This is a genomic window from Methylotenera sp. E1MeOHC1 (assembly GCF_058745595.1).
Genome location: NZ_CP196025.1, coordinates 865,070 through 980,412, shown reverse-complemented (window position 1 = coordinate 980,412; position 115,343 = coordinate 865,070). Strand labels below are relative to the sequence as shown.

The window sequence follows — 115,343 nt, the reverse complement described above, 5'->3', positions numbered from 1 at the left end:
AGGGTTTTGATTTTTTGTGAAAGCTAAAGCAAATGGCACAATTTGATAATGTCAGTGTAAAAAAGAAAGCTAACGTTTATTTTGATGGTAAATGCGTTAGCCACACTGTGATGTTTCCAAATGGAACACGTAGTACGATTGGTGTTATCTTCCCAAGCACGCTTACATTTAATACCGCTGCTCCAGAGCTAATGGAAATTAATGCCGGTGTCTGTAAAGTACGCCTACAAGGTGAAACTGAATGGAAAACATACAGTGAAGGTGAAAAGTTCACCGTGCCAGGTAATTCATCATTTGATATCGAAACAGTGGAAACATTAGATTACGTTTGCCACTTTGAGTAATTTAAATTGACTGTATGTGGTATGCATGGCCAGCTACATACAGTCGATTAGTCTTGTTTTGATTAGAAAATAATATAGGGATAATGTATGCCTTCATTTGATATTTCTTCAGAAGTCGATATGGTCGCCCTGAAGAATGCGATTGATACCGCGGGTAAGCAAATTACCAATCGCTATGATTTTAAAGGTAGCTCAGCTAAGGTTGAGCTGAACGAAAAAGATAGCGTAATTACGCTGTTTGGCGACAATGACTTTCAGCTTGATCAGGTGAAGGATATTTTGTTGCCTGCGATGGAAAAGAAAGAGCCTGACTCATCTAAACGTCTAGATCATAAAGATGTCCAAAAGGTGTCTGGCAATAAAGTTAAGCAAGAGATGAAAATCCGCGCTGGCATTGATAGTGATTTAGCTAAGCGTATTACCAAGCTGATTAAAGACTCAGGCATGAAAGTGCAGGCGAGCATTCAGGGTGATACTGTGCGTGTCAATGGTGCTAAGCGCGATATCTTGCAAGATGCGATTGCATTTGTGAAAAAGAATGTAACGGATTTTCCGTTGCAGTTTGGTAATTTTAGGGATTAAGTAAGCGCAGTATTTATTGGGTACTTAAAAGCAGAGAACTATGGCAAAAACGTTATACGACAAATTGTTTGATTCCCACGTTGTGACCGAGGAAAACGGCACCGCGCTCATTTATATTGACCGTCATTTGGTGCATGAAGTGACAAGCCCGCAAGCGTTTGAAGGCCTGCGTCTGGCTGGTCGTAAGCCTTGGCGCATTTCTTCTATCGTGGCAACGGCAGACCACAACACACCAACCAATGGCTGGGATAAAGGTTTGTCTGGCATTGCAGACCCTGTCGCGCGTTTGCAGATAGAGACTTTGAGCGACAACATTCGCGAGTTTGGTGCAAAGGCTTACTTCCCGTTTATGGATTCTCGTCAGGGTATTGTGCATGTGGTTGGGCCTGAGCAAGGCGCTACCTTGCCGGGTATGACTGTAGTATGTGGTGACTCTCACACCAGCACGCATGGTGCGTTTGGCGCATTGGCGCATGGTATTGGCACCTCTGAAGTTGAGCACGTGATGGCAACGCAATGTTTGGTGCAGAAAAAGTCTAAAACAATGCACGTAGTGGTCAATGGCACTTTAGGTAAAGGTGTAACGGCTAAGGATGTTGCGCTTGCGATTATTGGGAAAACCGGAACGGCGGGTGGCAATGGCTATGCGATTGAGTTTGCAGGGTCAGTGATACGCAATATGAGCATGGAAGGTCGCATGACTTTATGCAATATGGCGATTGAAGCGGGTGCCCGTGCTGGTATGGTGGCCGTAGATGACACAACAATCAACTACGTAAAAGGTCGTCCATTTGCACCTAAAGCTGAGCAATGGGATGCCGCTGTCGCGTACTGGAATACTTTGCACAGCGATGAAGGTGCGCAGTTTGATGCAACCGTTACTTTGGATGCGAAAGATATTCAGCCACAGGTCACTTGGGGTACCTCACCAGAGATGGTGGTAGGCGTCGATGGTAAAGTGCCAAGTCTAGACTTAGCTAAAAATGACGTGCAACGTGGTGATTGGGAGCGTGCCTATGCTTACATGGGCCTAACACCTAACACGCCAATTAATGAAATCAGCATTGATAAAGTGTTTATCGGCTCTTGCACCAACTCGCGCATCGAAGATTTACGCGCAGCTGCGGCAATTGCTAAAGGTAAGCACATTGCACCTAATGTGAAACTTGCGTTGGTTGTGCCTGGCTCTGGCTTGGTAAAAGCGCAGGCTGAGCAAGAAGGCCTAGATAAAATTTTTACTGAAGCTGGTTTTGAATGGCGCGAGCCAGGTTGTTCAATGTGTTTAGCCATGAATGCTGATCGTTTAGCACCTGGTGAACGTTGCGCATCAACAAGCAATCGTAATTTTGAAGGGCGTCAAGGGCAGGGCGGTCGTACGCATTTGGTCAGCCCTGAAATGGCAGCAGCAGCAGCGGTTGCCGGTCATTTTGTTGACGTAAGAGATTTAAGTTAAATTTTTAAAGGGATATATAAATGAAAAAGTTCTTGTTTCTTGTCATGGTCGCAGCCGTGTTGTCAGCTTGTAATACCGTAGCAGGTATTGGTAAAGATCTGGAAAAAGGCGGCGAAGCTATTCAGAAGTCAGCAAACTAGAGTAAGAAAATTAAGCAATACCTGGTTAACCTTAGGTGCTATTTTTATAAATGGCACCTAAACAGTTGGCCGGATTATTAACTAAAATTTAAGAAAATATCATGCAAGCTTTTACGCAATTGAATGGATTGGTAGCACCGTTAGACCGCGCTAATGTGGATACGGATGCGATTATTCCTAAGCAGTTTTTGAAATCGATCAAACGCAGTGGATTTGGTCCAAACGCCTTTGATGAGTGGCGTTATTTAGACCAAGGCGAGCCAGGTATGGATAACAGTAAGCGTCCATTGAATCCTGATTTTGTGCTGAATCAATCACGCTACCAAGGTGCGAGCGTGCTGTTAACGCGTGAGAACTTTGGCTGTGGTTCCAGTCGTGAGCACGCGCCATGGGCGTTGGAAGATTACGGTTTTAAAGTCATCCTCGCTTCAAGTTTTGCCGATATTTTCTTTAATAACTGTTTTAAAAATGGCATGTTACCCATTGTGTTAAGCGCAGATATTATCGATGTGCTGTTTAATCAGGTTGCGGCTAACCCAGGTTATAAGCTTGATGTGAATTTAGAAGCGCAAACAATTACCACGCCTACCGGCGAATCATATGCTTTTGAAGTAGATGCTTTCCGCAAGCATTGCTTGTTAAACGGTTTGGATGATATTGGTTTAACAATGCAGCATCAGGATAAAATTAAAGCGTTTGAACTTAAGCATCAACAATCTCAACCTTGGCTTTTTAACTAAGCGTAGTAGTTGGGGTTGTTGGCTTGTGGCTGACCGTAACTAAGATTGCCTTAAAGTTGCGGCGCATCAAGCTGACTCAACTCAAATTCAATCGGTTTAATTCAAATTTAGTATAGTTAACATTAAGTTTAAGAAAGTCTTTTCATGAAAATAGCAGTATTGCCAGGTGATGGTATTGGTCCAGAAATCGTTGCACAAGCCGTTAAAGTTTTAAAGGCGCTTGATTTAGATATCAGCATGACTGAAGCACCAATTGGCGGTGCTGGTTATGAAGCTGCTGGTGATCCGTTGCCTGATGCAACGCTAAAGTTAGCTAAAGACGCTGATGCGGTGTTGTTGGGTGCTGTTGGTGATTGGAAATACGACAAGTTAGAGCGTCATTTACGCCCTGAGCGCGGTTTATTGCGTATTCGTAAAGAGCTGAATTTATTCGCCAATCTACGTCCTGCTTTGCTGTATCCGGAGTTGGCAGGAGCCTCTACTTTGAAACCGGAAGTGGTTTCTGGCTTGGATTTAATGATTATTCGTGAGCTGACAGGAGACATCTATTTCGGTCAGCCACGTGGTATCAGTACATTAGAAAATGGCGAACGCGAGGGTATTAATACCATGCGTTATAACGAATCTGAGATTCGTCGCATTGGCCGCGTTGCGTTTGATATTGCAATGAAGCGCAATAAGAAAGTGTGTTCAGTAGATAAAGCTAACGTGCTGGAAACGACAGAGTTATGGCGTCAGGTGATGATTGAGTTATCTGCAGAGTATCCTGAAGTTGAGCTTAGCCACATGTATGTAGATAACGCAGCGATGCAATTGATTCGCGCACCTAAGCAGTTTGATGTGATGGTGACTGGTAATATTTTTGGCGACATTCTATCTGACGAAGCATCTATGCTTACCGGTTCTATTGGTATGTTGCCTTCTGCCTCTTTAGATGAAAACAATAAAGGTATGTATGAGCCTAGCCACGGTTCTGCGCCTGATATTGCCGGTAAAGACATTGCTAACCCATTAGCGACAATTCTTTCAGTTGCGATGATGCTACGTTATACGTTTAATGACGAAGCAAATGCGCAACGTGTAGAAAATGCAGTGAAAAAGGCGCTGGCGCAAGGCTACAGAACTGCTGATATTTGGACGGAGGGTTCAAACAAGGTGGGCTGTAATGCAATGGGTGACGCGGTAGTTGCAGCGCTCTAACTTGAGAATCCAGTTGGTTTGGCGTTCGTAGTAATTAGGGTTTATTATTTGATAACCTGCTGATTTTTCAGCAACAGTTAATTATTAAAAGTGGAAAATAAAATGCTTAAAGTAGGTTTTGTAGGCTGGCGTGGTATGGTTGGGTCTGTACTGATGCAACGCATGTTAGAAGAAAATGACTTTGCACTGATTGAGCCGCAATTTTTCACAACCTCACAAGTGGGTGGTCAGGGCCCGAATGTAGGTAAAGATACGCCAGCATTGCTGGACGCTAAAGACATTAATGCGCTAAAAGCAATGGATGCAATCGTGTCTTGCCAAGGTGGCGACTACACAACTGAAGTATTTCCGCAGTTGCGTGCTGCTGGCTGGAATGGTCACTGGATTGATGCTGCATCTACACTGCGCATGGAAAAAGATGCGGTGATCGTGCTGGATCCGGTCAATATGAACGTTATCCAAGATGCTTATGCACAAGGCACTAAAAACTGGGTGGGCGGTAACTGTACAGTTTCATTGATGCTGATGGCTCTAAATGGTTTATTTAAGGCAGATTTAGTCGAGTGGGCAACTTCTATGACGTATCAAGCGGCTTCAGGCGCTGGTGCGCAGAATATGCGTGAGCTGCTTAACCAAATGGGTGAGGCGCATCGTGTAGCGAGTGATTTTCTAAAAGATCCTGCATCTGCTATTTTGGATATCGACAGAGAAGTGGCTGGTACGCTTCGTGATGAAAGCTTTCCTACATCGCAGTTTGGCGTGCCTTTGGCTGGCAGCTTAATCCCTTGGATTGATAAAGACTTAGGCAACGGCCAAAGTAAAGAAGAGTGGAAAGGTGGCGTAGAGACTAATAAAATTCTTGGTCGCGAAGCTAACCCAGTGCTGATAGATGGCTTATGTGTGCGTATTGGTGCAATGCGCTGTCATAGCCAAGCGCTCACCATTAAACTGAAAAAAGATGTGCCATTGGATGAAATCAGCCAAATGTTGGCAGAGGCTAATCAATGGGCAAAAGTGGTTCCTAACGAGCGTGAAGTGAGCATGCGCGAGTTAACGCCAGCCGCGGTAACTGGCACACTAACCACCCCAGTGGGTAGATTGCGCAAGTTGAATATGGGCAATGATTATCTATCTGCGTTTACTGTAGGTGACCAATTGCTATGGGGTGCTGCTGAGCCATTGCGTCGTATGTTGCGGATTTTAATAGAAAAATAAATCAATCCAGAGCAAATCTGGATTGTAAAAATACCTGACGAAATATCGTTGCCAGATTGTGGCTAAATATAATGTGCATTATGAGCTTGCATACCTAACTATTTGATGTTATTTTCATATTGCAAATATTTAGTACGTTTAAAGGTAGCGATGTGCGTAAATCAAAAATAAAGCAAATTTCGTTAGCGGTCTGCATGGCGTTTATGCCAATCGTTGGCTACACCGCAGGCTTGGGGAAGCTAAATGTTAATTCAGGTCTGGGTGAGCCATTAAAAGCAGAGGTTGAGCTTTTATCTGTTACGCCAGAAGAACTTTCTACCTTAACTGCGGCCATCGCCTCAGAAGAAGCTTATAACGTGCAGGGGATTACACGTTTAGGCATCCACAGCAACATCAGAGTTGATGTAGCTAAAAGTGACCTTGGCGCACCAATTTTAAGAATTCGCTCCAACACGCCCATCAATGATCCGTATCTAGATATGTTGATCCAAGTGGACTGGGCTTCAGGCCGTTTGCTGCGAGAGTATACGGTTTTACTTGATCCCCCTGAGTACAAGCAGGCAACCAATGTTGCCTCTGATTTTTCACCAGTGGTCAGACCTAGCGTTAATGCTAGCAGCACCTCCAGAGTCACCAGTACAGCAAAGCCTTTAGCTAGTCAGGCTAAAAAATCACAAAAGAAAAGTGCCCGCGCAGAAAATCCCGAAGACGTTAGCCCAAAAGAAGCTGGTGTTGGTGAGTTAACCACCAAGCGTGGCGATACCTTGGCTGCGATAGCGCAGAAAATGCAGGTTGAGGGCGTCAGCCTAGATCAAATGCTGGTAGGCTTGTTTGAAAACAACAAATCTGCTTTTGCCAATGGGAACATGAACCAGCTTAAAGTTGGCCAAATCATTAAAGCACCTTCTGTTGAGACGCTTACAGCAATAGACACGAAACAAGCGAAACAAGCGTTAAAAGTGCATGCCTCTAACTGGAACGCATACCGCAACTCTCTTGCAGGTAACGTGAAAACAGCAGCTGCCTCCGAGGAAAATGAACCAAAACAATCAGCGTCAGGGAAAATTGCCTCAGCAGAAGATAAATCTGCAGCTGTTAAACCGGGTGTGCAAGATGTTGTTAAGCTTTCTGCAGGTGATAAAAGCGCTGTGAGTGGCCCTAAAGCTGGTGCGGCTGAAGCTGAAGCAAAGGTTGTAGCTTTACAGGAAGAAGCCACAGCACGTGAGAACGCACTAAAAGAGTCATTGGCGCGTGCTGCCGCATTAGAAAAACAAATTGAAGATATGCAAAAGTTATTGGCGCTGAAAAATCAGACCATGACTGAACTGCAGAAGAGTGCAGAAGCTACGCCTGCACCAGCTGAAGTAAAGCCGGTGACTGCTGACCCTGTTGCAAAAGCTGAACCTGCAAAGCAGCCGCCACCAAAACCTGCGGTTAAAGCACCGCTACCTGTGGCACCCCCTGCACCAGAGCCATCTTTCTTTGAAAGTCTGATTGATGGGCTTGATATTAAGTTGTTAGGCGGAACATCGGCCTTGGCTGTGTTGGGCGCTGGCTGGTTATTTCTGCGTAACAAACGTAGAAGAGAGCTGGATAGTTTTGAGCGCGGCATTCTAACTTCTGGTGGTTTGCGTGCCAATACCGTATTTGGTAATACCACTGGTAATTCAAGTACGTCTGATACTTCCTTTTTAACTGATTTCGCACAAAGTGCTGATGGCAGCATGATTGATACGAATGATGTTGACCCTATCGCCGAGGCTGAAGTCTATATGGCTTATGGTCGCGATGCGCAGGCTGAGGAAATACTTAAAGACGCGATTGTTAAAGAGCCTAAACGTTATGAGTTGCATCTGAAACTGCTGGAAATGTATGCAGGCCGTAACGATGTTTCTGCGTTTGAAGCTGTGGCTGGTGAGTTATATACCACATTAGGCGCTGATGATCCGACATGGGCAAAAATTGCTGAAATGGGTGGGAAGCTAGAGCCAGACAATCCACTGTATCAACTTTCTGGCGTTGCAGCACCAGTTGTTGCAGTGGCTGGCGCTACTGCTGCGAGTGCGGCTGCGCTCTCCGCTACTATCAGTGAGAACAGTGCTGCAGAGAGTGAGTTATTCTCATCGCAAGATATTGGTTTAGACTTCTCTTTAGATGATGCGTCTGACACTGCTACTGAATATAAAGCCGAAGCGCCAATTACTGAAACATTTACATCTGAGGTGTTGGGTAGCGAGCTGAGCCCAAGCTCTGCCGTGATGGAAAGCTTTGCTTCGGCTCAAGAGTCTGACAACAGTCTTGAGTTTGATTTAGGTGTTGTTGAGCCTGAACCAGTCAAAGTAGCAGTGTCTAGCGCGGCTGAGGAGGAGCTTGCTGTTCCGGATAGCAATGATGCGGTAGCGAGTGAAGATGGCAACTTATTAGAGTTTACAATGGGTTCTGATGATAGTGCTACATTAGCTTTCGCAGAGCCAGTTAGCGCTGAGTTGGACGCTAAAGTAAGCGATGCAGCCTCTTTTGAAGTGCCATCGTTTCTAGATACAGCGCCTAATATTGATTTTTCAAATGACACGGTTCCAAGTGAGGAATTGGTGCTAACAACCGCACCAAACGTGGCAAATAGTGCTGGATTTGAATTTGATATGGAAGAACCTGTGGCCATTGAGATACCTGATACCCCGATGGACATCTCATTTAGCACGCCGTTAGATTTAGATAAAGCAGAGGATGCTGATTTTAGCCGTCTGTTGCAACCTGAAAACATTGCCGTTAATGCTACGGGTCTGGAGTCTTCAATTGAAGATATCAACTTTGATTTCTCATTAGATAGCGAGCTAGATACGCCTGCTGCGGTTGACGCTAAAGAGTCGTCAGACGAGCTTGCTTCAAATGATTTCGATTTTTCAGCCATTAGCTTAGATTTGGGTGATGATGCGCAGTTACTGTCTGAAACTCCGGATGATGATTTGACGTTAACAGCTCCTGCTGCTGGGGCTTCAGAGAATCAAGATGTTGATATTAAGTTGGATTTGGTTGCGGCTTATATTGATATGGACGATAAAGAAGGCGCGCGTGAGTTGCTTGAAGAGGTGTTAAAAGAGGGCGGGCCTCAGCAAAAATTGCGTGCTGAGCAGTTGCTGGCTGGCTTGTAGTCATTGCTTGCATAAAAAAGGCCGAGCATATGCTCGGCCTTTTTGTTCGTTCAGCCTATTAATGTTGAGTTGCGGTAAACGAGTTTTTGCCCCTTATCACTATTGGGAAATATAAGTTCTGACTAACTTTATTGAATATGCATCCTTTCGTTAAGGTATTATTGTTTTTTTTGCTGCTATTGCTTGCTGGTGTTGTGAATACTCAGCAACTAATAGCGTTATTTCTGGTGCTATGTGTTCTGGCATTAAAGCTGCAATGCAAAAGTTTTTTGGCTACGTTGATGCGTATGCGTTGGTTTTTTTTCTCTATCTTTCTGATTTATGCTTTTGGCACACCGGGAGAGTTGGTTCCACAGTTTCCGCTAAGTGTCGCGCCAAGCTTTGAAGGTTTGCAACTGGGTTTGTTGCAAATCTCACGGTTGGTTATTGCGTTGGCTGCACTCACCGCACTGCTTACTACATCGTCTAAAACAGAGCTAATAGTGTCTTTACATATGTTGCTAAAGCCGTTGGGTTATTTGGGTTTGGATGTTGAGCGGTTTTCAGTACGTTTGCTGCTTACCCTGAATTATGTGGATGAATTTGCAACTAAGACTAAGGCTGGTTTTAGTTTTCATCATATTAATGATATTCATCGCGAATTAGAGGTAATGCCTACGGTGGATGTTGTTAATTTTGAGCAGAAATCTTTTAATTTTGCAGATAAAGTTGCTATGGTGCTGATGTTGTTTATTTTAATGGTAATGATTGTAATGAGGTTTGTGTGAAAATCGCCTTAGGAGTGTCTTACGATGGCTCACTGTTCTGCGGTTGGCAAAGTCAGCCCTCTGCCTGCGGGGTGCAGGACGCGCTAGAGTCTGCGCTGCAAAATGTAGCACAGCATGTGGTGAGGGTGCATGCTGCGGGTAGAACTGATACCGGAGTACATGGATTGGGGCAAGTGGTGCATTTTGAAACTGATGCAAAGCGTCCATTATCAGCTTGGGTGCGAGGCGTTAATGCACATTTGCCTGAAACTGTGCGTGTCGAGTGGGCGCATGCGGTGGATGATGATTTTCATGCTAGATTTTCTGCATTTAGCAGGAGTTACCAGTATTTGTTATATAACGCACCGGTGGCTTCTGCACTTATGGCGAATAAAGCCGGTTGGTTTCATTTGCCCTTAGATTATGCGGCGATGGCTGAAGCGGCCACATATTTGGTGGGTGAGCATGATTTTACGGCTTTTCGTGCGTCTGAATGTCAGGCAAAAACTGCTGTCAGAACCTTATCAAATGCAGATATTTTAAAAGCTGGGCAATACTTTATGTTTAACTTCTCAGCCAATGCTTTTTTGCAGCATCAAGTGCGCAATATGGTCGGCGCGTTAATTTATATTGGAAAAGGCAAGTATCCACCGGCCTACATGCAAGAGCTATTAAATAATAAAGACCGCACCTTGTCGCCGCCCACATTTTCACCCAGTGGGTTGTATTTAACCGATGTCGGATACGATGCTAAATGGGGGTTGCCTAAAAATATGCAGCCTGGTTTGAAATTATTGGTTTAGCGTTACAATGCTGTACGTCTATTTTATGCTGAGTAAAGCCAGAGGCTTTTAGTCGCGCAAATTTAAGGATACGGTTGTGAGAGTTAGAGTAAAAATCTGTGGTATTACAAGGGTGGAGGATGCCTTAGCAGCCGTGGCGCATGGTGCTGACGCGATAGGTTTGGTTTTTTATGCCCCAAGCCCACGCGCAGTATCTATTGATCAAGCTATTCAGATTGTGAATCAAACTCCCGCATTTGTGAGTGTGGTTGGCTTGTTTGTGAATGCTGAAGAGTCCTTTGTTCGTAACGTAATCTCGAATGTTGCATTAGATTTACTCCAGTTTCATGGGGATGAAGCGCCTGAAGAATGTACGCGTTATGGCTTACCTTTTATCAAGGCAATTCGCGTTAAGTCAGACACAAATTTGGTACAATGTGCGAAAGATTATTCTGCATCCAGAGCCTTGTTGTTAGATACCTATACAGAAGGTGTCGCTGGTGGCACGGGTCATGTATTTGATTGGGGTTTAATCCCGCCTGATTTAATTAAGCCTGTCGTATTAGCCGGTGGCTTAACCTCAGAAAACGTGGCTTCAGCGATTCAGCAAGTCAAGCCTTATGCGGTGGATGTAAGCGGTGGTGTAGAAGCATCAAAAGGAATTAAAGATGCAGCAAAAATTGCTGCATTTATGCAACAAGTCTATTTGTAATTAGAACCTATTGGTAATTTAAACCTATTTGTAGTTTAAATAGTGCAGTGAGTTTAAGTGGAGATTGAATATGCAGCTTTATGATATGCCAGACGCACGTGGGCATTTTGGACAGTTCGGTGGTACTTTTGTCGCAGAAACTTTGGTGGAGGCGCTTGATGAGTTGCGTGTGATGTACGAAAAATATCGTCATGACCCTGAGTTCTTAGCTGAATATGCATATGATTTAAAACATTTTGTTGGCCGCCCAAGCCCGATTTACCACGCAAAGCGCTTATCTGACCAAATTGGCGGCGCACAAATTTACTTGAAGCGTGAAGATTTAAACCATACTGGCGCGCACAAAATTAACAATACGATTGGCCAAGCACTATTAGCTAAGCGCATGGGCAAACCTAGAGTGATTGCTGAAACTGGCGCTGGGCAGCACGGTGTTGCGACTGCGACCATTGCAGCACGCTTGGGTTTAGAGTGTGTTGTATATATGGGTAGTGAGGATGTTAAACGTCAAGCGCCAAATGTATTCAGAATGAAGTTGCTCGGTGCTACGGTTGTGCCTGTTGAGAGTGGATCTAAAACACTTAAAGATGCGCTAAATGAAGCGATGCGTGATTGGGTCACCAACGTGCATAATACTTTTTATATCATCGGTACCGTGGCAGGCCCACATCCATATCCAATGATGGTGCGTGATTTCCAAGCTGTGATTGGTATAGAAGCAAAAGAACAAATGCTGGAAATGGCAGGGCGTCAGCCTGATGCTGTCGTTGCCTGTGTTGGCGGCGGCTCAAATGCGATGGGTATTTTCTACCCGTATATTGATGTACCTAATGTGAGATTGATTGGTGTTGAGGCTGCAGGACATGGCATTGAAACTGGCATGCATGCTGCACCGCTTACTGCCAATAGCCCAGTAGGTGTTTTGCATGGCAATCGTACTTACTTGATGCAAGATGCTGACGGCCAGATTATTGAGACGCACTCTATTTCTGCTGGGTTGGATTATCCTGGTGTTGGCCCTGAGCATGCCTGGTTAAAAGACATTAAGCGTGCAGAATACGTGGCGATTACGGATGATGAAGCGATGGCTGCATTTCATAACCTATGCCGTACTGAAGGTATTATCCCTGCATTGGAATCTAGCCACGCACTAGCATATGGGCAAAAACTGGCTAAAACCATGAGTAAAGATCAGATTGTTTTGGTTAATTTGTCTGGCCGTGGCGATAAGGATATTAATACCGTTGCTAAACTGGCAAATATTACTTTATAAATATAAACGTTAAGGTTCCGGATTTTAGTGGGTATTTTGCTAAAGGTCATGCATGCTGGGCTAGCTCGCAGCTTGCCGTGCATACATCACTCACTAAACTCCGATCTTAAGATTAACTAACTAGTACAACATTAAGCTCACTATGTCACGAATTCAAACAACTTTTGCTACATTGAAACAGCAAGGTAAAACAGCCTTGATCCCTTATATTACGGCAGGAGATCCGCATCCTAAGCACACCGTTAATTTAATGCACACTTTGGTTAAAAATGGCGCAGATATGATTGAGCTTGGTGTGCCTTTTTCAGACCCGATGGCGGATGGCCCTGTGATTCAGCGTGCGAGCGAACGCGCGTTAGTGCATAAGGTTGGTTTGACAGCAGTGTTGGATATGGTGAAAGAGTTTCGCAAAACCAACCAAACAACACCGATTATTTTGATGGGATATGCCAATCCAATTGAAGCAATTGGCGCTACTGTCTTTGCTGACAGAGCTAAGGCTGCGGATGTTGATGGTGTTATTACCGTAGATTATCCTCCCGAAGAGTGTGGTGACTTTGTTAAAGAGTTACGCGCACGTGATATTGACCCTGTATTTTTATTGTCGCCAACAACGGAGCCAAAACGTGTGGAGTTAATCGTTAATCAGGCGAGTGGTTTTGTCTATTACGTCTCGCTTAAAGGCGTTACTGGCGCCGCAAATCTGGATATTGTAGAAGTTTCTGCGCGTGTAGCCTCTATTCGTGAGCAAACTAGCTTGCCTGTTGGTGTTGGTTTTGGGATTCGCGATGCAGCTACAGCAAAAGCAACTGCCGCAATTGCTGATGCGGTGGTAGTGGGTAGCCGTATGGTGCTGGAAATCGAAGCTTCTAACGATGATAATTTGTTAGACAATGTTGCCGCATTGATGCAAGAGTTAAAAACCGCAGTTGATGCTGCGTAATTGTTAAAAGGAATATGCAATGGGTTGGTTAAATAAATTACCGCAAAAAATTCAACGTGTGGTTGGTGCTGATAAAAAAACAGTACCAGAAGGTCTTTGGAGCAAGTGCTCATCTTGCCAGTCTGTACTTTATCGTAAAGATTTAGAAGACAACGCAGAGGTTTGCCCTAAATGTGGCTATCACAACCGTATAGGCGCACGTGCACGTTTAGCACAACTGTTAGACGCTGAGGGGCAATTTGAAATTGGCGCAAATGTGCAACCAATTGACCCGTTGAAATTCAAAGATAGTAAGAGTTACGCTGATCGTATCAAAGAATCACAAAAATCTGTCAATGAAAAAGATGCATTAATCGTGATGCAAGGCAGTATTAAGGCTGTTCCTGCGGTTGTTGCGGTTTTTGAGTTTAAGTTCATGGGTGGCTCTATGGGCTCTGTGGTTGGTGAGCGTTTTGCGCGTGGTGTACAAACTGCGATTGACAATAAAATGGCATTTATCTGTATTTCTGCCAGTGGTGGTGCGCGTATGCAAGAGGGTTTGTTATCGCTGATGCAAATGGCTAAGACCAGCGCAGCATTAACACAATTAAGCAAAGCTGGTTTGCCATATATCTCTGTACTGACTGACCCAACGATGGGCGGTGTTTCTGCTAGCTTTGCGATGTTAGGCGATGTGATTGTGGCAGAGCCTCAGGCTTTGATTGGCTTTGCTGGCCCTCGTGTGATTGAGCAAACGGTGCGTGAAACATTGCCGGACGGTTTTCAGCGCGCAGAGTTCTTGCTGGAGCATGGCGCAATTGATTTAATTATTGATCGCCGTGAAATGCGCAATAGATTAGCTGCGTTGTTAGCTAACTTGATGCGTTTGCCAGCAGTGGCTTAGTGTTTTATTTTGCTATATCTTTGATTTAGGGATGATTTTTTTGGGGCTGACTTTAAATGCATAAAGGCTTTTTGCATGTCTAATGGCTTTTTACAGGAGGCGCCACCCAAAGATTTATCAGCTTGGTTAACATACATTGAGCAATTACACCCTAGTGCCATCGAAATGGGGTTAGGTCGTATTAAGACGGTTGCTGATAGATTAGCGCTCAAGCCAACATTTAAGATTATTACAGTAGCCGGCACTAATGGTAAGGGCTCAACATGCACCATGTTGTCTCAAATTTACCAGCATGCAGGTTATCGTGTCGGTTGCTATACATCACCACACATCTTGCGTTATAACGAGCGTGTTCAGGTGAGTGGGCAAGAGGCGAGCGATGCATCTTTATGTGCTGCATTCGCCGCTGTAGAAGCAGCGAGGCAGGGGGTGGCTGGTCAGAGTGGTGCAATATCACTCACCTATTTTGAAATAGGCACGCTTGCCGCGGTGTGGCATTTTGTGCAGACAGGTGTTGATGTCGCAATACTGGAAATAGGGCTGGGCGGTAGGCTGGATGCGGTCAATGCTTTTGAGCCGGATTGCACAATTGTAACTAACGTAGACTTAGATCATCAAGACCTGTTGGGGGATACACGTGAGTTGATTGGCTATGAAAAGGCCGGTGTGTATCGTCCATCAATCCCAGCTATTTGTGGTGACATTAACCCGCCCAGCACTTTGATTGCTTTCGCTAAAGAGGTGAATGCTAATTTAATGTGCATACAGCATGAGTTTGGTTATGAGCTAGCCAGCACTGGTTGGTATTATTTAAGCAACCAGCAGCGCATGTACCATTTACCTATACCAGCCTTAAAAGGTCAATATCAATTAAATAATGCAGCATGTGCGATAACCGCAGTAACTGCGTTGCAGTTAGTGTTACCAGTTGCAGTGGAATCTATTGTAAAAGCCATGCAAGAGATTAAACTGATGGGAAGGTTTTATACGGATGCCCGCTTCCCATGGTTGATATTAGATGTTGCACATAACCCCCATGCGGCAGTGGCTTTGGCCGAGAATCTAAAAGCACTTAAGTCATCAGTAGTCTGCAACGAGGGCGATGAGCCTGTACATATTCTTTCTGTATTTTCAATGTTAGCTGATAAAGATATCAGAGGCGTTGTTGAGGTGTTAAAGGATGAAATTGATACTTGGTATGTGGCTCCGATTGAGCATGTCAGAGGCGCGAGTGTTGCTGCCTTGGTAGCAGCAATTCATGAGGTAATACCAAATGCTGAGGTCAAAATTTTTGCTAGTTTAACGGATGCGTATAGTCAGGCTAATCTGGATAGAGAAAGCTGTATAGAACAGCGCGAAAATGATAAAATCGTCGCGTTCGGTTCGTTTTTCACGGTTTCTAGTGTGATGCAATATTTAAACGAACATGTAAACACCCCTTTAAGGAAGCAGTGATGTCCGTAGATTTACAAGTGGATCAAGCGTTAATACTTAAAAAAAGAGCGCGTAGGCGCTTAGTGGGTGCGGTTGCACTCGTGCTGTTGATGATTATCATCTTGCCGCAGATACTTCAAGACCGTTCTGCGCTTACCAAGCCTGAGCCTATCAAGATTACAATGCCTGAAGTTATGCATGAGCAAACTTCTGTATCGAAAGAGCCTCAGGCACCAACCCAGCCAGTTATCGATCAATCTGTAAACGAGCCTCAAGATTCGGCGCAAACTGAGCTGATTGATACACCAAATGTGGAAAATATTGCCGCGATAAAAGAGGCGGAAGCGAAAGAGTTGGAGCGTAGAAAGTCTTTAGCAAAAGCTGCTGAAGCTAAAGCCGCTGAAAATAAAGTAACTGAAGCTAAAGCTGAGCCAGTTGCTTTGCCTAAACCTGAGATCAAAAAACCAGACCCAGTAAAAGTTGTGAAGCCTGTGGAAAAGGTGGCGGCTGAAATAAATACGGCGACGCCTAAAGCTGCTGAAGAAAAATCACCAGCCAAGTCGGCCTCCAGTTTTACTGTGCAGGTTGGTGTGTACTCTGATGCCGCAAATGTAAAGCGTTTGCAAGAGCAGCTTAAACAGGCTGGATTTACAACTGTCACCGAAAAAGCGACAACGCCTAAAGGTGATGCGCTACGTCTTAAGGCTGGCAAATTTACATCTCGTCAGGACGCGATGAACGCATTAGTGAAGATAAAAGAGATCGGGCTGTCTGGCATCGTTATCAGTAATGATTAATCTGACGCAGCGATTCCTCTTAACAGCGATGTGTTTTGATAAAGTTTTGGTAGAGACTTGAAATGACGATTTTTGACTACATTGTATTAATCATAATAGGCTTATCAGTAATATTAAGTGTCATGCGTGGCATGATTAGAGAAGTGCTCGCAATTGTGGGTTTAGTCGCAGCATTTTACGTTGGTGTTACTTACACCAACCAATTGCTTCCGATGATGCCTGTGGATATTCCTAACGATGCACTGCGAGTGCTGGCGGCTTTTTTAGTACTGTTCTTAGCAACTTTACTGCTTGCTACATTGCTTGGTATTGCGTTATCTGCAATTTTCAAAAAGGCCGGTTTAGGCTGGTTGAATCGATTTTTAGGCGCTTTGTTCGGTGTAGCCCGAGGATTACTCATTGTGTGTGTCATTGTCTTTCTGGCTGGGTTGACGGATATCCCTAAAGATCCTAGATGGCGCAATGCAATGTTTAGCGCACCTATAGAGGCGCTGGTAGTTAACTTGTTGCCTTGGATGCCTGAGAGCATCACGAAGCACGTTAAATACGACTAGAATTATTATTTATATAGAAGGCTCGACACATGTGTGGAATTATAGGGATTGTTGGTAAGAACCCGGTTAATCAGTTGTTGTATGATGGATTACTGGTACTTCAGCATAGAGGGCAAGATGCCGCAGGCATTGTGACCTGTGATGGTAATACTTTCTTTATGCATAAAAATAACGGGCTAGTGAAAGACGTGTTTCAAACCCGTCACATGCGTAGCTTAGTTGGCAATGCTGGTATTGCCCATGTACGTTACCCAACAGCTGGTTCATCTAACGCTGCTGAAGCACAGCCATTTTACGTCAACTCTCCATTTGGTATTGTGCTGGGTCATAACGGAAATTTGACCAACTCTGAGCAGTTAAAATCTGAGATGTTCCGTCAGGATTTACGCCATATCAACACTAGCTCAGACTCAGAAGTCTTGCTTAACGTGCTTGCGCATGAAATTGAAAAAACATCACGTAACGCAGTATTGAATACTGATATGGCGTTTGATGCGGTTGCTGGTGTTCACAAGCGCTGTAAGGGTGCGTATGCAGTGGTGGCGATGATTGCTAATTTCGGCTTACTTGCATTCCGTGATCCTAATGGCATTCGCCCGTTGGTGATTGGTAAGAGTGAAACAGATAAAGGTACTGAGTACATCGTTGCTTCTGAAAGCGTGGCTTTGGATGTATTAGGCTTTCAAGTTGTGCGCGACGTGGAGCCTGGTGAAGCAGTATTTATTGATATGGAAGGTAACTTCTATTCACGTCAATGTTCTGATGAAGCGAAATTAAACCCATGTATTTTTGAGTATGTCTATTTGGCGCGTCCAGATTCAGTGATTGATGGCGTGTCTGTGTATCAAACGCGTTTAGACATGGGTAAAAGTCTGGCTGAGAAAATCAAGCGTGAGTGGGCGGACAAAAAGATTGATGTTGTTATCCCAATTCCTGATACTAGCCGTCCTAGTGCGCTGCAGGTTGGTTTGGCATTAGGTTTGGATTATCGTGAAGGCTTTATTAAAAACCGCTATATTGGCCGTACTTTTATTATGCCGGGCCAAGCGTTACGTAAAAAGTCAGTACGCCAAAAACTCAACCCGATTGGCATTGAGTTTAAAGGCAAGAATGTATTGCTGGTAGATGACTCTATCGTACGTGGCACAACCTCACAGCAAATTGTGCAGATGGCTCGTGATGCAGGCGCAACCAAAGTGTACTTTGCTTCAGCTGCACCTCCGGTACGTTTCCCTAACGTGTATGGCATTGACATGCCAAGCCGCGATGAGTTGTTGGCTACAGGCCGCAGCGATGAGGAAATCTGTAAAGAAATCGGTGCTGATGCGCTTATCTATCAAGATCTTGATGCGCTGGTGGATGGTATCAAGCAAAGCAACCCAAATATCAAGGCGTTTGATTGCTCATGTTTCGATGGTAAATATGTCACTGGTGATATTAGTGAGGCGTATTTATCAAGAATTGAATCTGCGCGCGGTGATGGCCAGAAAAACGCCAAACCGGCAAATTCAAGCACACAATTAGATTTGAATTTAATCAACGCTAACGGTATTGAGGTGGAGGAGGGCGTTTAATCTACGCCATCTGTAACGCATGCTTGCCCAAGTTTAATGCTTGACTGTGCTTAAACTTAGGGCTAACATGAAATTGCGCTGATTTGAGTTTGCCAACATTAATCAAGGCCACACTCAGCTTGCGGGCGCATTATAAACACAGCTAAAGCGAGTAAAAAAGAACCCGTTTTAGCGCAATGCTTAAGCGGGTTTTTTTATGTCCCGAGAACTTCGCGGTAATCAAGAACTTAGAGGTAATGATGAATAATAATTTACAATTTCACCCAGAAACACTTAGTGTGCGTGCCGGTAGCGAATCAACGCCTTATGGAGAAAATTCCGAGGCTTTGTTCCTGAACTCTAGCTTTAGGTTTGAAAGCGCGGCACAAGCTGCTGCCAGATTTGGCGGCACAGAGCCCGGTAATATTTATTCGCGCTTCACCAATCCTACTGTAACTATGTTCCAAAATAAACTGGCTGCCTTAGAAGGCGCTGAGCAATGCGTGGCAACTTCCAGCGGTATGTCTGCAATTTTGGCGTGCGTCATGGGCTTATGTTCTGCCGGCGATCATGTTGTGGCTTCGCGCAGCATCTTTGGTACTAGCGTACAGCTGTTTGGCAATATACTAAAACGCTGGGGGCTGGATGTGACATTTGTTTCGCTGACTGACGCGAGCGAGTGGCAGGCTGCAGCAACTGCAAAAACCAAGCTGTTCTTTGTGGAAACACCCTCTAACCCATTAACTGAGGTGTGCGATATTCGCTTGTTGGCTGACATTGCACACAAGGCGGGCGCACACTTGGTGGTGGATAATTGTTTTTGCACACCAGCAATTCAACGCCCGTTAGCATTGGGTGCAGATATCGTGATTCACTCAGCGACCAAATACATTGATGGGCAGGGCAGGTGCTTAGGTGGCGCGGTATTGGGCCCTAAGACGTTGATGGAGCCGGTCTATGCCTTCTTGCGTACGGCTGGAGTGACCATGAGTGCTTTTAATGCCTGGGTGTTTTTAAAAGGTTTGGAAACATTGCATGTGCGTATGGAAGCGCATGCCAAAAATGCCTTGGCATTAGCCACGTGGCTAGAGGCGCAGCCGCAGGTGAGTCGTGTCCATTACCCTGGGCTGAAATCTCACCCACAGCATGCGCTAGCCATGAGTCAGCAACTGAGTGGTGCTGGTATTGTGACCTTTGAGGTGAAGCCGAGTGCGGGTAAAACTGCACAAGAGTCCGCGTGGGCATTGATTGACTCTACGCAATTGATATCAATTACTGCAAACTTAGGGGATGCAAAAAGCACGATTACGCACCCAGCAACCACTACGCATAGTCGAGTAACGCCTGAAGCGCGTACGGCTGCCGGTATTAGTGATGGTTTGGTGCGTATCGCGGTGGGTCTAGAGCATATTGAAGACTTAAAGGCTGATTTGGCACTGCTAACAAGCTAAATGCTTGCCTGTTTGATGTACGTCATTAGCTGCAATGTGTAATTGAGATAAAAAGACAACCTTAGGGTTGTCTTTTTCAATTAGCATTCTGTGCATCGCTATTTTAGTGAGTGATGCGCAGTTTTGATTTATGGTCAAAAGGTTAGCAAAACGTGGCATCAGAACTATTTAATAACGGCAAGCACATTTGTGTGAAATTCAGCGATTTATCAGATACTGATGCATCAGATGAAGCGGTTCAATCCAATCAGTTTTTGATTGTCAATGACGGTCACGGTGCGCTGATTGATCCGGGCGGTAATATGACTTACAGCGCGTTAGTCATGGGTATGGGAAAGTATTTTCACTTTCGTAAGCTAGATTATATCTTCGCCTCTCATCAAGACCCGGATATCGTAGCATCCATCAATAAATGGCTGGTAGGCACTGAGTGTAAGGTGCTAGCGCCTGCGATTTGGGAGCGATTCCTGCCGCATTTTTGCAGTGTGGGCAATACCAAAAACCGTATTATTGGTATTCCTGACTGTGGTATGAATATCACCTTGGGTGGTGCAACCATCAAGGCAATACCTGCACACTTTCTTCATTCTGAAGGTAATTTCCAGTTTTACGATGTGACTAGCAAGATTTTATTTTCAGGCGATTTAGGTGCGTCGTTGGTACACCATGACCTTGCCGTTGAGCCAGTCACCGATTTTGATCGTCATTTACCCACCATGCTGCCATTTCACCGCCGCTACATGACATCCAATAAGGCTTGTCGCTTGTGGGCATCCATGGTGCGTAAACTGGAGATTGAATCCATTGTGCCGCAGCATGGGCGCTCATTTGAAGGTAAGGTGATGGTCAATCGATTTATTGATTGGGTTGAGAAGCTGGAATGCGGTGTAGATTTAATGACACAAGATAACTATACTGTACCTTAGATTGCGTCGTGCGCAAGGCATCATGGTGCATAGATTACTTTCAGGGCGCGCTCCAGTCGCGCCTCAATTTTTACTCATGATTAAGCTGTGGCAATCATCAGAGTCCACTTAAGTCTCAAGATGTGAATAGGGTGCTGACTGCTAGTATTTTGTCGTCACCTGATGCCGTTTAACATATGCAAAGCATGGTAATTTCAAGCCTGTTGCCCCGTTTACTTTAAGTAAGATTTTCCTCATATTTTTAGCACTGAAAAACTATGTTAAAAGTATGGTTGTAAGCGTTATTTTGCGCGCTAATCATGTTAAAATTTGCCCCATATAAAAACCATTATAAGACAGTCAAAATATGGATCAATTCGCTAAAGAAACCCTCCCCATTAGTCTAGAAGATGAGATGCGCCGCTCTTACCTAGATTACGCAATGAGCGTAATCGTAGGGCGTGCGTTACCTGATGTTCGGGATGGTTTGAAGCCTGTGCACAGGCGCGTTTTGTACGCGATGCATGAGCTGTCTAACGATTACAACAAGCCATATAAAAAATCAGCACGTATCGTTGGTGATGTAATCGGTAAGTACCATCCTCACGGTGATACGGCGGTTTATGACACCATCGTGCGTATGGCGCAGGATTTCTCATTGCGCTACATGCTGGTCGATGGTCAGGGTAACTTTGGTTCAGTGGATGGTGATAACGCCGCGGCGATGCGTTATACGGAAATCCGTATGGCGAAAATTGCACATGAGTTATTGGCAGATATTGACAAAGAAACGGTAGATTTTGGCCCTAACTACGATGGTTCTGAACATGAGCCGTTAATTATGCCTGCCCGTATTCCTAACCTGCTGATTAACGGTAGCTCAGGCATTGCAGTAGGTATGGCTACGAATATTCCGCCACACAACCTGAACGAAGTGTTGGATGCCTGTTTTGCGCTGCTGAATAATCCAGAGACAACGGTTGAAGAGTTAATCGAGTTAGTGCCTGCGCCAGACTTCCCAACCGCGGGTATTATTTACGGTACGGTAGGTGTTAAAGAGGGCTACCGTACAGGCCGTGGCCGTGTTGTGATGCGTGGTCGTACTCACTTTGAAGATATGGATAAAGGTGGTCGTCAATCTATTATTATTGACGAGTTACCTTACCAAGTGAACAAGAAAACGCTGATTGAGAAAATCGCCGAGCTTGTAAACGAGAAAAAAATCGAAGGTATTTCTGATTTACGTGACGAGTCTGATAAATCAGGTATGCGCGTAGTGATTGAGCTTAAGCGTGGCGAGATTCCTGATGTTGTGTTGAATAATCTGTATAAGCAGACGCAACTGCAAGATACTTTTGGTATGAATATGGTGGCCTTGTTAGATGGTCAGCCACGTTTACTTAACTTGAAGCAAATGCTGGAGGCGTTCTTACGTCACCGTCGTGAGGTTGTTACGCGTAGAACCGTGTTCGAGTTGCGTAAGGCACGCGAGCGCGGTCATGTGTTAGAAGGCTTGGCGGTTGCTTTAGCCAACGTGGACGAAATGATTGCAATCATTAAAGCTGCGCCAACGCCACCAGAAGCCAAAAAAGACTTGATGGCAAAATCTTGGCAGTCTCCTGTGGTTGAGGAAATGCTAAGACGTGCCGCGATGGAAGCTGCGCGTCCGGAAGGTTTAGCTGTGAATTTTGGCCTGACTCCAGATGGCTACAAATTAAGCGATGTACAAGCGCAAGAAATCTTGCAAATGCGTCTGCAACGTTTGACAGGCCTTGAGCAAGACAAAATTGTTAATGAATACAAAGAAGTCATGGATGTGATTGCGGACTTGCTTGATATTTTAGCAACTGCTGCACGTGTGACAGCGATTATCACAGATGAGCTGAATGAAATCAGAAGGCAGTTTGGTGATAAACGCCGCAGTGAAATTGTAGCAAATGCGCAAGATTTATCTTTAGAAGACTTAATTGCGCCGCAAGACGTAGTGGTGACTTTGTCGCATACCGGCTATATTAAATCTCAGCCTTTAGATGAGTATCGTGCACAAAAACGCGGTGGCCGTGGTAAACAGGCAGCTGCTACAAAAGAAGATGACTTTATCGATAAAATGTTCGTAGCGAATACCCACGATTACATTTTATGCTTCTCAAATCGTGGCCGTGTGTATTGGCTGAAAGTGTATGAAGTACCGCAAGGTAGCCGTACCAGCCGTGGTAAGCCTATTGTTAACTTATTCCCGCTAGAAGAAAACGAAAAAATCAACGCGATTCTTTCTGTGAAGAGCTTTGATGAAAATCACTTTATTTTCATGGCAACCTCACTTGGTACCGTAAAGAAAACAGCATTAACAGAGTTCGCTAACCCACGTAAATCGGGCATTATTGCGATTAATCTGGATGAAGGTGACTACTTAATCGGTGCTGAAATCACTAACGGCAGCAATGATGTAGTGCTCGTGTCTAACGGCGGTAAAGCCGTATGGTTTGACGAAGATGAAGTGCGTCAAATGGGTCGTGCAACACGTGGTGTGCGCGGCATGAAGCTTGCCGAAGATCAGCAGGTTCTATCATTGCTGATTGCCTCAGATGACCAGCAAACTGTCATGGTGGCGACTGAAAACGGCTATGGGAAACGTACCGTACTGGCAGATTTCCGCCGTTCAGGTCGTGGTACACAGGGCGTGAAAGCGATTGCAGTGAGTGAGCGTAACGGTCTGGTGGTTGCGGCCAAACTAGTCAACGATGAAGATGAAATCATGCTAATTACCACAGGCGGCGTGTTGATTCGTACTCGTGTTAGTGAGATTCGTGAGCTAGGCCGCGCAACGCAAGGTGTTACCTTGATTAACCTAGGCGACGGTGAAAAGCTTTCAGGCATAGAGAAAATTGTAGAAACAGATGACGAAGAAGACGGTGATGCTGACGCTGATATCGAAATCAGCGGTGAAGTCGAATAACACTGTGTGAAGCAAAGCTAATTGCATGAATTTACTGCGAGTACTGTTAGCTAATCAATGAATGCATTAACAAATATGGTTGCTGCATTCATTGATTGCACCTAGTGATGTGAACTTGGTTTAACTACTTAATTTTCAATAATATTTTTTTGATTTAGAACTTAATTAATGACTAAAATTTATAACTTTTCTGCAGGTCCTGCAGTGTTACCTAAGCCAGTTTTAGAGCGTGCACAAGCCGAAATGCTTGATTGGCAAGGCTCCGGCATGAGTGTGATGGAAATGTCACACCGTGGTAAAGAATTCACCAGTATTTTGGCTAAAACTGAGGCAGATTTACGTAAGCTACTTAATGTGCCGCAAAACTATAAAGTATTGTTCTTGCAAGGTGGCGCCATTGCCGAAAATGCAATTATCCCAATGAATCTGCTCAATGGTGGTGAGGCCGACTATGTGGTGACCGGTGCATGGTCTAAACGCAGTGTGGAAGATGCCAATGCTTATGGCAAGATCAACGTGGTAGCCAGCAGTGAAGCGGATGGCTTTACCAATGTACCTGCGTTTTCAACTTGGAAACTCAATAAAAATGCGGCATATCTGCATATCTGTACTAATGAAACAATCAATGGCGTAGAGTTTGACGGCTTACCAGATGCAGGTGATGTGCCTATTGTAGCTGACATGTCTTCACATATTCTGTCACGTCCGATTGATGTGACTAAGTATGGTGTGATTTACGGTGGCGCACAAAAAAACATAGGTCCAGCAGGGTTATGTATCGTGATTGTGCGTGAAGACTTATTAGATCGCGCATCAACGTTAACCCCAGCTGTGTTTAACTGGAAAACACAGTCTGAAAATCAATCAATGATCAACACGCCGCCGACCTATGGCATTTATATCGCAGGTTTGGTATTTGAGTGGCTATTAGCGCAGGGTGGAGTGAGTGCGATAGAGCAGGTAAATATTCAAAAAGCTAATCTACTTTATGACTACATTGATAGCACTGATTTTTATATCAATAACATCGCTGTAAATAATCGTTCGCGCATGAATATTCCGTTTTTCTTGGCGGATGAATCATTAAATGATGCTTTCTTAAAAGGTGCAGAAGCTAAAGGTTTGCTGCAGTTAAAAGGGCATCGTATGGTCGGTGGTATGCGTGCGTCAATTTACAATGCAATGCCGATTGAAGGTGTGCAGGCGTTGGTGAGTTATATGCAGGAATTTGAAAAAGCGCACTAATATGTCTAAAGAACAATTATCAAGCCTGTTAAAGCAGCATCGTGACCAAATTGATGCGATTGATGAACAAATCCTTAAACTTGCCAATGAGCGTGCGAGCCATGCTCGCCATATTGGCGAGCTTAAAGATGATGGGGTAATTTATCGTCCGGAACGCGAAGCACAGGTCTTAAGACGTTTAATGGATCTGAACGCTGGCCCCTTGCCTGCAGAAGCGGTCACCAATATTTTCCGCAGCATCATGTCTAACTGCCGTGCATTGGAAAAAGAGCTTACCGTGGCTTTTTTAGGTCCACTCGGCACTTACAGTGAAGAGGCAGCTTTAAAGCAGTTTGGTGAAGGAAAGCATGCGGTTGTATGCGGATCGATTGATGAGGTGTTCCGTACCGTTGAGTCTGGCCAGGCTGATTATGGCGTGGTGCCTGTAGAAAACTCAAATGAGGGAGCGGTTGGCTTAACCTTAGATTTGCTATTGAGCAGTCCGCTCAGAATTTGTGGTGAAGTTACCATCCCAATTCATCACTGTTTGCTGTCAAAGCAAACCGATATACAGCAAATATCGCACGTATTTTCACATTCACAGTCTTTAGCTCAGTGCCATGAGTGGCTCAATAAAATGCTACCAAAAGCAGAGCGTGAACCGGTCACTAGCAATGCACGTGCGGCACAGATGATTCATGATTTAATTGCGGCAGATGGCACTTTTGCTGCGGCAATTGCTAGTAAACGCGCGGCTGAATTGTTCAATTTAAATGTGCTTGCTGAAAATATTGAAGATGATCCTAAAAACACCACACGCTTTTTAGTGTTGTCAGCGCATGATGTGGCGCCTTCAGGTCAGGACAAAACTTCTTTTGTCACGGCAACCAAGAATCAGCCAGGTGCTATTTTAGGGTTGTTAGAGCCATTAGCGAACCACAATGTCAGCATGACTAAGCTGGAGTCCAGACCAGCCAAAGGCGGCATGTGGGAGTATGTGTTCTATGTTGATATTGAAGGGCATGTGCAAGACGGCAATGTCGCTTCGGCCATACAGGAAGTCACATCTAGAGCTTCTTATCTTAAGCTTTTAGGGTCTTACCCACAGGCTGTTGTTTAGCGCTGCTTAGTTTTTTATTTGGTGGTTATTTACACTGAATTTAACGAAAATTTCGGGAAAATGCATGCATGATGATGCTTTTTAGTGAATAACTATAATTTTATACACTAATTAAACAACAAGTTGTAGATCATTGCCTGCAACTTGTTGATGGCTTTACTTTTCTTATCTTCTTCACTTTTAACTTTCTATATCAAATCACACCATGACCATACAAGCCCCTCAACATATCCAAAAAATCGCGCCATATCAGGGTGGGAAACCGATCACTGAGCTTGCCCGAGAAATGAATCTAAAAGTTGAGGATATTGTTAAACTGGCTTCAAATGAAAACCCATTAGGTATTAGCCCTAAAGCTGATTATGCAATTCAGGAGGCAATTTTAGACATTGCAAGGTACCCGGATGGTAACAGCTTTGCGTTGCGTGAAGCTGTAAGTAATAAGTTTAGCGTTGCGCCTGAGCAGATTGTGTTTGGCAACGGCTCTAATGATATTTTAGAGTTGGTGGCACGTGCTTACTTGAGTTGCGATAGTGAAGTCATTTACTCGCAACATGCTTTTGCGGTTTATCCATTAGTCACGCAAGCCATGGGCGCTAAAGGTGTCGTGGTGCCTGCTAAAGATTTCGGCCACGATTTAACTGCGATGCTGGCAGCGGTGACTGATAAAACTAGCTTGATTTTTATCGCAAATCCTAATAACCCAACAGGCACTTTGTTAGCTAAAGATGCTTTATATGCATTCTTGAAACAAGTGCCCAAGCATGTGCTTGTAGTGCTTGATGAAGCATACGACGAATATTTACCTGCTGAATATAAATCTCAAGCCATTGGCTGGCTCAAAGAATTTGAAAACTTAGTGATTTCACGCACTTTTTCCAAAGCATATGGTTTGGCTGGTTTACGCATAGGTTTTGGTTTATGTCATGCACCAGTTGCAGATATGATGAATCGAGTGCGCCAGCCTTTTAATGTGAATAGCGTTGCGCAGGCTGCTGCTATTGCTTCATTAGCTGATGAAGACTTTGTTGAGCGCAGTTATGCATTGAATCAAGCAGGTATGGCGCAGTTAAAGCATGGCTTTGATCAGCTAGGGTTGACTTATATTCCATCATTTGCAAATTTCATTAGTGTCAAAGTAGGGGATGCTGCTGGTATTAATCAAAAACTGTTACAGCAGGGCGTGATTGTAAGACCCGTGGCTAATTATGAAATGCCTGAGTATCTGAGAGTGAGTATTGGTTTATTCTCTGAGAATGCAAAGTTTTTAGAGGTGTTAACTAACATAATGAAGGCCTAAGCAAATAAGCGCCCACTCATCATGAATTTACTTAGTAGATATCGGGTAAGTTTGCAGTGTTGTACATATGAATTAGGGCGCAGAATGCTTCTCACGTTACAGCAATAAGCGCGTAGCGAAATCAACTAAATTTAAAAGGATATTATTATGTGGACAACACCAGCAGCTACTGAAATGCGTTTTGGCTTTGAAGTAACAATGTACGTAATGAACAAGTAATTATTGTTCACGTAATATTAAAAAAGGCTGCCGTGAGACAGCCTTTTTTTGTAAAAGAATGATTTTTATAGGGTTGATATCATTTTTTTACAAAAAAATTGTGGTGTTTTTATAAAGCACATTTTTTAATGATTGAAGATTAATTTAAATAGAAATGTAGAGATTCATGCATATACACGTATTAGGGGCTGGTGCTGGGGGTGGTTTTCCGCAGTGGAATTGTAATTGTTTTAACTGTGATGGTTTACGTAAAGGCACGATCAAAGCAACCAAGCGTACACAGTCATCAATCTGCGTAAGTGGCGATGGCGTAAACTGGGTTTTGTTTAATGCTTCTCCAGATGTATTGCAGCAGATCCAAGACTTTGCACCATTGCAGCCAGGGCGTGCTGTACGGGATAGTGGCATTCAGGCGATTGTGCTGATTGATGCGCAAATTGACCATACTACAGGCCTGTTTATGTTGCGTGAGGGTAAAGTTAAACGTGAGATTTACTGTACAGATATGGTGTATGAGGACTTAACTTCAGGTAATCAGATTCTAAATATATTAAACCATTATTGTGGCGTTAATCATCACAATGTACCAATTGATGGTAAAACCAGCTTCACCATCCCTAATGTACCTAACTTGAAATTCACAGCAGTTGCACTAAAGAGTGCGGCCCCTCCTTATTCACCACACCGTAATGACCCACATCCTGGCGATACGATTGGTGTGTTGATTGAAGAAATTAGCTCAGGTAAAAAATGCTGGTACTCGCCAGGTTTGGGTGAAATTGAGCCGCACTTGCCAGAATTAATGAGTCAAGCCGATTGCATCATGGTGGATGGCACGTTCTGGACAGATACAGAAATGTTGGATTTAGGTTTAATGACTAAGACTGCACGCAGTATTGGCCATAACCCACAATCTGGTAAGGGCGGCATGATTGAAGAGCTGGATAAATTTGGTGATGTAAGAAAAGTGTTGATTCATATCAACAACACCAACCCGATTTTACGTGAAGATTCTGCCGAGCGCGCTGTGTTGAATGAACACAAAATTGAAGTGGCTTATGACGGCATGGATATTATTTTGTAAGAATACAAAGTGCTTAGACGCTTTTATATGTGAGGCAATGTGCTGATACAGCCTTTGCTGACGGAAGCTTAAAGTAAAAGCGTCTTTATTGGTTAAAACACTTTAAATATTTGGAGATAAAAATGGCTGAAAAATTGGCACCCTGGTCTAAAGAAGAGTTTGAAGCTAAATTACGTGAAAAGGGTAAGGGCTATCATATCTATCACCCAATTCACGTGTTGATGTATGAGGGCAAACTTACGCAGCAACAGATGCAGGCATGGGTTGCAAATCGCTATTATTACCAAATTGCGATTCCAATGAAAGACGCAGCAATTTTATCAAACTGTCCAGACCGTGAATTACGTCGTGGCTGGATTCAACGTATTTTTGACCATGATGGCAGCGGCGAAATTGCAGAGGGTGGCGAGGGCGGTATTGAGGCGTGGATTCACCTAGGCGCAGCAGTGGGTTTAAGCCGTGAAGATGTCACTTCATTAAAGCTGGTTGCCCCTGGTACTAAATTTGCTGTGGATGCATATATCAACTTTGCAAAACAGCGCTCATGGCAGGAGTCTGTCTGCTCAAGTTTAACTGAACTATTTGCACCGCATATTCACCAACAACGTATAGACTCATGGCCTGAGATGTATCCATGGATTAATGCAGAAGGTATGCAATACTTTAAAAACAGATTGACTCAGGCACGCCGTGACGTTGAACAAGGCTTGCAAGTGACTTTAGATTACTTTAGCCAAACCCGTGAAATGCAAATGCGTGCATTAGATATATTGCAATTTAAACTAGATGTATTGTGGGTAATGGCTGATGCGATTATGTTGCAATCAGCCGACATCAAAGTTGAAGGCCGCGATTATTTACGTCAACCGGTGATGAACGTAAGCTAAGAAAGTAAATGATGGATAACACGATACAAGACAGCGATATTTACACACTTTCACTGCATCACCGTTTTCAGTGGGAAGAGGCACAAAGTAGTTATGTGATACTTTTTCCTGAAGGCATGGTCAAACTACATGGTGGTGCCGGTGAAGTGATTAAACGTCTAGATGGTAAAGCAACGGTAGGGGATGTGGTCGCTGATTTAAAAGCCACATTTCCAGATGCTGAAAACATCGAAAAAGATATTATTGGCATGTTTGAGCTTGCGTTAAGTAAAGCTTGGATACGTAAAGCTTAGATAAATTTAGGAGTAGCAAAATGACACAAGCATCTTTAGGTGAGTCAGTGGTTCAAAAGACCATCCATGCCACTCATGCTCAAAATAATGGTGTTGCAGCCGGTGTTACACAAACCCAGCCATTATGGCTGTTAGCCGAGGTTACGTATCGTTGTCCGTTGCATTGTGCATTTTGCTATAACCCTACTGATTACGACAAGCATACGCAAAATGAATTAACCACCGAGCAATGGATACAGGCACTGCGTGATGCGCGTAAATTAGGCGCCATACAGTTGGGTATTTCAGGTGGCGAACCATTATTGCGTGATGATATTGAAGAGATTGTTGTTGAAGCCAGAAAGCTTGGCTATTACAGTAATCTGATTACCTCTGGTGTTGGGCTGACAGAAAAACGCATTCAGGCGTTTAAAGAAGGCGGTTTAGACCATATTCAGTTATCTATGCATGATATTACTGAAGAAATTAACAACTTCATTACCAATACTAAAACTTTTGAGCTGAAGAAAAAAGTTGCGGCGATGATTAAAAGTCATGGCTATCCAATGGTGCTCAATGTGGTGATTCATCGCTATAACATTGGCCACATGAAAGAAATTTTAGAGATGGCTGATGCGCTGGGTGCAGAATATATCGAACTCGCCAACACGCAATATTATGGCTGGTCTTTAGTTAACCGTAGTCAATTGATGCCAACTAAAGAGCAGGTAGATGAAGCGGAAAGAATCACCAATGAATTCAGGGAAAAATCTGGCAGTAAGATGAAGATTTTCTTTGTGGTGCCGGATTACTTCTCAGATCGCCCTAAAAAATGTATGAACGGTTGGGGTGAAGTGTTTATGATTGTGACGGCTAATGGTGATGTGTTGCCTTGTCACTCCGCACGCGTATTACCTAACATGCAGTTCCCAAATGTTAAAGATACAGACCTAGGCTGGAGCTGGAAAGACTCCCCCGCATTTAACAAGTATCGCGGTGATAGTTGGATGAAAGAGCCGTGCCGCACCTGTGATGAAAAAGAAAACGATTTAGGTGGTTGTCGTTGTCAGACATTCTTGCTCACGGGCGATGCTGAAGCTGCTGACCCAGTTTGCAGTAAGTCACCACATCATCATCTAATAGAGCAGGCGATATTAGATTCAAGAAATCCTGCCATTGCAGCACAGCCTATTGTGTTTAGAAATGACAAGAACTCTAAAAAAATCATCGCTGGTGAGCTTAAAGATCGTGTAGATGAGTTTCATGCGTTGCCATAACTTGTATTTAGATAACTAGCTGGTTATGTATCTCGCAAGGGTGCATTAATAGCGTTATTGTGATTTAATCTAACGCGCTACTGTAATAAGCAGTAGCGCGTTTTTTATTACCAGCAGAATATTTTTTTGAAAGTTTTAGTTTGAAGCATCAATCATCCCCATTGGTATTGTCTTTCGTGCTTGCAAGCTTGGCTGCGCTTGCGCCATTTGCAATTGATACCTACCTCCCTGCATTTCCGTCACTAGAGCGTGCGCTAGATGGCACTTCATTAGAGCTGCAGCAGAGCCTTACATTTTACTTGCTGCCTTATGCATTGATGACGCTATGGCACGGTGCGATATCCGATTCTATCGGCCGTATCACTACCATTAAATGGGGTTTGGGTGTTTTTGTTGCAGCATCCATAGGCTGTGCTTTTGCGCCTAATGTAGAAACGTTATGGTTTTTCCGCGCCTTACAAGGCTTATCCGGAGGTGCTGGTAATGTGGTAGCCCGTGCAATGGTACGCGATTTGTTTGAAGGGCCGCAAGCACAGCGTGTGATGGCAACTGTACAAATGTTGTTTGGTATTGCGCCAGCGGTTGCCCCCATCATAGGCGGTTTACTGCTGGGTATTCATTGGCAGGCTATCTTTATCTTTTTAGCTTTATATGCCGCATTTAGCTTATGGGCGGCAGTGAAATATCTGCCTGAAACCATGCCTAAAGAAAAGCGTTTGCCGCTATCTGCAAAACAGGTCATCAAAGACTATCGCGCAATTTTTAGCGATAAAGAGTTTAATTATGTGGTGTTTGCACTTGGTGCAAATTTTGCGGGATTCTTTCTTTATGTGCTGGCAAGCCCTGTGTTCTTAGTCAAACATTTAGGCCTGACTGAACATCAATTTGCTTACATGTTTATCCCCACGGTCTGCGGCATGGTGCTGGGCTCTTACCTAGCCAAGCGCGCTGCTGGCAGATACGCACAAAGCAAAGTGATTAAGCTGGCTTATGTTTGGATGTCCGCAATGACCTTGCTCAACATCGCCGTTTGCTTATATCTCCCCACAAATGTTATTTACAACATCGTGCCAATCGCATTATTTAATATCGGCATGGCCTTAGCGATGCCAATATTGTCATTAGCGGCTTTGGATCGCCACCCTAAAATCCGCGGCACTGCCGCATCAGGACAGGCTTTCATCCAAATGTTGTTATCTACAGTATCAGCGGGTTTGGTTGTTCCTCTTGTTTGGTATGCGCCATCGGGCTTGGCGATTGCAATGATGGTTTATCTAGTGTTTAGCTGGTTCATGATTCGGCGCGCTAATCTCTGGCGTCGTTAAGAAGTGAAAATAAGCTACGTTGCTTATTTTTCACTTTTCCTAGTTAGATTTCCAGGTTAAATAAACACGGCAATCGAACTCTAGCTGGTGGTAGTTAGGTTCCATATGCTGGCAAAGCTGGTAGAAGGCTTTGTCGTGATCGCGCTCTTTTAAATGTGCTAGTTCATGCACAACAATCATACGCAAGAAGTCGGCGGGGGACTCTTTAAAAAAGGATGAGATTCGGATTTCCTTTTTAGCTTTGAGCTTGCCGCCTTGTACACGTGAAATGGCGGTATTGAGGCCAAGCGCATGGTGCTCTATGCCTAATTTGTTATCGTAATGCACTTTATCGAGCTGAGGCGCGTTACGTAAAAATGCCTGTTTAATCTCATTGCTATATTGGTACAGCGCTTTGTCTGTTTGGATGGTGTGATACTGGGGATAACGCTGTGTGATGTAGTCGCCGAGTAAACCCTGCGTTTGCAATTGCCGAATCTTATCTTGCAGGGTGGGCGAGTAGTGTTGGAGGAATCTTAATGGTTTAGTCATCACAGCGGCTTAGTTTTGTAAGTGTGCATATAAGCGCTAGCACATAGACAAAAGGAGGCATATGCCTCCTTTTTGTTTTTTGACGCGGCTAGATTATTCAACCAATAAATTACGCTTACCTGGTACACCGTTCATTGCTTCGGCATCTTCCAGTGCTTCTTTACGTGCAGTAATCACTGGCCACACCTGCGCAAGGCGGGCATTCAACGCAATATACTCTTGTTGATCTGCAGGGACATCATCCTCAGCAAAAATCGCTTCCGCTGGACACTCCGCAACGCATAATGTGCAGTCAATACACTCATCTGGATTAATCGCAAGGAAGTTAGGACCTTCTACAAAGCAATCAACTGGGCAAACATCTACGCAGTCAGTGAATTTACATTGAATACAATTTTCGGTAACGACATAAGTCATTTTTAAAGTCCTTTACAGCTTAAAAGCTAAAACGTTATTTTATTAGAAATTCTATTAGTTTGCGATGACTAATTCTATCTAATCATCATGATTGCAGGTAACTTAGTAGAACTTACACAATCATGCCAGCGCCAACTGTGTTATTGGTAGATTCATCAATAATGATGAAAGCGCCGGTAGCACGGTTATTTTTATAGCTGTCTATCATCAGTGGTTGTGCAAGCTTGAAGCTAATGCGTGCGATGTCATTCATTTTCAAGTCGCTAGTCGCTTGTTGTTCTAATGTATTGACATCAACTTTGTAGCTGATGGCGCCAACTTTAGCTTTAGATTCACGCGTGGTGTGACGAATGATGTAAGTTCTGGCTGTAGACAAAGGTGTTTCTGATAGCCAGCATACAAAGGCTTCCACTTGTTTTACAGGCTCAATGGTTTCAGCACTTTTCACAATCATGTCACCACGTGATGTGTCGATTTCATCTTCTAACAGCAGGGTAACGCTTTGTTCTGTTGATGCAGATTGCAATTGCTCTGCGCCGAGTTGAATGGCTTTTACTTTTGATTGGTAACCATTTGGCAGCACCGTTACTGCATCGCCTACGGCAATTTCACCAGACTCGATACGACCCATAAATCCACGGAAGTCATGTAGTTCAGGGTCATCCGATGCGTGTGGGCGGCATACGAATTGCACTGGGAAGCGGAAAGCTTCAGATTGCTCTGTATGCGCGGCTGGCGCTTTTTCTAACATCTCAATTAATGTCTCGCCTGTGTACCAAGGCATGTTTTCCAAACGGTCAACCAACATGTCGCCATTTAATGCAGACATTGGAATAAAACGGATGTCTCTAGCTGCAGCTAAGCCAATTTCTGCCGCGAAAGCAGCATAATCTGCACAAATTTTGTCGTAAATAGCTTGGTCGTAATTAACCAAGTCCATTTTGTTCACAGCCACCACAATGTGTGGAATGCCTACAAGATGCGCCAAATAGCTATGGCGGCGCGTTTGTGTAAGTACGCCTCTACGAGCGTCAATTAAAATAATCGCAAGGTTTGCTGTTGACGCTGCCGTTACCATGTTGCGTGTGTATTGCTCATGGCCTGGTGCATCGGCAATAATGTACTTACGTGTGCCAGTGCTGAAATAGCGGTAAGCAACGTCAATGGTGATGCCTTGTTCACGCTCGGCTTGTAAGCCGTCGGTAAGCAGTGATAAGTCCACAGCTTCCATACCGCGCTTTTTAGAGGTATTTGAAATTTGTGTCAGCGTATCGGCCAAAATGGTTTTGGTGTCGTATAGCAAGCGGCCAATCAGGGTACTTTTACCGTCATCTACGCTACCGCATGTCATAAAGCGTAATAGTGAGTCGTTGTGTTGTGTAGTCATAAGTTTAGTTTTCAAATTATCAAAAATGCTAGATAAAGCGGTTTATTGAATAATAGTGCAAGGCGCACGGAACGCAGAAACCGGAATGTACAAGTAGTACATGAGGATTTCGAGTACCTCGCAACGTAGCAATATGTTCAATAAATTGGTTTAGGTTGCATTTCTTAGAAATATCCTTCTTTTTTGCGCTGTTCCATTGAAGCGTCTGAGGTTTGGTCATCTAGGCGAGTAGCACCACGTTCTGTAATAGTGGTGGTCGCAGTTTCAATGACAATTTTGCTCACATCATCTGCATCAGACAGCACTGGTGCTGTACATGTGATGTCACCTACAGTTCTAAAACGAACTTGCATATTAATGACTTCTTCACCTGCTTTGGGTTGGTTAATCACCTCGCCGTTAGCAAGCGGTACGTTAGCTGGCATCATTGCGCCGCCACGCATAATAATGTCACGATTGTGAGAAAAGTAGATGCTTGGCAAGCCTAAGTTTTCACGCTCGATGTATTGCCATACGTCCATTTCCGTCCAGTTAGAAATAGGGAAGGCACGAATGTTTTCACCTTTATGTGAGCGTGCGTTATACAGGTTCCATAATTCAGGACGTTGGTTTTTCGGATCCCACTGACCAAACTCATCACGGAAGCTCATGATGCGTTCTTTTGCACGGGCTTTTTCCTCATCGCGGCGTGCACCACCTATACAGCAGTCAAAGCCAAACTCTTCAATGGCTTCTAGTAGCGTCACAGATTGATGCTTATTACGAGGTTCATCAGGTGACTTTAGTACCACAGTACCACGTTTCATTGAGTCCTCAACTGAACGTACAATTAGGCGTTCACCTAATTCTGCTGCGCGTTGATCACGGAAATCCAATACTTCTTGATAGTTGTGGCCAGTATCAATATGCATCAGTGGAAACGGGAACTTACCAGGGCGGAATGCTTTTTCAGCTAAACGCAAAATACATAGTGAATCTTTACCACCTGAGAATAACAGTACAGGATTGCTACATTGCCCCGCGACCTCGCGCAGAATGTAAATGGCCTCAGACTCTAGCCAGTCTAAATGAGATAAGGGTTGTTTAGTCGTTGTCATATTCTTAGGTTTCAAAAATCAAAATTACTACTTGATACGTAGCAGAATTTTATAAAATCATTTCTTTACGTGTAATCCGCACTCTTTGCTGTTGGGGTCTTCCCACCACCAGCGGCCGGCACGCACATCTTCACCCATGGCAATCGCGCGCGTGCATGGCGCACAGCCGATGCTTGGGTAAAATTGATCATGCAGTTTGTTGTATGGCACATCAAACATGCGGATGTAGGCCCATACTTCTTTTTCAGTCCAATTACTTAGCGGGTTAAATTTTTCTAAATTATTGCCGCTGTCAAACTCGCGGAATGGCAGGTTAACGCGTGTGGTAGATTGCTCTGCACGCATGCCGGTGACCCATGCTTTTTTATCTTTTAAAGCACGTTGCAATGGTTCTACTTTACGCATAAAGCAACAGGCTTTGCGCAAATCAATGGACTCATAGAATGCATTGATGCCATTGCTTCTTACATAACTTTCTACCGCATCAGACTGCGGGAAAAAGATTTTAAGTTTGGTATTGTAAGTTTGCTCTGTTTTGGCAATTAAGTCGTAGGTTTCAACAGGAAGGCGACCAGTGTCCAGTGAGAAAATCTCAATTGCAATTTTTTGGCGTTGAATAATGTCGGTTAACACCATGTCTTCAGCGCCAAAGCTATTAGCAAAGGTGACTTCATTCACACCAAACTCGTTTGCAGCGTTACTCAATAGCGCTAGCACTTCGCCTGCTTTTTGCTTAACGCTTGCTACTAGTTCATCCGTCAGTGTTGGCTTAGTCGCTGGGTTGTTCGCGCTAGGTTTAAGCATCACAACTTGGCCTAAATCTACATCCGTAGTCATTTATGCGCCTCTGTTGTAACGCTTAAATACAGGGCGTGGCTCATCAACCGCACCTTGGTATGGTTTAGTAAAGTCACTCAGGCTGGCAATCGCTTCTTGTGCTGAGCGGTCGGCACGCACTAAATAGCTTGTAAAGCCGCTACGTTTCAAGAAGTACAGCTGGTCACGCAACACATCACCAAACGCACGTAATTCGTTTTTAAAGCCAAAACGTGTGCGTAGCAAGTTGCCTAATGAGAAAATACGGCCATCAGCAAAGCGCTCTACAAAAATCGCGATGATAGGCAATGCATTTAAGTCTGCCTGATGCTGTGTTAGATTTTCAAGCAGTTCATGTGTTGCTAACCACACGCCGATTTCACCTTGCGCAATGCGCGCTTTAATTTCATCGTTGCGTGCAATAAATACACTTAAAGGCAGAATGATTTTGCCAGTTGCCGGAATCACCGTATCGGCAACTTGTGCATCAGTCACTGTAGCTTCACCGGTGAGTTTAAATAAAACAACTTTACCCGCTTGCTTGCGCTCTTCCACTTGTGTGGCAGGTAACTGAACTAGCGTCCAGTCATCTTCTACCAAGCTAGCAACGCCATTGTTCAGTTTGATTAAATTACTCATGCTGCAACCTCATTTTTTGCATAGACATGTGCTTTGAATGGGGCAACGCCCAAGCGACGCACAGTATCGATAAATCTTTCTTCAGGTGTACGTTCTTTAATGTAAACCTCAATTAGCTTTTGCACGACGCCAGGCATCTCATCCGCAGAGAATGAAGGCCCAATCACAGTGCCAATGCTTGCATCGTTACCTTGTTTACCACCGATACTAACTTGGTACCACTCAGAGCCATCTTTATCTACACCGAGAATACCAATGTGACCCACATGGTGGTGACCGCAGGCATTCATACAACCTGAAATATTGAGCTCCATCTCACCAATGTCGTGCAGATAGTCCAAGTTATCAAATTGCATTTGAATCGCTTTAGCGATAGGAATGCTCTTTGCGTTAGCAAGTGAGCAGAAGTCACCGCCAGGGCAGCAAATGATATCTGTCAGCAAGCCAATGTTAGGGCTTGCTAAACCGTTAGCACGTGCTTTTTCCCACAATGCAAATAAATCGCTTAATTTAACATCAGCCAATATTAGGTTTTGCTCATGAGATGAACGTAACTCACCAAAACTGTATTGGTCAGCAAGGTCTGCCACTGTCCACATTTGCTCAGAGCTAATGTCGCCAGGTGCTTGGCCATGCGGCTTGAGCGAAAGGGTAACTGCGCGGTAGCCAGTTTGTTTGTGTGGATGTACGCAACGTTTAACCCAGGCAGCAAATGCAGGGTTGCTAGCAACTGCCACATCAAAGCCTGCATCATGTGCCGGTACGTTTTCATAAGGCATCACATCAAAGTGCTGTGCAACGCGTGCTAACTCTGCTTCGGTAATTGTGTTTTCTGTATCTTTAATGTGTGCCCATTCCGCGTCTACTTGTTTGCGGAACTCATCAATACCTAAAGCCTTAACTAAGATCTTGATACGTGCTTTATAGATGTTGTCGCGACGGCCATGTAAGTTATAAACACGGATAATCGCTTCGCAATAGGTCAGGGCATGTTGCCACTCCAGATGTTCGCGTATTACCGTACCCAAGATAGGTGTGCGGCCTAAGCCACCACCAACCCATACCTTGATTGCAACTTGGTTGTTGCTGTCACGGTAGAATTCTAAGCCGATGTCGTGGGCTTGTACTAATGCACGGTCGTTTTTAGTACCAGAAACTGCAATTTTGAATTTACGTGGCAATAAAGCGAACTCAGGGTGGAATGTGCTCCATTGGCGCATGATTTCAGCAATCGCGCGTGGGTCGATGACTTCATCCGGTGCAACGCCTACGAACTGGTCAGTAGTGATGTTACGGATGCAGTTACCTGAGGTTTGGATAGCGTGCATTTCAACCGTAGCTAAATCCGCTAGGATTTCAGGCACATCTTCTAGTTTAGGCCAGTTTAATTGCAAGTTCTGACGGGTACTGAAGTGACCATAGCCCTTGTCGTATTTTTTCGAGATGTCGCCAAGTTTGCGCAATTGTGCGCTAGATAACATGCCGTAAGGCACTGCAATGCGGAGCATCGGTGCCTGACGTTGGATATATAATCCATTTTGAAGGCGTAGCGGACGGAACTCATCTTCTGATAGCTCGCCAGCTAAGTAGCGGCGAGTCTGGTCGCGATATTGGGCAACGCGTTCATCAACAATCTGTTGATCTATTTCATCATATTTATACATATATATAGTACTTTTTAAACTAACTTTATAAATTAAACTAAAACGAATTTCAAACCAATCACAAGTAGTAGCGTGGCTAAAATTAGGCGTAATATTTTTTCTGGAATTTTTACACTCAAATGGCTACCGACCCATATTCCAGGTAGTGATCCTATGAGTAACGTGCCTAACAGTTCAAAGTTGACATGTCCAAGCGTCCAATGACCGAAGCCAGCAACCGCCGTTAACGGGATTGCATGCGCTAAATCAGTACCTACTACTTTGAGCGTGCTCATCTTAGGATAAAGGAAGAGTATCGCCAGTGTGCCAAGCGCACCTGCACCTACTGAGGAAATTGTAACTAGCGCACCCAGTATTATGCCAGTAAATATGGTTGCTGGGACCTGAATTTTATTAAAACGACCACTACTAATGACACTATCTTCAATTTCGCGTATTTTCTTGCGTGTTAAATAGCTGCGGATTATTAAAGCTATCGCCGTTAAAATCAATGCAACGCCCAATGTGTGGGTGATAATGCCGGAAATATCTTTTTCAATTTGGATAAGGTGTTTAATCACAAAAATTGTGATAACCGCAGAAGGTAAGCTACCAGCTGACATCCATGCGACCACTCGCCAATCAACAGATTTATGCGTATTGTGATGCACAAACACACCGCCTGTTTTAGTAATGGCGGCGTAGAGCAAGTCTGTACCTACTGCTACCGCTGCTTTAAAACCGAATAAAAAAACGAGTAAGGGTGTCATTAATGATCCGCCGCCTACACCTGTGACGCCAACAAGCAAGCCTACGGCAAAGCCTGAGATTACATAACCAAATTCCATGTGGAGTATCCGTTATTAACTAAATTTAGGCGCGTACTATAACAGTGCGTTCTCGTTTTTTTTAAGAATATGTTATTCTATGGATATATCGTTTAGTTATATAAGATGCGCGCATTTGTGTGTGTTAATCATGCAAGAAGTACGCATTAAATATCTTGTTAATGGATTGTTTGGAAGAAGCTAACCCAATGAAATTACATCAGTTACGTTATTTGCATGAAGTGGTGAAGCAGGGGTTGAATATTACCAGTGCTGCCGATGCTTTGTATACATCACAACCCGGCGTGAGCAAGCAAATCCAGTTAATTGAAGAAGAGCTTGGTCTGCAGATATTTAAACGTAATGGCAAGCGACTAACGGGCTTAACTGTGCCCGGTCAGCAGATTGTTATGTTGGCCGATAAGGTGATGCGCGATATTGAAAATATTAAGCGTGTGGGTGATGAGTTTAGCGATGTGGAGACTGGTACCTTAACGATTGCTACCACACATACGCAAGCACGTTATAAGCTGCCTGCAGCTGTCAAAGCCTTTATGACCAGCTATCCGCGCGTTAAGCTTAATATCCATCAAGGTAATCCTAGCCAGGTAGCTGAGCAGGTGGAAAGTGGTGAGGCTGATATTGGGATCGCTACTGAGTCTATTAGTGAGCGCGAGAGCTTATTGTGCTTACCTTGTTATCATTGGAATCGCTGCGTTGTAGTACCGCATGATCATCCTTTGTTGCAGGGCGGGCCTTTGACCTTAGAAAAGCTAGCGAATTACCCACTCATTACCTATGACTTTGCATTTACTGGTGGTACGCTAGTGTCTAAGACTTTTGCTGATGCAGGGTTAACGCCTAATGTTGTGCTTACTGCGATTGATGCCGATGTGATTAAAACATATGTCACATTGGGTTTAGGGGTTGGTTTGCTTGCTAATATGGCATATGACGTCGAGCGTGATACGCATTTGGCGAAAATTGACGTTGATCATTTATTTGCCGATAGCACGACTTATTTAGGTGTGCGTAAAGATGCATTTTTACGCGGATATATGTATGGATTTATTGAACTGATTGCGCCGCATTTTAATCGGGCTGCGGTAAATCAGGCACTCAAGATTGCTGATTAACTTAGAGTAGGTGGCCACCATGTTAATGCTAAACACGCGACGTATTTTGCACACAAGCTACCATGCTGTGTTTTTAATAGGTTTGAGCTTAGGTATGATTGCTTGTTGTTTCAATCAGCCTAATATGGCGCACAAAGACAATGCCTTGATTGGTCAAGTGCGGCCAGGCATGCCAGCAATCGACCCTTTAAGTGCCATTTATGAGCTGCCGGTTAACGCCAATGTGAGTTATCAGGATGTGGTCGAGAGTTTAAAAAGTATTTCTGAAGGCATGAACTTTGTGAACCCCGCTAACTTTCCGATAGGCGAGCATATGAAGTTGCGTGGCGTTGACCCGCAAGGCATTAAAGAAGTGCGCTCATTTTGCAATTTAAGCATGGGCACGGAAATTATTTTAGATCATCCCGAGTTTTTAGTATTTGCGCCTTGTAGAGTGGCAATTTACGAAAAACTGGATGGGAATAACAAGCCTAAGCTATATATCGCGATGGATCGTCCTACTTTTGATTTAAAAAGTATTAAGCATCCAACTGAGCGTGCAAAAAAATCTGCGCAGGAGTTAGAAACCAAGTTGCTTGAGATTATGGATAGAGCGCGTAAAGGTGACTTTTAAAAATTGCCCGCTTTATAAATCATATCTGTCATTGCTACCCCAATTTATTAACGTTTATTACTAAAGCTTAGGTAATCACTTCATGGTTAACCCCATTTTAATTGCAAAAAATAATGAAATTTCCAGTGTTATCCTGCCACGGATGGCGAACCGTCATGGCTTGATCGCCGGTGCAACGGGTACAGGGAAAACAGTCACGCTACAGACTCTGGCAGAGGGCTTCTCCAAAAATGGTGTGCCAGTGTTTATGGCAGATGTGAAAGGTGACTTATCCGGTATGTCCCAGCAAGGTGGGGGCAATGCCCGAGTTGACGCTAGGGTGCAGCAGTTGGCGCTTTCTGATTTTAGTTATGCTAAGTGCCCAGTTACATTTTGGGATATGTTTGGTGAAAAAGGGCATCCTGTCCGTACCACTATTGCGGAAATGGGGCCTTTGCTACTTTCCCGTTTACTGAATTTGAACGATGTGCAGGCCGGTGTGCTCAATGCGGTATTTAAAATTGCCGATGATAAAGGCTGGTTACTGCTGGACTTGAAGGATTTGCGTGCAATGATGCAGCATGCTTCTGAGAACTCAGCGCAATACCAAGCAGAGTACGGCAATATTTCTGCGGCAAGTGTAGGTGCGGTGCAGCGCGCATTATTGCAGCTTGAGACGCAAGGGGCTGACATGTTGTTTGGTGAGCCTGCGCTTAACTTAGATGACTTGATGCAGACTGATGAGCAGGGGCATGGTGTCGTTAATATCTTGATGAGTGACAAGTTATTTAACTCGCCACGTATTTATGCGACCTTGCTATTGTGGCTACTGTCTGAATTGTTTGAAAAGCTCCCGGAAGCAGGGGATTTAGATAAACCGAAATTAGTGTTTTTCTTTGACGAAGCACATTTGTTGTTTAATGACGCGCCTGCAGTGTTGCTGGAAAAAATTGAACAAGTTGTTCGTTTGATTCGTTCAAAAGGAGTAGGCGTGTATTTTGTGAGCCAGAACCCGCTTGATATCCCTGATGCAGTTTTGGGGCAATTGGGTAACCGTGTGCAGCATGCCTTGCGTGCCTTTACGCCAAGGGATCAAAAAGCAGTGAAATCCGCCGCAACGACATTTAGGGTTAATCCTAAATTAGACGTGGAAAGTGTGATTACTGAGCTGGGGGTAGGTGAAGCGCTTGTTTCATTCTTGGATGAAAAGGGGATTCCGACACCGGTGGAGCGCGCTTTTGTTTGCCCGCCAGGTAGCCGCGTAGGCCCTGCAACCGATGCTGAACGCATTGAAACAATTCGGACATCTGTTCTGAATAATGTTTATGAAAAACAAGTGGATCGCGAATCTGCTTATGAGATATTAAAAGCGCAAGTTACGCCACTTGCTGGTGGCGAAGATGTAGGGACTGCATCTTCAAGTAAGAAAGAACCCGCCAGTCGTGGTGACAGTATATTAGAAGCCGCAGCCAAAAGTGCAGCGCGCGCCATTGGCTCACAATTAGGCAGGCAAATCATTCGTGGTATTTTAGGCAGCATTTTAGGTGGGCGTAAGTAGTTGCAAATATTAATAGATAGCGGGTTTGCTGAGCAGACCATTACTAAGTCACGTTTTATTGCCATGGCGGTATCGTGCACCTCTGAACGAGAAGTTGGTGCAGCTTTGCGCGCTTTTGCGGCTAAACACCCAACCGCGCACCATTTAGCTTATGCATTCAGATTAAAGACTGAAGACGGGATAGTGCAGCGTTTTTCGGATGCGGGAGAGCCTTCCGGCACCGCTGGGATGCCGGTATTAAAGCTATTAGAGGGGCGCAATCTGATTAATGCCTGTGTTGGTGTGATTAGGTATTACGGTGGTATTAACCTAGGTACAGGCGGTTTGGCGCGTGCTTATGGTGGCACGGCCAAGCTGGCATTAGATGCAACTAAGGTGGCAGACTATGTGGAAATGAAGACCATTAAGCTCACCATCGCCTATAATCAAATGGATTATGTAACAAAAGCATTATCAAAATGTAATGGTGGTATCTTAGACAAAGCTTTCAATGAGCATATTGATTTGATCGTTTCAATACCAGCAGCTGATGTCTCTGATTTTGTGAATAGATTTTCGATTAAAAGCTATTAATAGACAGCTGGTTATTATTTTTAACCAGTATATTTAAGTGATTGATTTAAGGGAAATATGGCTAACATAACGCAGGAATCATCAGTTGCCAAAGCAACAGGGTATGACATTTCAGCTTGGCTGTTGACAGGGCTTGCGTTATTTTTTGTGCTTAAGTTTAGCTTGTTACCTGCACTGTTAGCTGGTTTGCTGGTGTATCAGCTGGTGCACATGATTACGCCGTATATCTCGCGTAGATTTCCTAGTAAGCGCCCGAGTAATTATTCTAAGATTTGGGCGGTAGGTATTTTGGTGTTTTTCATCGTGAGTTTGCTCTCACTTGCCGGTGCTGGCTTAACGGCATTTTTACGCTCTGATGCAGGCAGTTTAACCGTGCTTTTAGCCAGAATGGCACAAATATTAGAAGACTCCAGAAAAATATTACCGAGCTGGTTATTAAGCCATTTGCCAGCAGATGCGCTGACATTTAAAGAAATGTTAACCACATGGCTGCGTACCCATGCCGGTGAGTTGCAAGTGGTTGGCAAAGAGGCTGGACGCGTCACTGCGCATATATTAATTGGCATGATTGTAGGCGGCATGCTGGCACTGCGCGAGGCTGTGACGGTTGAACATTTTAAACCGTTTGCCGGTGCACTCTATATGCGCTGTGCATTGTTAAGCGATGCGTTCAAACGCGTGGTTTTTGCACAAATACGCATTTCTGCCATTAATACGTTTTTCACAGCCATTTATCTCGCAGTGGTATTACCTGTGATGGGCATACATTTGCCATTGGTGAAAACCATGATTGCGATTACTTTTGTAGTGGGCTTGATTCCGGTAATTGGCAACCTTATTTCAAATGCCGTGATTGTCGTGGTAAGTTTAAGTCAAACCCTAGGGGTGGCTTTGGGCTCTTTACTCTACTTAGTGATTATTCATAAGTTTGAGTATTTTTTAAACGCGCGTATAGTCGGCGGCCAGATTCGTGCCAACGCATGGGAGTTACTGATTGCCATGTTATGTATGGAGGCCGCATTTGGGCTGATTGGCATTGTGGCGGCACCTATTTATTATGCCTATATCAAAGCTGAGCTACGTGTGCGTGATTTGATATAGCACTCACTGAGAACGCTATAAGGCGCTTAAAATCTAAGCTCAGATGTGAGTACCCTCTAGCTAATCAGCCTTCTTAGTCAATCAATGCGTAGCCTAGAGGATAATATGATTATGCTCACCACGTTCATACACAATATGTGCTCTCCCTACCAACAGCAGGTCTAAGTTACCAATCGCGTCAATATTTTTATTGGTATAGGGTAGTTTGTGTAACACATAGCGCATCGCGTTGAGGCGTGCCCGTTTTTTACAATCAGATTTGATGACGGTCCAAGGTGAGTCAGCAGTGTCTGTATGAAAGAACATCGCTTCTTTGGCTTTTGTATATTCATCCCACTTATCAAGCGACGCTAAATCAATTGGGCTAAGCTTCCATTGTTTGAGCGGGTGCATTTCACGCTCTTTGAAGCGTCTACGTTGTTCTGATCGGCTCACCGAGAACCAGAACTTAATGACATGAATGCCGCATCTTGTAAGGTTGCGCTCAAAATCCGGTGCTTGACGCATAAATTCAAGATACTCGTCATTGTTACAAAAGCCCATTACGCGCTCAACGCCGGCACGGTTGTACCATGAACGGTCAAACAGTACGATTTCACCAGCGGTTGGTAATTGTGAAACGTATCTTTGGAAATACCACTGGCCACGCTCGACCTCGCTTGGTTTTTCAAGCGCCACTACACGTGCACCGCGTGGGTTAAGGTGTTCCATAAAGCGCCGAATGGTACCACCTTTGCCCGCCGCATCTCGTCCCTCAAACAAAATGACCACACGCTGTCCTGTTTCTTTTACCCATGCTTGTAGTTTTAATAACTCTACCTGCAGGCGATATTTCTGTTTCTCGTAAGACTTGCGTGAGAGCAGGTTTTGATAAGGGTAGCCACCATCGCGCCAGTCTTTAGCTAGTGCCTGGTCATTACGTAATCGTGATTTGATGACATTGGTGTCTTTAATCACTGTGAGCGCTTTGCTCAGCGCTGCTGCATCATCGGGGGAGGCGCCTTTGAGTATGGTATGTAATGCTTCAGGTAGCATTGATAAGTCATTACTAGAAATGCGTTGAATAATATCCTGCACCGCTTCTAGTTTGGAGCCTTGTGCCGCAGCGATGTTTTCCCTCATTACAAAGTTTTCAACTCCGCTCGCTGTGTTATCTGGCGCTGTGTCACCTGATGACACTTTACGTTTTTTTGAGGTATTACTAGTGGGCCTAGCGATATTTTCTTTTAAAGGACCACTAGGTTTACTGTCTTTTTGTTTCGTAGCCATAGAACAATCTCCTACTATGCATAAGGACATTTTTATCCTTACGCATTGAGATGTCAAACAGCTAAATCAACAATCACCGCTTTATTTGAGGAGGATCAAACAAAGTGATGATGCTTCACTAAATTTCACTTGTTTATTGGTGTTTTTGCCACGCTAACCATTCAACAAGAAAAATTGCGTAGTGTGTGCATGGCTATCGTTTCATCTCAATGTATTACCTATTACTTAAGTACATAAAATCGATTTTCTAGCGTTTTTCCATTGGTTATTTTGTCTAATTGCGTGCCTACAGACTCACTTAGTGCCGTGAGTCTCTCATCTGGGTGAGGGTGGGTTTTAAACAATAAGGCAACGTTGGCATCGCTGCTGCCGGATTGCCCCAGTGTCTGCAATACCTCAGGTAAACCATAGGGCTCGTAACCGGCACGTGTGGCGTAACTTAAGCCTAAGCGGTCCGCTTCATATTCGGCTGATTTATCCAGACTACGCGCACTGATTTCGGCACCGCTACCAATTGCTTTGCTAATGAGGGCGTTGTCTTTTGCGTATTTGTCACTTAATAATCCGGCACCCATGCTTAGCAGTTGTTGTTTTTGCAGTACTTTGAGCTGGTGTTTTTTGACGACATGCGCAATTTCGTGTCCTAACACACCGGCGAGCTGCGCTTCATTTTGAAGCTTGCGATATAAGCCTTTGGTCAGCATGATGTAACCACCAGGTGCTGCAAAAGCATTTAAGTCTTCACTCTCAATTACCCCAAAACGCCAAGGCAACTCAGGGCGCTCAGATTGTGATGCAACCCAGCGGCCCACTGAGTTAACATATTTTTGCAAAGCGGCATCTTTGACTAATGGCGCTGCTCCCAGCAAGTTGCCGGCAATTTCGCGCCCGAGGCTTATTTCCTCTGCAGTGCTAGGGTTTTTCCAGTTAAACGCTGCTTCTGAGCTGGTTGTTGTGCTGTCCGTGCTACTTGTCGCCTCAGTAGGAGTGGCTGGGCTGTCCGATTTTTGGCCTATTTCTTTTTCTACGGCGTCTTTTAATGCGCCTTTGAAATCAAAGGCGGCACTGTGCAGGCTAACTAGCCCCAATAGTGATGCAAGTAGGGTGGAGATTAGGCGATGTTTATGGGTAGACATGATGCCGGTCAATTTTGGGTTAGCGTTCATTGAGTACCGCCTTTCGCTTCTTTTAAGTTCTTAAATGCAATGCTGTTTAATTTGCCCGCTTTGGCGAAAGCACGGCCTTTATCCGCACTTAACGTATAGCTTTCTAATGTTTTAACTTCGTCTTCATTAAATTTAGCCGCTTTTAATTCTTGCTCACTCAGGCCACGAACGCCAGTGGTGGATACCACTTGCCCAGTACCGGCTCTGCCGCTGGCAACGGCAAGTACTCCAGCCGCTTGGTTACTTGTAGTGGCTGCGCCACGTTTGACTGAAAGTAATCGTACCCAGCCAGAGCTTTTTGCGGATTTTACTTGTAGCCATGCGCCTTGTTTTTTGATGATTTCTAAATTATCACCACGTGCGAAGCTGCCAGTGACTTTGGCATCTGCAAACGGCTCACTACGTAAGCTGTCATTCTTAAGTGCGCTGCCTTTTTCGGCAGCTGCGCTCACGCCAGCATAAAGCAAGGGCACTAAACTACTCAGAATGAGTGCGTGTTTTAAGTAATGTTTCATTGGGTTCCACCTTCTAAAATATCTAACTTGATAATAGCTTGAGCAAACAAACCACGCCATTGATTTGCCATCGGTTTTTCTGTGTTTAATGTTCCGCTATGCGTCGTATAACGCGCAGTCGTGTCTTCAGGAATACCTATACCTTGCACCAGTTGGTCCAGTTGTGTACCAAGTTTTGTTGCATCCTGCACGGCTTGGCTTGCCTCTGCTTCGTTATCATGCGCATAAGCCCAACTGACGATAATCATGTCGCTAAATAGCCCCCATATGCCACTTTGCGTTCCTTTTAAAATTTCCACAGTGGCGTGCCGCTGCAGACGCTGCTCAATTTTGTACTGTAACTTTTTGAGCAAGCTATCGCTCAATGGTTCTCGTGTTTCAAACATAATGGGCATAAGTAAAATGGCTGCGCCTTTTTTGCCTGACTCTACGTCGTTAGCGAGCAAGCGCTGCATTGCCCTGTCGTTAGCCAATGCATATATTTTAGCCACACTGAAATACAAAATTGCCCAAGTAATCGGGCCGGTTAAGTCCAGATAGGTGTTGGTAAAGTTAATTGCCAGATAAGACAGTGTAATCAGTATGATTTGGCTGCTACTGAAAATCCTAGTGACTTTGTCGCGATCTACATTGTGGAAAAACGCTAATGCAGTTAGCCAAATGAGCGCTAAGCTCATGAGAATATATGGCGTTCTTCCGCGCCAAACTTTTAAATAATCATCATGTTTAACGTTATCAATGGCAGTTGCCAATATTTCCACCCCTGGGTGAGCTTTCGCCATGGCTGTGGCTTTTAGGTCAAATAGCGATGGTGCGGTAGAGCCGATAATCACTATTTTGTCTTTAAACTCATTCGCCGGGCGCTTTTTCACCTTGCTTGCCATGTCGGCATAAACATCGCTAAACGTGGCAAATTGGTAAGTAAATGGTTTGCCGCGCCAATTAATTAGCATGTTTTGCGGCAAAGTTTCTGAATTGGTTTTAGTGAAGTTAGCTACGGCAAGTGGTAAAGATGGCAGTATCCAGCCACTTTCATCATGCCATAGCCTGTACTCGCGCACGATGCCGTCTTTATCTGGGTAAATATTGTGTGTTCCTAAATGCCCTGAGTTGAGTGCCGCCTCCAAATGTGGCAGAACGATGGCAATAGGTTGAGCTGTTCCAGTTTGGTCTAGTCCTGTACGTTTAACACCAGGAATCATGTTCGGTGTGACCTGGCTTAAATGGTCACTTGCCTCTGCCAAGCGCAGCATGGGGAAGAATGTATTTTTTGTGCCTGCAATCACTTCGTTAAAATAGGCATCACTGTCTGGGTTGTAAATGTCAGGGTCGCTAAACAAAATATCAAACACGACGGCTTTGGGCTGCTGCGCTTCAATGTTTTCTAAGAACTCACCAAGCACTTGCCTAGGCCAAGGCCAGCGGCCATACTCGGCAGACATAGCGCTTAACGAGGCTTCGTTGATGTCTACAATGACAATATCTGGGTCTGGTTTGGGCACCAATATTCGATTTTTTACCATCATGTCAAACGCACGGTCGCGCATGTTTTCACCCACATGAAACACGCTGGCGTCTAATAAAACCAATACGGTGAGCAATGCGCTCAAATACAAATAAAAGTTGTTATGCAGCCTGCGCGTAATATTTGCCAGTTGCTGGTTTAGCAGTAATTTGAGTTTAAGCACAATAAGCCTAACGAGAGTGGTAATAAAGTTAAGTTTGGCATAATCCTACGTATTTTAAAAACGCTCTTTTTAAATTTTTTGCAGATAGCCGTTTGCATGCAGAATCATATGCAGTAAGTTTATGTCGTAATCTACGTTAAAGACGTGAATTTATACAGATGCTAAACAAGCATCGGGTATAATTTAGCCCATGCTACAAATCATTATATTAATTATTGTCTTTGCTGTTCTTTTGTTGCTGCTATTGCAGATGTGGAGAGAAGGCAAGGTTGATCACAACACGCTTATACTGCAGCAGCTTGAAGAAAAGCATCGCGCTATGTTGCTGGATTTTAACGACGGCCTAAACAAACTTGGTGACAGGCTGAGCAGCGCCACCAATGAAACTAGCGAGCGTTTGCGCGCCAGTGTGGCAACTGAACTACAAGCAACGCGAGACGCGATGCAGGCTTTGCAATTGGCGCAGAACAATAGTCTTGCTCAAACGCGCGAAACAGTGCTGGAAAAACTGCATACTACGTTAGCCGAGCAGGGTAAAGCGGAGCAAGAGCTGATTCAATCAACCATGCGCAATGCCACCTTACAACTTACGGCAAGTATTGAGGCGCTAACTAAGTCAGTAGATGGCCGCTTGGAGCTAATCGGCGGCAAGGTTTCTGAACGTTTGGATGAAGGGTTTAAAAAGACCAACCAAACCTTTATGGATGTGATGGCGCGTTTGGCAACTATTGATGAAGCGCAAAAGAAAATTGACGGCTTAACCACCAATGTAGTGAGCTTGCAGGAGTTACTGGGCGATAAACGCTCACGCGGTGCTTTTGGTGAAGTGCAGCTGGAGGCCTTAGTCCGTAATGTGTTGCCTGTGAACTCTTTTGCAATGCAGCACACTTTTGAAAATGGCACGCGTGCCGACTGCGCATTGTTTTTACCTGAGCCAACCGGCGTGGTGGCGGTAGATAGCAAGTTTCCGCTGGAAAATTACCACCGCATGCTGGATAACAAACTTAGCGAAGCAGAAAAACTGATTGCCGAAAAGCAATTTAAATTAGATGTTAAAAAGCATGTAGATGACATTGCTACCAAGTACATTATTTCCAATGTCACATCTGATGGTGCTGTCATGTTTATTCCGGCAGAGGCTGTGTTTGCTGAGTTACATGCTTATCATGCCGATGTTATTGAATATGCCATGAATAAACGTGTTTGGGTGGTTTCGCCAACGACGTTAATGGCGGTACTAAATACTGCTAGAGCTGTCTTAAAAGATGTGGAAACACGTAAACAAGTGCACGTCATTAAAGAAGAGCTGGGCAAGCTCAGTAAAGATTTTGGTCGCTTTGACCTGCGCATGAAAAAGCTGGCAGACAATATCCGCCAAGCGCACGAAAACGCACAGGATGTGCATATTTCTAGCCAGAAAATTTCACAGAGATTTGCGCAAATTGAACGTGTAGAGTTAGCGAATAGAACACCAGATTTGCTTGATGTTATTGATGATAAAACAGATTAATTAAACTAAGTAACCCAATGAAAATTAAATTATTTTACTTTGCAAGATTGAAAGAAACGCTTAAATATTCTACAGAAGATTTAGAACTGCCAGAGGACTCGCTTACTATTTTAAAGTTGAAAGCATTGCTTGCTAAACGTGGTGACGTTTGGGGGCAAATGCTCATGGGTAAACTGAAGGTGCGCGCAGCCATTAACCATGAGTTGGTGGATGATAAAGCCACCATTAATGATGGTGATGAAGTAGCGTTCTTCCCGCCAGTAACAGGTGGTTAATGCGTTTGCTTTACACTAATGCGGTAAAACTATGACAGTAAGAGTGCAAACAGCAGATTTTGATATAGGCGTTGAGATCAATCAGTTGCGCCAATCACGCAAAGATATTGGCGCGGTGGTGAGCTTTGTTGGCTTGGTGCGTGACTTAAACGATGGGGATACAGTTTCACAGCTCACCCTTGAACATTATCCCGGCATGACGGAGAAGTCCCTTGCGGCTATTATTCAGCAGGCAAAAGGCCGCTGGAATATCATGGACGCTTTGATTGTGCATCGCGTGGGTACGCTGCAGCCTAGTGATCAAATTGTGCTGGTCATCGTGACAAGTGCGCATCGCGGCGATGCGTTCTCTGCCTGTGAGTTTATGATGGATTATCTTAAAACAGAAGCGCCATTCTGGAAAAAGGAAGCAAACTCAACAGGTGAACACTGGGTAGAAGCAAAATCAGCAGACGATACGGCGCGTGATCGTTGGAGTATAGAAAAATAATATGCAAAAAATACTAACATCCCAAGCACTAACCATTAATGTAGCATTAGAGCAATTTAAATTTGCTGATACATCCGAACTACGTGTTGAGGCGCACGATAGCGCACAATATCAAGCGTGGGTTGCACAAGCCGAGGCGAAAAAAGCTGCTGAATTTGGGTTAAGTATTCAGCAGACTGGTTTTAATTTACTCGCTTTAGGCGAGCCTGGTTCAGGTCGCACTACGTTAATGTTAAGCGTAATGCACGAGGCTGCAAAAAAATGGCCAGCTGCTAGTGATTTAGTCGCGTTATATCAGTTTGAAGCAAGTGGTAAGCCATTGTTTATTAAGTTGCCTGCTGGCGCAGGGGCGCAGCTTAAACAGGCCTTAGATAGCTTTGTACGTGCTTTTGCCAAAGATATAGCCAGTTTGTTAGAGGCCAAAGTGCAGCAAAACTCTATCGCGCCATTGCAGGCATTTGTAGAGGCGCAGTTAAACACAGTCAAAGCTAGCCTTACTCTGATAGAGCCAGACAAAATACCAGCGCATTATTTTAGTACGCTACAAAAAGATATACTGGATACGCTGGAAACTTGGCAACCAACAACAAGCCCGGAGGGTGAAAGCAACCTTGAGGCGCTAATGTCTGAGAGCTTTTTTGGACGTTACCGTGCCAATGTGCTCGTTGAACACCACGCCACTCAGCATGCGCCAGTGATTTATGATAATGACCCGAGCTTGCAATCTTTGTTTGGCGGGATAGAGGGCGCTAGCGAAGCCAGTAACATTCCAGACTTTATGCGTTTACGCGCAGGCAATCTGATGCGCGCGGATGGCGGCACATTGTTACTACATTTACGCGACATTCTTGCCGATGAACAAAGCGGCACACATATTCTAGAGAAGCTACACCGCTTTTTACGCAATGGCACCTTGCAGATTGAAGACTTAAGCAGCAGTAGCAATCAAGGCAGTAGCCTGATTAACGCACAGGCTGCAATACCTGTGTCAGTGAAAATTGTGTTGATTGCCACACGTGAGGATTATTACGAGTTACTAAGCGTTAAACCTGATTTTTTTGATTATTTTCCCATCAAGATAGAGTTTGCCGATCAAGTTAAAGCCAGCCCTGAAAATTATGCCGCGTATGCGTCTTTTATTGCGCATAAATGCCAGCAGCATCACTGCCGTCACGTGACAGCGGATGCTGTCGCTTCACTGTTGCAGGCCATGCACCGCTTGATTGAAGATCAAACTAGACTAAGCACTAAATTTGCAGTGCTTGAGAAGTTGCTTTTAGAGAGTGCGGCAGCCGCCAGCCTGCGCGGTGCGGAACTCGTTACGGTTGAGGATGTTAAATCAGCCATTGCACGCAAATATGCGCGTCATAGCTATATTGAAGCGCATATGCGCGACTCTATCGTAGATAAAGAGCTAATCATCAGTGTGCATGGTGAATACATTGGCCAGATTAACGGCCTGACGCATATTGATTTATCTGAGGCAAGTTTTGGGTCGCCAGTGCGCATCTCTGCGAACTGTTACCCAGGTAGCAGAGGCGTGCTGACCATCGACCGTGAAGTGAAAATGAGCGGGCCCACCCATGATAAAGGCGTGATGATTTTACAAAGTTGGCTACATACTAATTTTGCACATTTAAATCCGCTTAACCTCACGGCTTCACTCGTGTTTGAGCAAGAGTATAGCGGTGTAGATGGCGACTCGGCCTCCTGCGCGGAATTGTTCGCACTGTTGTCGTCACTCGCACAAGTACCTATTAAGCAAGGTATAGCGGTTACTGGCGCATTAAACCAACACGGTGAAGTACTGCCTGTTGGCGGATTAAATGAAAAAATTGAAGGCTACTTTAGGGTTTGTAAGGAAATAGGCTTGGATGGCAAACAAGGTGTGTTAATGCCTGAGCGTAATATGCGCCATCTCGTGCTCAGTGATGAAGTAATTAAGGCCGTTGAGCAGGGCCAATTTCACATTGCCACCATGAATAATGTAGCTGATGGTATTCATTACTTAACAGGGCATCAATTACAATCGGTGAATGTCATGGCAGAAGTTGTGCTTAAAGACTTTAAAACAATCCTAGAAACTAACTCGCCTAAACGGCCCGCTTAGGTCAGTATCTGATTGATTAAAAAATGGCAAACGAAGCAGACAGCAAATGCAGGCTAGACAAGTGGCTATGGGCCGCACGTTTTTTTAAAACACGCAGCCTTGCCACCACCGCTATCGACACAGGTAAAGTGCATGTGGATGGAGATCGCGTAAAGCCAGCAAAAGAAGTACATATTGGCCAAGTGGTTCACATACGTAACCGAGACTTCGAAATTGAAGTCAATGTCCAGGCGTTATCCAACGTACGTAAAGGTGCACCAGAAGCAGCGCTGTTATATGCCGAAACTGCTGAAAGCATTGCTAAACGCGAAAATGCAAAACTCACAGGTGAGCACGACTTCGCTCAGCGAGATAGAGGTGCAGGGCGGCCAACCAAAAGGCAGTTACGGGATATTAAGAAATTTACTGGTGGTGCCTACTGAAATCATTGCTTTGATAGATTTTCGCCTTCGCATTTCCGAGATATTAGCTATTTTCTCTTGTGGCAACGCCAATCACATTAGTGAGCTTTAGTTTTTGTCGTTATTTGCATCAGTAGGCTTCTTGATGTTTTACAATGAATTTAATTTTTGCAAAGGAAGCTCTTTGAATTCACATCCGCTTATAGTTGATTTGGATGGTACTCTAATCAATACCGATATGTTGCATGAGTCAGCAATCGGAGTTATTCGTAATAATTTATGGAATACTTTTCGTATTCCATATTGGTTATTACACGGTAAGGCGCATTTAAAACAAAACTTAGCTGATCGCCATGACTTTGATCCAAGACTATTACCTTACAACCATCATTTTATTAGCTGGTTAAATGAGCAGAGGAGTATAGGGCGTAGATTAATTCTGTGCACAGCGTCTGATTTCGCCATAGCAACGACAATTTCAAACCACCTTGGTATCTTTGATGAAGTAATAGCTAGCGATGGGGTTGTTAACTTGGCTGGCCAGAATAAAGCTGCAGCACTTATTGAGCGCTTTGGCCAAGATGGGTTTGATTATGCGGGCAACTCTCATGATGACTTGGCTGTATGGCAGTATGCTCGTAGAGCGGTTGTTGTAAATGCAACTACTAAATTAGCTCAAAAAGTGATACCTGCGTGCGAAGTAGAAATGGAGTTTCCTCAAGCGTCCCCAGACATTTTTGTTTGGTCCCGAGTTTTACGTATGCACCAGTGGCTTAAAAATTTACTGCTATTTATACCGCTTTTTGCTGCCCATCAGTTTATGAATGCAGATGTTTGGCCAACTTTAATAATAGCATTTCTCTCATTTTCACTATGTGCATCATCAGTGTATATTTCAAATGACTTATTGGATTTAGAGAGCGACAGGCAGCATCCACGTAAGTGTAAAAGGGCATTTGCTTCAGGTTTGGTTCCCGCTTGGATTGGTGTGTTACTCTCACCTTTGCTGCTGCTGAGTAGTTTTGCTTTAGCTCATTACGTAGGAGAAAGTTTCTTTTATTGGTTGTTTTTTTATTTCATTTTGACCTGTGCTTACTCTTTTTCTCTTAAGAGACTCATCCTTGTGGATTGCATAACATTAGCTGTGCTTTATACCCTTCGTATTGTCGCAGGGGCTGCGGCCGCTAGTATGATGCTTTCATTTTGGCTGCTTGCATTTGCGGTTTTTTTGTTTTTATCGCTTGCTTTTATCAAACGATATGCCGAGCTAGAGGTGCAAGTGCACAATGGAAAGAAAAAAATCCATGGTCGCGGGTATTACACTTCGGATGCATCATTGATACAAACTCTAGGAGTAACCTCTGGTTATGCTGCTGTGCTTGTGCTCGCACTATACTTAAATAGCGAGGCTGTGGCTAAGCTATATCACACACCAGAGTTTATTTGGGGCGTTGTGCCTGTTATGTTGTTTTGGATTAGCTGGATGTGGATGCAAGCTCATCGTGGCGAAATGCATGATGATCCGTTGGTTTTTGCCGTAAAAGATAAAGCGAGCTTATTTGCAGGAGTGGCTTTTGCAGCAGTACTAACACTAGGTGCTATAGGTTGGCCATGGTAGCGATTACATCATGGGGAAGGTTAGCAGGGGGGGAGCATGAAATTATTTCTCTCTCTGATCGCGAGCAAGTTTCTCATCAAATACAAAATAATAACCTCGGTATTGCTTATGGCATGGGGCGTAGCTATGGTGATGTATGCCTTAATCCTGAAGGGGTATTGTGGAAGACAAGGGGGTTGGATCGCTTTATTAACTTTAACCCAACTACAGGGCGGTTGGTTTGTGAAGCTGGCGTGTTGCTAAGAGACATTCAACAATTATTTATACCAAATGGTTGGATTCTGCCGGTTACACCTGGCACTCAACTTGTGACTGTAGGCGGTGCGGTTGCTAATGATGTACATGGTAAGAATCATCATGCACTAGGATCGTTTGGCGATCATGTGAGAAGTATTAAGCTTGCGCGTACTGATGGAACATTTATCGAGTGCGGGCCAGCGCTTTTGCCTGATTGGTTTGCTGCAACGATAGGTGGTTTTGGTCTTACTGGGATAATTGTTCAAGTTGAAATTCAGTTGCGTAGAGTGTTGGGACCATGGCTTGATACTGAAACAATAGCTTATGCTAATCTCGAGGAGTTTTTTTGTTTAGCAGACGCTTCGGAAGCAGGCTGGGAGCACACAGTTTCATGGATAGATTGTATGTCTAATAGTGGGCGTGGTCTTTTTATGCGGGGCAATCCTACAGGTATTAGTGGTCGTCAGGAACCTGAACATCGAAAATTAACAGTACCTTTTGTGCCCCCTGTTTCATTAGTTAACAAGCTGTCGCTAAAGGCATTCAATTCAGCTTATTTTAATCTTAAAAAACGGCGAGCAGGTAGAGAAGTTTGTCATTACCAGTCATTTTTCTATCCGTTGGATAATTTGCTTGAGTGGAATCGTATGTATGGTCCTCATGGCTTCTTTCAATATCAATGTGTTGTGCCTCGCGGGGTTGGTCATGACGCGACTCATGAAATGTTGTCTGCAATATCGAGATCTGGGGATGGCTCATTTTTGGCAGTACTAAAAACCTTTGGTAATCGTCAACCTGTAGGCATGATGAGTTTCCCGCAGCCAGGGGTGACGCTTGCCTTAGATTTTCCAAATAAAGGTGATCGGACATCTAAGTTATTTGAGAGGTTAGATGCCATTGTGCGTGAAGCTGGAGGCCGAGTTTACCTTGCAAAAGATGCACGTATGCCCCGTGATTTATTTGAGGCTGGTTACCCGCGCCTCGCTGAGTTCTTACAATATCGTGATACAGGAATAAGTTCTGCATTATCTCGTCGACTAATAGGAAGTTAAATAATGGCTAGTAATAGAAAAAGAATCGTTATTATTGGAGCAACATCAGCTATTGCTGAACACTGTGCACGCATATGGGTGAAGGATGACCTAGTGGATTTGACGTTAGTTGGTCGTGATTTAGATAAAACAGAGCGAGTAGCTGCTGATTTAAGAGTTCGTAGTCCAAAATCCGAGATTCGCGCACTGACTACAAACTTTATCGACCCACAAGCCATTCAGCAATTGGTTGACGGTATTGTTATTAATGGAGCATTGGATATAGTCTTGATTGCTCACGGATCATTACCAGATCAAGATGCATGTCAGCAGAATTTAAGCTTATGTAACGATGTGCTGACTGTTAATGCTATTTCTCCTGTGCTGTATGCCGAGGCTTTTGCCGGATATATGCAAAAAACTAATCACGGTACCTTGGCCATAATTGGGTCTGTTGCAGGCGATCGAGGTCGCAAATCTAATTATGTTTATGGAGCAGCTAAAGGGCTACTTACTCGCTACACTCAAGGCCTTCAGCATAGATTGGCACATACCAATGTTAAAGTAACCTTAGTTAAACCTGGACCTACAAATACACCAATGACGGCGCATTTACAACAAAATGAAAGTAAGTTTGCGAATGTTGAGGATGTTGCATCATCAATTGTCAGTGGAGTTGCTAAAGGTGTATCTGTTGTGTATGCACCAGCTAAATGGGCGTTGATTATGATGATAATTAGGCATCTTCCGGAATTTATTTTTAAAAAAATGGATATTTGAATTAAGGAAGTATGATGAAAAGAGTTCTGAGTATATTGCCGGTCAATGTACAGCAAGCTTATGTAATTACATTTTTCTCAATTGTTATTCACTTGATGCTGCTAATACTGCCAGGAGTAAACCTTGAGTTTGCCTTCGCAGGTGCTGTTGACTACTTTAAAACATCAAATTCCGTCTTATTAGAACAGTATTTTTCATATCAAGCCAATACATTAGGTTTGCCATACTTTACATATCTAATCTCAAATATTTTCCCTCAAATAGATGTACTGCTATTGCTGCGTCTGGTTAACTTAGCTGGCGTTCCGTTCCTCATGGTTGGTATATATCGGATATGTAAATATTTAAATATAGCTAATTTCAACGTTATATTCTTATTAATAATACTTAATCCTCTTGTATGGACTTTTTCAGGCAGGGCCACGGCGGATTTTTTACCGGTGGCATTAGGTGTTTTTGCTATTTCACTAGCGTTGGGGAGTAAACAATTTCTCCTAAAATCGCTGTTAGCTGGTGTTTTTTTAGGGGTAGCTGCCATTTTTAAATACCATGCATTGTGTCTGTTGGTATTTTTAGTTGCTTTATTACTGCCAAATGAGGATCGTTGTTTAGCGATAAAGAAAATCATAGTTGTAACATTGATATCTATTATATTAGTTGGATTTTATTTATTTAAAGTCAATTCATTATTTGGATTTTGGCTAACCCCAGATAAGTATCAAACAGTTCATCATCTTAGTGTCTCAAGTATTATGAACAACTTCATTTTATATACAGGATTTTTAGGGTTAATTGTATTACCAACATTTCTATTCTCTGAAACCTTTTGGCAGGCTGTTCTTGTTAAATGGAAGCTAGTGCTTAGTTGTCTTGTTGTGGTTGTTACTTTAAGTTTTTATGTACTTCAAGATGGTGGAGAGTTGAATTTAGGGCCACTAGATACTGTTATCGGTGATAAGCTGAGAACTGTAGTTCTTTCTTTGATATTTGTAGCTACAGCTACATTGATCTTTATTTCAGAAGAAATAGTTTCTAAAACTAGCAAAACTAAACTGACCATTGTATTAGCACTTTTAATAGTATTATTCGTATTCTCAAGTAGTCGCCCAGCTCAAAGGTATTTATTATTTGTCTTGCCCTTTTTTATCATGATTATACCTAACAGTATAGTTATGTCTCGGAAAATTGTTTTTGCTACAGTTGGGCTGTTTCTATTGGTTAACACTTTTATTGAATACAGTAGGTGGGCCACAGGTACAGCTGCAAATTTAATGGTTAAACAGCTAAAAAGCCAACATTTGATACAGCATACTAGTCCTGGTGCAATTGAGCCTCATGTGGGAAATCATTTCTATACATCAAGACAAATGGACAAACTTTACGTAGTAGCAGCTGGGAAAAGCAATGATGCAATAATAACTGTTAACGTAGGGTCTCATTTTCTTGGGAAGTCTTTCTCGTTGGTAAAAATTAACTCAAAGCTTGAATAGTGATGAGAGTAATATCTTTTGTAATGCCAACTCTAGGATGGCAACGACTCAAAACTGTTTTAAATGGTTTTGACAAACTTAATCGAAATCCACAACTTTCAATTATCGTGGTGTTAGGGTTAATTTTTGTTTTCTTAAAACTTAAGGGTTTTAATGTTAATAACACATTGTGGGCTGAAGATGGGAGGGTTTTTATTAATCAGGCCCGTGAATATGGCATATATTCTATATGGGAGCCGTATGCAGGTTATTTTCACGTTTACCCTAGGTTAATTGCATGGATAAGTTGCTTTTTTGATTTAACCTTTACACCTATAGTTTTTTTTATAGGATGGATTTTAGCTTACACTTCACTGATTTACATAGCAGCCAATCGAGCACTAAACCTTGGGCTAAGCGCCACTCATGCTACTTTAGTTTCTATTTTGTTGGTTGCTCAACCGCATTCCGGGGAAGTTTTTTTCAATTTAACTAATGCGCAGTGGTTTACTGGTGCTGCATTAGCAATTTACTTGCTGATACCGGTTAAGGATACCTCATCAATACTTGAGAGGTTGATCGTTTTTATAGCCTCATTGACAGGGCCATTCGCGCTATTATTAACACCAGTTTTATTTGTACAATTAATTGTTTACAAGGATTGGAAGAGTAGAAAATTTATCTATGTGACGGTACTGGTGGCTGCCACAATACAGTTAGTTGCTATATTACTGTCAAGTCGCCTTGGAAAGAATGGTTTTGACACAAATATTACTCATTGGCTAACAGTAACTTACACTTTCTTTACTTTTGGTAAAAAGTCTCTTATACCTCAACTCGCTGCTTTGTTTTTTTGGGTTACTACTATTGGGGCATTTGTTTTAGTTTTACCCACTGAACTCTTGAAGAATGTCCGCCAGCGTTGTGAAGCTATTGAAATTACCTCATTAGTTCTCGTAATGTCAGCTGGGGTGTTCTTTTTAGCTGGGCTCGTTGCCGTTAAAACATCCATTCAAGATATGAGCCCTATTGGGAGCGGAGCAAGATATTTTTTTATTCCATATGTACTTATTTTTCTTGCTGCTGTATTGATTACCTCAAAACGCCCAAAATTATTATCTCGAATTTATGCTTCACTGATAGTTCTTGTAATTTCTACTTTCTCAGTATTTAAGGGTAGTGATTTGCAGTTTAATGCTTTTGTTGAATTCGCAAAGCAGAAAAGTGACGTTTTGATTCCAATTCGCCCAGAACGGCAATGGAATATCTTTTTATATCAAGATCAATCTCAAGAAGCTGGTCATATGCATAAACCCGTGCCGCTCTCAATCAGCTCTGCAGGAATGTATAATATCGTTAATCAATTTAACGATATTAAGCATTTTACAGCGACTAGCTCTACCCCTTACTTCATTTTTGACATTAGAGATAAATGCAGATACTCCAAATATATTGGTGTAGAGTTTAGTATGCCTTTACACGAGGGTGCTGTAGTCGAGGTTTCCCTAGAAAGTAAGAATAACGTTGTAAAGTCGCAGTCCTTACGCCGGTACGCTACCTCTGAAGATACTATTATTCACTTTGCTTTACCCATGCGCGATGCTACTCACTTGCGCTTTTATCCATCAGATAAAGTTAGTGATTTTAGATTAGACTCAGCCAAGTTGTATTGTCTGTAAATAGCGTTTCATCAGTGGTTAATTCAATTTCTCTAAACTTCATCATAATGCAGAATTAAACTTGAATTAAATTTTTAGTATTTAAATAAAATAAGTGCAATTAAAATGACTACAAATAAAATTATTCTCCCCGGTGGTGCTGGTCTTGTAGGTCAAAACCTTGTAGCGCGTCTGAAGGCTAAGGGCTACAGCAATATTGTAGTTCTAGATAAGCATCATGCAAATATCGACATTTTGAAAAATGTTCAGCCAGATATTGCTGTTGAGTTTGCTGACTTGTCCGAACGCGGTGATTGGCAACGTCATTTTGAAGATGCTAATGTAGTCGTGATGTTACAAGCTCAGATTGGAGGTAATGATTATCAAGAGTTTGTACGTAATAACGTTATCTCAACTCAATTAATTCTGGAAACGATCAAACATTACAAGGTGCCACATTTAGTGCATATTAGTTCATCTGTAGTGCAGTCGATCGCTGATGATTTTTATACAAAGACGAAAATTGAGCAGGAGCGCATTGTTTTGGAAAGCGGGGTGTCCTGCCCGGTACTGCGCCCAACCTTAATGTTTGGCTGGTTTGATCGTAAGCATCTAGGCTGGCTATCTCGTTTTATGAAAAAAATGCCAATATTCCCTATCCCTGGAGATGGCCGTTATATGCGCCAACCACTTTATGTAGGTGATTTTTGCAATATCATCATTAGTTGTATCGAAAATGAAGTTACCAATGGCATTTATAATATTTCTGGCCTTGAGAAGGTTGATTATATTGACATTATCCGAGAGATAAAAAAAGCAACTGGGGTGCGTACCGTCATTACTAAAATACCTTACTTTCTATTTTATACCCTACTTTGGATATGGGGAGTTTTTGATAAAAATCCGCCGTTTACTACTCAGCAACTCGCTGCATTGATTGCAAAGGATGAGTTCGAGGTGATTGATTGGCCGGGTATTTTTGGCATAACACCAACCCCTTTTTCAAGCGCAATACACGAAACATTCTGCGATGCTGAATATAGCCAAATTAAATTGGACTTTTAATAGTGCTCAGTAAAGTCAGTGAAATTTCAATTGCAAGCAGTCTCCAGAATGTAACGAAAAACTACATAGCCATTCTGTCAATTACAGCAATATGGCTAATAATGATTGTATTAGTTAATCCGGTTGGCAACTTCCCATTGAATGATGATTGGGCGTATGCAGCGTCTGTAAAAAAACTGTTAGGGGGCGATCTGGTAATACCTGACTGGAGTGCAGCAAATGTTGTTTTCCAGATAGTTTGGGGGGCAGTTTTTGGCAAACTGTTCGGCTTTTCATACATGGTTTTACGTGTATCGACACTAGTTTTAGGACTAATCGGAGTAATTTACTCGTATAGACTGATGAGAGAGCAAGGGCAGATGACCATATCTGTGATAGGAGCATTGACGCTAGCGGTTAATCCTATTTATTTTGCGTTAAGCAATACATTTATGACTGATGTACCTTTCTTTACATTTTCTATACTTGCTTTGTTTTATCTTGTGCGGGCGTTTCATAGTGATGCATGGATTGATATTTGTTTGGGAACTATAGCCGCAGTCATTGCCCTACTCGTAAGGCAGGTTGGGTTTGCTATTCCACTAGCTTTTGCTTTGTCTTACATAATAGGGCGAAGACTCTCCACTGATTATCTTCTAAAGGCATTAACTCCATTAATACTTTGTATTGTTGTACAAATAAGCTTTAAGGCATGGCTTGATTGGACCGGGCAGACTCCAACTATGTATGGTCATCAAATCCAATTGATTATAGATACATTATCCCTGCCAATTACTACCATTCTTGCTGGTTATGGTAAAAATGCTCTTATCATCGTTACCTATCTTGCCGTATTTATATCTCCAATATTGATTTATATGCTAAACCTTGGAGCTACAAAAGTGACTGTTAGACAAAAAGCAATCATTTTTATTTTTGCTGTTTTTGTGTGGTTGGCTTTGTTACGTAACTTCCCTCTAATTGGGAATATTCTTAATCATTATGGCATTGGCCCTACGCTGCAGCACGGCTCAATAGGATACGATCTACCCTCTGCCATTAAATGGGTATGGAGAGTAATTGGTTTTTTCGCAGCGATATCGGGATGCATCTTGCTTTATTTGATTCATCAATCCATCAAGCACATTTGGGTGAATGTTCGCTGCCATAAGCTTATAAATGTCCGCCTTCCTGTTTTCTTTGGTGCTATAACAGTCATTTATTTGTTGCCTATTGTAAGCTCATCAGGATTTTTTGACAGATATTTACTTCTTCCTTTTCTGACAACTATTTTATTTTTAGTATCATGTGGTTACGTCTTACCAATTGGTGACGCCCACTCAAAAAAAGTAAATAAATTAGTGTTTTTATTGATTGGTGCTATTGGAATGCTTTCAATAGCAATGGTGCATGACTATCTGAGTTGGAATAGAGCAAGATGGGAAGCTCTGTCAGATTTGGTTGTTAAACAAGGTATAGCTCCCAACAGGATAGATGGAGGTTTTGAGTTTAATGGGGCTTATTTGTATTCAAAACACAATACAAAACCAGATGCTAAAGGCTGGTGGGTGGTTGATAATGAATATTTGATTGCTAACAACAAAGAGGAGCTTATGGCAACGGAAGGTTATGCTGTTCAGGCTCAGTATCCTACAAGCTCTTGGTTGAGCTTTAGCCCTAACAATATATTTGTGTTGCATAAGCAATAACCAAAAGCTAGCGTTAGGCGTTAATTAAAATGAGATTGGCTAATTACCATCGTTATTTATTGTTTTTGCTTACTGGCCTGAGTTCAGTTCTTGTAAATATGCTTAGTCGTATCGTATTTAATCAATGGTTCGGTTATTCAGTTTCAATTTTTCTCGCTTATACTATTAGTACTATTCTTGCTTATGTTTTAGCTAGATATTATGTGTTTAACCAATCTAACACTACAATTAAGCGGTCTGCATATAAGTTTTTTCTTGTAAACGTGTTTGGAGCGATTCAGGTATGGTTTATTAGCGTAATATTGGCTCTCCATGTGTTACCTTATTATGGCTTCATTTACTATGCACCAGAAGTAGCTCAACTCATGGCTTTATCTTCACTCACGTTAACGAGCTATTACCTACATACGTACTTTTCGTTTAGTCATCAATAATTTTTAAATCTGTTAGCTTATGCATAAAAAAGAATTAATAGCAGTACTTGGTGCAGGCCCAATGGGCTTAGCAGTAGCTTACCAGTTGGCAAAAGATGGGCATCGCCCTGTTGTTTTTGAGGCTGATGATAGAGTCGGTGGAATGACAGCGGCTTTCGATTTCTCTGGATTATCCATAGAACGCTATTATCACTTTCACTGTATATCTGATCATGCCTTTTTAAACGTTTTAGACGAGCTAGGTTTAGCCGATAAAATGCATTGGGTAGAAACTAAGATGGGGTATTGGTATCAGGGGAAGCTTCAGCCTTGGGGGAACCCAATAGCGCTTTTAAAATTTAAAGGGCTAAGCTTTTTTGCTAAATTTAGATATGGCCTACATGCTTTTTTATGCACAAAGCGTAATGATTGGAAGCCTCTAGATCATGTTGAGGCAATCAGTTGGATTAAACGCTGGGTAGGTAAAGAGGCCTATGAGGTCTTGTGGCGTAGATTGTTTGACTATAAGTTCTATGATTACACTAGCAACCTGTCTGCAGCATGGATTTGGAGCCGGATTCGTCGCATAGGCCGCTCTCGCTACAGTTTATTCCGTGAAAAATTAGGATATTTAGAAGGTGGTTCTGAAACGTTACTCCGTGCCATGCGGCTAGCCATTGAGGCAAATGGGGGGGAAGTTCGGTTAAGCGCTCCCGTGAGCAGAGTTGTTATCGGTGACGCTAAAGTGCAAGGTGTCGAAGTTTCTGGTCATTTTGAGCCTTTCACTAAAGTTATTAGCACCATCCCTTTACCTTTTGTGTCTCGTGTAATGCCAGACTTGCCGAGTAGTGTCTTAGATAAGTTTAAGGCAATCAAAAATATTGCTGTAGTGTGTGTAATTGTAAAGTTAAAGAAAGCATTAACCGAGAATTTTTGGTTAAATACAAATGACCCTGAAATGGATATTCCGGGCTTGGTTGAGTACACTAACTTAAGACCACTCAATCAACATATAGTTTATGTACCATTTTATATGCCAGGAGAGCATCCAAAGTTCTCTGAACCCGATCAAGCTTTTACTGATAAAGTTAGGCGTTACTTGAGAAAGATTAACCCAGAGTTAAATGACGATGATTTTATTGACATACGTGCAAGCCGATACCGCTATGCGCAGCCTATTTGCAATCCCGGTTACCTCGATAATCTGCCATCAGTAAGTTTGCCTGTTGAGGGGTTATGGGTTGCTGATACTTCTTATTATTATCCTGAAGATAGGGGTATATCTGAAAGTATTCATTTTGGCAGGCAAATGGCTAAAGACGCAGTTAAATAGTTTTTTTGAATATATTTTTATTTTTTTTAATATTTGAGCATTATTATGCAAAAAGATTATCTCTCGCTGTTATACAAAATCAGGTTTCCTGAGAGTCAACTTCCAAAAAAAGATTTAATTTGGCAAGTGATTTGTACTGAATATCTGCAAAAATTCTTTAAAGAGTCAGATACTGTAGTTGATGTGGCTTGCGGGTATGGGGAGTTTATCAATAACATCAATGCTGGGCGGAAAATTGCCATCGATTTGAATCCTGACGCTCAAAAATTTCTTAGTAAGGAAGTTGAATTTCATCAAAGTGTCGCAACTGAAATCAGCAAAATTATAAATGAGGAAGCAGATACCATTTTTACATCAAATTTTCTTGAGCACTTGCCTGATAAAGGTGCTCTTGAGAAGTTTCTTGATGAGGTGATGGCATCTCTTAAGCCCGGAGGCCGCTATGTCATACTGGGACCTAATCTTCGCTATCTGAGTGGAGAATACTGGGACTTTTATGATCACCATTTGGGTTTGACGCATTTGTCGTTATGTGAGGTGTTAAGGATTAAAGGGTTTAATATCAAAGTTTGTGTGGATAAGTTTTTACCATATACAACGCAGGGGGCACTTCCCAGTCATCCATTCTTAGTTAGCTTATACCTGAAACTGCCAATAGTATGGAGGCTGTTAGGAAAGCAGTTTTTGATTGTGGCAGAAAAGCCGTTTTCATAAAAAACTGAGATTTACTTATAAACTCCCAATTAAAATTTTGATGAATTTAATAATTCCGGCTCTAAATGATTAAAAAGTTTATGTCCAAACAATTCCTGTTGTTTTTACTGACAGGTGGAATTGCGATGATTTGTAATTTTGCTTCCAGAGTGATCTATAGCCGTTGGCTGGATTATTCCAACGCGATTTTTTTTGCATATCTCACAGGGATGCTGATAGCATTTTTGCTGTTTAAATTACTGGTATTTAATGAAAGTAATCAGTCTGCACATAGCTCAGTGGTATTCTTTGTGCTGGTGAACATGATCGGCCTAGCACAGACGTGGTGTATTAGTATGGGGTTGGCACATTATTTGTTGCCAGCGTTTGAAATGAAGCTATATGTTAAGGAAATGGCGCATGCAGTTGGATTAATTGTTCCGGTATTTACAAGTTATCTTGGTCATAAATATTGGTCGTTTCGTTGATGCTTTAATACATATTGTATAGTCACTCTTGAGTGAGTTGGCTGCTTAACCTACTTTTTAAAGATTATTATTTGGTGATTAAAAAAAATATAGCTTGGAATTTTTTTGGTGGGGTGCTTCCTCTCTTAGTTGGTGTTGTCGTTTTTCCTTTGATTATTAGCGCTTACGGTGCAGAACGATTTGGATTGCTTGCTATTGCTTGGTCTTTAGTTGGGTATTTTAGTTTGTTTGATATGGGGCTATCTCGTGCACTTACTCAGACTGTGTCAGAAAAGTTATCAATAAACGCTGATGAGATAGAAACTGTTGCTTTAATTTACACAGCGTTCCGTATTATGTTGCTGCTTGGCGTGTTGGGTGGCGTTTTTTTATGGCTAATATCACCATGGCTAGTTAACCATGTGCTTACAGTCACTGCTGAAATTCAGCAGGAGGCTATTAGAGCATTTGCTGTGCTAGCAATATCAATTCCCTTTGTCGTTCACACAGCTGCGTTAAGAGGTGTAATGGATGCATTGCATCTATTTAAGCAAGCCAATTTGATAAGAATGGTTCTTGGCGTAGGTACATTCTTAGGCCCTTATCTATCTTCATTCTATGGGGTATCTTTAGAATATGCTGCTTACTCTCTAATTCTAGTAAGGCTTTTGGGATGGGTAATGCACTGGTTTGTTGTCAATAATACACCATTGCTAAAAAATAAAACTAGTACCTTTCAGTCACGTTTGCTACAACCATTATTTGTATTTGGTGGGTGGATGACTGTAAGTAATATTGTTGGTCCATTAATGGTTTACTTAGATAGATTTGTAATTGCGGGTATGCTTGGCGCAGCTTCAGTAGCATATTATGTTGCGCCATATGAGGTTATTACTAAATTGTGGGTCATACCAGCGGCAATATCAGGTGTACTGTTTCCGTTGTTTGCTAAAGATTGGCAAATAAACCCCAATGCCACAGCAAGTATCCTCAATAAGGGTATGGCCTATGTGTTGATGATTCTTTATCCAGCTATATTGATAGCAGCTGTTTTTGCTAATGAGTGGTTAACCTTTTGGCTGAGCAAGGAGTTTGCAATTAAGGGTGCTAGATTGGTTCCATGGTTGGCAGCAGGGGTTCTGATTAATAGTGTGGCACAGGTGTTGTATGCAAAAGTTCAGGGTGTGGGTAGAGCAGATTGGACTGCAAAACTGCACCTCGCAGAGTCTGTTCCTTATTGGATTTTTTTATGGATGGCACTTAAGGGCTTTGGTTTGGAAGGTGCTGCAATGGCTTGGTTTTTTAGAGTTAGTGTTGACTTTTTTGGGTTGGCTTATGCCGCAAATAAAATAAATCAAGCAAATAAAAATGCAATGAAAGCCCCCGTTTTATTAACTAGTTTAGCTGTTCTTCCCGTAATCACTTCAATTCTTATTGATAACTTTGCAATAAGAGTAATTTTAGTGGTAGTAATTGCACTGATATATTGCAAAATATCAGTAGCTAAACTGAGGTATGATGGCGCCTTTTCTTATATTAGAAAATATTATTAAAGTTACATATGGAAAATATGATGCGTACAGAAGCTAAGTTGCTTTGTAAGTGCTGCGGTTCAGATGGCACATACCTATATAAATCAATTAAAGATAGGCTTTTTGGTGTAAGTGGTGATTGGAATTTGAAGCAATGCAACAATGCTTTATGCGGTCTAATTTGGCTTGATCCTGCCCCATTAGAACAGGATATCTACAAAGCTTACCAAAATTATTATACGCATGTAGACCATGGCACAAAGAAAGTATCATTATTTAGTAAGTTGGTATCAGGTTATCGTGCTTATCAATATGGTTTTCTTGTTAATAAAACAACATATTTAACCCGATTTATAGGGCGCTTATTAGGATACTCTGGTTTTATTAAAGAGCATATGGACTATCCATTTGTATATTTTAAAGACCAACCCAAGGGTAAGCTTCTCGAGTTAGGAAGTGGTAGTGGGGCGACTCTGAAGCTGTTTAACGATTGGGGATGGCAAGCTGAGGGGTTGGATTTTGATGAGCAGGCTGTTAAAAACGGTTTAAGTAAAGGTTTGAATGTTCATCATGGTGATGTGTTCTCACAAAACTTTGACAGCAATACTTTTGATGCTATTTTTTCCAGTCATGTAATTGAACATGTGCCAGACCCACAATTATTGCTGCAAGAAAGTTTTCGTATTCTAAAACCCGGTGGCATCTTTGTAGCAGTCATGCCTAATTCATCTTCAAAATTACACCAGGCATTCCAGTCTGATTGGAGGGAGTTGGATCCGCCAAGACATTTACATATTTTCAACCCGCAGTCCTTAGATTTACTTACAAAAAAAATTAATTTTGAATCGGTAAAAATTAAAACTGGGAATTACAGTGCAGTTGGTGTTTGGTGGATGAGTTATAAAATCAGGAAGTATGGAACAGCAAATATGTTTGACGGCTCACTTATTAGATCCCTTGGTCATTTAGTTAGATTTTATCTGAATCTAACACATCGTTTTTCGCCATCATCAGGTGAAGAGCTCATATTGATTGCATACAAGTAGAATGGATATGGTTGTTAACTCTCAGCAAATTTCTTCACCAATCGTTGGGGGGGTGATAGTTGCTTATTACCCTGAAGAGGTACAGTTTTTCAAAGTAGTTAAAGCTGCATTGAATGAAGTGGATTTTTTAGTGCTGGTTAATAATAGCGAAACTCCTATCGAGCTTGATAAGCAGCACGTGTTAGCTGGAAAAGATAATAAACATTTAGATATTATTGAGAATGGTGAAAACTTTGGGATTGCCAAGGCGTTAAACATTGGCTTAGAAGACCTTATTAAAAAAGGGTGTACGCATTTTTTAATGCTAGATCAAGACAGCCTTGTCCCTCATACAATGGTCAAGCATTTGCTGGAAACTTTAGACGTTATAAATACAGATAATAACGTCGCAGCTATTGGACCTGCATACTTTAACTCCCGATTAAATAAATATGCACCATTTATCCAGTTTGGAAATTGGACTTTAAAAAAAATTAAAGTTAACAGCCAACCGAAAATTATAGAAGCACATTTTCTAATTAGCTCCGGCACTTTGCTTACATTAGATGCAGTTAATAATGTAGGTTTAATGGAAGAGTCTTTATTTATTGATTACGTAGATACCGAATGGTGCTTTAGGGCTATTGCTAAAGGTTACAAGCTATTTGGCTTTAGCGGTGTTGTCATGGAGCATGCGCTAGGTGATGCTCCATTGGTGTTGTTTGGTAAGCAATTTCCCATGCATTCCCCTTTAAGACACTATTATCTGGTTAGAAATGCACTGAGCTTACTTAAAAAAAGCTATATCCCAATTAATTGGAAGTTTATAGTTTTTTGGCGCATGTTTAGATCTTTCGTCTTTTATTCATTATTACCAAGTAATCGATTTGAACATTTGAGTAAAATGTTTGAAGGGGTGATTGATGGCATTCATGGCAAGCTAGGTAAGTACAAGTCGAATGCTTAGTAATTGTCCGCAAGCACATCGTATTAACTACGATGTGCTTGGTAAATTTATTTTACTGCTGATTGTTGTTGAGGCATGCCTTGGCGGCGGTGGTCGACTATTTGATTTTGGTACATTAAGTATCCGAATGTATCTTTTTGCTTTAGGCCTTTGCTATGTTGCATATGGGGTGATTCAATATAAAAAATCAATAAATTCAGTATTTTTAAAGGTTACTCTTACATTTTTTGTTTTGATTTCTTTATCTGCGATGATTTCGCTAGGGAACCGGCTGCCCTTATATTCAATATTCAATGAATTAAAGCCTACGATTTATTTTTTTAGCTTACTTTTCTTTTCTATAGTAATTCGCGATGTCGAGCATATTAAGCTTATCAGCTCAATATTTAAAATGTCGGCATTGATAATATCGGCCTTGTTTATTGCAACATTTTTAGGGTGGAAATTAGGCTTTGTAAATTACAATGAGCTGCATGCTGTGCTAAATCCGTATGATGACCCACGCAAGGAGTTTATCTTTAGAAATGATATTACGTTTTACTTTAAATCTTTGATTTATGTAGCGATAGCTACTTTTTTCTATATGGGCGAGAATTGCAAAACAAAAAAATATATTTGTATTGCAATTTTACTTTTAACAATTGCGTTAACAATGACTCGCGGAGTATGGCTTGCGGTTTTTTTGACTCTAGCTCTACATGCATTTACAACAACTAACAATAAGTTAAAAAACTTACTTTATTCGCTTTTGTTGAGTTTTGTAGGGTTTGTTTTTGTATTTGTAGTTTCTACTATTTTGCCTGCTGCACATATTTCTGATAGCGATAAAATGGCTGATCTTCAGCTGTTCGCCAGTTTAGTCATAAATCATTTTTCTTATTTTAATATTTTATTTGGTGTAGGTTCTGGCTATCCCACTCCGAACCCGATAGAGATCACTTACCTTGATATCTTTTTAAAATTTGGTATTTTTGGAGTTTTGTTCTGGCTGTTCCCAATAATATTTATTATGAGTAATGCTGCGAGGTTAAGCAATTCGTACAGACCTGTTGCAATGCCTTTCATACTTTCAAGTGTATTTATTTATATTGTCAGTTTTACTAATGCTTTTTTAACAAATCCCATTGGAATGGCTATTGTATTAATTTCTATGGTGGCGCTGCATAGACTGGCTGATTTAAGTTTAGAGAATCATGAACCTGTTACTATTTAAAATTGATAAATAGTGACAGGTTAAATATAAAAACTTTCAAGAAATTGCTCGTTAAATGAAATCATATCCAAAAATAGCTATTCTTATGGCAACTTATAATGGTCAAGAATGGCTTGCTACTCAGCTGAAAAGTATTTTTAATCAGAGTGATGTTGAGATTACTTTATTTGTGTCTGATGATTTGTCAAAGGATAACACTTTAAATGATATAAATGAGTTGGCAAAAAGTAATCGTTGTATAAAGGTATTGCCTAGTAATCAACGATTAGGAAGTGCAGGTAAAAATTTTTATAAACTGATTTTAAGTGCAGATTTAGCTGGTTATGACTACGTGGCTTTTGCTGATCAAGACGACATTTGGGAGCAAGATAAGCTGATTAGGCATGTGAAATTAATGCAACAATATGGTGTCGATGGAGTTTCATCTAATGTACTAGCTTTTTGGCCTGATGGTAAAACCAAGCTAATTCATAAAGCACAACATCAACGAAGCTTGGATTATTTATTTGAATCGGCTGGCCCTGGATGTACTTTTTTAATGTCAACATGGCTTGTGGGGGAAGTGAAGAGATTATTAAACGACCCTAAAAATATAGCTAGCGAAGTAGCTTTGCACGATTGGTTAGTATATGCAGTTTGCCGAGCATCTGGTAAAAAGTGGTTGATTGATTCAAAGTCATCTCTACAGTACCGCCAGCATGGTAAGAATGTGGTTGGCGCTAATAGTGGTTTGAGAGCAAAGCTGACTCGATTGCAAAAAGTATTTAATGGTTGGTATAAGGGAGAGGTGTTAAAGGTTTTAACGGTATCTTACCTGTTATCTAATGACCCTAAGCTGCTAACTATTTCAAAATTACTGGAAAAGTCAGATTTGTTGTCGCGTTTTAAGGTGTTGCGATTTATTCCACAGGCACGTCGGAAATTATCTGACCGTATTTCTCTCGCATTAATGATTGTTTTTGGTTTATTCTAGAGTGCTAAATTGAGAGCTAGTATGAATAACGTCATGGTAACTGGTGCCAATGGTTTTGTTGGTAAGTTGCTTATTCGTGATTTGCTAAAAAGCCAATATGAAGTAGTCGTGGCCTTGCGTAGTCAGGCTCATAACGATACAGATGTTAAGATGTTTGCAATTGGCGATATAGGCGCTGTTACTGACTGGTCGGCTGCGCTTGATGCTATTGATGTTGTTGTCCATTTAGCAGCCCGTGTACATGTAATGAATGAAGCAGCATCAGATCCATTAGCTGAGTTTCGTAGAGTAAATGTGGATGGTACGCTTAACTTGGCGCGCCAAGCAGTGAATGCAGGCGTCAGGCGCTTTATTTTTGTGAGTTCAATCAAGGTTAATGGAGAGCTTACGCAAGCAGATAAGCCTTTTACAGCCTCAGATATCCCTTGTCCGCAGGATGCTTACGGTATTTCAAAATATGAGGCAGAGCAGGGTTTACTAAAGCTTGCTAGTGAGACAGGACTAGAAGTAGTAATTATCCGGCCACCATTGATTTATGGTGGTGGGGTGAAAGCAAATTTTGCCAGTATGATGAAGGCTGTAAAAAGCGGTTTCCCACTACCTTTGGGTGCAGTTAATAACAAGCGCAGCTTTGTATATGTTGGGAACTTGATTAGTTTGATTTTGAAGTGTATTGACCACCCTGCGGCAGCTAATCAAGTGTTTCTGGTTTCTGATGGACATGATCTGTCTACTACTGAGCTTTTAAAAGCATGTGCAAAATCCTTAGGTGTAAAGCCTAAACTGTTGCCAGTACCGCAAGATTTTCTGGAGGTTGCTGCAAAAATATTAGGTAAAGAAAACTTGGCGCAACGATTGTGCGGTAATTTACAAGTGGATATTACTAAAACCCGTCAATTGCTTGGCTGGGAGCCGAAGTTCACAGTTGAGGATGGCCTTAAAGATGTAGCTGTTGCTTTGCAGAGCTAACTGGTTTTTAATTAAACTACTCTGCAGAAATTCAAGGCATGGGTCTGTGAGGTGTTTATGGTGCATGTGATCTAAACTCTTTAATTTATAGTGTTGTAACGATTTGACTGATGAATAATGAAACGTTTATTTGATTTATGTTTAGCGTTAGTCGCAGCATTAATTCTGGCTTTACCATTTGTGATTGCTTGGCTAATGGTACGTGTTACCTCAAAAGGCCCTGCGTTGTATTGGTCTGATCGGGTAGGGCGTCACAATATTATTTTTAAGATGCCTAAATTCCGCTCTATGCGGGTTGATACGCCAGCGGTTGCAACACATTTACTTGATAATCCCCAGCAATTTTTGACGCCAATTGGCTCTTTTTTAAGAAAATCTAGTTTGGATGAGTTGCCACAGTTATTGAGTATTATTAAAGGGGATATGAGCTTTGTGGGGCCACGTCCTGCATTGTTTAATCAGGATGATTTAATTGCTTTACGTACTCAGTATGGGGTGGATTCACTTGTGCCAGGCTTAACAGGCTGGGCCCAAATCAACGGACGGGATGAGTTGCCAATTCCTGATAAAGTGAATTTAGATGTAGCTTATATGCAGCGTCAATCTTTATGGTTTGATGTGCAAATTATTGTTTTAACTTTTATAAAAGTTTTAAGAAGAGATGGCATTCAGCATTAGAATGGCAGAGCGTATTAAAATGTGCGATACATTAATTACTAAATGAAAAAAACAATGACAAATCCGCGTACTATTTTAGCGATATTTCACGATATTGTTGCAGCCGCATTCGCGTGGGTTGTTGCTTATTTGTTGCGTTTTAATTTTTCAATTCCTCTTGATTTTGCATCAGAAATGTTGGCCACGGTAGGGTGGGTGGTGATGTTGCAAGTTAGCGTGTTTGTTGGCTTTGGCTTGTATCGTGGTGTTTGGCGCTTTGCTAGCGTTTCTGACTTAAAGCGTATTTTCTTAGCAGTAAGTTCTGCGGCTGTGCTGTTGGCTGCATTCTTTTTTATGTTCAAGACCAATGTTGTGATTCCCCGTTCTGTGTTGGTGCTAGATCCTCTATTATTAATATTGTTCATGGGCGGAAGCCGCTTTGCTTACCGTGCTTGGAAAGAGCATTTGCTCTATGGTATGACCCTAAAGCAGGGGGAGCCGGTGATTGTGTTAGGGGCAGGTGAGGCAGCCATTGCATTGGTAAAGGATTTAGCACGCAGCACGCAATGGAGAGTAGTAGCGTTGTTAGATGATGATTTGACCATGCAAGGCCGTGAAATATATGGTGTAAAAGTTAAAGGAACGATAGAGCAGTTAGCATCGGTAAGTAGGTATTTAAGCGTTAAGTATGTCATTGTTGCCATGCCTTCAGTGCATCACCAAAAGCGTAGGGAGGCAATTGAGTCGGCAAATGCACTCGGGTTAGAGGTAATGACCGTACCAGCGATTGATGATTTGATGAGCGGTAAGGTCAGTGTTTCGCAAATCCGTAAGGTGGACGTGGAGGATTTGTTAGGGCGTGATTCAGTAAAACTTGATAGTTCAGGTTTGCAGATGCTGATTGATCAAAAGGTTGTCATGGTGAGCGGTGCCGGTGGTTCTATTGGCTCCGAATTATGCCGTCAGATTGTAAAGTATCAACCTAATATTTTGGTTTGTTTGGATATTTCTGAGTTCTCGCTCTATCAGCTGGAGCAGGAGTTTAGTACATTAAATTTACCCACCAGATTGATTTACTTGACTACTGATGTAAAAAATAGCGCTCAAATGAACCATATATTAGCGCAGTATAAGCCATCGGTTGTGTTCCATGCAGCGGCTTATAAGCATGTGCCGATGATGGAAAATGGTAATGTTTGGGAGGCACTGTCTAACAATGTAATCGGTACGCATACTATTGCCAAAGCTTGTAAAGACAATGGTGTTAGTAAGTTTGTTTTAATTTCTACAGATAAAGCGGTGAATCCAACCAACGTGATGGGCGCAAGTAAGCGTTTAGCTGAAATGGTGTGTCAGGGCTTGCAGGGTGAGACTGGCACGCGTTTTGTGATTGTGCGTTTTGGTAATGTATTAGGCAGCAGCGGTAGTGTGATTCCCAAGTTCCGCGAGCAGATTGCTAAAGGCGGCCCCATCACGATTACGCATCCGGAAATTACACGTTATTTTATGTCGATACCAGAAGCAGCGCAGTTGGTGATGCAGGCTGGGTTAATGGGTAAAGGTGGCGAGATTTTTGTGCTGGATATGGGTGAGCCAGTTAAAATTGCCGATTTAGCCTTGGATATGATTAGGCTATCTGGGTTTAGCGCAGATGAGATTAAAATTGAGTACGTTGGGTTGCGGCCAGGCGAAAAGCTTTATGAAGAGTTGCTGGCTGATGATGAGCATACAATGCCAACACCCCATGAAAAATTGAGAATCGCACAAGCCAGAACTACCAATGTGAGTTGGGTAAATAGTTTGCTGGTGTGGATTGAAGGGTTGCATGGAACGCATGAGGCTAACATGAAGCTAGAGCTATCCAGTTGGGTGGAAGAGTACAGCCCCCAAATGGTAAGTAACGATGCGCATATGCCGATATCTTCAGAGCATGTCACTGTGCATTAACTTGTTAATCACTACTGCGTTTAAGGGACTTAATCTCTAGCCTACTATGCTGAGGAGCCTTTACGTGAACTGTGTGAAGCAGACTTGCTGTGTTAAGCGTTTTTTTCCTTTTTTATGATTTTTTAATAAGTGAATAGACAATTGGAAACATTGCCCCCACAAAAGCTTTTAGCGCAATCAAATATTATTCACTCAAAAGAAATTGTGGAAGCTGCGATTACCACGATGGCGCATGACATTACTAACACATTGGCAGCTACAAGCCCTGTAGTGATTTGTGTCATGGGTGGCGGTGTTGTGTTTTCCGGGCAGTTACTTACCCAACTGAGCTTTCCGTTAGAGCTTGATTATGTGCATGCCAGCAGATATCAAAATAAAACAGTAGGAAAGATGCTGGAGTGGAAAGCGCTGCCTAAGCTGGATTTGTCTGGCCGTACCGTACTATTGTTAGACGATATTCTCGACGAGGGCATCACCCTAAAGGCAATTCAAGATAAATGCATGATGCTGGGAGCCGCCCGCGTGCTTACCGCTGTGCTGATTGAGAAAAAACTTGATCATGAAAAACCAATCAAGGCAGATTTTGTAGGTCTTGAGGTACCAAACGAATATGTTTTTGGCTATGGCATGGATGTTTATGGCTGGTGGCGTAATTTACCAGCAATTTATGCTTTGCAAACCTAGTGTCATATTTTAGACGTAACTATTATTCACCCGCATTCACCCTTTTTGCATTAAATGTGTTGTGATTTTGACACTAGAGTTGGCATCATAACAACACTTATGACTTTTAAAGATGTTTTCTTTGTAACTCATTGATTTTTAATGACTTGATTCTTGGCATCTAATTTGCAATCTTATTAATATGAGCAAAATGCTCATGAATAGGTGCCAAATCATGAAAAAAGAATCTATCAATCAATATGTAAACGTAGCGACGGCTGTTATTCAGCGTTCGCATCAGATTAAAACGCACTTAGATTATTTTGTATGGTTACAAAATAGTGTTGCTGAACTAATTCCACATGACATGCTACTCACTGCTTGGGGTGATCTCAGGCAGCAGCAAGATGGCCAGTTACATTATGATGCGGCCTCAAACCTAAAAGACCTCAGAACATCGGGCATTATTGATGCATCAGATCGCGTAAGTGATTTTTTAAGTGATTTATATGAACACTGGATTAAATGCGGCAGTGATTGTTTTGTTATCAGTACGGTAGATCAAGATGCAATATTTAAGAAGATTAAGACAATTTTCCCTGATCAATTGGGTGAGATAAACTCTCTACTTGTTTATGCCGTTAAAGATCAACGAAGTGGTGAAGAGTGTCTATACGTATTCTTTAGTAAAGAGTATAAGTTGGAAGCTAATTTGCAAATGATGGATTTCATCATGCCGCATATTGATTATGTTTTACGTAAAATTAAACCGCTTGAGCAGTTAGATGTGCTGGCAACGGCTGATGGCGTAAGCTTATCAAGCTTGAGTGAGCGCGAGATTGAGGTGATTACCTGGATTAAAGCGGGTAAAACTAACCAAGAAATTGGCATGATATTGAGCATTAGCCAAAATACAGTGAAAAGCCACCTGAAAAGAATTTTCCAGAAGTTAAATATTGGGCGCAGGGCGCAGGCTGTGGCTTTGTTGGCAAATGTGCCTTCAACTAAACTCAAACAACTGCAGGTACAGCAGGGCGCGCATTCGGCTTACAACTAAAAGCCTACAATACCGGCGTGATTGTTGAATATTTTGATTCTTTGTTGATATCACGCCCCAATCATCGTTGTTAGCGTTACAATGTGGCATGATTGTAATGATTAAATTACAAGCTCAACAGCAGCTTGTAGTCGGATAAATACGATGGTGCCCAGAAGAGAACTCGAATCTCCACATCTTTCGATACTAGTACCTGAAACTAGCGCGTCTACCAATTCCGCCATCTGGGCATTTGCTACTATAAATGCTTAGCAAATCAAGGCGTTGAATTTTATATTAAAGGTAAGCTTTGTCAATGACAAACCATAAAAATACTCACAAAAGTAAAAGAAGTAATGACCCTCATGCAGCGCGTGAGGCCAGCCGCTATGAAACTCCACTCCCTAGCCGTGAACTGATTCTTAGCACCATGAGCGATCAAGGTGTGCCATTGAGCGTGGAGCAATTGTACTTGCTACTGGACATCAGTGATGCTGAGCGCGAAGTTTTTAATAGGCGACTAAATGCGATGGAGCGTGAAGGTCAGATTATTAAAAATAGAAAAGGTGCGCTTTGTATTGCAGATAAATTGGATTTAATTGCAGGTGTAATTCAAGGCCATCCTGATGGTTTCGGTTTTTTGATTCCAGATGATAAAACCAAGAGTGAGGATTTGTTTTTAAGCCCGAAAGAGATGTCGCAAGTGATGCACGGTGACCGTGCAATGGTGCGCATGAGCGGTTTAGATAGAAGAGGCCGCCCTGAAGGCAAAATTGTTGAAGTGCTGGAGCGTAGAACGCAGCGTTTGGTCGGACGGGTGATTCGTACGTCTGGCGTGACGATTGTGGCTGCAGAAGATAAGCGCATTAACTTGGATATTTTGATCCCGTATCATTTAGATATGCAGGCTAAACCTGGCCAGGTAGTGATGGTGGAGCTCACCGAGCAGCCATCATCGCATGCGCAGCCTATGGGTAAAGTGGTTGAGATTTTAGGGAATTATGCCGATAGCGGCATGGAGATTGAAATTGCTTTACGCAAACACAATCTACCGCATCAGTTTACCGCTGAGGCCGTAAGTTTAGCTGAGTCTTATCCTAAGCTAGTTCAGCCTGAAGATTACAAAGGCCGTATTGATTGCCGTGAAATGCCATTAATTACGATTGATGGCGAAACAGCGCGTGACTTTGATGATGCCGTTTATGCCGAGCCGCAAGGTAAGGGCTGGCGTTTAGTGGTGGCGATTGCGGACGTTAGCTTCTATGTGAAGCCACATGACGCATTAGATAAAGGTGCGTTAGAGCGCGGTAACTCGGTTTACTTCCCTCGCCGTGTGATTCCTATGTTGCCTGAAGCCTTGTCTAATGGCTTGTGCTCACTTAATCCGGATGTAGAACGACTATGTATGATCTGCGATATGCAGTTGGATGGCGCAGGTATTGTAAAACAGTATAAATTTTACCCATCTGTCATGCGTTCAAAAGCACGTATGACTTATAACCAAGTATTTGACATACTGCAAAATCCAGAAGGGGAGCTAGCGCAAGAATATGCTTGGTTAGTACCGCATTTACAACATTTATACAGTGTGTATCAGTTATCACAAGCGCAGCGTGAAAAGCGCGGGGCGATTGAGTTTGAGTCTTCTGAGACCATTATGATCTTTAATGATCAAGGCAAGATTGAGCGCATTGAGCCTAGTACGCGTAATGAAGCGCATAAACTGATTGAAGAGTGCATGCTTGCGGCAAACGTGTGTGCGGCCGAGTTTCTTAAAAAGCATGAACATCCTGCGTTATACCGTATTCACGAAGGACCTACACCTGAGAAACTAGAGCTTTTACGCACATTTATGGGTGAATTTGGTTTTGGTGTGGGTGGCGGTGACTCACCGCATGCTAAAGACTATGGCAAGCTGCTAGCGCGCATTAAAGACCGTCCTGATGCTCAGTTATTGCAAACAGTGTTATTACGCTCAATGCAGCAGGCTGTCTATAGCCCAGATAACGTTGGCCACTTTGGTCTGGCTTATGAGGCATATGCGCACTTCACTTCACCGATTCGTCGTTACCCGGATTTATTAATTCATCGTGCGATTAAAGCCGTGCTGAATGGTGAGCGCTACAAAGCAGGTGATTGGAATAGTTTAGGCGAGCAATGCTCGATGACAGAGCGCCGTGCTGATGACGCGACACGTGATGTAACCAATTGGCTGAAATGCTTTTACATGCAGGATAAGATTGGTGAGGTGTTTGAAGGCACAGTAGCCGGCGTGACTAGCTTTGGATTATTCGTGGCATTAGATGGCGTGTATGTTGAAGGTTTACTGCATGTGACTGAGCTAGGTAATGATTACTTTATCTATGACAAAGCACGCCATGAAATGGCTGGTGAGCGCACTGGCGTGCGTTACCGCTTAGGTGATCGCTTAACAATTAAAGTTGTGCGCGTGGATTTGGAGACTACGAAGATAGACTTTGCTTTAGTAAATAAAAACAATGAAGTAGATGATGAATCTAATGTGATTTCAAAAGTTAAAGGTAGCGCGAATAAATCAAGTGCTCGTACGCAATCTGCTGTAAAATCCACCCCTAAATTTGAAGGGGCAGATGCGCAAAGCCCAAAAGCAGACAATGTGAAATTTGGCGATCCGTTTGGTAAAAAGCCAAAACGAGGGCCTCATGCTAGCTTTGGTGATAAACCAGCCGGTACATCTAAAGCTGCACCTAAACCAAAAAATAAAACTAAAACCAGTAAACCAAAAAAAGTGGCAAGTAAAGCAACCACAAGTAAAGCAACCACAAAACGTAAGGTAAAAAAATGAGTGACGCCCGTATTTTATTTGGCTTTCATGCAGTATTAAGCCGATTACGCCAGCATAGTGCTAGCGTGCAAGAGATTTTGATTGACCGAGACCGCGTTGACGCACGGATGAAAGATTTGCTGAATATGGCAGAAGCGTCTGGTGTGCGTACCATGCAAGTTGAGCGTAGCCGCCTAGATGGCATGGCAGGGATGAATGGTCGCCACCAAGGTGTGATTGCACGCGTTGTGGATACGCCAATTCCATACAAAGATATCCATGATATTTTAGAGTCAGATTTATCTGAACCGGCGTTCTTTTTGATACTGGATGGCGTAGAAGATCCGCATAACTTGGGTGCTTGTTTACGTGTGGCTGATGCGATGGGCGTGCATGCAGTGATTGCACCTAAAGATAGAGCTGCAGGCCTCAATGCTACTGTGCGTAAAGTAGCCTGTGGTGCAGCTGAAACCGTGCCTTTTATTGCGGTAACCAATCTAGCCAGAACGATTCGCGAGTTAAAAGAAGCTGGTGTTTTTGTAGTGGGCACCACGATGGATTCGCCAAGCACTTTATTAAATACTAAGTTGAATGGCCCAATTGCTGTTGTGTTAGGTGCAGAGGGTGACGGTATGCGTCGATTGACTGCAGAAACGTGTGATGCGCTGATGACGATTCCAATGTTTGGCTCTGTACAGAGCTTGAACGTAAGCGTGGCAAGTGGTATTTGCCTGTATGAAGTAAGGCGCCAACGTAGCTTAGCTGTTTAGTACGGTAAGCTATACCGCGCATAGCGGTAGCTTGCGCAATAACTCAATAGGGCAGTGATTATCCAATCATTGCCCTATTTGCATTTTGTCACGGTCTTTTTGACAGAGCCTTAAGGTGGCGCTTAAATTAGCGTAAATTCAGCACTTGTAAGGTACGGTTACGCACTTGCGCTAGCAACTGACTATCATCGATTAATGATTCACCATAGCTGGGAATCAATGCTTTAATTCTGCTGTGCCATTGCTCAGTTTTGATTTTTTCTGAAAAACAGCGTTCGATTACATTAATCATGGCCTGTACTGAGACTGATGCACCTGGTGAAGCGCCCAATAGGCCGGCAATGCTGCCATCTTTTGCGGCAACGATTTCTGTACCGAACTCTAGTTTCCCGCCTTTTTCATCACATTGCTTAATAATTTGCACACGCTTGCCCGCGCTTTCTAAGTGCCAATCTGCATCAGCGGCCAGCGGGTAAAACTCGCGCAGGGTAGTGACGCGTGCTGAATGCTTTTGTAGCGCTTCGCCGATTAAATAACGCGTCAAATCCATATTGTGACGGCCTGCGCCCAATAATGATTTTAAATTGTTAGGCTTAACAGACTTGAATAAGTCCAGATATGAGCCTTTTTTCAAAAACTTGGTGGTAAATCCTGCATATGGCCCAAATAGTAACGCTGGTTTGCCGTTGATAATGCGCGTGTCTAAATGTGGAACCGACATCGGTGGCGCGCCAATCGCGGCCTTACCGTACACCTTGCTGTTATGTCGCTGAATGATTTCAGGGTTGTTGCATACCAGCCATTGACCGCTGACAGGAAAGCCACCATAGCCTTGGCTTTCAGGAATGCCTGACTTTTGCAGTAGCTTTAACGCGCCACCGCCAGCCCCTAAAAACACAAAGCCTGCTTCAATCTTTCGGTGCTTTTTGGTGGTGAGGTCTTTGATGTTGACTAGCCAGCGGCCGTTATCTAGCTGTTTAAGCCCCGTTACTTCAGTGCTGATATTTAATTGGAAGCTGGGTGTTTGCTGTAAGTGTTTAACCAGCTCACGTGTAAGTGAGCCAAAATCAACGTCAGAGCCATAGCTGACGCGCGTTGCCGCGACTTTTTCATTGCCATTGCGCTGTTGCATCATCAGTGGCATCCACTCTGTTAGCTGTGCAATGTCATCACTGAACTCCATATCTTTAAATAATGGATGTTCTTGTAGCAGGCGGTGGCGTTTACGTAAAAACTTCACATTCTCTTCACCCCAAACAAAGCTGAGGTGGGGTGTTTTATTAATAAATTTAGCTGGCGCAGGCAGTGCGTGCTTTTCTACTAAGTTTGCCCATAACTGTAAAGAGACTTCAAAAGAAGCATTGATGGCCAGCGCGCGGTTGATGCTGATGTTGCCCGTGTCATCCATGGGGGTGTAGTTTAGCTCGCAATAGCCGGCATGGCCTGTGCCGGCATTGTTCCAGGCATCGGTACTTTCAGTCGCAATTGATGGTAAGCGCTCTACCATCACCATGCGCATTGATGGGTCTAACTCATTGAGTAATGTGGCTAATGTGGCGCTCATCACGCCGCCGCCTACTAGGAGGACATCTACTTTTTCTACAGTCATAGTTATTTAAGAGTAATAAGTTTAAATTTTGTATTTCAACATCTATTGCTGCTTAGCACCGTTAGGTAATGCGTTCAAAATATCAATGTCTTTTGAATCGACCTTGGCGCCGGTAATGAGATCATAACCTTGGTGTGCATTATGGAAGGTATGGCAAGACATACAGCTACTTGCAATACGCTTATGTTTCTGTGTATTGCCTGAATGGCAGAGTAAACATGACTGCCGATCGGGGATCGCAACATCTGCACTGCTGATTGATTCCTCTACCTTGTGGCAACTAGTACATTGCTGTGTTCTATGTGCCGCATGGTTAAACTGGGCTTTGCTGAGCCAATCATTGTTAAGATGCAATGGCATAATGCGCCAAGGTGCTTTTTCACCTGGCTTAGCGGCTTGTACTTCATGACAATATGCACAGCCATTGTTTTTTAGCTGCTCTGAATAGCGGTCGAACTCTTTGGGTGCGTATAGCCTTAAAGCGTTGAACATATTTTGCTCATCGCCGTGCGGTATGGTCAGTTTGTTGTCTTTAGGGCCAATTTGCAGCTCGCTGGTGTGGCAGGTACTGCAGTTGTTTTTGTAAGAGAGTGCCTTAAAGCGCATTTCTTTACCTTCTGCCTGATGGCAGCTGGTACAGGCAAGCTCACGTACATCCCAAATGCCGTTAGGGCCTTGTACTTTTCCAACATGTTGATTGTGCGGGAATTTTAATCCTGAATTTTCTATGAGTTTAGCTTTATCTGCCTGTGGGATGCGCACAACGTCTTTGGCATCTGGTCCGGTTTTAAAGCTCAGTTTGAAATCAGGGTGCTGTTTTTCAAAGTCACGGATATTGGATAGTTTGGTCTCTCGGTCTATGGTTCTGATGGCACCATGACATTTAATGCACATATTGTTATCTTGACGCGCCAGTGGGTGCGGTGCTTTGTGCTCTTGATGGCATTCTGCACAGCGCATACTGCCAATAAAACGGTGTGCGGCTTTTAGTGATCGTTTTTGCAGTTCCGGGTCTGCAATGTGAGGGGCTGTGTCCTGATGGCAGTGGACACAGGCTTGATCTGATACTTTTTTGAGCGGCGCCTGATGGCAGTTAAAGCATTGCGAGCCAAAGTGACGGTGCGCGGTTGAGATACGGCCTGGGCTCCATATACGGTCAAAGCCGAAGGGGAGTGTGGACATGGATGTTTGCAATGGTGGTATTAAGTTTTGCGCGAGCGGCAATAACAGAAATGTCAGGGCAATCAGTGCTGCTAGCCACATGGATAAACGCCATTTGAATTTAAAGGCGTTGGGTAATGGGTCGTGCGTGCGTGCTTTCAGGTCCTGATAGTCATCGGGCAACGGCTGCGTGAGCGTGAGGGATATCGATAAATTCACATCAGGTGGCGCAGGCTCTACATTGAGCTGGTATGGGCCTATCATGATCTGCTTGCCGGGAGAGAGCTTGACGTTTTGCAGCATCGCACCTTCAACCTCAACTTCACCATTCAGGCTGACCACATAAATGTGACCATCTTCTAACTCTTTAATCACAGCGTGATGCATGGCTACGCGCGGGTCAGCAAGGTGAACTGTGCACTCTGCGCCACGGCCAATCATTAACTCGGTTGCGTGGATAGTACGGTAATTGCGTACAGGTAACCCACGCGAGTTAGTGGTGATTTTTATTAACAAACAATTAATCATAAAGAGTTCTATTCATCTGCTTTTGCTTTGCCCAGCATTATTATTTTTATTTCAATGCATTTAGATGGGTAGTGTTAAGTTTGCCATTACCAATATACAAATACTGCAACGATATGTGCGAGCATGGCTACTAACAAACCTACGGTAAACGGCACATGTAAGTATAGCCAGATGCCAAGTCTGGCACGGTACATCAGGTCTTGGCGTGCGCGTCTTACCAATGATTCGCGCCGTACCATAATTGAATATAGCTCGCGATATAGTTTACGTTGTTCTACGGCTAAGTCTTTACCTAGCACTGTAAGCTCTTGCACAGCTTTTGCCGAAGGGCAGTTAGGTTGAAAGCCGCTTAGTTGATCAATTAAGCTTAGGCCAATCGAGGTTTCACGGCACGCACGCAGTACTGTGTTGTTAATTTCATCCGGCATTAGCAGTGCAATCTTACGTGCCAGTTTGTCTGCCTCTGCGATCCTTAACAGCAGGCCATCCAGACTATCTTCGCCCATGTTTTCTGTCATCTTACGTGGGTAAATCATGTAGGTGTAGTTACCAAAGAAGCCGCTGGCAACTACGATGAGCAGTAGGGCGTAGGCTAAGGTGTGAATATTTAGCCCGAAGTTAAAGCCGCTGTGCAAGGTGACAATAAAGGTGAGTGCCGTGCCTAGGTAAATATGGGCAGATAGCCAGCCTTGGGTGGCTCCGGTGCCGCGGTAGCGTCGTTTTCTGATGCCATACCATGTCATCCATAACACCATACACGCAGATATGGACCCTAATGTATAACCTAGCCAGCTACCGCCGTAATGACCGACAGCGGGTTCAAAAAACAAAAATGCAGCTAATGCAATTAAGATAACCACGACCGCTATTTTGAAATAGCGGTAGTTTTTATAGTCGAACATATTGCTTTGTTGCATTAAGCGTTCCCTCTATGCATCATCAAACCCTAGTATGTGGTGCTCGTCCGCGACATTGTTACTTGCATAGCCTAAAAGCTGCTCAGGGTTCACCCGCAAGGCTGCGCCAACCGGGCAGGCGCGTACGCATACTGGTCCATCGGCAATGTCTTTACACATGTCGCACTTAACCGCGACTTTTGTATTGTTGGTAGAGGCAACCTGTTTAGGTTGAATCCCCAATAGCATTTGCCATAAGCTTTGTTCTGGCTGGTCTTGAATCACTGCCATTTGAATCACATCATATGGACAGTTTTGCTGGCAGTTGCCGCAGCCAATGCAGCTATCATCGATATAAACTTCACCATGCGGTGCGCGGTGGATGGCGTCTGGCGGGCAGTCCTTCATGCAGTGGGGGTGTTCACAGTGGCGGCAAGAAGTAGGGACGCGAATGTTGGCGTAGATCGGGCCAGTATCTCGGTCTAGCCGTGTTGCGCCGCCATGGGTATCCGCACATGCCTGCTCGCAATGGTTGCAGCGCACACAGAGTGATTCGTCAATCAATAAAACGTCAGTTGCCTCACCCACACCTTGCTGTATTAAGAAAGAAATCAGGCTGGATTGTGCGGATTGATTTGAAAAACCGCTGCTACTATCTGAAGAGGTTTCTAATTGCTGCCTTTTTTCCTGCTCTTGCAGATGTTGTAAGTAACGTGCGTCTAATGATGAACGCACTTCAGGATTACGTGCGATGATGCCTTGCATACGCGCTACATCAATTAAAATAGCCTCAGTTGCAATCGCTGCGCGTACGGTAGCGTAACGGGGCTCACCAGAGATGAGTGACATTTCACCCACATAATTGCCTGCAGCTACATAAAATAAAACTACCTCGCGGCCAGTCATCATGCGCGAAACGGTGACCGAGCCACGTCGAATCAGGTAAAGCCCGTCTGCTTCATCGCCCTCATGAAACAATTCTTCACCCGCAGCGTATTGCTTGATCACTGCATGTGTTGCTAAGTCGTTGAGGTCGTCCTCACTTAATGAAAGACCAATGCACGCATGTACGATGCGCTTGATTGCGACTTCATCCAGTGTTCTGCGCATTGCCTGCACTGAGTTGATTAGCTTTAATATAACGCGGCGTGGCGTTTCAATCAGCGCACACTGGCTGGTTGCCCTTACCGTTGCAATTCTGCGTCGCCCAGATAGCAGGCCCATTTCGCCAAAAAACTCACCGCTTTTGAACCGGTCATCCGCAATATCGTCTTCATCGATGAACATTTCCAGCTCACCTTCAATCACAAAAAAGAAGGAGGTGCTGTAATCGTTACGTTCAAAGATAATATCGCCGGCAGCTGGCAGTAAAATATTGCTTTCTAAAATCAGCTCTCTTAATTGCAAAGAGTTAAGTAGGCGTAATAAAGGTACGCTACGCTGAATTTTATCCAGCACATCTTCAATGCCGCGGTCTGAACAAAAGCTGGCAAATTTTTCGCGTAGCAGTGCAGTATCTGCAGCTTCAACCGGATTGCCCAGAATATGCTCAATGACTTCATAGCCTTGATTAATACCCTGTTTGATTAATGGATAACCGGCAAGTGCACCAATAATATATAAGCCAGGTACATTAGACTCGTAACGCGGTGTTAGCACGGGTAGGGCGGCTAAGTCAGCGGTAGGGAATGCAACGCCAAAACTTTCCAGCAAAGGCCTAGAGGGCAACGCACCAAGACGTGCAATAATCCTATGGCATGGGATGCGCTCTACACCCTTAGGTGTATCGGCAAATAATGTAATTGGAAACTCGCCTGATGTATTGGCTTCAATGGATTGTGGACGTGTTTCTAATAGCCAGTCTAAGGCACCTCTTTGCCTTGCTTCAGTGAGTTGTGTAAGGTTGCTTTCCTTACAATTACTAAAGTCTTCGGCACGGTTTAATACAATGACCTGATTGCGCCCAGTCAGTGCTAGCGCATTTTCAACCCCGGTATCACCACCACCAATCACAACAATGGTTTCATTTTGGTAAGCTTCTGGGTCATCAAGTTGATACTGGATCTGGGGTAAATCGCCACCAGGGATTTCCAATTTACGTAAGTTGCCTTGTACGCCAATCGCCAAAATGACGTGGTCTGCAACGAATAAGCTGCCGTCACTGAGTTCAACCTTTAAAGCCTCTGGTTTTTTACCCTCTGTATCACGTGTGATTGCAACAACTTTTGAGTTGTATCGAACGTTGATTTTGTAATCTGCAATGACGTTTTCCCACGAGATTAGTACAGACTCACGTAGCGATGCAGCAAATGGCAAGGGGCTGCGCAATGGCAAGCCACGCGGCTCCGCCATCACTAATTTACGGCGTTGATAATTACGTATGGTATTGGCGGCGGCTTCTGATGCCTCTAGTAGCAGATAAGATAGCTTTTGCTCAGACGCACGTGCCGCTGCTGATAAGCCACTGGGACCCGCACCAATAATAATGACGTCAAAGTGATTGCGCATGAAAACGTTAGCAAAAGCGATAATATAAGATATGGATTATATGCCAAAACAGGCGGCAAGATTGACGTTAAAAATTGCAACAAGGCAATAATTGCAAGTTCCAGAGCATTTTCAGGCTTAATGTTGCCAGTAGTAATGCAAAGATTTTTTTAAGCGTGCCAACAGGCAATTTTTGCGTCAGGTTTGCCCCGATGGGCGCGGTAAAGAAGCTGGTGATAGAAATGACTATAACTGCAGGCAAGTTAATAAAGCCATAAGTGTACGGAACTGGGGCTGCATGTGACCAACCGCTTAATAGATAGCCAATACTGCCCGCAATCGATAACGGAAAACCAATCGCCGCTGACGTGCCAATCGCTTTTTTAATATCAACCTTGCGCCAGGTAAGGTAGGGCACGGTAATCGAGCCGCCGCCGATAGAAACAATGGCAGAGATAGAGCCTATGCCAATAGATGCTAGTACGAGCTCAACTCTGTTGATTGAATGGTGTGTGGCTGTGCTGGTGTGCTGGCTGGATTTTGAATTAGAGAACATTTGAATTGCTACATAGCCCATAAAGCAAGCGAAGAATATGGCCAATGCTTTTGAACTAATCATCGACGCAATAAACGTCGCTGAAAAAGTGCCTAACACCACCCCCAACACCATTAGCTTAACCAGTGGCCAAACAACGGCACCATTGGCATGGTGCGCACGCAAGCTGGATAAAGAAGTCACCATGATGCACGCCATGGATGTACCCAAAGCTAAATGTACTACCTGATCGGCAGGCACGTTTTGGCTTAAAAATATAGCAGTTAGCATCGGTACCATTACGCCGCCACCACCAATGCCCAATAGACCAGCGGCTAGGCCAACAAAAGCACCTAGTGCCAAAAAAGTTAGAATCAAATCAAAGTTCATGTGTTGTGCAATATGTTTTAAGGAAGGGGGGGTAGTTATTTATTGGCTAGCAGTTTGGTCACTTCAGCACTAGGAATTGGCTTGCTGAAATAATACCCTTGGATTTCATCGCAGCCATGCTGAATTAAAAAGTTAAGTTGCTCTAGCGTTTCTACGCCTTCTGCAATGGTTTTAAAGCTTAAGCTTTTTGCCATGCTGATAATCGCCGTAATGATAGCTGCATCCTGAGGGTGGCTACCTAACCCGCGTACAAATGATTGATCAATTTTGAGCTTATCGATTTTGAATTTTTTCAAGTAGCTGAGCGAAGAGTAGCCGGTACCAAAATCATCAATAGAAAGTCTGACGCCTAGGGCATTGAGTTGGTTCAGCACATTTAATGTACGTTCTGAATCTTCCATAGCGATCCCTTCAGTCAGCTCTAGCTCTAGCATGCTAGGGTCAACTTTGGTATCCCTTAAAATCTGGCACACACTGCCATAAAGCGTGTCTTGCTGAAACTGAACAACAGACAGATTGACTGCAACTGGCACAGCCTGTAACCCAGCCTCTTGCCAAGTGGCAAGCTGTTTCACCGCAGTGCGTAACACCCAGTCGCCAATTTCGCTGATTAATCCGCTTTCTTCGGCAATCGGGATAAACACAGCAGGGGATACCATGCCTCTTTCTGGGTGCTGCCAGCGTATGAGTGCTTCTAAGCCGACAATCTTGGATGTTTGGCTATCGTACTGTGGCTGATAGTAAAGTAAAAACTCCTCATGTTCTATTGCATTACGCAACTCGTTCTCAAGTAGTAGGATATCGTGTGCCTGCTCATGCATTTGGCGCGCAAAGAATTGAAAATTATTACGGCCTTCATATTTGGCGCGATACAACGCGGCATCTGCTGACTGAGTTAACTGCTCAAAACTTTCGCCATCTTGCGGGTAGGCTGCGATACCGATACTGGCAGTCAGTACGATTTTTTGACCGTTAAAATTAAAGGGCTGGGCAACGATATCCAGTAATTTCTTGGCGACGTGGGCTGCGCCTTCTGCATCCGTATTGGGTAACAGTAAAATAAACTCATCACCACCTTGGCGACATATGGTGTCCTCTGGGCGCATAAAAGCCACAAAACGCTCTGCAAGCTCTTTGATGAGTTGGTCGCCTATCGTTGGCCCCAGCGATTCATTGATCAGTTTAAAGCGATCCAGATCAAGCAACATTAGGGTTGCAACTGACCTCAAGCGTTTGGCTGTAGCGAGGGCGAGTTTTGTTCTGTCGTTTAATAAATTCCTGTTGGGCAGATTGGTGAGAGGGTCAAAGTTACTTAAGAACTGTATGCGCTCCTCAGCCATTTTTCGCTCTGAAATGTCAGTGATAATACCAATATGCTGTGAAACTTTGCCATCAGCGCCTTTAATCGTGCTGATAGAAAGCCATTGTGTATAAGCCTCACCATTTTTACGATGGTTAATGACCTCACCTTGCCAATAACCCATGGTGCCAATGCTATCCCACATTGCACTGTAAAAAGATTCTGCCAAATGACCTGAAGCAAGCATGCGCGGATTTTTGCCGATGGCTTCTTCCGCTTCGTAACCTGTAATTCTAGTAAATGCATTGTTGACTGAAATAATTTTATTGTATTCATCCGTAATGACAATGCCGTCACGGCTGGATTCAAACACCTTAGCATTGATGCGTAATTTTTCTTCAGCAAGCAAACGCTCAGTAATATCAAGCCATGCACCTACAATTTCTATTGGTTGCCCGTTGTCATCACGAGCTAGTGTCAATTGATCTTCAATCCAGATGTAACCGCCATTTGCATGATTAAATCGATATTGATGATTAAGTGAGCCTGTTTTAAATAAGCTGTTCTGAGACTCTAAAACAGCAGTTAAATCTTCGCTGTGTATATGGTTAATCCAAAAGTCATCTTTAAGCCACTCATCTTTAGCGTAGCCTGTGATCTGGTAAATATTTTCACTGATGAAATCAGGGCTAAAAGCACCAGCCGCATTTGGTTTTAGTGTGTAAATCACGGCAGGGCTAAGGTTTACTATCTGATTGATATGCTTGTTAGCGTAATCTAACTCTGACATTAGCTTTTGTTTCTTCTGCTCTCTATCAAAATTGTCGAGTGCAAAACTAATATCACTTGCCATTTCTTGCAGTAGTGCGATGCCCTCATTATCAAAAGCGTTGGTGCTTTCGTGATAAACATTAAGCACGGCAAACGGTTTTTGATCCCGCTGAATCGGAAAGCAGGCCGATGAGCCCCATCCTGAGCGTTTAGCTTTCTCATGCCAAGGGGTGGTGTAGGGGTCCGTTAAAAAGTCGTTAATAATGATGACTTGGTTATTTCTTAGCGCGGTGCCGGTAGGGCCTTGACCCTCAGGGAGGTTGGCATTGGCTGAAACGACTAAGCCATCCATATAGTCGATGCCCTCACCGTGGACTGCTACGGGCAGAATCTGCTGGCTCGCTTGGTTGAGTTGTCCGACCCAAGCCATTTTCATGCCGCCAAAGTTGACTGAGCAGCGGCAAACAATGGAGAATAATTCATGATCATCGCCCATGCGGACAATCGCTTGGTTAACTTCACTTAAGGCTTGATATAGTTGGGTAAGGTGTAGTATCCGACTCTCAGCAAGTTTGCGTTCGGTTAAATCTCTAATAATGGCGAAGTAGTAGTTTTTGTCTAACTTTCTGCAATTTACCTCAGCGGTAAATTGAGACCCATCCCTGCGGCGGTATTGCCATTCACCTTTGGTTGGGTTGTCTGACATAATGTTAGAGCTGAATTCTAAGTGCTCGATAACATTGTTAACTAACACATCTGGTAGCCGCATGTTGAGCAACGCGCCATGCTGATAACCGAGCATGTTGACGGCTGCCACATTGGCCGAAATAAATTGATGCTGATGATTGAGGACTAAAACGCCATCACCCGCTTGATCGAAAAGTTTTTGATAACGATTTTCTGCACGCTGCCTGCTGCTTAATAAAAACCATGCTAAAAATGCAGACAAAATCGTGAGTGTAGAGCCTAAGAGCGCGACTAGCGTTGGTTTACCATAAGGCAATATACGCGCCTCAAAAGCTGGTGTCGTCTGGAATAAAAGTGTCCATTTGGTGCCGCCCACATCTAGCACTCTTGATACCGCTTGGGTCAACACTCTCTGGTTAGAATATTGAGACTCCTTTGGTTCCTGTGCGGATTTGTATAAAAATGATTGTTCATCAGCGTTGCTTCCTTGGTAAATGTTGATGCTGACGTCTGAATCAATTTCACCTTTAAACCCACTCATTAAGTCATTCATGCGGAAGGGAACATCGACCCAGCCTATGATGGCATTACGTCTGGCTTCTAAGCTGGTTAAGGTGGTGTTTTTCTTATAAATGGGCAAGTACATGACAAATGAATGCTGGTTATTTTGACCTGCATCCTGTCCAAGCGTCATGCGTTTAGAGATACGCGGATTGTTTGTATCCCTTGCTTGCTCCAGCGCTTTTAATGCAGTGGGCAAAGTTAATACATCTAACCCTAATACTTTGGCATTAGGTGCATCTAACGGCTCTATCAAGGTGATGGGCGCGTAATATGGGCGCTCTCCCGCAGGCTTTATTTGATAGTTAGTTAAGCCACGTTTTTTTACATCTGTAATATGCGTTGTTTTATGCGCGTCATCTATAAGCTCTACGAGTGCGATACCTCGTACGCCAAACCTATCGCCTAAGTTAAGGGATTTGATATAGGTATGAAATTCATTTGGCTTGACTACATCTGAGCCGTCGATAAACCCTTTAACGCCGCGCATAATGACTAAAATTGCATTAAAGCGCGCTTGAAGATTACTAACAGTGACGTCTGCGGAATCTTCCAGGGCTGAGTTTAACTTTTGTAAATTGTCATTTCTGGCATTCGACCACAACTGATGTGTAATCACAGAGCCAACTAACAAGATACTGCCAGTAAATAGCCACAGAATAGTTTTGTGCAGCGTAGGACTAGTTGGTTTAGTGTTAATTTGCATTTAAATGATTAACTACCAATTGATTATTCTAGGTCAAGTTTACATGAAACACATTCTAGGTGTAATGCATTTTTTATTAGCCTTGAACTAATGTTTGCCATTACCTATGTTATGTCTTATATAAGTATCTTTGGTGTATATTGCATAGGCAGGTTTATCCTAGGCCTAGTTTGAACTTGACCCAAGTCAAGGATAGATGCGTTTCAATACTGTACATTCTCAACGTCATTTACATTAATGGGGAGGACGCAATGGCTACAAGATTTACTAAATCCATGGCGCGTAATATTTTTATGGGGGGATCGCTGTTTTTTTTCCTACTGTTTCTTGCGCTTACGTTTGATACCAATCAAAAGCTACCAAAACGTGATAACAGCCAGAACCTAACAGCTTCGGTTATTCATGGTAAGAAGTTGTGGGAGACCAATAACTGTATCGGTTGCCATACCTTGCTAGGTGAAGGTGCTTATTTCGCACCAGAGCTGGGCAATGTGTACAAACGCCGCGGGCCTGACTTTATTAAAGCATGGATTAAAGGTCAGCCTACTGGCATTCCAGGTAGAAGACAAATGCCGCAGTTTAATTTCACGGATAAAGAGCTGGATGATTTGGTGGATTTTCTGAAATACACTTCAGAAATTAACACTAATAATTGGCCACCAAACATCGAAGGTTAACCGTCACCATTACCAGGAGTTATTATGCAATATCAATCTCAGGCAGTGGCGAAGCCTTATTTTATCGCCGCAATTGCGCTGTTTCTTGGCCAGATTATATTTGGCCTGATTATGGGCTTGCAGTACGTAGTGGGGGATTTTCTATTTCCTGCGATTCCGTTCAACGTAGCACGTATGGTACATACCAATTTGCTCATCGTATGGCTGCTGTTCGGCTTTATGGGGGCAACTTATTACCTGATACCGGAAGAGTCGGAGACCGAGCTGTTTAGTCCCAAGCTGGCAATTATCACGTTTTGGGTGTTTTTAGCTGCAGGTGCTGCAACTGTGCTTGGCTACCTGCTGGTGCCTTATGCGACACTGGCAAAACTCACAGGCAATGATTTGCTGGCAACGATGGGGCGCGAGTTTTTGGAGCAGCCTCTGCCAACCAAGGTGGGTATTGTTTTGGTGGTGCTGTCGTTTATCTTTAATGTCATCATGACCATGCTTAAAGGACGTAAAACCGCAATCAGCCTTGTACTGGTGTTGGGTTTGGTTGGTTTGGCAGTGTTTTTCCTGTTCTCGTTCTACAACCCGCACAATCTGGTAAAAGATAAATACTACTGGTGGTGGGTGGTGCATTTATGGGTAGAGGGTGTATGGGAACTTATCCTTGGTGCGATTCTGGCTTTTGTGCTGATTAAAGTAACAGGGGTTGACCGTGAAGTGGTTGAAAAATGGCTATATGTCATTATCACCATGACACTGATTACCGGCATTATCGGTACTGGTCACCATTACTACTGGATAGGCGCACCAGCCTACTGGCAAGTGTGGGGTAGTGTGTTCTCTGCGTTGGAGCCAATACCGTTCTTCATGCTCACTATCTTTGCGTTCAATATGGTGAATAAACGCCGTCGCGAGCATCCTAATCAGGCTGCAACGTTATGGGCTCTTGGTACCGGTGTGATGTCATTCTTGGGTGCAGGCGTATGGGGTTTTATGCATACACTCGCGCCAGTGAACTACTATACCCATGGTACACAGCTCACGGCAGCGCATGGACACATGGCGTTCTACGGAGCCTATGCAATGGTTGTACTGACCATTATTTCATACGCAATGCCTATACTACGTGGCCGTGCTGCCAACAGTAACAAGGCGCAGGTGGTTGAGATGTGGTCTTTCTGGCTGATGACGGTGGCAATGGTGTTCATCACCTTGTTCCTGACTGCGGCAGGTGTGCTGCAAACATGGCTGCAACGTATCTCTACAACGCCAATGAGCTTTATGGCCACGCAGGACTCAGTCGCAATTTTCTACTGGATGCGTGAAGCTGCGGGTGTAGTGTTCCTGATTGGCTTGATTACTTACATCATTAGTTTCTTTATTAAAGGCGAAGCTAAAGCGAGCTAGTCTCTAGTACTTGTTTGCAATAGTGCAGGGCAAAAGAAGGAGGCTAGCCTCCTTCTTTTGGTTAAACTGGAAAATCTGGCACTTTGGGGTATTGCATGAATACAAATACAGCAGTGGTCAGTGAGAGTGAAAGTTTGCCGGCGGAAGATTTGCCCGGCGATTTTGCCATCTGGATATTTATACTTGCAGAAATGCTGGTGTTTGGCGTGATGTTTATCGTATACGCTTTCGCGCGTGTTCATCAGCTGGAGGTTTTTAATGGATCGCAGCTTACATTGAACCGTGGTTTGGGTACGTTGAATACCATTATCCTGATTACTAGCAGTTATTTTGTTGTACGTTCCGTCGCTGCCATTAAAGTGAATAATGCTCAGCAGTCTGCGCGCTGGCTGCTGGGAGCGATGGTGCTGGGTGCTATGTTTATTGCAGTAAAGCTGTGGGAGTTTAACGAAAAGTTCTCCGCAGGCATCACGCTGGAAACTAATGATTTTTATATGTATTACCTGACGTTGACCTCTTTTCACCTGATGCACGTGCTGATGGGCATGATTATTCTGGGATGCGTCGTGTTTAAATTAAACAAGGGCGACTACACTGCAACTGAGCATTTTGGTGTGGAGACCGGCGCCTCGTTTTGGCACATGGTAGATTTGCTATGGATCGTACTTTTCCCGCTGGTTTATATCATTCACTAATGATGAATAAACCTATCAACCATTTTTCTACACGCATCTGGCTAATACTGGTTGCGCTCACTATCCTGACTTTCTGTATTGGCGAAGAGGTGGCGCAGGGCAAGGCCGTGATGCTGAGTGTGCTGGCGATTGCTTTCATCAAAGGCCAGTTGATTGCTAATTATTTTATGGGGCTGCGCCATGTAAGCTGGCTTTGGCGCGGCATTATTATGGGTTATTTTATGGTAGTGGGCGGCATGATTGCCATTGCTTATTTAACAGCGTAGTTAAAGCAAGCTTGTTACTGAAAGACTTTATGGAAACACAAACAAGTAATACTCCGTTTTATGAACCTAGTGGCGATGAGTGCGAGTTGTTTGAGCGTGCTTGGAAGAATCGTCTGCCGCTGTTAATCAAAGGCCCTACTGGCTGCGGTAAAACACGCTTTGTTGCACATATGGCGGCACGCCTTGGTTTGCCGCTACATACCGTGGCCTGCCATGATGATCTGACTGCTGCTGACTTAGTGGGGCGTCATTTGATTGGTGACGGCGAAACCATCTGGAATGATGGTCCGCTGACGCGCGCTGTGCGTGAAGGCGGCATTTGTTATCTGGATGAAGTGGTAGAGGCACGTAAAGATACCACCGTGGTGTTGCACCCGCTGGCTGATGACAGGCGTATGCTACCGATAGATCGTACTGGTGAGCTATTACAGGCGCCACCTGCGTTCATGCTGGTGGTTTCTTATAATCCAGGCTATCAGAATTTTTTAAAAGGCATGAAGCCTTCAACACGGCAGCGCTTTGTATCGCTGACGTTTGATTTCCCGACCGCAGCACAGGAAGAAACGATATTGGTGGGTGAAACTGGTATTGATAGCATGACTGCAAAACGGCTGGTTTCCATCGCCGGCGCATTTCGTGCTTTGCGTGATCACGATTTGGAAGAGGTGGCCAGTACACGTCTGCTGGTGTATGCGGCAACCCTGATTAAAGATGGCTATGACCCTGTACGTGCTTGCCGTGCAGCATTGGTAGAAACTTTAACCGATGATACGGAAACTGCAGTTGCTTTGAGCGAGGTGGTGAGCGCCACCTTTGGGCGTTAATGGAGGAGTACGTAGGAGAGCTGTGGGATCGCCTGATTACCGGGGCGGCAGAGAAGCGTCATACTGCAGCGACCGTTAAGCTGGATGATATTGCAAAATCAGCTGCGATATTTTTCAGGGCGCTGGGTGGTGACCCTGGGTTGGGTATTTCAGCTTCTCCTGCAGTACGTCACGGTGCGCGTAGACGCCTGCTACAGCGCATGGCCGGCAGCGGTGAAAAAGTAGAGTTAAGCTGGCGCGATGGCGAGGTGCTGAGGCTGCCATCGCAGATAGACTTGTTTGCCGAGTATGCGCTAAACCGTGACCTTTATTTCTGGCTGGTGGCATTGGCGGCGGTAGATACCGATAATAATCAGCCATGGATAGTTAGAAATCAGCAGGCAACGCAAAGCACCTTGCAACGCTTTCCCGGCTTACAGAGCCGCTACACTCGGTTAGTCGATGCTTTGCTTGCTACGCGTATTCCACTGCATAAGTTGCCGGCAGATGAAGCTGCGCAGGAACATGCTATCCGTCAGGCATTGCAGCAGCCAGGTAGCGTGAATGAGATTACACTAGCCAAGCGCCCGTTTCAGCCTGTGCCATTGTGGCCGCATCCTAACCCACCCGTTAATGGTGAATCAACTGCCGCGAGTGCTGGCTCCCCTGAGCAAGCTGGTAGCGCCACGCAGAAAAAAAATAGGCGCAAACATCTGGCACAGCGTACCGATGTCAAGGAAGATAAAAACGGCTTTTTGATGATGTTTCGCGCCGAGAGCCTGTTTTCATGGTCTGAGTTCGTGAAGGTTAATCGCCCGCAGGATGAAGAGGATGATGCAGAAACCGCGCAACTGGCGGCTGAAGATATGGACAGCCTGACCATCGCCCGTAATGGCAAAGCCAGCGCCGCTAATGTTAGGTTTGATCTGGATTTACCTGCCGGTGCCGCGGATGATACGCTGCTGGGTGAGGGGGTATTATTGCCAGAGTGGAATTGGAAAAAACAGGTATTACAGCCGGACTATTGCAGCTTGCAGCAGTTAATTGCCACTGATGCTAAACCATGCGAACTGCCACATGCTTTAAAGCGCACAGCGCACCATTTGCGTCGGCAGTTTCAGGCGCTAACGCCAACCAGACACTGGCTTAAAGGTCAGCAGGATGGTGAGGAGCTAGACCTAGATGCTTGGGTGCAGCTTGCTTCTGAAAGAAATAGCACCATGCCAACCTCTGAGCATGGGCTTTACCGCACGCAGGTTAATCAGGAGCGTGATCTGGCGTGCTTGCTGCTGGCAGATTTGTCACTGTCTACCGATGCTTATGTTTCCAACCACGCGCGCGTGATTGATGTGATTCGCGATAGTCTGTTACTGTTTTCAGAAGCGCTGACCGCAACCGGCGATAGTTTTGCGCTGTATGGATTTTCTTCCCTCAAGCGCAGCCACGTGCGTTTTCATTACATTAAAGGCTTTGAAGAGAAATACAGTGGCCAAGTGCGAGGTCGTATTACAGCAATTAAACCCGGCTACTATACGCGCATGGGGGCGGCCATACGGCAGGCAAGTAGCTTACTGGTACAGCAGAAAAAGCGGCAGCGGCTACTATTGATACTGACGGATGGTAAGCCCAATGATCTGGACCAGTATGAGGGACGTTATGGGATTGAGGATACACGTGTGGCACTGATAGAAGCGAGAAGGTTAGGGTTGCGCCCTTTCTGTGTCACGATTGATACCGAAGCTAGTGATTATCTGCCGCATTTGTTTGGTGCTGGCGGTTATGTGGTAATTCGCAACCCTGAAGACCTGCCTAAAGAGCTGCCGCTGCTTTACGCACAAATGACTCGTTAACTGCCTAAGTCGTAACTGCGGAGTTTTTTAACATCAATAATCATTACGTCTTTACCGTTCACCTCAATCAAACCTAGCTGCTGTAACTTTGCCATAGTGCGCGATAAGGTTTCCGGGGTCAGGTTGAGCAGTGACGCGATGGTGGTTTTGCTCGCCGGCAGCGTGATGTTGCTGGCATCGATGGCGTCAGCACTAATCTGTAATAAGTAGCCGATAAAGCGTTGTGTACACGACTGCAACGATAGCATTTCAATATCCTGTACTAGTTGGTGCATTCTGACGGAGAGCCCCGCCAGCATTTTGCGCGCAAACATGGTGTCATTATCTAGCATGGAAAATATCAGGCTTTTAGGGACTAGCAGCACTTGTGAATCCAATATCGCTTGCGCATATACCGGGAACTGACGCTCTAAGAATAAAATAGCCTCACCAAAGCTGTCCCCCGGGGAAACAATGCTGATGATTTTTTCACTGCCTTGCGGTGAGGTGACCCCTAGCTTTAACTGACCATTCAGTAAAATATACAAGCCGACAGCGGCTTCCCCACGGTTAAAAACGGAAGTACCTTTAGGAAAATCAATCAACTGGGAATGTTCTGCAATTTGGGTGATTTGTTCAGCATTGAGTTCTTTGAACATAAAGAACTCTGACAAAGTTTGGGAAATGAACAGCTTATTCATCTGCGAACCTTTTTAACTGGTGGGTCTGGATTATGCAGTTATTTTGCAGATACGCCTACTTTTTATTGCGCGGGTTATGGCCCACTTTATTGTATAGGACTGCAGCGGATAAAATCAGTATAAATAGGGTGATTGCTGCGATATGCAACAGCCCGCCAGCTTTACGCAGGTTGGATAGATATAGAAAATCACCGCTTACTCTTGCTAGCAATGATATATGCAGCAGAGCTAACGGCAGATAGAAGCTTGCATGGTAAGGGATTTTTACTTTGGTAATGGCTGGAAAGATAATCGGTGCATGGCCGAATATCATGGAAAATACAAAACCTATAAAAATGCTGTGGCTAAATGCATCGTAACTAGCGCCAGGGCTCAGCACAGGAAAGCTCAGGCCGATAATGCCCGCAGTTAACAGCCATGCATAGCCGCTGCACAAGGCGATTGCAATATAGCGTGTTAACCCCTGTTGCCGGATGGTATGGCGCACAATGTCATTACGTATCAGCCACAGTGTCATCACAATCAGTGCCACTGACAGTAATTGAAAGTTAGGCCACGCGCTGCTTGTAGCACTTATCGCGCCTGCAAAAAATAATAGTAGTGCACATATAAACAGTAATTTGCTGCCTAGAGTAGGGCGCAAAAATCTAGATAACTCCAGCCGCTCAGCGACGATGGTAATAATTAAAAATCCCATCCACCAAGGCATAATGCGTGCAATGCTAAGCCCAGTCAGCCAAAGATAACAGCCTATACCCCAGCATATGGCGGCGAGCAGTAACGTAAGAGTAAATAACTCACGCTGCTTAAAAAATATTTTGATAGAAACTATGCATAGCAGCGCACTAGCGATAAAAATCAGCGTAAGCGCGATAGAGTAGTTTGTGTCGGCTAGCAGAAGTATTGCACCGATAGCCGCGTTTAACGGTGCAAGGTAAGCCCAGCGCTCGCCGATTGCTACGGCTCGTTCCAAGCAGATGACTGTACCTAAAAAACCGCACACCATGAGCGGCGCATGCAGCGTTAATGATGAGTGTTCTGCTAGCGGAAAGCTCCAACCCAAGCGGATAAGCCCGAGATACATGCCGCAAAGCAGGCTGATGACTCCTGCAATCAACATGGGGATACGGTAGCGCACTGCGAGGTTGGTTTTCATAAAGAGATAATATCAGCAGGCGGATTGCAACTGTTGTAGTAAAGCCGTTTAGCCCCAGCCCAGCCGCTGTTTTGCCTGCTCGCTCATCATTGCTGGTTCCCACGCTGGCTCCCAAACCAAATCCAGCTCCAGCTCGTTATTGTCGGTCAGCACTTGGCTTACAGCGTCGTGAATATTTTCAATCACCATTTCTGACATTGGGCATGCTTGAGAGGTCATGCTGAAAGTGACTTTGGCAATATTGTTTTGGATTTGAATGCCATAAATCAGGCCAAGGTCGATCAGGTTTTCGCCGATTTCAGGGTCGATTACCGATTGCAGCGCGGTGTAGATGCGCTGTTCATCCTTATTTAGTTGCTTAAAGTTCAGCTGATCAAAGTTGAGTTGCTTAAAGCTGAGTTGATTAAAGTTTAGTGTCATTAGTATTTACTTTAATAATGCTTTGACCGCATCAGATGCACCATTCATGTTTTTATTCATGGCGTCTGCCTGATATTTAACCACGCCGTCCTTATCCAGAATGAAAATGGTTGCATCATGCTCATAATCGCCAGATTCTACTTTTTTGTATTTAACGCCAAGCGTAACCGCCAGTTTGCGTATTGAGCTAGCATTGCCTTGCGCTAAGGTCCAAGACTGATTAGTGATGCCATGTAGCTTGGCAAACTCTGATAGTTTGGCTGGGGTGTCGCGCTCAGGATCTAGCGAGAATAAAGCAAAGTTAACGTTGGCGGCCTTTGCGGCGCCTAGCGAGCGTTCTATGCGCTTGATATTTTGCACGGTAAGTGGGCATACGTACTGGCATGATGTGTAAACCATCGCTATCACGGTTGGCTTGCCGCCTAATGCACCAAGCTGAAAAGTGTTGCCATTTGCTGCAGTCCAATTATCGGTGATATTGAATATTGAGTCAGTGCTAGGAGCTGAGGCTGCAGATTGCTGCGGGTGATGCTCATGCTCATGATCGTCGGCGAATGCTGGAGAGTTGCAAGCCAGTATGAATGACAACAGGAGTTTATGCTTTAGCTTTATTTTCATTTTGCATCCTTTGCGCAACGGAATCCTAAGTTTTTACCTGTAAAGTTGCCCTTCAGGCTTTCACGGTACGAGTACCTCATAAACGCAGCATAATCATCAAGATTGCTAGCACTTAGGCTACCGCTTCCACAAAACTGTGTTTTGTCGCCAGAGTTTCTAGAGTCAGGTGGAGCCATGTAGCTATTAAAGTCCGCAGTCCATTCCCAAATCAGACCTGCTAGGTCAAATACACCAAACCCATTGGATGGCTGGCTTTTAACGGCCAATAGCGCTCTATTGGGAACAGAGTACCAGCGAATAATCTGTTTCTGCAGATTTTCTTTATCTCTGTCAATATCGTTGAGGGTGTATTCCCACTCGTCGGTTGATGGCAGGCGTTTGTCCCGTGCCTCGCAGTATGCCACTGCCGCAAACCATGACACATTGACTACCGGCGCATCTAGGTTTACTTTATTTAGGTCTGCCGTATTGGCAGCACCTTGAGTGCTTTTCCAGTGATCCAGATAATGTGAATCAGAGAATATCTTTTTGATATTGGTTGGGTGCCAGTCTGGATGTTGGCTCACAAACGCCTGAAATTGGAGATTGGTAACAGGGGCGGCGTCCATCCAGAATGCGTCAATCTTAATTTTGGTTGCCGTGCTGTTATTAACTAGTTCTTTCTTCAAAAAGAAAGGGGAGTAGTTTCCCTGCGGAATCATCACCATCTCTTCTGCTAATACTGCCGCCCCATAAATAAGGACGGCAGGTAGTGCTAGCAGGGAGACGAGTTTTGATTTGTTACTCAACATGTTTTACAGGCGCTACACGGTGCAGTTTCACTTCTTCTGGGGTGACTTCATCACCGTTATTGCCCCAGTTGCTGTAAATGTAAGTGAGCACATTAGCAACTTCTTCATCGCTAAGGGTCCATGCAGGCATGACGCCATTATATTCATTGCCGTTCACAATCAGCTTGCCCTGCAAGCCGCCAGTAACTGCCTTGATGGTGGGCGCTTTGCCGTTAAGCAAGTAATCTGATTTTGCTAGGGGAGGGAATGCCTGCGGTACGCCTACGCCGGTAGTTTGGTGGCAAGCTGCACAGTTATTGTTGTAGATAGATTCACCTAGTTTGATGCGGTCAGTCTTGGTTTTGGCACTAGGCACCTGTGCTTGGGTTCTTTCGGCATTTCTCATGCTGGTGCCTTCAGGCAGGTATACCTCATCAGTCATTTTGCCTGAGTAGATGGTTTTTTCTTCATCACCAGATACCTTCAGCATGCCTAGCGCACCTTTGTTAAATGCTCTGGTGAGTGAGTGGTCTACCATAATGTAGGTGCCAGGGACATTTACTTTAAACTCCATGTAGGCTGCACCGCCTGCTGGAATCATCGTAGTCTGTATGTTTTTGGCAGGGCTGGCAGTGTTGCCTTCATGGTTAACTTTATCAAATATCTCGCCAATCACGTGGAAAGATGAGGTTAGGTTAGGGCCGCCAACACCGACAAACAGTCGCACGGTCTCGCCTTTTTTCGCTTTCAGTGCATTGTCGCCAGTGAGTGCGCCGGCTGCACCGTTAAACACCACATATTCAGGTTTTTCATCAATCGCTTTAGCCATGCTGAAAGCCTGTAAGCCTTGTTCACCGTTTTTTCCCTGGGTGTAAAAATCACCCTGCATCACATAAAACTCATGGTCAACTTTAGCCATACCTGCTTTAGGTTCCACTAAAATCAGGCCATACATGCCGTTAGCTACGTGCATTGCCACTGGTGCGGTAGCGCAGTGGTATACATAAAGTCCAGGGTTCAGCGCCTTAAACGAAAACACAGAGCTGTGTCCAGGCGCTGTCAGTGACGCTGCCGCACCGCCACCAGGGCCTGTTACCGCGTGCAGGTCAATATTGTGCGGCATTTTATTATCTGGGTGATTGTTTAGGTGAAACTCAACATCATCCCCTTCGCGGATGCGGATAAACTTACCTGGTACTTTGCCGCCAAAAGTCCAGAACGTGTAGGTAACACCATCGGCAAGGCGGCCTTCTAGCTCTTTAACCTCAAGATTGACGATAACTTTAGTTGCATGTTTTCTGGTGATGCGTGGAGGTACGACGGGTGCATCAGTCAGCACTGCAGCTTCCTGGCCAATCACTTTATCGCTGTTGGATTTGGCAGCAGTTGCTGCTTCAGTTAGGTTGGCTATACAAAGCGCAGCGCCCAGTACTAAAAGTGGTATCTTTTTCATGATTTTCTCTTTCTCCCAGTATTTACTGCATTCAATTAAAAACATATGAGCGGAATAAATGAATGAATATACTCTGCATGTCATACCATGTTAGTTAATTTACTTTGAATATAAATTGATGCATATCAATTAGTAAAAAGATATTATTTTCAGCGATTGGCAATTAATAATCATTGCGCTGTAATTGGTTGTTATCGTAATTAGGCTTGTTCTTGTTGTGCGGCTTATAAAATTTTTAAACGGTTATCTTAAATCAATTATATGTTGCATATTATATACAACATATATAATATGAATCTCAACTATGCAAATTACCAAATTTACTGATCTTAGCTTAAGAGTTTTAATGTATCTCACGCAAGAGGTGGGTAGTTCCATTGTCACGATTAATGAGATTGCGCAACAGTTTAATGTGCCCAGAAATCATTTGATTAAAGTGGTAACAAGATTAAACAAGTTAAAGTGGGTTACTGCCACACGCGGGCGTAGTGGTGGCTTAAGGCTCGGTGTAGAGCCGTCTGCGCTGAGGCTGGGAGATATATTAAGAGAGCTGGAGAATAAAACCTCATTAATAAATTGCAGTGAGCCGCCCTGTGTTTTGAGCGGCCAGTGTAATTTAAAAGAGATTTTAGACCGCGGCTTACATAGCTTCTATGAGGAAATGAACAAATACACTTTACAGGGTATTGTGGACTCTAAAACACAGCAGGCAGTAATTAAATTACATCAACGTTTTGTTGCCTAGGCCCAGTTAATCAAATTAATACAACCAAGTTAATGTTGATGATTGCTTAGTTTTTAATTGTAGGTAAGTTTTATCAAGCACTCTCGCGAGTGTTTTTTTAGATCATAAATGTAGCATTTTAAATGCAACTTAAAATAAGGAGATGTCATGTTATCAAGATCAGCAAAACCCTATATCGATGCCAGTGTGCCGGTACTTAGGCAACATGGGTTGGCCATTACTACACTTTTTTATAAAAACATGTTCGAGTCACATCCTGAACTTAAAAACCTTTTTAATATGGGTAATCAAGCCAATGGCTCACAGCAGCAATCATTGGCGGCGGCCGTCTTTGCCTATGCCGCCAATATTGATAATAGCGCTGCCTTGGCGCCAGTGATTGAGCGCATCGTGCATAAGCATGTGTCGGTTGGTATTAAGGCAGAGCATTATCCTATTGTAGGCAGCAATTTAATTGGTGCCATTAAAGGCGTGCTTGGTGATGCGGCAACCCCTGAGCTATTAGCTGCTTGGGAGGAGGCGTATGGTCTTTTGGCCGATGCACTGATTGATGCCGAGGCCAGGTTATACCAGCAGAATAATCAGCAGCCAGATGAGTGGCTTAAAGTGAAGGTGCTAGATAAGCAACATCAATCAGATGATGTGGTGACATTTACCTTGCAGGCAGATGGCTGGAAAGTGTTGCCTAAGTTTAAACCAGGTCAATATATCAGCGTGGCCGTGCATATTGAAGAGTTGGGTTTAAGGCAGATAAGGCAATACAGCTTGTCTGATGCTAATCAAGATAACACTTACAGAATTACTGTGAAACGCGAAAAAGGGGATGAATATAAGCCGCGTGGCAATGTCTCTAACTGGTTGCATCAGCATGTAAGGGTGGGTAGCGTGGTGGACATCAGCTATCCATGTGGAAACTTTACGCCTGATGTACTAGGCCAGCAGCCAATTGGTTTAATTTCTGCCGGCGTTGGTATTACCCCGATGATTTCCATGGTGAAAGAGATTTCTATCAATAACCCGACTAGAAAAGTTTTATTTGCACATGCGGCCAGAAGCCGTAGCAGCATCGCGCATTTGGATGAGATTCAGCAAGCAAAGCATGAGTTAAATAACCTCAATGCGATTTTCTTTTTGAATGAATCAAAAAAACAACATGCAGATGAACTAGAAGGGCGCATGGATTTGTCAGGACATATCTCCACTGAGTTTAAAGATGGCATCTATTACATCTGTGGGCCGCAGTCATTTATGGATGATCAGCGCGACGCTTTGCTAGAGCTAGGTGTTAACCCCAATATGATCCATAGAGAAGTGTTTGGCCCAGAAAGTCTTAACCACATCATTTAATGGTGCGTTGATGCATTAATTCGGTGAGCTTTTAAAAAAACGCTTGCCGATTTTCATTGATTATTCAAATAAACCGTTAACTTCGTTGATTAAACTTTTGATCTGTACGTCGCTAATGTCGGCATATTTATTGCTTGGATGTTCTTGGGCTATTTTATAATAGAAAAGAAAAAACAGCATATGAAGTTATATTTAAATACATCAGGTCAGACTTTTGATTTTGCCAATCTTGATCTAATTCATACACACAATCCAGAAAAGTCTGTTTTTATTTTTGACTTTGATGATGAAAGGTCATTGACGTACACCCTCAATCAGTTGGCGGAGAAGCTACCAGAACAGTTGCTTGAAAACTCCTACGTGATGATCGCAAAAGATGCTAATCCAACGGATCCCGCAGAAACGATGTCAAGCATTGTCCCATTCAATATTTTTTATACTAGACGTCTGCACTCATGGTTACTAGATGACATTAGCCTGCATGTGCAAATATATTTCCAGCCTATTGTTGATTTCACCCAGAACGGGAAAATTTTTGCCTACGAGGCACTGTGCCGCATAAAGAACCCCTCTGGGGAACTGTTGAATGGTGAGGAGTCATTTAAGTTGGCGAGCCAGCTTAAATGTAGCGAAGAGCTAGATATTGCTTGCCAGCAAAATGCATTGGTTGGTAAAGCAAATTTAATTGCACCAGGTACACCTATTTTCATTAATGTGCTGCCACAAACCATTATGAAAAAGCGCTGGCTGACATTAATGATGGAAGCGCTAAGCAAATATGGCATTGAGCAACGTGAAATTGTGATTGAAATTGTTGAAAGTGAAAAAGTATCTCCCGAGCTTTTATCCGAGTGTTGTGATGAGATTCGTGCTCATGGCCTTCGTATCGCACTTGATGACATGGGCTCAGGCTTTAATGGTTTGCGTACACTGGCCGCTGTTCGTGCAGACTATATCAAAATTGACAGGGCGATTGTTCATGAAGCACAAGGCAGTCGCGTGCGTACAGTGTTATTGGAGGCCATTATCTCAATGGCGCAAAGACTAGGCTGTACAGTTGTGGCAGAGGGTTTAGAGCGCGTAGAGGACATTAACTTTTGCCTAGACCTTGGGCTTGCTTATGCGCAGGGTTACTATTTTGCAAAACCAGAAAGTAAACCTACTCAGTCAGTGGCAGCGTTGCCTAAGCAGGATGACGCACATCGTTCTCATATTCCAGATGAGTTCAGGATTGGTGAGTTTGTGATGCGCGGGTTAACGATAGAGGTCAACACTTCAATTGAAAAGGCGCGAGAAATTTTCCGGGAAAATCCGGATACTGAAATTGCTGTGGTGTTGGATAATTTGCGACCTATCGGTTTGCTCAAGAGGGGTAAAGTATTTACCCAGCGTAGTAGTTCATTGGGTGCCTATTGCGATGCATTACCAAAAATGATTACCAGTCGCACGCCTTCATCATTATTAGCGCGAGGGCTCTACCTAGAGCGCGGAGATGCCGAGCCTTGGATTATGGTGGGCGATGATGGTGTCTACATCGGCATTCTACGGCCGCTAGAAATTATGGCGCAGTTGATCAGTCGTAAGATGAGTACTGGCAGTCTACACCCACTTAGTCAGCTAACCACAGGGCCAACATTACGGCAATCGCTGGATGTCAGCATACGCAATAACCCCAACACAGTATTAGTCTATATTGATCTTGATCACTTTAAAGCCTACAACGACAGGTATGGGTTTATACGTGGCGATGCCATGATTCGCCTATTGTCAGAAATTGTCCGGCAAGAGTTTCTTGGCGCTACAGGGACGTTGGTCGGTCACATTGGGGGCGATGACTTTGTGTTGATTCTCGATCATATCAACACAAAGCTTGAAGACAAGTTGCTGGATGTGATCTACCATTTCCAAGACCTCGCCAGCCATTTATATGACACATCAGACCTAGAGCGTGGATTTTTTACTACTGAGGATGGTAGCGAGCATCCAGTTGCAAGCATCTCAATCGCCGTCGTTAATGGTAGCCAAGGCGCACTATCCAATAGTGTAGCTGCTGCAGAGCGTGCGGCTTACCTGAAAAAGATAGGTAAATCCAACATAGGTAGCATCATTGTCGTGGAGGATGTTACGCCTAGACTGGTAGTGCCAGAACATGAGGTACATTCCGATTGGCAGGCTCGTGCACTAGAGGCGTTGGAATCCTTACTTCAATATCGTCGTTCGGAAGATTCGCATTGTATGGATAGCTGTTTCACTGACTATCCGTTTTTTGAGGTGGTGTTTGAGCTTAACGCTAACGGGATGCAGAGATATCCAAATTGGATTAATCCAAACATGTACGGCAAAATTAAAGCGGGTGGTGCAGGGGTTGATCGTAGCCCGCAAGCTTATTACCACGAAGCGCATGACGCACTTAAGCCGTATATCTCTAACATTTACCTATCAACAGCGACTGAAGATTTTTGTTTGACGGTATCGTTGCCTATTCTAAATCAGGTAGGGGGGCTGGAATCAATACTCGTTGCCGACATCAGTATTGCTGCAATGGCGATGCTGAGTGGCGCGAGCAGCGAACTGTCGAAGAAGGTTGCCTAATCCGGGAAGTGGCTAGTGAAGGGGCATTTAGTGCTGCATTATGCACATTATTTGTGCCTGAAGCATGTGCTTGTCGGTGTTGCTAGGCCTTGCGCTTTGTAGCTTCAGAAAAAACAAGGGCCTCGGTAAACACAGCCAAGCTCCAATATAGCCGGCTAATTAGCTATTTGCGCTGATTTTAGACGATAAGGAGTGATATACCACTGTAATACTGTGTTACATCACTTCACTCGTTTTTTCTTGCCAGTACCATGCGTCTGCGCACATCTGGGCAATGCTGCGTTTAGCTTCCCAGCCTATTAAATCGCGTGCTAAGTGAGTATCTGCATAGCACTGGGCAACATCGCCCAGACGCCTTGCCACCACTTTATACGGTACAGATTGACCGCTTACTTTAGCAAAAGTGTTCACCATTTCTAGCACACTGTGGCCCGTGCCTGTACCTAGATTGACCGTTAATATACCTGCATGTGAGATTAAATAATCCATTGCAGCCACATGCCCTAAGGCGAGGTCGACAACATGGATATAATCGCGCACACCAGTACCGTCTGGCGTTTGGTAATCGTCACCGAATATTGAAAGCTCTGATAATCTGTGAGCCGCTACCTGTGTAAGGTAAGGCATGAGATTATTAGGCGTGCCGTTAGGGTCTTCTCCGATGAGCCCTGAGGCATGCGCGCCAACTGGGTTGAAATAACGGAGTAGTGCGATATGCCAGCGCGAATCAGACTTTTCTGCGTCTCTGAGGATATCTTCAAGCATGAGTTTTGAACGACCGTAAGGATTAGTGGCTGATAATGGGAAGTTTTCCCGTATTGGCACTGTCTGCGGGTCACCATACACTGTGGCGGAAGAGGAAAACACTAGGTTGTAAACGCCAAACTCGACCATGGTTTCAAATAACGCCAAGCTACCAGCAACGTTATTATCATAGTATTTGAGTGGGTTGCTGACTGACTCGCCAACCGCTTTAAGACCAGCAAAGTGGATGACTACATCGAACTTTTGTTTCAGGAATAATGCCCGTAGCGCCTTGTGATTACGTATGTCCAGTTCTTGGAAGCCAGGGCGACGACCAACGATACGCTCAATACGATCAAGTACTGATGGCTTACTGTTACAGTAGTTGTCGACAATAAAAACACTATGTCCGGCTTCCATCAGCTCCACTACCGTGTGTGATCCGATATAGCCAGTTCCACCCGTCACTAATATCATCTTTGCCTTCTTGATTGAATGTACGTCAATAGCCCGATATATACGGTGAGTACGATAAGATGATTTTCGTTTGTGGCTAACTATTTAACTGTGCGGTAGCATACATAACTGACTGAGATTTAATCTACATTTTCCATTTGTAAACAATGAGCTGCCATCCAGCCACCACAATGAAAATGCTATTAGTCACGATATAACGCTTCCATAAGCGGCGCGGTTCAGAATACAAGCGATGTAGCCATTCTAAACCGTGATGTTGCATCCATAGCGGTGCACGTTTTATGGTGCCTGCGTGATAGTCGAAAGCAGCACCTACGCCAACCATGACAGCATTGATTTCCCCGCGGTGCGCTGCCATCCACAACTCTTGCTTAGGGCAACCTAAACTGACAAACACTACGCGTGCACCTGAGTTGTTAATGCGCTGAACTATTTCATCATCCTCTTTATTGCTTAGTGTGCGGAAGGGTGGTGAACAAGTGCCAGCAATCATCAGCTTTGGGAAAGAGATACGCAATCTACGCTGTAAATTATCTAGCGTTTGTTGCGTGTTACCATAAAGAAAGATGGATTCATTCATTCGTTCAGCAAACTCACAATAGTTCCACATCAGGTCTGGGCCATTGATGCGTTGTTGGTTTGGAAACCCCATATGGCGCAACATCCAGGTCACAGGCATGCCATCAGGTGTTGCCATATCAGCATTGATTAAGGCTTTGTGAAACACTTCGTCTTGACGTGCTGTAACCAGCGAATGGACGTTACAAATGCAAACGTAGCGTGACTCGTAAGCTTCACTCCAATGATAGATACGATTAATGGTGTTATCCCAAGAGCTTGCATTAATAAAGCAGCCTAGAATAAACTTACCATTTCCCTTCGATATATCCGTCATGGGGTGAGATGTGTTGGAGTTCATTTACCATTTCCTTTAAGTGACTCTTTCTTAGCTTGGCATTTGCTAAAGTTGGAATAGATGCCTTAACTTTATTAGCTGTGATTCAGCGGTTCACGATGTGCATGAATTGCGTCCTGATAAATCTCCATCAGTTGTTTAAAATTGATTATCGAAGTATATTTTGTATCGTATTCCCAGCGTGCTTCTCTGCCCATTTTTATCATTTCATCGGGGTGGTTGTCTGCCCATTGCAGTTTTTCCGCAAGGTCTTTTGCATTTCCAGGCTCAAAAAGTAGTCCGGTAAGGCCGTCATCTATCAGTTCCGCCATTGCGCCGAGACGGCTTGCTATTACTGGTAAGCCGCAAGCAAATGCCTCTACCAGTGTGCGCGGAAAGTTCTCATACCAGATGCTGGGCATGACTAGATAAGTAGCGCTTCTCATGCGTGTATAGATATCTACTGGCGTTTTCCATCCTAGCAGTCGGATGTTGGCATTATTCTTCAGCATCGGCTCTTCTGGGCCGACACCAATGACGTCAATCTTTGCCTGAATATAAATGGTGGTGGCTTCGGCAAGCGTGGCAAGTCCTTTTTCTTTGGATAGGCGTCCTACAAATAAGCCACCTTGACGCGCTTGACTACTGTTATTTTCTAGCAATGGTAGGTCGATGAAATTAGGTTTTACTCTCATGCGTGCCTTTGGCAGCCCAGCTTCGATAAATTTATCACTGCAAAACTGGTTTAAGGCGATATAGCGCGTGACTTTATGCTGGTAGGTGCCAAGTATACGGTGCAAACCTTGCATGCTGACAACAGCCGCAGACTGTATTTTTGAGCCGTGGTAGCAACCGCGCATCACACCGCGCCAAGCCAATTTTCCCAAGCAGTCTTCGCATACTTTGCCATCACGCATGAACATGGCTTGTGCGCAGAATAGGCGAAAGTTATGTAAGGTTTGTACGACAGGAATATTTTGACGCGCAGCCGCATAGTACAAAGAAGGTGAAATAAGCGGAAAGGTGTTGTGGGTGTGTATCACATCGGGTTTAAAGCGCTTAATGATGTCTGAAACTTCGCTGGCGCTTTTTCTTGACCATAGTGTGTCTATTGCTAACTGAGCACTCGGCATGGCCTGTATGCTGTCGTTATGCTTGGAATATAGCTCAACCTCAATATTGTTGCGCTCTAATAATGCCACTTCTTCAGCCACAACAGCGTCTTCGCCGCCAGGCTGTTGGTAATAGTTGTGGGCAATCAGTACACGCATGGACTTCACCTTTATCGTTGCTTGCTGACTTTTACTAGCTGAGGAGTCAGCGTTGGGCCTGGGCGTAAATCTGTGATACCTATCATCAGTTTATGCCATTCTGGATTCAACACAATGGGCTTAAAGTCTTGACGCAGTTTCTGATACCAATCAACGTTTAAACTGGCTTGATCAGTGATGGACTGTTTGAATGCTTGATCTATTTTCATGTCAATACGCTGAGAATGCTTATCCTGTTGCGTGCGACTAGACCACGTTTCAAGCGCCGCCATCCACATATTCACCCAGCCCAATCCTGAGCGGGTCTGAGTGTTATCACCAATCAATACGTTATTGTCCGAGATGTTATCAGCCTGATTGCTTGGCAGCACAATAGCGCTAGCATTCCAAGCAATGATATTCGCCAGTACTTTGTTACCGTTAGCACTAAAATCAAACTCGCCTTTAGAGTTAGGGTCACGCCTATTTTCGTCGATGATGGCAATCCCTTGCATTTTGTTGCTGGCGACCAGATTAAATGCCACGAGTGATTTGGATGAATGCGGTAGGTAGATGCCACGCTGTTGATTAGCGACAACTACGTTATTGATTATGCGACCTTGGTCGCTGGCTTCATAGTGGATACCAAAACCAGTGTTGTAAGCAGCAAGCGAGTTTTGTACGGTGTTGTTGCGGTTTTTCCAGTCAAACCAGATACCGTCACCCTGATTACGTAGTGCCTTATGTTCGCTTAGCAATGAATTTTGCAAGCCATCGTTCCCCACAAACTTTGCACCACCAGCTTCCCACCATTTATTGAAGCCACGTGTGTTGTTATCGTTGGTTTCATTGTTGATAAGTTGCATGCGCTCACCGCGTGCCAAAATGCCAAGTTGGCCGCATTGATTGGCAGTGGAGTTGCGTAAGGTAATGTCATTGCCGATGAGGGTGATGCCAACACTGTCGCCCAGACTCACTTGCATATTGTCTAGCGTCAGGCGCAGCCCTGTCATTGATATTAGGCCACTGCGTTGTTTGGTCGAGGTATTGGCGTGCTGAAACTTTAGGTTTCTCACGGTGATATCAGTCACGCCTTGGCCGCTCAGCGAAATAGGGCGTACGCTGACTTCTACGAGATGGCCGTTAAGGGTTGCCAAGCTTGTTTGGATATATAGCGCCTTAGTTGCGTGATGATAATAGAAACTATTTTCTGGCATAGAATCCTGATTGCCATCGCGTCGCCCGGGCCAGATACCTTTTTGTGATTTATGTAATGCAGCTAGGTAGTGGTTTTGTTTGGTTGGGAATCCATCAAATATCGTGCCGCCTATTTGTACTAGTGGTTTATCGTCAATGAATACCTGCTGGGTTTCGTCTGGCCATGGTTTGACAAAACGACCATTACCTAAGTCGCGCCAGTCGGTCACAATGTTTGAACCCTTGATGAGCACTTCGCCTTTTCCTTCAATTAGGGTCTGCGCGGCTTTAGTCAGATTCATGTCATTGATTTTCCCCGTGTCTATTAACTTGGCATCAATACGCGTCCAGATATTAGACGGAAACACGATAGCCTCGCGATAAGTACCAGCGGCTATTGTCAGATGGTCACCTGGTCTTAACTGCGACATGGCGTAAGACAAGGTTTTGTAGGGGGCGGTAGCCAAGCCTGCTCCTGTGTCTTGTGCATGGGGGTCATCAATTGACACCATGCGCTCAGTTGCCATGAGGTGATTGCTGAAGATGGAAACCAGCGCAAATAGTAACTGCGGTATATATTTAAGCTGACACATAATATCTATCCAAGGCAGCAGACTTGATTGCCAACTGGTAGCCATTGCCATGTTGACCCCATACTTGACCAACCACATTCTGCCAGCTAAATTCACGTGCACGTTCCAAGGCGCCAGTGCGTAGCCTGCTAGCAATATCCGGGTTCTTGGCTATATGAGTAAGCGCTGCAGTGAGTTCTTCAATCACTTGATCTGCGCTTAACCTTTTGACCGGTACTACACGACCGCAGTTGTTATTGACAATCTGCGCTGGACCGCCTAGGTCCAGACAAACGACAGGTAATCCACTTGCCATTGCTTCTAGCACCACATTGCCGCTGGAATCATGCATGCTTGGGAATAGAAGTAGGTCGAAAGTTTGGTAGGCCGCGAGCAAATACTGTTGTTTCATCCATGGTATCCATGTGATGGCGTCGGCAATTTTTAATTGCGTCACTAATTGCTGCCAATCTTTTTGTGCAGGCCCTTGGCCTATCATGGTGATGTGTACGGCAATACCTTCTGCACGCATCTTGGCAATCGCACGCAGCCCAAAATCCATGCCTTTCATGTCAAGGAATCTTCCAACATAGACTATATGCAAGGATTGCTGGCGGCTGGTCAATACAGATTTCTCTTTGAAGGCTATGTTTCTTCTATCAATACCTATTTCCAGCATACAGCTTGCCTTATGTTGATATATTGTTGGCAGCCAATCTAAGGATTCCGGTGTTTTCAGGAAAATATGTGAAGCTTGTGTGTACATTTGGCGTAGAAATGGATCATATTTTGATATAGCATTTACGATGTCTCTTAGGGCGTCATTGAACTTGCCAGCCAACGAGTAATGCTTTCTGAGGCTCATGGGTGAACGCTCGCCACCGCCGAGCGGGCCAACGATGAATGGAATGTTCAGCCTGCCCATAAAGCTGGGGTGGCGCGTTACGCCAAACGTAATGTGATGTACGGCATCAAACTGCTCTACTGCGTGTAGTTTACGTGCGCATCGGTAAGCACCTAATTGCCACAGTAAATAATAAAGGTGTATGCCTCTACGACCACGTTTCCACCAGCTTGCCCAGGCTGGTAAATCGTAATAGATAAAATGCAGATTTTTTGGTTTGCCATGCTGTGCCATGCCAGCCGCAATGGTGGGTTTATTATTGGTGCGGGTGATAACCCAAACTTCATGATTGAGCGCAGCTGTTTCAATCGCCCAACGCCAGCCAACACCGGGCTCTGAACCTTTGCCAGGTTCACATGCATAAGCAGACATGAGTATTTTTATGGCTTGCATAGATTGAGTCCTTGATTGACTCCTTTGGTGGCTGGGGTAAGGTGCAAGCGTTGATAGGTGCGGTTTTCCATAAATTCCAGCACCGTTGTTAGCACATCATTGATGATTTGTTCTATAGGCTGATTGGTATTAATGATGTGGGCATTGTTAAACTCTTTTGCCAGAGACTGATAAGCTGCACGTTGACGCACACTCTCGGCCAGTGGCACTTCCTGTTTACGACTTTGCAGCACTTCTGCTGGAGCATCTAGAATAAACACCAGATCTGGCTGCGTGATGGTGCGCCCAAGTTGCCTAGCCATGTTAAGTGAACCGCCATAACGGTAACGTACTGGGTCTGCGAGTAAGTCATGAAAGTATCGATCAAAAATAACCAGAGTGGAGCGGACGTAGCGTGGATAAAGCCACAGGAGGTTGCCGAACAAGTACTGGCTCCAAAAATAGATAAGCTTGATAGTTGAGCCGATTTGATTACGCACTGGCTTTGCATGCGGATTGGTGACAGGTTCAGTATTGAACTGTTTAGATAGTATGCCAGG

General features: G+C 43.8%; 102 protein-coding genes and 1 tRNA gene (1 of these 103 cut by a window edge). 72 read left to right on the top strand and 31 right to left on the bottom strand.

Annotation, left to right across the window (positions count from 1 at the left end):
• The first annotated feature begins 32 nt into the window (after positions 1-32).
• The 30 genes from ppnP to ACSSU7_RS04315 all read left to right on the top strand — a co-directional run bounded on the left by ppnP (position 33) and on the right by ACSSU7_RS04315 (position 32,523).
• Entirely contained in the window at positions 33-344 is a 312-nt protein-coding gene (gene ppnP / locus ACSSU7_RS04460) for a pyrimidine/purine nucleoside phosphorylase (protein WP_492517520.1), read from the top strand.
• A gap of 87 nt (positions 345-431) precedes the next feature.
• Entirely contained in the window at positions 432-926 is a 495-nt protein-coding gene (locus tag ACSSU7_RS04455) for a YajQ family cyclic di-GMP-binding protein (protein ID WP_135277342.1), read from the top strand.
• A gap of 40 nt (positions 927-966) precedes the next feature.
• The gene (gene leuC / locus ACSSU7_RS04450; protein WP_492517519.1) at positions 967-2,379 is read left to right on the top strand and encodes a 3-isopropylmalate dehydratase large subunit; all 1,413 of its coding nucleotides are present in this window, start codon (positions 967-969) and stop codon (positions 2,377-2,379) included.
• A 20-nt stretch (positions 2,380-2,399) separates the two neighbouring features.
• Positions 2,400-2,519 (top strand): entericidin A/B family lipoprotein, encoded by a 120-nt coding sequence (locus ACSSU7_RS04445; protein ID WP_492517518.1) that lies wholly within the window; start codon positions 2,400-2,402, stop codon positions 2,517-2,519.
• Positions 2,520-2,620: 101 nt separating this feature from the next.
• Positions 2,621-3,259, top strand: coding sequence for a 3-isopropylmalate dehydratase small subunit (leuD, locus tag ACSSU7_RS04440; protein WP_492517517.1), 639 nt, complete (start codon positions 2,621-2,623; stop codon positions 3,257-3,259).
• A 144-nt stretch (positions 3,260-3,403) separates the two neighbouring features.
• Positions 3,404-4,459, top strand: coding sequence for a 3-isopropylmalate dehydrogenase (gene leuB, locus ACSSU7_RS04435; RefSeq protein ID WP_492517516.1), 1,056 nt, complete (start codon positions 3,404-3,406; stop codon positions 4,457-4,459).
• A 102-nt stretch (positions 4,460-4,561) separates the two neighbouring features.
• Entirely contained in the window at positions 4,562-5,674 is a 1,113-nt protein-coding gene (gene asd / locus ACSSU7_RS04430; RefSeq protein WP_492517515.1) for an aspartate-semialdehyde dehydrogenase, read from the top strand.
• A gap of 194 nt (positions 5,675-5,868) precedes the next feature.
• A complete protein-coding gene (locus tag ACSSU7_RS04425) occupies positions 5,869-8,826 on the top strand; it encodes a motility hub landmark protein FimV (protein ID WP_492517514.1) in 2,958 nt (985 codons plus the stop codon).
• Between the two features lie 137 nt (positions 8,827-8,963).
• The gene (locus tag ACSSU7_RS04420) at positions 8,964-9,593 is read left to right on the top strand and encodes a CbiQ family ECF transporter T component (protein ID WP_492517513.1); all 630 of its coding nucleotides are present in this window, start codon (positions 8,964-8,966) and stop codon (positions 9,591-9,593) included.
• Positions 9,590-10,375, top strand: coding sequence for a tRNA pseudouridine(38-40) synthase TruA (gene truA / locus ACSSU7_RS04415; RefSeq protein ID WP_492517512.1), 786 nt, complete (start codon positions 9,590-9,592; stop codon positions 10,373-10,375). Before ACSSU7_RS04420 ends, truA begins: the two co-directional genes overlap by 4 nt.
• A gap of 76 nt (positions 10,376-10,451) precedes the next feature.
• A complete protein-coding gene (locus ACSSU7_RS04410) occupies positions 10,452-11,066 on the top strand; it encodes a phosphoribosylanthranilate isomerase (protein WP_492517511.1) in 615 nt (204 codons plus the stop codon).
• 70 nt (positions 11,067-11,136) lie between these two features.
• Entirely contained in the window at positions 11,137-12,339 is a 1,203-nt protein-coding gene (gene trpB, locus ACSSU7_RS04405) for a tryptophan synthase subunit beta (protein ID WP_492517510.1), read from the top strand.
• 142 nt (positions 12,340-12,481) lie between these two features.
• Positions 12,482-13,282 carry a tryptophan synthase subunit alpha gene (gene trpA, locus ACSSU7_RS04400; protein WP_492517509.1) on the top strand — a complete coding sequence of 267 codons (801 nt, stop codon included), beginning with the start codon at positions 12,482-12,484 and terminating at the stop codon, positions 13,280-13,282.
• A 19-nt stretch (positions 13,283-13,301) separates the two neighbouring features.
• Entirely contained in the window at positions 13,302-14,165 is an 864-nt protein-coding gene (accD, locus tag ACSSU7_RS04395) for an acetyl-CoA carboxylase, carboxyltransferase subunit beta (RefSeq protein ID WP_492517508.1), read from the top strand.
• A 75-nt stretch (positions 14,166-14,240) separates the two neighbouring features.
• Positions 14,241-15,620, top strand: coding sequence for a bifunctional tetrahydrofolate synthase/dihydrofolate synthase (gene folC, locus ACSSU7_RS04390; protein WP_492517507.1), 1,380 nt, complete (start codon positions 14,241-14,243; stop codon positions 15,618-15,620).
• Complete coding sequence (locus tag ACSSU7_RS04385; protein WP_492517506.1) at positions 15,620-16,396, top strand: SPOR domain-containing protein; 777 nt, start codon at positions 15,620-15,622, stop codon at positions 16,394-16,396. The genes folC and ACSSU7_RS04385 overlap by 1 nt, the downstream gene beginning before the upstream one ends.
• Before the next feature lie 62 nt (positions 16,397-16,458).
• On the top strand, positions 16,459-16,950 hold the full coding sequence (locus ACSSU7_RS04380; protein WP_492517505.1) for a CvpA family protein: 492 nt from the start codon (positions 16,459-16,461) through the stop codon (positions 16,948-16,950).
• A 29-nt stretch (positions 16,951-16,979) separates the two neighbouring features.
• Positions 16,980-18,524, top strand: coding sequence for an amidophosphoribosyltransferase (gene purF / locus ACSSU7_RS04375; RefSeq protein ID WP_492517504.1), 1,545 nt, complete (start codon positions 16,980-16,982; stop codon positions 18,522-18,524).
• A 239-nt stretch (positions 18,525-18,763) separates the two neighbouring features.
• Positions 18,764-19,954 (top strand): O-succinylhomoserine sulfhydrylase, encoded by a 1,191-nt coding sequence (locus ACSSU7_RS04370; protein WP_492517812.1) that lies wholly within the window; start codon positions 18,764-18,766, stop codon positions 19,952-19,954.
• A 152-nt stretch (positions 19,955-20,106) separates the two neighbouring features.
• On the top strand, positions 20,107-20,880 hold the full coding sequence (locus ACSSU7_RS04365) for an oxygen-binding di-iron domain-containing protein (RefSeq protein WP_492517503.1): 774 nt from the start codon (positions 20,107-20,109) through the stop codon (positions 20,878-20,880).
• Positions 20,881-21,226: 346 nt separating this feature from the next.
• Positions 21,227-23,815, top strand: a complete 2,589-nt coding sequence (gyrA, locus tag ACSSU7_RS04360) for a DNA gyrase subunit A (protein WP_492517502.1) — start codon at positions 21,227-21,229, stop codon at positions 23,813-23,815.
• Positions 23,816-23,983: 168 nt separating this feature from the next.
• Positions 23,984-25,060: a 3-phosphoserine/phosphohydroxythreonine transaminase gene (gene serC, locus ACSSU7_RS04355; protein ID WP_492517501.1), complete on the top strand. Its 1,077-nt coding sequence runs from the start codon at positions 23,984-23,986 to the stop codon at positions 25,058-25,060.
• Position 25,061: 1 nt separating this feature from the next.
• A complete protein-coding gene (gene pheA, locus ACSSU7_RS04350; RefSeq protein ID WP_492517500.1) occupies positions 25,062-26,159 on the top strand; it encodes a prephenate dehydratase in 1,098 nt (365 codons plus the stop codon).
• A gap of 205 nt (positions 26,160-26,364) precedes the next feature.
• Positions 26,365-27,459, top strand: a complete 1,095-nt coding sequence (hisC, locus tag ACSSU7_RS04345) for a histidinol-phosphate transaminase (RefSeq protein ID WP_492517499.1) — start codon at positions 26,365-26,367, stop codon at positions 27,457-27,459.
• Between the two features lie 147 nt (positions 27,460-27,606).
• The gene (gene pqqA / locus ACSSU7_RS04340) at positions 27,607-27,678 is read left to right on the top strand and encodes a pyrroloquinoline quinone precursor peptide PqqA (protein ID WP_012777389.1); all 72 of its coding nucleotides are present in this window, start codon (positions 27,607-27,609) and stop codon (positions 27,676-27,678) included.
• Positions 27,679-27,844: 166 nt separating this feature from the next.
• Positions 27,845-28,762, top strand: a complete 918-nt coding sequence (pqqB, locus tag ACSSU7_RS04335) for a pyrroloquinoline quinone biosynthesis protein PqqB (RefSeq protein ID WP_492517498.1) — start codon at positions 27,845-27,847, stop codon at positions 28,760-28,762.
• A gap of 122 nt (positions 28,763-28,884) precedes the next feature.
• On the top strand, positions 28,885-29,649 hold the full coding sequence (pqqC, locus tag ACSSU7_RS04330) for a pyrroloquinoline-quinone synthase PqqC (protein ID WP_492517497.1): 765 nt from the start codon (positions 28,885-28,887) through the stop codon (positions 29,647-29,649).
• An 11-nt stretch (positions 29,650-29,660) separates the two neighbouring features.
• Entirely contained in the window at positions 29,661-29,942 is a 282-nt protein-coding gene (pqqD, locus tag ACSSU7_RS04325) for a pyrroloquinoline quinone biosynthesis peptide chaperone PqqD (protein WP_492517811.1), read from the top strand.
• A gap of 20 nt (positions 29,943-29,962) precedes the next feature.
• The gene (gene pqqE, locus ACSSU7_RS04320) at positions 29,963-31,198 is read left to right on the top strand and encodes a pyrroloquinoline quinone biosynthesis protein PqqE (RefSeq protein WP_492517496.1); all 1,236 of its coding nucleotides are present in this window, start codon (positions 29,963-29,965) and stop codon (positions 31,196-31,198) included.
• A gap of 140 nt (positions 31,199-31,338) precedes the next feature.
• Positions 31,339-32,523 carry a multidrug effflux MFS transporter gene (locus ACSSU7_RS04315; RefSeq protein WP_492517495.1) on the top strand — a complete coding sequence of 395 codons (1,185 nt, stop codon included), beginning with the start codon at positions 31,339-31,341 and terminating at the stop codon, positions 32,521-32,523.
• 39 nt (positions 32,524-32,562) lie between these two features.
• Here the strand turns inward: ACSSU7_RS04315 and ACSSU7_RS04310 are convergent, their stop codons facing one another.
• From ACSSU7_RS04310 to ACSSU7_RS04275, 8 genes are all read right to left on the bottom strand, one after another.
• On the bottom strand, positions 32,563-33,054 hold the full coding sequence (locus tag ACSSU7_RS04310; RefSeq protein WP_492517494.1) for a M48 family metallopeptidase: 492 nt from the start codon (positions 33,052-33,054) through the stop codon (positions 32,563-32,565).
• A gap of 93 nt (positions 33,055-33,147) precedes the next feature.
• The gene (fdxA, locus tag ACSSU7_RS04305) at positions 33,148-33,471 is read right to left on the bottom strand and encodes a ferredoxin FdxA (RefSeq protein ID WP_492517493.1); all 324 of its coding nucleotides are present in this window, start codon (positions 33,469-33,471) and stop codon (positions 33,148-33,150) included.
• 112 nt (positions 33,472-33,583) lie between these two features.
• Positions 33,584-34,858, bottom strand: coding sequence for a sulfate adenylyltransferase subunit CysN (gene cysN, locus ACSSU7_RS04300; RefSeq protein WP_492517492.1), 1,275 nt, complete (start codon positions 34,856-34,858; stop codon positions 33,584-33,586).
• Between the two features lie 164 nt (positions 34,859-35,022).
• A complete protein-coding gene (gene cysD, locus ACSSU7_RS04295; RefSeq protein ID WP_492517491.1) occupies positions 35,023-35,955 on the bottom strand; it encodes a sulfate adenylyltransferase subunit CysD in 933 nt (310 codons plus the stop codon).
• Between the two features lie 57 nt (positions 35,956-36,012).
• Positions 36,013-36,792, bottom strand: a complete 780-nt coding sequence (locus ACSSU7_RS04290) for a phosphoadenylyl-sulfate reductase (RefSeq protein ID WP_492517490.1) — start codon at positions 36,790-36,792, stop codon at positions 36,013-36,015.
• The gene (locus ACSSU7_RS04285; RefSeq protein ID WP_492517489.1) at positions 36,793-37,410 is read right to left on the bottom strand and encodes a DUF934 domain-containing protein; all 618 of its coding nucleotides are present in this window, start codon (positions 37,408-37,410) and stop codon (positions 36,793-36,795) included.
• Positions 37,407-39,074 (bottom strand): nitrite/sulfite reductase, encoded by a 1,668-nt coding sequence (locus tag ACSSU7_RS04280; RefSeq protein ID WP_492517488.1) that lies wholly within the window; start codon positions 39,072-39,074, stop codon positions 37,407-37,409. Before ACSSU7_RS04280 ends, ACSSU7_RS04285 begins: the two co-directional genes overlap by 4 nt.
• A 32-nt stretch (positions 39,075-39,106) precedes the next feature.
• Entirely contained in the window at positions 39,107-39,901 is a 795-nt protein-coding gene (locus ACSSU7_RS04275) for a sulfite exporter TauE/SafE family protein (RefSeq protein WP_135277277.1), read from the bottom strand.
• Positions 39,902-40,089: 188 nt separating this feature from the next.
• On the opposite strand from ACSSU7_RS04275, the gene cysB reads away from it, so the two are divergent.
• From cysB to ACSSU7_RS04250, 5 genes are all read left to right on the top strand, one after another.
• On the top strand, positions 40,090-41,016 hold the full coding sequence (gene cysB, locus ACSSU7_RS04270) for an HTH-type transcriptional regulator CysB (protein WP_492517487.1): 927 nt from the start codon (positions 40,090-40,092) through the stop codon (positions 41,014-41,016).
• Positions 41,017-41,035: 19 nt separating this feature from the next.
• Positions 41,036-41,629, top strand: a complete 594-nt coding sequence (locus tag ACSSU7_RS04265) for a DUF302 domain-containing protein (RefSeq protein ID WP_492517486.1) — start codon at positions 41,036-41,038, stop codon at positions 41,627-41,629.
• A gap of 82 nt (positions 41,630-41,711) precedes the next feature.
• Positions 41,712-43,166, top strand: a complete 1,455-nt coding sequence (locus tag ACSSU7_RS04260; RefSeq protein WP_492517485.1) for a helicase HerA-like domain-containing protein — start codon at positions 41,712-41,714, stop codon at positions 43,164-43,166.
• Positions 43,167-43,739, top strand: coding sequence for an IMPACT family protein (locus ACSSU7_RS04255; protein WP_492517484.1), 573 nt, complete (start codon positions 43,167-43,169; stop codon positions 43,737-43,739).
• Between the two features lie 57 nt (positions 43,740-43,796).
• On the top strand, positions 43,797-44,840 hold the full coding sequence (locus ACSSU7_RS04250) for an AI-2E family transporter (RefSeq protein ID WP_492517483.1): 1,044 nt from the start codon (positions 43,797-43,799) through the stop codon (positions 44,838-44,840).
• Positions 44,841-44,933: 93 nt separating this feature from the next.
• On the opposite strand, the gene ppk2 is transcribed toward ACSSU7_RS04250, so the two are convergent.
• From ppk2 to ACSSU7_RS04230, 4 genes are all read right to left on the bottom strand, one after another.
• Entirely contained in the window at positions 44,934-46,109 is a 1,176-nt protein-coding gene (ppk2, locus tag ACSSU7_RS04245; protein ID WP_492517482.1) for a polyphosphate kinase 2, read from the bottom strand.
• 221 nt (positions 46,110-46,330) lie between these two features.
• The gene (locus tag ACSSU7_RS04240; protein ID WP_492517481.1) at positions 46,331-47,275 is read right to left on the bottom strand and encodes a M48 family metallopeptidase; all 945 of its coding nucleotides are present in this window, start codon (positions 47,273-47,275) and stop codon (positions 46,331-46,333) included.
• Positions 47,272-47,790: an SH3 domain-containing protein gene (locus tag ACSSU7_RS04235; protein ID WP_492517480.1), complete on the bottom strand. Its 519-nt coding sequence runs from the start codon at positions 47,788-47,790 to the stop codon at positions 47,272-47,274. Before ACSSU7_RS04235 ends, ACSSU7_RS04240 begins: the two co-directional genes overlap by 4 nt.
• Positions 47,787-49,478, bottom strand: coding sequence for a CHASE2 domain-containing protein (locus ACSSU7_RS04230; protein WP_492517479.1), 1,692 nt, complete (start codon positions 49,476-49,478; stop codon positions 47,787-47,789). Before ACSSU7_RS04230 ends, ACSSU7_RS04235 begins: the two co-directional genes overlap by 4 nt.
• Positions 49,479-49,668: 190 nt before the next feature.
• Here ACSSU7_RS04230 and ACSSU7_RS04225 point away from each other — a divergent pair, with 190 nt between their 5' ends.
• From ACSSU7_RS04225 to epsA, 26 genes are all read left to right on the top strand, one after another.
• Complete coding sequence (locus ACSSU7_RS04225) at positions 49,669-50,988, top strand: DNA recombination protein RmuC (protein ID WP_492517478.1); 1,320 nt, start codon at positions 49,669-49,671, stop codon at positions 50,986-50,988.
• A gap of 17 nt (positions 50,989-51,005) precedes the next feature.
• A complete protein-coding gene (gene moaD / locus ACSSU7_RS04220) occupies positions 51,006-51,263 on the top strand; it encodes a molybdopterin converting factor subunit 1 (protein ID WP_492517477.1) in 258 nt (85 codons plus the stop codon).
• Between the two features lie 31 nt (positions 51,264-51,294).
• Positions 51,295-51,753 carry a molybdopterin synthase catalytic subunit MoaE gene (gene moaE / locus ACSSU7_RS04215; RefSeq protein WP_492517476.1) on the top strand — a complete coding sequence of 153 codons (459 nt, stop codon included), beginning with the start codon at positions 51,295-51,297 and terminating at the stop codon, positions 51,751-51,753.
• A gap of 1 nt (position 51,754) precedes the next feature.
• Positions 51,755-53,863 (top strand): Lon protease family protein, encoded by a 2,109-nt coding sequence (locus tag ACSSU7_RS04210; protein WP_492517475.1) that lies wholly within the window; start codon positions 51,755-51,757, stop codon positions 53,861-53,863.
• Between the two features lie 23 nt (positions 53,864-53,886).
• A complete protein-coding gene (locus tag ACSSU7_RS04205; RefSeq protein WP_492517474.1) occupies positions 53,887-54,285 on the top strand; it encodes an RNA-binding S4 domain-containing protein in 399 nt (132 codons plus the stop codon).
• 124 nt (positions 54,286-54,409) lie between these two features.
• Complete coding sequence (locus ACSSU7_RS04200) at positions 54,410-55,882, top strand: UbiA family prenyltransferase (protein ID WP_492517473.1); 1,473 nt, start codon at positions 54,410-54,412, stop codon at positions 55,880-55,882.
• Positions 55,876-57,171: an FAD-binding oxidoreductase gene (locus ACSSU7_RS04195; RefSeq protein ID WP_492517472.1), complete on the top strand. Its 1,296-nt coding sequence runs from the start codon at positions 55,876-55,878 to the stop codon at positions 57,169-57,171. The genes ACSSU7_RS04200 and ACSSU7_RS04195 overlap by 7 nt, the downstream gene beginning before the upstream one ends.
• A 3-nt stretch (positions 57,172-57,174) precedes the next feature.
• Positions 57,175-57,930, top strand: coding sequence for an SDR family NAD(P)-dependent oxidoreductase (locus tag ACSSU7_RS04190; protein WP_492517471.1), 756 nt, complete (start codon positions 57,175-57,177; stop codon positions 57,928-57,930).
• A gap of 11 nt (positions 57,931-57,941) precedes the next feature.
• The gene (locus ACSSU7_RS04185; RefSeq protein ID WP_492517470.1) at positions 57,942-59,420 is read left to right on the top strand and encodes a hypothetical protein; all 1,479 of its coding nucleotides are present in this window, start codon (positions 57,942-57,944) and stop codon (positions 59,418-59,420) included.
• A gap of 2 nt (positions 59,421-59,422) precedes the next feature.
• Positions 59,423-61,078: a hypothetical protein gene (locus ACSSU7_RS04180; RefSeq protein ID WP_492517469.1), complete on the top strand. Its 1,656-nt coding sequence runs from the start codon at positions 59,423-59,425 to the stop codon at positions 61,076-61,078.
• A 105-nt stretch (positions 61,079-61,183) separates the two neighbouring features.
• Positions 61,184-62,122 (top strand): NAD-dependent epimerase/dehydratase family protein, encoded by a 939-nt coding sequence (locus ACSSU7_RS04175; protein ID WP_492517468.1) that lies wholly within the window; start codon positions 61,184-61,186, stop codon positions 62,120-62,122.
• A gap of 101 nt (positions 62,123-62,223) precedes the next feature.
• A complete protein-coding gene (locus ACSSU7_RS04170; protein WP_492517467.1) occupies positions 62,224-63,810 on the top strand; it encodes an ArnT family glycosyltransferase in 1,587 nt (528 codons plus the stop codon).
• Between the two features lie 29 nt (positions 63,811-63,839).
• The gene (locus ACSSU7_RS04165; RefSeq protein ID WP_492517466.1) at positions 63,840-64,244 is read left to right on the top strand and encodes a GtrA family protein; all 405 of its coding nucleotides are present in this window, start codon (positions 63,840-63,842) and stop codon (positions 64,242-64,244) included.
• Between the two features lie 19 nt (positions 64,245-64,263).
• The gene (locus ACSSU7_RS04160; protein ID WP_492517465.1) at positions 64,264-65,556 is read left to right on the top strand and encodes an NAD(P)/FAD-dependent oxidoreductase; all 1,293 of its coding nucleotides are present in this window, start codon (positions 64,264-64,266) and stop codon (positions 65,554-65,556) included.
• A gap of 45 nt (positions 65,557-65,601) precedes the next feature.
• Positions 65,602-66,270, top strand: a complete 669-nt coding sequence (locus ACSSU7_RS04155; RefSeq protein ID WP_492517464.1) for a class I SAM-dependent methyltransferase — start codon at positions 65,602-65,604, stop codon at positions 66,268-66,270.
• A gap of 80 nt (positions 66,271-66,350) precedes the next feature.
• The gene (locus ACSSU7_RS04150; RefSeq protein WP_492517463.1) at positions 66,351-66,737 is read left to right on the top strand and encodes a GtrA family protein; all 387 of its coding nucleotides are present in this window, start codon (positions 66,351-66,353) and stop codon (positions 66,735-66,737) included.
• 32 nt (positions 66,738-66,769) lie between these two features.
• Positions 66,770-68,269, top strand: coding sequence for a flippase (locus ACSSU7_RS04145; RefSeq protein ID WP_492517462.1), 1,500 nt, complete (start codon positions 66,770-66,772; stop codon positions 68,267-68,269).
• 8 nt (positions 68,270-68,277) lie between these two features.
• Positions 68,278-69,294, top strand: coding sequence for a methyltransferase domain-containing protein (locus ACSSU7_RS04140; protein ID WP_492517461.1), 1,017 nt, complete (start codon positions 68,278-68,280; stop codon positions 69,292-69,294).
• Positions 69,295-69,301: 7 nt separating this feature from the next.
• Positions 69,302-70,240 (top strand): glycosyltransferase family 2 protein, encoded by a 939-nt coding sequence (locus tag ACSSU7_RS04135; RefSeq protein WP_492517460.1) that lies wholly within the window; start codon positions 69,302-69,304, stop codon positions 70,238-70,240.
• Positions 70,233-71,453, top strand: a complete 1,221-nt coding sequence (locus ACSSU7_RS04130) for a hypothetical protein (RefSeq protein WP_492517459.1) — start codon at positions 70,233-70,235, stop codon at positions 71,451-71,453. The genes ACSSU7_RS04135 and ACSSU7_RS04130 overlap by 8 nt, the downstream gene beginning before the upstream one ends.
• A 55-nt stretch (positions 71,454-71,508) precedes the next feature.
• Complete coding sequence (locus tag ACSSU7_RS04125; protein WP_492517458.1) at positions 71,509-72,426, top strand: glycosyltransferase; 918 nt, start codon at positions 71,509-71,511, stop codon at positions 72,424-72,426.
• A gap of 21 nt (positions 72,427-72,447) precedes the next feature.
• Positions 72,448-73,395, top strand: coding sequence for a UDP-glucose 4-epimerase family protein (locus tag ACSSU7_RS04120; RefSeq protein ID WP_492517457.1), 948 nt, complete (start codon positions 72,448-72,450; stop codon positions 73,393-73,395).
• 117 nt (positions 73,396-73,512) lie between these two features.
• Positions 73,513-74,073 (top strand): sugar transferase, encoded by a 561-nt coding sequence (locus ACSSU7_RS04115; RefSeq protein ID WP_492517456.1) that lies wholly within the window; start codon positions 73,513-73,515, stop codon positions 74,071-74,073.
• A gap of 42 nt (positions 74,074-74,115) precedes the next feature.
• Entirely contained in the window at positions 74,116-75,999 is a 1,884-nt protein-coding gene (locus ACSSU7_RS04110; protein WP_492517455.1) for a polysaccharide biosynthesis protein, read from the top strand.
• A 141-nt stretch (positions 76,000-76,140) separates the two neighbouring features.
• Positions 76,141-76,683 carry a hypoxanthine-guanine phosphoribosyltransferase gene (locus tag ACSSU7_RS04105; protein ID WP_492517810.1) on the top strand — a complete coding sequence of 181 codons (543 nt, stop codon included), beginning with the start codon at positions 76,141-76,143 and terminating at the stop codon, positions 76,681-76,683.
• Between the two features lie 214 nt (positions 76,684-76,897).
• Positions 76,898-77,719: an XrtB/PEP-CTERM-associated transcriptional regulator EpsA gene (gene epsA, locus ACSSU7_RS04100; protein WP_492517454.1), complete on the top strand. Its 822-nt coding sequence runs from the start codon at positions 76,898-76,900 to the stop codon at positions 77,717-77,719.
• A gap of 145 nt (positions 77,720-77,864) precedes the next feature.
• Here the strand turns inward: epsA and ACSSU7_RS04095 are convergent.
• Positions 77,865-77,949 (bottom strand) — tRNA-Leu (locus ACSSU7_RS04095).
• A 65-nt stretch (positions 77,950-78,014) separates the two neighbouring features.
• Here ACSSU7_RS04095 and rnr point away from each other — a divergent pair.
• Both rnr and rlmB read left to right on the top strand, forming a co-directional pair.
• Positions 78,015-80,522, top strand: a complete 2,508-nt coding sequence (gene rnr, locus ACSSU7_RS04090; RefSeq protein WP_492517453.1) for a ribonuclease R — start codon at positions 78,015-78,017, stop codon at positions 80,520-80,522.
• On the top strand, positions 80,519-81,271 hold the full coding sequence (gene rlmB / locus ACSSU7_RS04085) for a 23S rRNA (guanosine(2251)-2'-O)-methyltransferase RlmB (RefSeq protein ID WP_492517452.1): 753 nt from the start codon (positions 80,519-80,521) through the stop codon (positions 81,269-81,271). The genes rnr and rlmB overlap by 4 nt, the downstream gene beginning before the upstream one ends.
• Before the next feature lie 127 nt (positions 81,272-81,398).
• On the opposite strand, the gene mqo is transcribed toward rlmB, so the two are convergent.
• The 6 genes from mqo to ACSSU7_RS04055 all read right to left on the bottom strand — a co-directional run bounded on the left by mqo (position 81,399) and on the right by ACSSU7_RS04055 (position 92,902).
• Positions 81,399-82,880 carry a malate dehydrogenase (quinone) gene (gene mqo, locus ACSSU7_RS04080; protein WP_492517451.1) on the bottom strand — a complete coding sequence of 494 codons (1,482 nt, stop codon included), beginning with the start codon at positions 82,878-82,880 and terminating at the stop codon, positions 81,399-81,401.
• A gap of 42 nt (positions 82,881-82,922) precedes the next feature.
• Positions 82,923-84,569 carry a cytochrome c3 family protein gene (locus ACSSU7_RS04075; RefSeq protein WP_492517450.1) on the bottom strand — a complete coding sequence of 549 codons (1,647 nt, stop codon included), beginning with the start codon at positions 84,567-84,569 and terminating at the stop codon, positions 82,923-82,925.
• Between the two features lie 86 nt (positions 84,570-84,655).
• Positions 84,656-85,486: a hypothetical protein gene (locus tag ACSSU7_RS04070; protein ID WP_492517449.1), complete on the bottom strand. Its 831-nt coding sequence runs from the start codon at positions 85,484-85,486 to the stop codon at positions 84,656-84,658.
• 12 nt (positions 85,487-85,498) lie between these two features.
• Positions 85,499-87,973: a cyclic nucleotide-binding domain-containing protein gene (locus ACSSU7_RS04065; RefSeq protein ID WP_492517448.1), complete on the bottom strand. Its 2,475-nt coding sequence runs from the start codon at positions 87,971-87,973 to the stop codon at positions 85,499-85,501.
• Between the two features lie 67 nt (positions 87,974-88,040).
• Positions 88,041-88,877 carry a sulfite exporter TauE/SafE family protein gene (locus ACSSU7_RS04060; protein WP_492517447.1) on the bottom strand — a complete coding sequence of 279 codons (837 nt, stop codon included), beginning with the start codon at positions 88,875-88,877 and terminating at the stop codon, positions 88,041-88,043.
• Positions 88,878-88,912: 35 nt separating this feature from the next.
• Positions 88,913-92,902 (bottom strand): EAL domain-containing protein, encoded by a 3,990-nt coding sequence (locus ACSSU7_RS04055; RefSeq protein WP_492517446.1) that lies wholly within the window; start codon positions 92,900-92,902, stop codon positions 88,913-88,915.
• A 251-nt stretch (positions 92,903-93,153) separates the two neighbouring features.
• Between ACSSU7_RS04055 and ACSSU7_RS04050 the strand changes: the two genes are divergently transcribed.
• The 6 genes from ACSSU7_RS04050 (at position 93,154) to ACSSU7_RS04025 (ending at position 98,591) form a co-directional block, all read left to right on the top strand.
• Positions 93,154-93,579: a c-type cytochrome gene (locus ACSSU7_RS04050; RefSeq protein WP_135277211.1), complete on the top strand. Its 426-nt coding sequence runs from the start codon at positions 93,154-93,156 to the stop codon at positions 93,577-93,579.
• A 24-nt stretch (positions 93,580-93,603) separates the two neighbouring features.
• The gene (locus tag ACSSU7_RS04045; RefSeq protein ID WP_492517445.1) at positions 93,604-94,977 is read left to right on the top strand and encodes a cbb3-type cytochrome c oxidase subunit I; all 1,374 of its coding nucleotides are present in this window, start codon (positions 93,604-93,606) and stop codon (positions 94,975-94,977) included.
• Between the two features lie 95 nt (positions 94,978-95,072).
• Positions 95,073-95,672, top strand: a complete 600-nt coding sequence (locus tag ACSSU7_RS04040; RefSeq protein ID WP_492517444.1) for a cytochrome c oxidase subunit 3 family protein — start codon at positions 95,073-95,075, stop codon at positions 95,670-95,672.
• Positions 95,672-95,938, top strand: a complete 267-nt coding sequence (locus ACSSU7_RS04035) for a cytochrome C oxidase subunit IV family protein (RefSeq protein ID WP_492517443.1) — start codon at positions 95,672-95,674, stop codon at positions 95,936-95,938. The genes ACSSU7_RS04040 and ACSSU7_RS04035 overlap by 1 nt, the downstream gene beginning before the upstream one ends.
• Before the next feature lie 29 nt (positions 95,939-95,967).
• Positions 95,968-96,762, top strand: coding sequence for a CbbQ/NirQ/NorQ/GpvN family protein (locus ACSSU7_RS04030; protein ID WP_492517442.1), 795 nt, complete (start codon positions 95,968-95,970; stop codon positions 96,760-96,762).
• Positions 96,762-98,591 carry a nitric oxide reductase activation protein NorD gene (locus ACSSU7_RS04025; RefSeq protein WP_492517441.1) on the top strand — a complete coding sequence of 610 codons (1,830 nt, stop codon included), beginning with the start codon at positions 96,762-96,764 and terminating at the stop codon, positions 98,589-98,591. Before ACSSU7_RS04030 ends, ACSSU7_RS04025 begins: the two co-directional genes overlap by 1 nt.
• Here the strand turns inward: ACSSU7_RS04025 and ACSSU7_RS04020 are convergent.
• Genes ACSSU7_RS04020 through nirK form a run of 6 tightly spaced genes read right to left on the bottom strand, consistent with a single transcriptional unit; the run spans position 98,588 to position 103,688 of the window.
• The gene (locus tag ACSSU7_RS04020) at positions 98,588-99,271 is read right to left on the bottom strand and encodes a Crp/Fnr family transcriptional regulator (RefSeq protein ID WP_492517440.1); all 684 of its coding nucleotides are present in this window, start codon (positions 99,269-99,271) and stop codon (positions 98,588-98,590) included. The two genes, ACSSU7_RS04025 and ACSSU7_RS04020, sit on opposite strands and share 4 nt — an antisense overlap.
• Positions 99,272-99,326: 55 nt before the next feature.
• On the bottom strand, positions 99,327-100,427 hold the full coding sequence (locus ACSSU7_RS04015; RefSeq protein ID WP_492517439.1) for a DUF8744 domain-containing protein: 1,101 nt from the start codon (positions 100,425-100,427) through the stop codon (positions 99,327-99,329).
• Positions 100,428-100,475: 48 nt separating this feature from the next.
• Positions 100,476-100,847, bottom strand: a complete 372-nt coding sequence (locus tag ACSSU7_RS04010) for a metal-sulfur cluster assembly factor (protein ID WP_492517438.1) — start codon at positions 100,845-100,847, stop codon at positions 100,476-100,478.
• A 6-nt stretch (positions 100,848-100,853) separates the two neighbouring features.
• Positions 100,854-101,465: an SCO family protein gene (locus ACSSU7_RS04005; RefSeq protein WP_492517437.1), complete on the bottom strand. Its 612-nt coding sequence runs from the start codon at positions 101,463-101,465 to the stop codon at positions 100,854-100,856.
• Complete coding sequence (locus ACSSU7_RS04000; protein ID WP_492517436.1) at positions 101,462-102,256, bottom strand: formylglycine-generating enzyme family protein; 795 nt, start codon at positions 102,254-102,256, stop codon at positions 101,462-101,464. The genes ACSSU7_RS04005 and ACSSU7_RS04000 overlap by 4 nt, the downstream gene beginning before the upstream one ends.
• Positions 102,246-103,688, bottom strand: coding sequence for a copper-containing nitrite reductase (nirK, locus tag ACSSU7_RS03995; protein ID WP_492517435.1), 1,443 nt, complete (start codon positions 103,686-103,688; stop codon positions 102,246-102,248). Before nirK ends, ACSSU7_RS04000 begins: the two co-directional genes overlap by 11 nt.
• 304 nt (positions 103,689-103,992) lie before the next feature.
• Here nirK and ACSSU7_RS03990 point away from each other — a divergent pair, with 304 nt between their 5' ends.
• From ACSSU7_RS03990 to ACSSU7_RS03980, 3 genes are all read left to right on the top strand, one after another.
• A complete protein-coding gene (locus tag ACSSU7_RS03990) occupies positions 103,993-104,433 on the top strand; it encodes an Rrf2 family transcriptional regulator (RefSeq protein WP_492517434.1) in 441 nt (146 codons plus the stop codon).
• 147 nt (positions 104,434-104,580) lie between these two features.
• Complete coding sequence (hmpA, locus tag ACSSU7_RS03985; protein WP_492517433.1) at positions 104,581-105,780, top strand: NO-inducible flavohemoprotein; 1,200 nt, start codon at positions 104,581-104,583, stop codon at positions 105,778-105,780.
• Between the two features lie 180 nt (positions 105,781-105,960).
• Positions 105,961-108,372: an EAL domain-containing protein gene (locus ACSSU7_RS03980; RefSeq protein ID WP_492517432.1), complete on the top strand. Its 2,412-nt coding sequence runs from the start codon at positions 105,961-105,963 to the stop codon at positions 108,370-108,372.
• 216 nt (positions 108,373-108,588) lie between these two features.
• Here ACSSU7_RS03980 and galE read toward each other — a convergent pair whose 3' ends face one another.
• From galE to ACSSU7_RS03950, 6 genes are all read right to left on the bottom strand, one after another.
• The gene (gene galE, locus ACSSU7_RS03975) at positions 108,589-109,593 is read right to left on the bottom strand and encodes a UDP-glucose 4-epimerase GalE (RefSeq protein ID WP_492517431.1); all 1,005 of its coding nucleotides are present in this window, start codon (positions 109,591-109,593) and stop codon (positions 108,589-108,591) included.
• A gap of 124 nt (positions 109,594-109,717) precedes the next feature.
• Positions 109,718-110,512 carry a WecB/TagA/CpsF family glycosyltransferase gene (locus tag ACSSU7_RS03970; RefSeq protein ID WP_492517430.1) on the bottom strand — a complete coding sequence of 265 codons (795 nt, stop codon included), beginning with the start codon at positions 110,510-110,512 and terminating at the stop codon, positions 109,718-109,720.
• Between the two features lie 71 nt (positions 110,513-110,583).
• Positions 110,584-111,759, bottom strand: coding sequence for a glycosyltransferase (locus tag ACSSU7_RS03965; protein WP_492517429.1), 1,176 nt, complete (start codon positions 111,757-111,759; stop codon positions 110,584-110,586).
• 11 nt (positions 111,760-111,770) lie between these two features.
• Complete coding sequence (locus ACSSU7_RS03960; RefSeq protein WP_492517428.1) at positions 111,771-113,579, bottom strand: right-handed parallel beta-helix repeat-containing protein; 1,809 nt, start codon at positions 113,577-113,579, stop codon at positions 111,771-111,773.
• Entirely contained in the window at positions 113,515-114,804 is a 1,290-nt protein-coding gene (locus tag ACSSU7_RS03955) for a glycosyltransferase family 4 protein (protein WP_492517427.1), read from the bottom strand. Before ACSSU7_RS03955 ends, ACSSU7_RS03960 begins: the two co-directional genes overlap by 65 nt.
• Positions 114,792-115,343, bottom strand: the 3' end of a protein-coding gene (locus ACSSU7_RS03950) for a nucleoside/nucleotide kinase family protein (RefSeq protein WP_492517426.1). Its footprint extends 870 nt past the window's final position; the window shows 552 of its 1,422 coding nt (coding positions 871-1,422); its start codon lies off the right edge, out of view — the gene reads right to left on this strand; its stop codon occupies positions 114,792-114,794. Before ACSSU7_RS03950 ends, ACSSU7_RS03955 begins: the two co-directional genes overlap by 13 nt.

Coding starts and splice junctions, on each gene's coding strand:
- ppnP (WP_492517520.1), top strand. CDS start 33: ATGGCACAATTTGATAATGTCAGTGTAAAAAAGAAAGCTAACGTTTAT.
- ACSSU7_RS04455 (WP_135277342.1), top strand. CDS start 432: ATGCCTTCATTTGATATTTCTTCAGAAGTCGATATGGTCGCCCTGAAG.
- leuC (WP_492517519.1), top strand. CDS start 967: ATGGCAAAAACGTTATACGACAAATTGTTTGATTCCCACGTTGTGACC.
- ACSSU7_RS04445 (WP_492517518.1), top strand. CDS start 2,400: ATGAAAAAGTTCTTGTTTCTTGTCATGGTCGCAGCCGTGTTGTCAGCT.
- leuD (WP_492517517.1), top strand. CDS start 2,621: ATGCAAGCTTTTACGCAATTGAATGGATTGGTAGCACCGTTAGACCGC.
- leuB (WP_492517516.1), top strand. CDS start 3,404: ATGAAAATAGCAGTATTGCCAGGTGATGGTATTGGTCCAGAAATCGTT.
- asd (WP_492517515.1), top strand. CDS start 4,562: ATGCTTAAAGTAGGTTTTGTAGGCTGGCGTGGTATGGTTGGGTCTGTA.
- ACSSU7_RS04425 (WP_492517514.1), top strand. CDS start 5,869: ATGGCGTTTATGCCAATCGTTGGCTACACCGCAGGCTTGGGGAAGCTA.
- ACSSU7_RS04420 (WP_492517513.1), top strand. CDS start 8,964: ATGCATCCTTTCGTTAAGGTATTATTGTTTTTTTTGCTGCTATTGCTT.
- trpB (WP_492517510.1), top strand. CDS start 11,137: ATGCAGCTTTATGATATGCCAGACGCACGTGGGCATTTTGGACAGTTC.
- trpA (WP_492517509.1), top strand. CDS start 12,482: ATGTCACGAATTCAAACAACTTTTGCTACATTGAAACAGCAAGGTAAA.
- accD (WP_492517508.1), top strand. CDS start 13,302: ATGGGTTGGTTAAATAAATTACCGCAAAAAATTCAACGTGTGGTTGGT.
- folC (WP_492517507.1), top strand. CDS start 14,241: ATGTCTAATGGCTTTTTACAGGAGGCGCCACCCAAAGATTTATCAGCT.
- ACSSU7_RS04385 (WP_492517506.1), top strand. CDS start 15,620: ATGTCCGTAGATTTACAAGTGGATCAAGCGTTAATACTTAAAAAAAGA.
- ACSSU7_RS04380 (WP_492517505.1), top strand. CDS start 16,459: ATGACGATTTTTGACTACATTGTATTAATCATAATAGGCTTATCAGTA.
- purF (WP_492517504.1), top strand. CDS start 16,980: ATGTGTGGAATTATAGGGATTGTTGGTAAGAACCCGGTTAATCAGTTG.
- ACSSU7_RS04370 (WP_492517812.1), top strand. CDS start 18,764: ATGAATAATAATTTACAATTTCACCCAGAAACACTTAGTGTGCGTGCC.
- gyrA (WP_492517502.1), top strand. CDS start 21,227: ATGGATCAATTCGCTAAAGAAACCCTCCCCATTAGTCTAGAAGATGAG.
- serC (WP_492517501.1), top strand. CDS start 23,984: ATGACTAAAATTTATAACTTTTCTGCAGGTCCTGCAGTGTTACCTAAG.
- pheA (WP_492517500.1), top strand. CDS start 25,062: ATGTCTAAAGAACAATTATCAAGCCTGTTAAAGCAGCATCGTGACCAA.
- hisC (WP_492517499.1), top strand. CDS start 26,365: ATGACCATACAAGCCCCTCAACATATCCAAAAAATCGCGCCATATCAG.
- pqqB (WP_492517498.1), top strand. CDS start 27,845: ATGCATATACACGTATTAGGGGCTGGTGCTGGGGGTGGTTTTCCGCAG.
- pqqC (WP_492517497.1), top strand. CDS start 28,885: ATGGCTGAAAAATTGGCACCCTGGTCTAAAGAAGAGTTTGAAGCTAAA.
- pqqD (WP_492517811.1), top strand. CDS start 29,661: ATGGATAACACGATACAAGACAGCGATATTTACACACTTTCACTGCAT.
- pqqE (WP_492517496.1), top strand. CDS start 29,963: ATGACACAAGCATCTTTAGGTGAGTCAGTGGTTCAAAAGACCATCCAT.
- ACSSU7_RS04310 (WP_492517494.1), bottom strand. CDS start 33,054: ATGACTAAACCATTAAGATTCCTCCAACACTACTCGCCCACCCTGCAA.
- fdxA (WP_492517493.1), bottom strand. CDS start 33,471: ATGACTTATGTCGTTACCGAAAATTGTATTCAATGTAAATTCACTGAC.
- cysN (WP_492517492.1), bottom strand. CDS start 34,858: ATGACTACACAACACAACGACTCACTATTACGCTTTATGACATGCGGT.
- cysD (WP_492517491.1), bottom strand. CDS start 35,955: ATGACAACGACTAAACAACCCTTATCTCATTTAGACTGGCTAGAGTCT.
- ACSSU7_RS04290 (WP_492517490.1), bottom strand. CDS start 36,792: ATGACTACGGATGTAGATTTAGGCCAAGTTGTGATGCTTAAACCTAGC.
- ACSSU7_RS04285 (WP_492517489.1), bottom strand. CDS start 37,410: ATGAGTAATTTAATCAAACTGAACAATGGCGTTGCTAGCTTGGTAGAA.
- ACSSU7_RS04280 (WP_492517488.1), bottom strand. CDS start 39,074: ATGTATAAATATGATGAAATAGATCAACAGATTGTTGATGAACGCGTT.
- ACSSU7_RS04275 (WP_135277277.1), bottom strand. CDS start 39,901: ATGGAATTTGGTTATGTAATCTCAGGCTTTGCCGTAGGCTTGCTTGTT.
- cysB (WP_492517487.1), top strand. CDS start 40,090: ATGAAATTACATCAGTTACGTTATTTGCATGAAGTGGTGAAGCAGGGG.
- ACSSU7_RS04265 (WP_492517486.1), top strand. CDS start 41,036: ATGTTAATGCTAAACACGCGACGTATTTTGCACACAAGCTACCATGCT.
- ACSSU7_RS04260 (WP_492517485.1), top strand. CDS start 41,712: ATGGTTAACCCCATTTTAATTGCAAAAAATAATGAAATTTCCAGTGTT.
- ACSSU7_RS04250 (WP_492517483.1), top strand. CDS start 43,797: ATGGCTAACATAACGCAGGAATCATCAGTTGCCAAAGCAACAGGGTAT.
- ppk2 (WP_492517482.1), bottom strand. CDS start 46,109: ATGGCTACGAAACAAAAAGACAGTAAACCTAGTGGTCCTTTAAAAGAA.
- ACSSU7_RS04240 (WP_492517481.1), bottom strand. CDS start 47,275: ATGAACGCTAACCCAAAATTGACCGGCATCATGTCTACCCATAAACAT.
- ACSSU7_RS04235 (WP_492517480.1), bottom strand. CDS start 47,790: ATGAAACATTACTTAAAACACGCACTCATTCTGAGTAGTTTAGTGCCC.
- ACSSU7_RS04225 (WP_492517478.1), top strand. CDS start 49,669: ATGCTACAAATCATTATATTAATTATTGTCTTTGCTGTTCTTTTGTTG.
- moaD (WP_492517477.1), top strand. CDS start 51,006: ATGAAAATTAAATTATTTTACTTTGCAAGATTGAAAGAAACGCTTAAA.
- moaE (WP_492517476.1), top strand. CDS start 51,295: ATGACAGTAAGAGTGCAAACAGCAGATTTTGATATAGGCGTTGAGATC.
- ACSSU7_RS04210 (WP_492517475.1), top strand. CDS start 51,755: ATGCAAAAAATACTAACATCCCAAGCACTAACCATTAATGTAGCATTA.
- ACSSU7_RS04205 (WP_492517474.1), top strand. CDS start 53,887: ATGGCAAACGAAGCAGACAGCAAATGCAGGCTAGACAAGTGGCTATGG.
- ACSSU7_RS04200 (WP_492517473.1), top strand. CDS start 54,410: ATGTTTTACAATGAATTTAATTTTTGCAAAGGAAGCTCTTTGAATTCA.
- ACSSU7_RS04195 (WP_492517472.1), top strand. CDS start 55,876: ATGGTAGCGATTACATCATGGGGAAGGTTAGCAGGGGGGGAGCATGAA.
- ACSSU7_RS04190 (WP_492517471.1), top strand. CDS start 57,175: ATGGCTAGTAATAGAAAAAGAATCGTTATTATTGGAGCAACATCAGCT.
- ACSSU7_RS04185 (WP_492517470.1), top strand. CDS start 57,942: ATGATGAAAAGAGTTCTGAGTATATTGCCGGTCAATGTACAGCAAGCT.
- ACSSU7_RS04180 (WP_492517469.1), top strand. CDS start 59,423: ATGAGAGTAATATCTTTTGTAATGCCAACTCTAGGATGGCAACGACTC.
- ACSSU7_RS04175 (WP_492517468.1), top strand. CDS start 61,184: ATGACTACAAATAAAATTATTCTCCCCGGTGGTGCTGGTCTTGTAGGT.
- ACSSU7_RS04170 (WP_492517467.1), top strand. CDS start 62,224: ATGATTGTATTAGTTAATCCGGTTGGCAACTTCCCATTGAATGATGAT.
- ACSSU7_RS04165 (WP_492517466.1), top strand. CDS start 63,840: ATGAGATTGGCTAATTACCATCGTTATTTATTGTTTTTGCTTACTGGC.
- ACSSU7_RS04160 (WP_492517465.1), top strand. CDS start 64,264: ATGCATAAAAAAGAATTAATAGCAGTACTTGGTGCAGGCCCAATGGGC.
- ACSSU7_RS04155 (WP_492517464.1), top strand. CDS start 65,602: ATGCAAAAAGATTATCTCTCGCTGTTATACAAAATCAGGTTTCCTGAG.
- ACSSU7_RS04150 (WP_492517463.1), top strand. CDS start 66,351: ATGTCCAAACAATTCCTGTTGTTTTTACTGACAGGTGGAATTGCGATG.
- ACSSU7_RS04140 (WP_492517461.1), top strand. CDS start 68,278: ATGGAAAATATGATGCGTACAGAAGCTAAGTTGCTTTGTAAGTGCTGC.
- ACSSU7_RS04135 (WP_492517460.1), top strand. CDS start 69,302: ATGGTTGTTAACTCTCAGCAAATTTCTTCACCAATCGTTGGGGGGGTG.
- ACSSU7_RS04130 (WP_492517459.1), top strand. CDS start 70,233: ATGCTTAGTAATTGTCCGCAAGCACATCGTATTAACTACGATGTGCTT.
- ACSSU7_RS04125 (WP_492517458.1), top strand. CDS start 71,509: ATGAAATCATATCCAAAAATAGCTATTCTTATGGCAACTTATAATGGT.
- ACSSU7_RS04120 (WP_492517457.1), top strand. CDS start 72,448: ATGAATAACGTCATGGTAACTGGTGCCAATGGTTTTGTTGGTAAGTTG.
- ACSSU7_RS04115 (WP_492517456.1), top strand. CDS start 73,513: ATGAAACGTTTATTTGATTTATGTTTAGCGTTAGTCGCAGCATTAATT.
- ACSSU7_RS04110 (WP_492517455.1), top strand. CDS start 74,116: ATGAAAAAAACAATGACAAATCCGCGTACTATTTTAGCGATATTTCAC.
- epsA (WP_492517454.1), top strand. CDS start 76,898: ATGAAAAAAGAATCTATCAATCAATATGTAAACGTAGCGACGGCTGTT.
- rnr (WP_492517453.1), top strand. CDS start 78,015: ATGACAAACCATAAAAATACTCACAAAAGTAAAAGAAGTAATGACCCT.
- rlmB (WP_492517452.1), top strand. CDS start 80,519: ATGAGTGACGCCCGTATTTTATTTGGCTTTCATGCAGTATTAAGCCGA.
- mqo (WP_492517451.1), bottom strand. CDS start 82,880: ATGACTGTAGAAAAAGTAGATGTCCTCCTAGTAGGCGGCGGCGTGATG.
- ACSSU7_RS04075 (WP_492517450.1), bottom strand. CDS start 84,569: ATGATTAATTGTTTGTTAATAAAAATCACCACTAACTCGCGTGGGTTA.
- ACSSU7_RS04070 (WP_492517449.1), bottom strand. CDS start 85,486: ATGCAACAAAGCAATATGTTCGACTATAAAAACTACCGCTATTTCAAA.
- ACSSU7_RS04065 (WP_492517448.1), bottom strand. CDS start 87,973: ATGCGCAATCACTTTGACGTCATTATTATTGGTGCGGGTCCCAGTGGC.
- ACSSU7_RS04060 (WP_492517447.1), bottom strand. CDS start 88,877: ATGAACTTTGATTTGATTCTAACTTTTTTGGCACTAGGTGCTTTTGTT.
- ACSSU7_RS04055 (WP_492517446.1), bottom strand. CDS start 92,902: ATGCAAATTAACACTAAACCAACTAGTCCTACGCTGCACAAAACTATT.
- ACSSU7_RS04050 (WP_135277211.1), top strand. CDS start 93,154: ATGGCTACAAGATTTACTAAATCCATGGCGCGTAATATTTTTATGGGG.
- ACSSU7_RS04045 (WP_492517445.1), top strand. CDS start 93,604: ATGCAATATCAATCTCAGGCAGTGGCGAAGCCTTATTTTATCGCCGCA.
- ACSSU7_RS04040 (WP_492517444.1), top strand. CDS start 95,073: ATGAATACAAATACAGCAGTGGTCAGTGAGAGTGAAAGTTTGCCGGCG.
- ACSSU7_RS04035 (WP_492517443.1), top strand. CDS start 95,672: ATGATGAATAAACCTATCAACCATTTTTCTACACGCATCTGGCTAATA.
- ACSSU7_RS04030 (WP_492517442.1), top strand. CDS start 95,968: ATGGAAACACAAACAAGTAATACTCCGTTTTATGAACCTAGTGGCGAT.
- ACSSU7_RS04025 (WP_492517441.1), top strand. CDS start 96,762: ATGGAGGAGTACGTAGGAGAGCTGTGGGATCGCCTGATTACCGGGGCG.
- ACSSU7_RS04020 (WP_492517440.1), bottom strand. CDS start 99,271: ATGAATAAGCTGTTCATTTCCCAAACTTTGTCAGAGTTCTTTATGTTC.
- ACSSU7_RS04015 (WP_492517439.1), bottom strand. CDS start 100,427: ATGAAAACCAACCTCGCAGTGCGCTACCGTATCCCCATGTTGATTGCA.
- ACSSU7_RS04010 (WP_492517438.1), bottom strand. CDS start 100,847: ATGACACTAAACTTTAATCAACTCAGCTTTAAGCAACTCAACTTTGAT.
- ACSSU7_RS04005 (WP_492517437.1), bottom strand. CDS start 101,465: ATGAAAATAAAGCTAAAGCATAAACTCCTGTTGTCATTCATACTGGCT.
- ACSSU7_RS04000 (WP_492517436.1), bottom strand. CDS start 102,256: ATGTTGAGTAACAAATCAAAACTCGTCTCCCTGCTAGCACTACCTGCC.
- nirK (WP_492517435.1), bottom strand. CDS start 103,688: ATGAAAAAGATACCACTTTTAGTACTGGGCGCTGCGCTTTGTATAGCC.
- ACSSU7_RS03990 (WP_492517434.1), top strand. CDS start 103,993: ATGCAAATTACCAAATTTACTGATCTTAGCTTAAGAGTTTTAATGTAT.
- hmpA (WP_492517433.1), top strand. CDS start 104,581: ATGTTATCAAGATCAGCAAAACCCTATATCGATGCCAGTGTGCCGGTA.
- ACSSU7_RS03980 (WP_492517432.1), top strand. CDS start 105,961: ATGAAGTTATATTTAAATACATCAGGTCAGACTTTTGATTTTGCCAAT.
- galE (WP_492517431.1), bottom strand. CDS start 109,593: ATGATATTAGTGACGGGTGGAACTGGCTATATCGGATCACACACGGTA.
- ACSSU7_RS03970 (WP_492517430.1), bottom strand. CDS start 110,512: ATGAACTCCAACACATCTCACCCCATGACGGATATATCGAAGGGAAAT.
- ACSSU7_RS03965 (WP_492517429.1), bottom strand. CDS start 111,759: ATGCGTGTACTGATTGCCCACAACTATTACCAACAGCCTGGCGGCGAA.
- ACSSU7_RS03960 (WP_492517428.1), bottom strand. CDS start 113,579: ATGGCAATGGCTACCAGTTGGCAATCAAGTCTGCTGCCTTGGATAGAT.
- ACSSU7_RS03955 (WP_492517427.1), bottom strand. CDS start 114,804: ATGCAAGCCATAAAAATACTCATGTCTGCTTATGCATGTGAACCTGGC.